This window comes from Bacillus sp. V2I10 (genome assembly GCF_030817055.1).
Lineage (GTDB): Bacteria > Bacillota > Bacilli > Bacillales > Bacillaceae > Bacillus_P.
Genome location: NZ_JAUSYV010000001.1, coordinates 5,285,841 through 5,401,183, shown reverse-complemented (window position 1 = coordinate 5,401,183; position 115,343 = coordinate 5,285,841). Strand labels below are relative to the sequence as shown.

General features: G+C 41.4%; 107 protein-coding genes and 4 pseudogenes (2 of these 111 cut by a window edge). 85 read left to right on the top strand and 26 right to left on the bottom strand.

Features of this window, described 5'->3' with window-relative positions; translation table 11 throughout:
* The 10 genes from purB to purD all read left to right on the top strand — a co-directional run.
* On the top strand, positions 1 to 188 hold the end of the coding sequence (gene purB, locus QFZ72_RS27250) for an adenylosuccinate lyase (protein ID WP_307439518.1). 1,105 nt of this gene lie to the left of the window's left edge; 188 of the gene's 1,293 nt are visible here — the last part of the coding sequence; its start codon lies beyond the left edge, outside the window; its stop codon occupies positions 186 to 188.
* A 243-nt stretch (positions 189 to 431) separates the two neighbouring features.
* Positions 432 to 1,157 (top strand): phosphoribosylaminoimidazolesuccinocarboxamide synthase, encoded by a 726-nt coding sequence (purC, locus tag QFZ72_RS27245; protein ID WP_252208734.1) that lies wholly within the window; start codon positions 432 to 434, stop codon positions 1,155 to 1,157.
* Positions 1,145 to 1,399 carry a phosphoribosylformylglycinamidine synthase subunit PurS gene (purS, locus tag QFZ72_RS27240; RefSeq protein ID WP_070875309.1) on the top strand — a complete coding sequence of 85 codons (255 nt, stop codon included), beginning with the start codon at positions 1,145 to 1,147 and terminating at the stop codon, positions 1,397 to 1,399. The genes purC and purS overlap by 13 nt, the downstream gene beginning before the upstream one ends.
* Positions 1,396 to 2,079, top strand: coding sequence for a phosphoribosylformylglycinamidine synthase subunit PurQ (gene purQ, locus QFZ72_RS27235; protein ID WP_307439515.1), 684 nt, complete (start codon positions 1,396 to 1,398; stop codon positions 2,077 to 2,079). The genes purS and purQ overlap by 4 nt, the downstream gene beginning before the upstream one ends.
* Positions 2,063 to 4,291 (top strand): phosphoribosylformylglycinamidine synthase subunit PurL, encoded by a 2,229-nt coding sequence (purL, locus tag QFZ72_RS27230; RefSeq protein WP_307439514.1) that lies wholly within the window; start codon positions 2,063 to 2,065, stop codon positions 4,289 to 4,291. The genes purQ and purL overlap by 17 nt, the downstream gene beginning before the upstream one ends.
* On the top strand, positions 4,267 to 5,694 hold the full coding sequence (gene purF, locus QFZ72_RS27225) for an amidophosphoribosyltransferase (RefSeq protein WP_307439511.1): 1,428 nt from the start codon (positions 4,267 to 4,269) through the stop codon (positions 5,692 to 5,694). Before purL ends, purF begins: the two co-directional genes overlap by 25 nt.
* Before the next feature lie 18 nt (positions 5,695 to 5,712).
* Entirely contained in the window at positions 5,713 to 6,753 is a 1,041-nt protein-coding gene (gene purM / locus QFZ72_RS27220) for a phosphoribosylformylglycinamidine cyclo-ligase (protein ID WP_307439509.1), read from the top strand.
* A complete protein-coding gene (gene purN / locus QFZ72_RS27215) occupies positions 6,750 to 7,331 on the top strand; it encodes a phosphoribosylglycinamide formyltransferase (RefSeq protein ID WP_307439507.1) in 582 nt (193 codons plus the stop codon). The genes purM and purN overlap by 4 nt, the downstream gene beginning before the upstream one ends.
* A gap of 3 nt (positions 7,332 to 7,334) precedes the next feature.
* Entirely contained in the window at positions 7,335 to 8,873 is a 1,539-nt protein-coding gene (gene purH / locus QFZ72_RS27210) for a bifunctional phosphoribosylaminoimidazolecarboxamide formyltransferase/IMP cyclohydrolase (RefSeq protein WP_307439505.1), read from the top strand.
* Positions 8,874 to 8,894: 21 nt separating this feature from the next.
* Complete coding sequence (purD, locus tag QFZ72_RS27205) at positions 8,895 to 10,163, top strand: phosphoribosylamine--glycine ligase (protein WP_307439503.1); 1,269 nt, start codon at positions 8,895 to 8,897, stop codon at positions 10,161 to 10,163.
* Here purD and QFZ72_RS29685 read toward each other — a convergent pair.
* Positions 10,144 to 10,245 carry an EYxxD motif small membrane protein gene (locus tag QFZ72_RS29685; protein ID WP_346265498.1) on the bottom strand — a complete coding sequence of 34 codons (102 nt, stop codon included), beginning with the start codon at positions 10,243 to 10,245 and terminating at the stop codon, positions 10,144 to 10,146. The genes purD and QFZ72_RS29685 overlap by 20 nt on opposite strands.
* 284 nt (positions 10,246 to 10,529) lie before the next feature.
* Positions 10,530 to 10,772: a YgaP family membrane protein gene (locus QFZ72_RS27200; protein ID WP_307439500.1), complete on the bottom strand. Its 243-nt coding sequence runs from the start codon at positions 10,770 to 10,772 to the stop codon at positions 10,530 to 10,532.
* 99 nt (positions 10,773 to 10,871) lie between these two features.
* Between QFZ72_RS27200 and QFZ72_RS27195 the strand changes: the two genes are divergently transcribed.
* The 3 genes and pseudogenes from QFZ72_RS27195 to QFZ72_RS27185 all read left to right on the top strand — a co-directional run.
* On the top strand, positions 10,872 to 12,611 hold the full coding sequence (locus QFZ72_RS27195; protein ID WP_307439498.1) for an adenine deaminase C-terminal domain-containing protein: 1,740 nt from the start codon (positions 10,872 to 10,874) through the stop codon (positions 12,609 to 12,611).
* Positions 12,612 to 12,676: 65 nt separating this feature from the next.
* A complete protein-coding gene (locus tag QFZ72_RS27190; RefSeq protein WP_483862269.1) occupies positions 12,677 to 13,672 on the top strand; it encodes a DUF3048 domain-containing protein in 996 nt (331 codons plus the stop codon).
* 33 nt (positions 13,673 to 13,705) lie between these two features.
* A pseudogene (locus tag QFZ72_RS27185) lies at positions 13,706 to 14,005 on the top strand (YerC/YecD family TrpR-related protein); the annotation flags it as partial.
* A 571-nt stretch (positions 14,006 to 14,576) separates the two neighbouring features.
* On the opposite strand, the gene QFZ72_RS27180 reads toward QFZ72_RS27185, so the two are convergent.
* A complete protein-coding gene (locus QFZ72_RS27180; RefSeq protein ID WP_307439495.1) occupies positions 14,577 to 14,882 on the bottom strand; it encodes a DUF3231 family protein in 306 nt (101 codons plus the stop codon).
* A 6-nt stretch (positions 14,883 to 14,888) separates the two neighbouring features.
* Positions 14,889 to 15,431 carry a DUF3231 family protein gene (locus QFZ72_RS27175; RefSeq protein ID WP_307439493.1) on the bottom strand — a complete coding sequence of 181 codons (543 nt, stop codon included), beginning with the start codon at positions 15,429 to 15,431 and terminating at the stop codon, positions 14,889 to 14,891.
* A 183-nt stretch (positions 15,432 to 15,614) separates the two neighbouring features.
* On the opposite strand from QFZ72_RS27175, the gene pcrB reads away from it, so the two are divergent.
* From pcrB to pruA, 5 genes and pseudogenes are all read left to right on the top strand, one after another.
* On the top strand, positions 15,615 to 16,313 hold the full coding sequence (pcrB, locus tag QFZ72_RS27170) for a heptaprenylglyceryl phosphate synthase (protein WP_307439491.1): 699 nt from the start codon (positions 15,615 to 15,617) through the stop codon (positions 16,311 to 16,313).
* A gap of 246 nt (positions 16,314 to 16,559) precedes the next feature.
* Positions 16,560 to 18,729, top strand: a pseudogene (gene pcrA / locus QFZ72_RS27165) (DNA helicase PcrA).
* A gap of 28 nt (positions 18,730 to 18,757) precedes the next feature.
* Positions 18,758 to 20,767: an NAD-dependent DNA ligase LigA gene (gene ligA / locus QFZ72_RS27160; protein ID WP_307439489.1), complete on the top strand. Its 2,010-nt coding sequence runs from the start codon at positions 18,758 to 18,760 to the stop codon at positions 20,765 to 20,767.
* Between the two features lie 15 nt (positions 20,768 to 20,782).
* A complete protein-coding gene (locus tag QFZ72_RS27155) occupies positions 20,783 to 21,973 on the top strand; it encodes a CamS family sex pheromone protein (RefSeq protein WP_373464649.1) in 1,191 nt (396 codons plus the stop codon).
* A gap of 1,063 nt (positions 21,974 to 23,036) precedes the next feature.
* Complete coding sequence (gene pruA, locus QFZ72_RS27150; RefSeq protein ID WP_307440041.1) at positions 23,037 to 24,584, top strand: L-glutamate gamma-semialdehyde dehydrogenase; 1,548 nt, start codon at positions 23,037 to 23,039, stop codon at positions 24,582 to 24,584.
* Between the two features lie 198 nt (positions 24,585 to 24,782).
* Here pruA and putP read toward each other — a convergent pair whose 3' ends face one another.
* A complete protein-coding gene (putP, locus tag QFZ72_RS27145; protein WP_373464648.1) occupies positions 24,783 to 26,267 on the bottom strand; it encodes a sodium/proline symporter PutP in 1,485 nt (494 codons plus the stop codon).
* 348 nt (positions 26,268 to 26,615) lie between these two features.
* On the opposite strand from putP, the gene QFZ72_RS27140 reads away from it, so the two are divergent.
* The 12 genes from QFZ72_RS27140 (at position 26,616) to QFZ72_RS27085 (ending at position 42,117) form a co-directional block, all read left to right on the top strand.
* Positions 26,616 to 27,002, top strand: coding sequence for an Hsp20/alpha crystallin family protein (locus QFZ72_RS27140; protein WP_307439484.1), 387 nt, complete (start codon positions 26,616 to 26,618; stop codon positions 27,000 to 27,002).
* 292 nt (positions 27,003 to 27,294) lie between these two features.
* Complete coding sequence (locus QFZ72_RS27135) at positions 27,295 to 28,566, top strand: ABC transporter substrate-binding protein (protein ID WP_307439482.1); 1,272 nt, start codon at positions 27,295 to 27,297, stop codon at positions 28,564 to 28,566.
* A gap of 67 nt (positions 28,567 to 28,633) precedes the next feature.
* A complete protein-coding gene (locus QFZ72_RS27130; RefSeq protein ID WP_307439480.1) occupies positions 28,634 to 29,485 on the top strand; it encodes a carbohydrate ABC transporter permease in 852 nt (283 codons plus the stop codon).
* A gap of 89 nt (positions 29,486 to 29,574) precedes the next feature.
* Positions 29,575 to 30,366: a carbohydrate ABC transporter permease gene (locus QFZ72_RS27125; protein ID WP_307440038.1), complete on the top strand. Its 792-nt coding sequence runs from the start codon at positions 29,575 to 29,577 to the stop codon at positions 30,364 to 30,366.
* An 11-nt stretch (positions 30,367 to 30,377) separates the two neighbouring features.
* A complete protein-coding gene (locus QFZ72_RS27120) occupies positions 30,378 to 32,099 on the top strand; it encodes a glycoside hydrolase family 35 protein (protein WP_307439479.1) in 1,722 nt (573 codons plus the stop codon).
* Positions 32,100 to 32,113: 14 nt separating this feature from the next.
* A complete protein-coding gene (locus QFZ72_RS27115; RefSeq protein WP_307439477.1) occupies positions 32,114 to 34,345 on the top strand; it encodes an alpha-galactosidase in 2,232 nt (743 codons plus the stop codon).
* A gap of 3 nt (positions 34,346 to 34,348) precedes the next feature.
* Positions 34,349 to 36,295: a beta-galactosidase gene (locus QFZ72_RS27110; protein WP_307439475.1), complete on the top strand. Its 1,947-nt coding sequence runs from the start codon at positions 34,349 to 34,351 to the stop codon at positions 36,293 to 36,295.
* Positions 36,292 to 37,473: a galactokinase gene (locus tag QFZ72_RS27105; RefSeq protein WP_307439473.1), complete on the top strand. Its 1,182-nt coding sequence runs from the start codon at positions 36,292 to 36,294 to the stop codon at positions 37,471 to 37,473. Before QFZ72_RS27110 ends, QFZ72_RS27105 begins: the two co-directional genes overlap by 4 nt.
* On the top strand, positions 37,470 to 38,468 hold the full coding sequence (gene galE, locus QFZ72_RS27100; protein ID WP_307439470.1) for a UDP-glucose 4-epimerase GalE: 999 nt from the start codon (positions 37,470 to 37,472) through the stop codon (positions 38,466 to 38,468). Before QFZ72_RS27105 ends, galE begins: the two co-directional genes overlap by 4 nt.
* A complete protein-coding gene (gene galT / locus QFZ72_RS27095) occupies positions 38,465 to 40,018 on the top strand; it encodes a UDP-glucose--hexose-1-phosphate uridylyltransferase (protein ID WP_307439468.1) in 1,554 nt (517 codons plus the stop codon). Before galE ends, galT begins: the two co-directional genes overlap by 4 nt.
* A complete protein-coding gene (locus tag QFZ72_RS27090; RefSeq protein WP_307439466.1) occupies positions 39,969 to 41,006 on the top strand; it encodes an aldose epimerase family protein in 1,038 nt (345 codons plus the stop codon). The genes galT and QFZ72_RS27090 overlap by 50 nt, the downstream gene beginning before the upstream one ends.
* Before the next feature lie 118 nt (positions 41,007 to 41,124).
* The gene (locus QFZ72_RS27085) at positions 41,125 to 42,117 is read left to right on the top strand and encodes a LacI family DNA-binding transcriptional regulator (RefSeq protein ID WP_307439465.1); all 993 of its coding nucleotides are present in this window, start codon (positions 41,125 to 41,127) and stop codon (positions 42,115 to 42,117) included.
* A gap of 418 nt (positions 42,118 to 42,535) precedes the next feature.
* Here the strand turns inward: QFZ72_RS27085 and QFZ72_RS27080 are convergent, their stop codons facing one another.
* Positions 42,536 to 42,766: a hypothetical protein gene (locus QFZ72_RS27080; RefSeq protein ID WP_307439462.1), complete on the bottom strand. Its 231-nt coding sequence runs from the start codon at positions 42,764 to 42,766 to the stop codon at positions 42,536 to 42,538.
* A 141-nt stretch (positions 42,767 to 42,907) separates the two neighbouring features.
* On the opposite strand from QFZ72_RS27080, the gene QFZ72_RS27075 reads away from it, so the two are divergent.
* From QFZ72_RS27075 to QFZ72_RS27030, 10 genes are all read left to right on the top strand, one after another.
* The gene (locus QFZ72_RS27075) at positions 42,908 to 44,035 is read left to right on the top strand and encodes a YqiA/YcfP family alpha/beta fold hydrolase (protein WP_307439460.1); all 1,128 of its coding nucleotides are present in this window, start codon (positions 42,908 to 42,910) and stop codon (positions 44,033 to 44,035) included.
* On the top strand, positions 44,028 to 44,336 hold the full coding sequence (locus QFZ72_RS27070; RefSeq protein WP_307439459.1) for a hypothetical protein: 309 nt from the start codon (positions 44,028 to 44,030) through the stop codon (positions 44,334 to 44,336). The genes QFZ72_RS27075 and QFZ72_RS27070 overlap by 8 nt, the downstream gene beginning before the upstream one ends.
* Positions 44,337 to 44,572: 236 nt before the next feature.
* A complete protein-coding gene (locus QFZ72_RS27065; protein ID WP_307440036.1) occupies positions 44,573 to 45,151 on the top strand; it encodes a glycerophosphodiester phosphodiesterase family protein in 579 nt (192 codons plus the stop codon).
* A gap of 25 nt (positions 45,152 to 45,176) precedes the next feature.
* On the top strand, positions 45,177 to 45,407 hold the full coding sequence (locus tag QFZ72_RS27060; RefSeq protein WP_307439457.1) for a glycerophosphodiester phosphodiesterase family protein: 231 nt from the start codon (positions 45,177 to 45,179) through the stop codon (positions 45,405 to 45,407).
* Between the two features lie 83 nt (positions 45,408 to 45,490).
* Complete coding sequence (gene gatC, locus QFZ72_RS27055) at positions 45,491 to 45,781, top strand: Asp-tRNA(Asn)/Glu-tRNA(Gln) amidotransferase subunit GatC (RefSeq protein WP_029285534.1); 291 nt, start codon at positions 45,491 to 45,493, stop codon at positions 45,779 to 45,781.
* Between the two features lie 16 nt (positions 45,782 to 45,797).
* On the top strand, positions 45,798 to 47,255 hold the full coding sequence (gatA, locus tag QFZ72_RS27050; RefSeq protein ID WP_307439454.1) for an Asp-tRNA(Asn)/Glu-tRNA(Gln) amidotransferase subunit GatA: 1,458 nt from the start codon (positions 45,798 to 45,800) through the stop codon (positions 47,253 to 47,255).
* 11 nt (positions 47,256 to 47,266) lie between these two features.
* Positions 47,267 to 48,697 carry an Asp-tRNA(Asn)/Glu-tRNA(Gln) amidotransferase subunit GatB gene (gene gatB / locus QFZ72_RS27045; protein WP_307439451.1) on the top strand — a complete coding sequence of 477 codons (1,431 nt, stop codon included), beginning with the start codon at positions 47,267 to 47,269 and terminating at the stop codon, positions 48,695 to 48,697.
* Between the two features lie 172 nt (positions 48,698 to 48,869).
* Positions 48,870 to 49,781 (top strand): diacylglycerol kinase, encoded by a 912-nt coding sequence (locus QFZ72_RS27040; protein WP_307439449.1) that lies wholly within the window; start codon positions 48,870 to 48,872, stop codon positions 49,779 to 49,781.
* 228 nt (positions 49,782 to 50,009) lie between these two features.
* A complete protein-coding gene (rlmD, locus tag QFZ72_RS27035; protein WP_307439447.1) occupies positions 50,010 to 51,389 on the top strand; it encodes a 23S rRNA (uracil(1939)-C(5))-methyltransferase RlmD in 1,380 nt (459 codons plus the stop codon).
* A gap of 261 nt (positions 51,390 to 51,650) precedes the next feature.
* Complete coding sequence (locus tag QFZ72_RS27030) at positions 51,651 to 52,613, top strand: tRNA dihydrouridine synthase (RefSeq protein WP_307439445.1); 963 nt, start codon at positions 51,651 to 51,653, stop codon at positions 52,611 to 52,613.
* A 429-nt stretch (positions 52,614 to 53,042) separates the two neighbouring features.
* Here QFZ72_RS27030 and QFZ72_RS27025 read toward each other — a convergent pair whose 3' ends face one another.
* Together QFZ72_RS27025 and QFZ72_RS27020 are read right to left on the bottom strand one after the other, a co-directional pair.
* Positions 53,043 to 54,800 carry a SulP family inorganic anion transporter gene (locus tag QFZ72_RS27025; RefSeq protein ID WP_307439443.1) on the bottom strand — a complete coding sequence of 586 codons (1,758 nt, stop codon included), beginning with the start codon at positions 54,798 to 54,800 and terminating at the stop codon, positions 53,043 to 53,045.
* 17 nt (positions 54,801 to 54,817) lie between these two features.
* Entirely contained in the window at positions 54,818 to 55,414 is a 597-nt protein-coding gene (locus tag QFZ72_RS27020; protein ID WP_307439442.1) for a beta-class carbonic anhydrase, read from the bottom strand.
* A 722-nt stretch (positions 55,415 to 56,136) separates the two neighbouring features.
* On the opposite strand from QFZ72_RS27020, the gene QFZ72_RS27015 reads away from it, so the two are divergent.
* From QFZ72_RS27015 to QFZ72_RS27000, 4 genes are all read left to right on the top strand, one after another.
* Positions 56,137 to 56,838, top strand: coding sequence for a response regulator transcription factor (locus QFZ72_RS27015; protein ID WP_307439440.1), 702 nt, complete (start codon positions 56,137 to 56,139; stop codon positions 56,836 to 56,838).
* Positions 56,835 to 58,244 (top strand): HAMP domain-containing sensor histidine kinase, encoded by a 1,410-nt coding sequence (locus QFZ72_RS27010; protein WP_307439439.1) that lies wholly within the window; start codon positions 56,835 to 56,837, stop codon positions 58,242 to 58,244. The genes QFZ72_RS27015 and QFZ72_RS27010 overlap by 4 nt, the downstream gene beginning before the upstream one ends.
* Before the next feature lie 174 nt (positions 58,245 to 58,418).
* The gene (locus QFZ72_RS27005) at positions 58,419 to 58,814 is read left to right on the top strand and encodes a VOC family protein (RefSeq protein ID WP_307439438.1); all 396 of its coding nucleotides are present in this window, start codon (positions 58,419 to 58,421) and stop codon (positions 58,812 to 58,814) included.
* 24 nt (positions 58,815 to 58,838) lie between these two features.
* Positions 58,839 to 59,210, top strand: a complete 372-nt coding sequence (locus QFZ72_RS27000) for an MmcQ/YjbR family DNA-binding protein (protein WP_307439437.1) — start codon at positions 58,839 to 58,841, stop codon at positions 59,208 to 59,210.
* A gap of 254 nt (positions 59,211 to 59,464) precedes the next feature.
* On the opposite strand, the gene helD is transcribed toward QFZ72_RS27000, so the two are convergent.
* Positions 59,465 to 61,807: an RNA polymerase recycling motor HelD gene (helD, locus tag QFZ72_RS26995; protein ID WP_307439435.1), complete on the bottom strand. Its 2,343-nt coding sequence runs from the start codon at positions 61,805 to 61,807 to the stop codon at positions 59,465 to 59,467.
* A gap of 336 nt (positions 61,808 to 62,143) precedes the next feature.
* Between helD and QFZ72_RS26990 the strand changes: the two genes are divergently transcribed.
* Positions 62,144 to 62,323 carry a hypothetical protein gene (locus QFZ72_RS26990; protein WP_307439432.1) on the top strand — a complete coding sequence of 60 codons (180 nt, stop codon included), beginning with the start codon at positions 62,144 to 62,146 and terminating at the stop codon, positions 62,321 to 62,323.
* Between the two features lie 113 nt (positions 62,324 to 62,436).
* Here the strand turns inward: QFZ72_RS26990 and QFZ72_RS26985 are convergent, their stop codons facing one another.
* Entirely contained in the window at positions 62,437 to 63,855 is a 1,419-nt protein-coding gene (locus QFZ72_RS26985; protein ID WP_373464726.1) for a DHA2 family efflux MFS transporter permease subunit, read from the bottom strand.
* A gap of 710 nt (positions 63,856 to 64,565) precedes the next feature.
* Here QFZ72_RS26985 and QFZ72_RS26980 point away from each other — a divergent pair.
* Positions 64,566 to 64,727, top strand: coding sequence for a hypothetical protein (locus tag QFZ72_RS26980; RefSeq protein WP_307439429.1), 162 nt, complete (start codon positions 64,566 to 64,568; stop codon positions 64,725 to 64,727).
* Between the two features lie 358 nt (positions 64,728 to 65,085).
* Here the strand turns inward: QFZ72_RS26980 and QFZ72_RS26975 are convergent, their stop codons facing one another.
* Positions 65,086 to 65,634: a DUF3231 family protein gene (locus QFZ72_RS26975; RefSeq protein WP_307439427.1), complete on the bottom strand. Its 549-nt coding sequence runs from the start codon at positions 65,632 to 65,634 to the stop codon at positions 65,086 to 65,088.
* A 291-nt stretch (positions 65,635 to 65,925) separates the two neighbouring features.
* On the opposite strand from QFZ72_RS26975, the gene QFZ72_RS26970 reads away from it, so the two are divergent.
* Positions 65,926 to 66,345: a VOC family protein gene (locus tag QFZ72_RS26970; protein WP_307439425.1), complete on the top strand. Its 420-nt coding sequence runs from the start codon at positions 65,926 to 65,928 to the stop codon at positions 66,343 to 66,345.
* A 224-nt stretch (positions 66,346 to 66,569) separates the two neighbouring features.
* Positions 66,570 to 67,073, top strand: a complete 504-nt coding sequence (locus QFZ72_RS26965; RefSeq protein ID WP_307439424.1) for a DinB family protein — start codon at positions 66,570 to 66,572, stop codon at positions 67,071 to 67,073.
* A 179-nt stretch (positions 67,074 to 67,252) separates the two neighbouring features.
* Here the strand turns inward: QFZ72_RS26965 and QFZ72_RS26960 are convergent, their stop codons facing one another.
* Positions 67,253 to 67,552: a GNAT family N-acetyltransferase gene (locus tag QFZ72_RS26960; protein WP_307440034.1), complete on the bottom strand. Its 300-nt coding sequence runs from the start codon at positions 67,550 to 67,552 to the stop codon at positions 67,253 to 67,255.
* Between the two features lie 436 nt (positions 67,553 to 67,988).
* On the opposite strand from QFZ72_RS26960, the gene QFZ72_RS26955 reads away from it, so the two are divergent.
* From QFZ72_RS26955 to QFZ72_RS26900, 12 genes and pseudogenes are all read left to right on the top strand, one after another.
* A complete protein-coding gene (locus QFZ72_RS26955; RefSeq protein ID WP_307439422.1) occupies positions 67,989 to 68,501 on the top strand; it encodes a DoxX family protein in 513 nt (170 codons plus the stop codon).
* 790 nt (positions 68,502 to 69,291) lie between these two features.
* Positions 69,292 to 69,714 (top strand): DoxX family protein, encoded by a 423-nt coding sequence (locus QFZ72_RS26950; RefSeq protein ID WP_307439420.1) that lies wholly within the window; start codon positions 69,292 to 69,294, stop codon positions 69,712 to 69,714.
* A 74-nt stretch (positions 69,715 to 69,788) separates the two neighbouring features.
* Positions 69,789 to 69,905: pseudogene (locus QFZ72_RS26945) on the top strand (transcriptional regulator); the annotation flags it as partial.
* A gap of 268 nt (positions 69,906 to 70,173) precedes the next feature.
* Positions 70,174 to 71,430, top strand: coding sequence for an RNA polymerase sigma factor (locus QFZ72_RS26940; RefSeq protein ID WP_373464647.1), 1,257 nt, complete (start codon positions 70,174 to 70,176; stop codon positions 71,428 to 71,430).
* A gap of 86 nt (positions 71,431 to 71,516) precedes the next feature.
* The gene (locus QFZ72_RS26935) at positions 71,517 to 71,891 is read left to right on the top strand and encodes a YciI family protein (RefSeq protein ID WP_307439418.1); all 375 of its coding nucleotides are present in this window, start codon (positions 71,517 to 71,519) and stop codon (positions 71,889 to 71,891) included.
* Positions 71,892 to 72,234: 343 nt separating this feature from the next.
* Positions 72,235 to 73,032 (top strand): LPD25 domain-containing protein, encoded by a 798-nt coding sequence (locus QFZ72_RS26930; protein WP_307439416.1) that lies wholly within the window; start codon positions 72,235 to 72,237, stop codon positions 73,030 to 73,032.
* A gap of 327 nt (positions 73,033 to 73,359) precedes the next feature.
* Positions 73,360 to 75,219 carry a beta-glucoside-specific PTS transporter subunit IIABC gene (locus QFZ72_RS26925; protein ID WP_307439414.1) on the top strand — a complete coding sequence of 620 codons (1,860 nt, stop codon included), beginning with the start codon at positions 73,360 to 73,362 and terminating at the stop codon, positions 75,217 to 75,219.
* A 3-nt stretch (positions 75,220 to 75,222) separates the two neighbouring features.
* Positions 75,223 to 76,653 (top strand): glycoside hydrolase family 1 protein, encoded by a 1,431-nt coding sequence (locus tag QFZ72_RS26920; RefSeq protein WP_307439412.1) that lies wholly within the window; start codon positions 75,223 to 75,225, stop codon positions 76,651 to 76,653.
* A gap of 27 nt (positions 76,654 to 76,680) precedes the next feature.
* A complete protein-coding gene (locus QFZ72_RS26915) occupies positions 76,681 to 77,520 on the top strand; it encodes a PRD domain-containing protein (protein ID WP_307439410.1) in 840 nt (279 codons plus the stop codon).
* Positions 77,521 to 77,761: 241 nt separating this feature from the next.
* Positions 77,762 to 77,926 (top strand): annotated as a pseudogene (locus tag QFZ72_RS26910) (winged helix-turn-helix transcriptional regulator); the annotation flags it as partial.
* A gap of 180 nt (positions 77,927 to 78,106) precedes the next feature.
* Positions 78,107 to 78,445, top strand: a complete 339-nt coding sequence (locus QFZ72_RS26905) for a VanZ family protein (RefSeq protein WP_307440031.1) — start codon at positions 78,107 to 78,109, stop codon at positions 78,443 to 78,445.
* An 81-nt stretch (positions 78,446 to 78,526) separates the two neighbouring features.
* Positions 78,527 to 78,922, top strand: coding sequence for an NUDIX hydrolase (locus QFZ72_RS26900; RefSeq protein WP_307439408.1), 396 nt, complete (start codon positions 78,527 to 78,529; stop codon positions 78,920 to 78,922).
* 168 nt (positions 78,923 to 79,090) lie between these two features.
* Here QFZ72_RS26900 and QFZ72_RS26895 read toward each other — a convergent pair whose 3' ends face one another.
* On the bottom strand, positions 79,091 to 79,312 hold the full coding sequence (locus QFZ72_RS26895) for a twin-arginine translocase TatA/TatE family subunit (RefSeq protein ID WP_307439406.1): 222 nt from the start codon (positions 79,310 to 79,312) through the stop codon (positions 79,091 to 79,093).
* Between the two features lie 44 nt (positions 79,313 to 79,356).
* Positions 79,357 to 81,111, bottom strand: coding sequence for an alkaline phosphatase D family protein (locus QFZ72_RS26890; protein WP_307439404.1), 1,755 nt, complete (start codon positions 81,109 to 81,111; stop codon positions 79,357 to 79,359).
* Positions 81,112 to 82,030: 919 nt separating this feature from the next.
* Between QFZ72_RS26890 and QFZ72_RS26885 the strand changes: the two genes are divergently transcribed.
* Positions 82,031 to 82,894: a glycerophosphodiester phosphodiesterase gene (locus tag QFZ72_RS26885; protein ID WP_307439402.1), complete on the top strand. Its 864-nt coding sequence runs from the start codon at positions 82,031 to 82,033 to the stop codon at positions 82,892 to 82,894.
* Positions 82,895 to 83,064: 170 nt separating this feature from the next.
* Here QFZ72_RS26885 and QFZ72_RS26880 read toward each other — a convergent pair whose 3' ends face one another.
* From QFZ72_RS26880 to cidR, 3 genes are all read right to left on the bottom strand, one after another.
* Positions 83,065 to 83,436 (bottom strand): hypothetical protein, encoded by a 372-nt coding sequence (locus QFZ72_RS26880; protein ID WP_307439401.1) that lies wholly within the window; start codon positions 83,434 to 83,436, stop codon positions 83,065 to 83,067.
* Between the two features lie 14 nt (positions 83,437 to 83,450).
* A complete protein-coding gene (locus tag QFZ72_RS26875) occupies positions 83,451 to 83,969 on the bottom strand; it encodes an acyl-CoA thioesterase (RefSeq protein WP_307439399.1) in 519 nt (172 codons plus the stop codon).
* 247 nt (positions 83,970 to 84,216) lie between these two features.
* Positions 84,217 to 85,113, bottom strand: coding sequence for a cidABC operon transcriptional activator CidR (gene cidR, locus QFZ72_RS26870; RefSeq protein WP_307439398.1), 897 nt, complete (start codon positions 85,111 to 85,113; stop codon positions 84,217 to 84,219).
* A gap of 235 nt (positions 85,114 to 85,348) precedes the next feature.
* Here cidR and QFZ72_RS26865 point away from each other — a divergent pair, with 235 nt between their 5' ends.
* From QFZ72_RS26865 to rbsK, 8 genes are all read left to right on the top strand, one after another.
* Positions 85,349 to 85,861 carry a YehS family protein gene (locus tag QFZ72_RS26865; RefSeq protein ID WP_373464646.1) on the top strand — a complete coding sequence of 171 codons (513 nt, stop codon included), beginning with the start codon at positions 85,349 to 85,351 and terminating at the stop codon, positions 85,859 to 85,861.
* A 21-nt stretch (positions 85,862 to 85,882) separates the two neighbouring features.
* Positions 85,883 to 86,590, top strand: a complete 708-nt coding sequence (locus QFZ72_RS26860; protein WP_307439396.1) for a M48 family metallopeptidase — start codon at positions 85,883 to 85,885, stop codon at positions 86,588 to 86,590.
* Positions 86,591 to 86,917: 327 nt separating this feature from the next.
* Entirely contained in the window at positions 86,918 to 87,724 is an 807-nt protein-coding gene (locus QFZ72_RS26855; protein WP_307439393.1) for a LacI family DNA-binding transcriptional regulator, read from the top strand.
* 25 nt (positions 87,725 to 87,749) lie between these two features.
* Entirely contained in the window at positions 87,750 to 87,953 is a 204-nt protein-coding gene (locus tag QFZ72_RS26850; protein ID WP_307439391.1) for a substrate-binding domain-containing protein, read from the top strand.
* Positions 87,954 to 88,038: 85 nt separating this feature from the next.
* The gene (gene deoC / locus QFZ72_RS26845) at positions 88,039 to 88,704 is read left to right on the top strand and encodes a deoxyribose-phosphate aldolase (protein ID WP_307439389.1); all 666 of its coding nucleotides are present in this window, start codon (positions 88,039 to 88,041) and stop codon (positions 88,702 to 88,704) included.
* A gap of 44 nt (positions 88,705 to 88,748) precedes the next feature.
* On the top strand, positions 88,749 to 90,089 hold the full coding sequence (gene fucP / locus QFZ72_RS26840) for an L-fucose:H+ symporter permease (RefSeq protein WP_307439387.1): 1,341 nt from the start codon (positions 88,749 to 88,751) through the stop codon (positions 90,087 to 90,089).
* A 69-nt stretch (positions 90,090 to 90,158) separates the two neighbouring features.
* Positions 90,159 to 91,181: an aldose 1-epimerase family protein gene (locus QFZ72_RS26835; protein WP_307439386.1), complete on the top strand. Its 1,023-nt coding sequence runs from the start codon at positions 90,159 to 90,161 to the stop codon at positions 91,179 to 91,181.
* 13 nt (positions 91,182 to 91,194) lie between these two features.
* Positions 91,195 to 92,115, top strand: coding sequence for a ribokinase (rbsK, locus tag QFZ72_RS26830; protein ID WP_307439384.1), 921 nt, complete (start codon positions 91,195 to 91,197; stop codon positions 92,113 to 92,115).
* An 88-nt stretch (positions 92,116 to 92,203) separates the two neighbouring features.
* Here the strand turns inward: rbsK and QFZ72_RS26825 are convergent, their stop codons facing one another.
* Positions 92,204 to 93,181, bottom strand: coding sequence for a M20/M25/M40 family metallo-hydrolase (locus tag QFZ72_RS26825; RefSeq protein ID WP_307439383.1), 978 nt, complete (start codon positions 93,179 to 93,181; stop codon positions 92,204 to 92,206).
* A gap of 160 nt (positions 93,182 to 93,341) precedes the next feature.
* Positions 93,342 to 94,739: a M28 family peptidase gene (locus QFZ72_RS26820; protein ID WP_307439381.1), complete on the bottom strand. Its 1,398-nt coding sequence runs from the start codon at positions 94,737 to 94,739 to the stop codon at positions 93,342 to 93,344.
* Between the two features lie 288 nt (positions 94,740 to 95,027).
* On the opposite strand from QFZ72_RS26820, the gene QFZ72_RS26815 reads away from it, so the two are divergent.
* Complete coding sequence (locus QFZ72_RS26815; protein WP_307439380.1) at positions 95,028 to 95,354, top strand: hypothetical protein; 327 nt, start codon at positions 95,028 to 95,030, stop codon at positions 95,352 to 95,354.
* A gap of 49 nt (positions 95,355 to 95,403) precedes the next feature.
* On the opposite strand, the gene QFZ72_RS26810 is transcribed toward QFZ72_RS26815, so the two are convergent.
* The 4 genes from QFZ72_RS26810 to QFZ72_RS26795 form a co-directional block, all read right to left on the bottom strand.
* Positions 95,404 to 96,315 (bottom strand): endonuclease/exonuclease/phosphatase family protein, encoded by a 912-nt coding sequence (locus QFZ72_RS26810; RefSeq protein ID WP_307439379.1) that lies wholly within the window; start codon positions 96,313 to 96,315, stop codon positions 95,404 to 95,406.
* A 234-nt stretch (positions 96,316 to 96,549) separates the two neighbouring features.
* Positions 96,550 to 96,846, bottom strand: a complete 297-nt coding sequence (locus QFZ72_RS26805; RefSeq protein ID WP_307439378.1) for a hypothetical protein — start codon at positions 96,844 to 96,846, stop codon at positions 96,550 to 96,552.
* A 42-nt stretch (positions 96,847 to 96,888) separates the two neighbouring features.
* Complete coding sequence (locus QFZ72_RS26800) at positions 96,889 to 97,023, bottom strand: hypothetical protein (RefSeq protein WP_307439375.1); 135 nt, start codon at positions 97,021 to 97,023, stop codon at positions 96,889 to 96,891.
* Positions 97,024 to 97,466: 443 nt separating this feature from the next.
* Positions 97,467 to 97,778, bottom strand: a complete 312-nt coding sequence (locus tag QFZ72_RS26795) for a DUF1433 domain-containing protein (protein ID WP_307439371.1) — start codon at positions 97,776 to 97,778, stop codon at positions 97,467 to 97,469.
* A gap of 52 nt (positions 97,779 to 97,830) precedes the next feature.
* Between QFZ72_RS26795 and QFZ72_RS26790 the strand changes: the two genes are divergently transcribed.
* From QFZ72_RS26790 to QFZ72_RS26720, 15 genes are all read left to right on the top strand, one after another.
* Positions 97,831 to 99,267: a hypothetical protein gene (locus QFZ72_RS26790; RefSeq protein ID WP_307439370.1), complete on the top strand. Its 1,437-nt coding sequence runs from the start codon at positions 97,831 to 97,833 to the stop codon at positions 99,265 to 99,267.
* Between the two features lie 13 nt (positions 99,268 to 99,280).
* Complete coding sequence (locus QFZ72_RS26785; protein ID WP_307439368.1) at positions 99,281 to 99,718, top strand: hypothetical protein; 438 nt, start codon at positions 99,281 to 99,283, stop codon at positions 99,716 to 99,718.
* Between the two features lie 11 nt (positions 99,719 to 99,729).
* Positions 99,730 to 100,407 (top strand): CPBP family intramembrane glutamic endopeptidase, encoded by a 678-nt coding sequence (locus QFZ72_RS26780; RefSeq protein ID WP_307439365.1) that lies wholly within the window; start codon positions 99,730 to 99,732, stop codon positions 100,405 to 100,407.
* A gap of 372 nt (positions 100,408 to 100,779) precedes the next feature.
* Positions 100,780 to 101,781 (top strand): LacI family DNA-binding transcriptional regulator, encoded by a 1,002-nt coding sequence (locus QFZ72_RS26775; protein WP_307439364.1) that lies wholly within the window; start codon positions 100,780 to 100,782, stop codon positions 101,779 to 101,781.
* 96 nt (positions 101,782 to 101,877) lie between these two features.
* Complete coding sequence (locus tag QFZ72_RS26770; protein ID WP_307439362.1) at positions 101,878 to 102,648, top strand: sugar phosphate isomerase/epimerase family protein; 771 nt, start codon at positions 101,878 to 101,880, stop codon at positions 102,646 to 102,648.
* A gap of 33 nt (positions 102,649 to 102,681) precedes the next feature.
* A complete protein-coding gene (locus QFZ72_RS26765; RefSeq protein ID WP_307439360.1) occupies positions 102,682 to 103,956 on the top strand; it encodes an ABC transporter substrate-binding protein in 1,275 nt (424 codons plus the stop codon).
* Between the two features lie 61 nt (positions 103,957 to 104,017).
* A complete protein-coding gene (locus QFZ72_RS26760) occupies positions 104,018 to 104,962 on the top strand; it encodes a carbohydrate ABC transporter permease (RefSeq protein WP_307439358.1) in 945 nt (314 codons plus the stop codon).
* Positions 104,962 to 105,780, top strand: coding sequence for a carbohydrate ABC transporter permease (locus QFZ72_RS26755; protein WP_307439355.1), 819 nt, complete (start codon positions 104,962 to 104,964; stop codon positions 105,778 to 105,780). Before QFZ72_RS26760 ends, QFZ72_RS26755 begins: the two co-directional genes overlap by 1 nt.
* A 58-nt stretch (positions 105,781 to 105,838) precedes the next feature.
* Positions 105,839 to 106,882: a Gfo/Idh/MocA family protein gene (locus QFZ72_RS26750; protein WP_307439353.1), complete on the top strand. Its 1,044-nt coding sequence runs from the start codon at positions 105,839 to 105,841 to the stop codon at positions 106,880 to 106,882.
* A 508-nt stretch (positions 106,883 to 107,390) separates the two neighbouring features.
* Complete coding sequence (locus tag QFZ72_RS26745; protein ID WP_307439352.1) at positions 107,391 to 108,137, top strand: IclR family transcriptional regulator; 747 nt, start codon at positions 107,391 to 107,393, stop codon at positions 108,135 to 108,137.
* Positions 108,138 to 108,168: 31 nt separating this feature from the next.
* Positions 108,169 to 109,122 (top strand): sugar kinase, encoded by a 954-nt coding sequence (locus QFZ72_RS26740; protein WP_307439350.1) that lies wholly within the window; start codon positions 108,169 to 108,171, stop codon positions 109,120 to 109,122.
* Between the two features lie 26 nt (positions 109,123 to 109,148).
* Positions 109,149 to 109,781 carry a bifunctional 4-hydroxy-2-oxoglutarate aldolase/2-dehydro-3-deoxy-phosphogluconate aldolase gene (locus QFZ72_RS26735; RefSeq protein WP_307439348.1) on the top strand — a complete coding sequence of 211 codons (633 nt, stop codon included), beginning with the start codon at positions 109,149 to 109,151 and terminating at the stop codon, positions 109,779 to 109,781.
* A 14-nt stretch (positions 109,782 to 109,795) separates the two neighbouring features.
* Positions 109,796 to 110,944 (top strand): galactonate dehydratase, encoded by a 1,149-nt coding sequence (gene dgoD / locus QFZ72_RS26730; RefSeq protein WP_307439346.1) that lies wholly within the window; start codon positions 109,796 to 109,798, stop codon positions 110,942 to 110,944.
* A 12-nt stretch (positions 110,945 to 110,956) separates the two neighbouring features.
* Positions 110,957 to 112,291, top strand: coding sequence for an MFS transporter (locus tag QFZ72_RS26725; protein ID WP_373464645.1), 1,335 nt, complete (start codon positions 110,957 to 110,959; stop codon positions 112,289 to 112,291).
* Positions 112,292 to 112,490: 199 nt separating this feature from the next.
* On the top strand, positions 112,491 to 112,742 hold the full coding sequence (locus QFZ72_RS26720) for an ASCH domain-containing protein (protein WP_307439342.1): 252 nt from the start codon (positions 112,491 to 112,493) through the stop codon (positions 112,740 to 112,742).
* A gap of 880 nt (positions 112,743 to 113,622) precedes the next feature.
* On the opposite strand, the gene QFZ72_RS26715 is transcribed toward QFZ72_RS26720, so the two are convergent.
* The 3 genes in view from QFZ72_RS26715 to QFZ72_RS26705 are tightly spaced (at most 33 nt apart) and all read right to left on the bottom strand, a layout consistent with a single transcriptional unit that may run on beyond the window.
* Positions 113,623 to 114,885 carry a PTS ascorbate transporter subunit IIC gene (locus tag QFZ72_RS26715; RefSeq protein ID WP_307439341.1) on the bottom strand — a complete coding sequence of 421 codons (1,263 nt, stop codon included), beginning with the start codon at positions 114,883 to 114,885 and terminating at the stop codon, positions 113,623 to 113,625.
* A gap of 33 nt (positions 114,886 to 114,918) precedes the next feature.
* Complete coding sequence (locus tag QFZ72_RS26710; RefSeq protein ID WP_307439337.1) at positions 114,919 to 115,188, bottom strand: PTS sugar transporter subunit IIB; 270 nt, start codon at positions 115,186 to 115,188, stop codon at positions 114,919 to 114,921.
* 11 nt (positions 115,189 to 115,199) lie between these two features.
* Positions 115,200 to 115,343 carry the final stretch of a BglG family transcription antiterminator gene (locus tag QFZ72_RS26705; RefSeq protein WP_307439335.1) on the bottom strand. Its footprint extends 1,974 nt past the window's final position, so the window shows 144 of its 2,118 coding nt (coding positions 1,975-2,118); the start codon falls outside the window, past its right edge — the gene reads right to left on this strand; its stop codon occupies positions 115,200 to 115,202.

Sequence of the window (115,343 nt, the reverse complement as noted above, 5' to 3'; positions counted from 1 at the left end):
AGCAGGCTTACGATATTGTGCAGCCAAAAGCAATGGAAGCATGGGAAAAACAAGTGCCATTCCGCAGCCTTGTAGAAGCGGATGGAACGATCACAGACCGTCTATCAAGTGAACTCATTGAAGACTGCTTTGATTACAACTACCACTTAAAAGGTGTAGATACAATATTTGAACGCTTAGGTCTTTAAGCGGAATCTTAAAAACAAAGAGGTAAATATTTTTATTTGCCTCTTTTTTAAAGAAGCAAAGCAGGAGCTTGTACCTTGATGTCCGGCTTCAGCGCCCAACTCCTCGGCCAGAACGGCTTCGCCAGTAAAGGCAAAAAGCTCCTTTACTGGCGGATCCTTATCTGTCATGCCTGAGCTAAACGGGTGATTCCGCATATCTTATGTTCCCAATATTCAGTCGTTACTAGGAGGATTTTCATGACTATTCAAAAGTTGAACCTGCTTTATGAAGGCAAGGCGAAGCAAATTTACCGCACAAATGAAGATGCTGTTTTGCTAGTTTCATATAAAAACTCTGCAACAGCGTTTAATGGTGAGAAGAAAGCTGAAATCGAAGGAAAAGGCCGTTTAAATAATGAAATTTCGACACTGTTGTTTGAAAAGCTTGCCGAGAACGGCATTGAGAGTCATTTCATTAAAAGACTTTCCCAAACGGAGCAGCTTGTAAAAGAGGTTTCGATTGTGCCGCTTGAGGTCGTTGTCCGGAACATCATGGCAGGAAGCCTTTCAAAGCGACTTGGAATAGAGGAAGGAACACCGCTTAAAACTCCAATTGTAGAATTCTATTATAAAAATGATGATTTAGGTGACCCTCTGATTACAGAAGATCACATTGAACTCCTTGAAGCTGCAACGAAAGAGCAAGTGCAGCAGCTGAAGGAAGCGGCTTTAAAAGTGAATCAAGTCTTGATCAGCCACTTCAAAAATTGCGGCATCCGCTTGGTCGACTTTAAATTGGAATTTGGTTTAACAAAGGATGGCACACTGCTTTTAGCAGATGAGATTTCGCCTGATACGTGCCGGTTATGGGACGAAAAAACGAATGAGAAGTTTGATAAAGATGTTTTCCGCCGTGATATCGGCAGCTTAACAGATGCATACTCAGAAATTTTAAATCGTTTAGGAGGAGAAACAGCATGTACAAAGTAAAGGTATTCGTTACACTCAGAGAAAGCGTTCTTGATCCACAGGGAAGCGCGGTACAGCACGCATTGCACAGCATGAACTACAAAGAGGTTAACGATGTTCGGATTGGAAAGTACATGGAGCTTACGATTGAAAAGACTGAGCGTGACCTGGATGCGACTGTTCGTGAAATGTGCGAAAAGCTGCTTGCAAATACAGTCATTGAAGACTACCGCTATGAGGTGGAGGAGGTTGTCGCACAGTGAAATTCGCCGTCATCGTTTTTCCGGGATCAAACTGTGATATTGATATGTTCCACGCTATCAAGGATGAGCTCGGTGAAGAAGCAGAGTACATTTGGCATGATGAAACAGATCTAAGCCGTTTTGACGGTATTCTTCTTCCGGGGGGATTTTCATACGGAGACTATCTTCGCTCTGGCGCCATCGCGCGTTTTGCAAATGTCATGAAGGAAGTTGTTAAAGCTGCAGAAGAAGGAAAGCCGGTTCTTGGTGTATGCAATGGGTTTCAGATTTTACTTGAAGCAGGCTTATTGCCGGGTGCGATGAAGCGCAATGAAAACTTGAAATTCATGTGCCGCCCGACAAACCTTATCGTTCAAAATGAGAAAACGATGTTCACTTCTGCCTATGAAAAAGAGCAGGTCATCTCTGTTCCGATCGCGCATGGTGAAGGAAACTACTATTGTGATGAGCTGACTTTAGAAAGATTAAGAGAAAACAATCAAATTGTCTTCACATATGAAAACAATCCAAATGGAAGTTTGGAAGATATCGCAGGAATCGTAAATGAGCGCGGAAATGTTCTTGGAATGATGCCTCATCCTGAACGTGCAGTTGATTCACTGCTTGGAAGCGCGGATGGACTGAACCTATTTAAATCGATCGTGAAAAACTGGAGGGAATCTCATGTCACTACTGCTTGAACCAACACAGCAAATGATTAAAGAAGAGAAAATCTACCGTCAAATGGGCGTTAGTGATGATGAGTTTTCAATGATTGAAAAGATTATGGGACGCCTGCCGAATTATACAGAGCTCGGTATTTTCTCTGTCATGTGGTCAGAACACTGCAGCTATAAAAATTCAAAGCCTGTTTTAAAGAAGTTCCCGACTACCGGCGAGCATGTTCTTCAAGGACCTGGTGAAGGTGCTGGGATCGTTGATATTGGAGACGAGCAGGCAGTTGTGTTTAAAATCGAAAGCCACAATCACCCTTCTGCGATTGAACCTTATCAAGGTGCAGCAACAGGCGTAGGCGGAATCATCCGTGATGTCTTTTCAATGGGTGCACGTCCTATCGCTCTATTAAACTCTTTGCGCTTCGGGGAATTAACCTCTCCACGCGTCCGTTATTTGTTTGAAGAAGTTGTTGCAGGTATTGCCGGCTACGGAAATTGCATCGGTATTCCAACTGTCGGAGGAGAGATTCAGTTTGATCCTTCTTACGATGGAAATCCGCTTGTAAATGCGATGTGTGTCGGGTTAATCAACCATGAAGATATTAAAAAAGGTGTGGCAAAAGGAATTGGCAATACCGTGATGTATGTTGGCGCTAAAACTGGCCGCGACGGCATTCACGGCGCTACATTTGCATCAGAGGAACTGACGGATGCATCAGATGAAAAACGCCCTGCTGTACAAGTAGGAGATCCGTTTATGGAAAAGCTTTTGCTTGAAGCTTGTCTAGAGGTTATAAAATGCGATGCTCTTGTTGGCATTCAGGACATGGGAGCAGCGGGACTTACAAGCTCGACTGCTGAAATGGCGAGCAAAGCAGGTTCAGGCATCGAGATGAATTTAGATTTAGTACCTCAGCGTGAAGCAGGAATGACACCTTATGAAATGATGCTCTCTGAATCACAGGAGCGCATGGTATTAGTCGTTGAACGAGGCCGTGAAAAAGAAATCACCGACATTTTTGACAAATATGAGCTTGAAGCAAAAGCAATCGGGGTTGTAACAGATGATAAAATGCTCCGTCTTCTCCATAAAGGCGAGGTAGTTGTAGAAATTCCGGTTGATGCACTTGCAGAAGAAGCACCTGTCTATCACAAGCCATCTGCAGAGCCGGCTTATTATAAAGAGTTTCAGGAGATGGAAGCAAGCGCGCCTGAAGTGGGTGACTTGAAGGAAACTCTAGTGAACCTTTTAAAACAGCCCACAATTGCAAGCAAAGAATGGGTTTATGATCAATATGACTACATGGTCCGCACAAATACGGTTGTAGCACCTGGCTCTGATGCAGCTGTTCTCCGTATTCGCGATACAAATAAAGCACTTGCGATGACAACAGACTGCAACTCAAGATATCTTTACCTCGATCCTGAAGTTGGCGGAATGATTGCCGTTGCAGAGGCTGCACGCAATATCGTCTGCTCAGGCGGAAGACCGCTTGCTGTGACAGACTGCCTGAACTTTGGAAATCCTGAGAAGCCTGAGATTTTCTGGCAAATCGAAAAAGCAGCCGATGGCATGAGTGAAGCGTGCCGTGTGCTGAATTCACCGGTTATTGGCGGAAACGTATCGCTTTATAATGAAACAAACGGAACAGCTGTTTATCCGACACCTGTAATTGGAATGGTTGGTTTAATTGAAGATACAAAATACATCACAACACAATCCTTCAAAGCAGCAGGCGACCTGATCTACTTGATCGGCGAAACGAAAAATGAATTTGGCGGCAGTGAGCTGCAAAAAATGGTTCACGGCAAGATTTTCGGCAAAGCACCTGAGATGGATCTTGGAGTGGAAGCAGAGCGCCAGGCACAGGTATCAGCAGCGATCCGCGCTGGATTAGTAGCATCTGCACATGACGTAGCTGAAGGCGGTTTGGCAGTAGCAGCTGCAGAAAGCACATTCGGTACGAACGGACTTGGTGCAAACATCACAGTAAATGGCGAAGCAGTTGCCGCACTTTTCAGTGAAACACAGTCCCGTTTTATCGTGACAGTAAAGCCTGAACACCAGACAGCGTTTGAAGAAATGACAGATTCTGTGTTAATCGGAAGTGTAACAGAAGATGCAGCATTCACTGTGAAAAATGAAACAGGCGAAATCTTAATTCAATCGAAGGTAAGCGCGCTTGAAACAGCTTGGAGAGGAGCGATTCCATGCTTGCTGAAATCAGAGGATTAAACGAAGAGTGCGGAGTGTTCGGGATTTGGGGACACTCTGAGGCACCGCAAATCACATATTACGGCTTGCATAGTCTACAGCACCGCGGTCAAGAGGGTGCAGGGATTGTTTCAACGGACGGGAAGAAGCTGACTTGTGTAAAAGGGCAGGGCCTGATTACAGAAGTATTCAGCGGCGGCCGTCTGAATGATATTCAAGGAAAAGGAGCCATCGGCCACGTTCGTTATGCGACGGCTGGGGGAGGCGGATTTGAAAATGTTCAGCCGCTTCTTTTCCGTTCTGAAAGCGGCGGTCTGGCTCTTGCTCATAATGGTAACTTAGTGAATGCAAACGGCCTGAAGCATCAGCTTGAAAATCAGGGAAGTATTTTTCAGTCAACTTCAGATACAGAGGTACTTGCTCACTTAATTAAGAGAAGCGGATACTTCTCAATGAAGGATAAAATTAAAAATGCGCTGACGATGATCAAAGGAGCATATGCCTTTTTAATCATGACGGAAACGGAAATGATGGTGGCGCTTGATCCGAACGGTCTTCGCCCATTATCAATCGGCATGCTTGGCGACTCTTATGTTGTTGCATCAGAAACATGTGCTTTTGACATTATCGGTGCAGAATATCTTCGTGAGGTTGAGCCTGGAGAACTTTTAATCATCAATGATGAAGGTCTCCGCTCTGAGCGATTCTCTATGAACGTTAATCGCGCGATCTGCAGCATGGAATATATCTATTTTTCAAGACCTGACAGCAATATCGACGGCATCAATGTTCATACAGCACGCAAAAATCTTGGAAAACGCATGGCAATCGAAGCGCCATTTGAAGCAGATGTTGTCACAGGTGTGCCGGATTCAAGTATTTCAGCAGCGATTGGGTATGCAGAAGCATCAGGTATTCCTTATGAACTTGGATTAATCAAAAACCGTTATGTCGGCAGAACGTTTATCCAGCCTTCGCAGTCTCTCAGAGAGCAAGGGGTAAAAATGAAGCTGTCTGCAGTACGAGGCGTTGTTGAAGGCAAACGTGTTGTCATGGTTGATGACTCCATCGTGCGCGGTACAACGAGCCGCAGAATCGTCAACATGCTGAGAGATGCGGGAGCAACGGAAGTGCATGTCTGCATTACGTCACCGCCGATCAGCAATCCATGCTTCTACGGAATTGATACATCATCAACAGAAGAGTTGATTGCAGCAAGCCATTCAGTGGAAGAAATCCGCGAAATTATTGGTGCTGACACGCTGACTTTCTTAAGTGTAGAAGGGCTGCTTGAAGGAATTGGACGCCCTTATGAAGGAGAGCGCCGCGGACAGTGTTTAGCTTGTTTTACAGGGAAATATCCGACAGAAATTTATCCGGATACAGAATTGCCTCATGAAAAGGAAGAAGTGCTGACGAAATAAGAGCGGGGGGAATGTGTGATGTCAAACGCATACAAGCAGGCAGGCGTTGATATAGAAGCAGGCTATGAAGCCGTTTCGCGAATGAAAAAGCATGTAGCTAAAACAATGAGAAAAGGCGTCATGGGCAGCCTCGGCGGATTTGGCGGCATGTTCGATCTTTCAGAGCTGAATTACAAACAGCCGGTCCTCGTATCAGGTACAGATGGTGTAGGCACAAAGCTTAAGCTTGCATTCCTGATGGATCAGCATGATACGATTGGGATAGATGCAGTTGCGATGTGTGTGAATGATATTCTTGCACAGGGCGCAGAGCCATTATTCTTCCTTGACTATTTGGCGCTTGGAAAAGCAGAGCCTGTTAAGATCGAGCAGATCGTCAAAGGTGTAGCAGACGGCTGCGAGCAGTCAGGCTGTGCTTTGGTTGGCGGAGAAACAGCCGAAATGCCTGGTTTATATGACGGGGACGAATATGATATCGCAGGCTTTGCTGTTGGCGCTGTTGAAAAAGAAGAGATTGTCACAGGTGAGAATATCCGTGCAGGTCACGTATTAATCGGCCTTTCCTCAAGCGGATTGCACAGCAACGGCTTCTCATTGGTACGCAAAATTTTGCTTGAAGATCACGGTCTTTCATTAAAAGAGAAAGTTGAACCGCTTCAGCACACGCTTGGAGAGGAATTGCTCCGTCCGACTAAGATTTATGTGAAACCGGTATTAGAAGTTTTGAAAAAGTATAAGGTAGATGGCATGGCCCACATTACGGGCGGCGGATTTATAGAAAACATCCCGAGAATGCTCCCTGAAGGATTAGGGGCAGAAATCGATTACGGTTCATGGCCGATTCCTCCTGTCTTTGATTTGCTTCAGGAAAAAGGGGCGCTCAGCCAGGAAGAAATGTTTAACATCTTTAACATGGGCGTCGGATTTGTATTAGCGGTTGATTACAAGCAGATGCACAATGTCATCAATGAAATTGAAAAGCATGGAGAGAAGGCTTATATTATCGGACGTGTGAAGGATGGCCAGGGCGTCACATTTGGCGGAGGCTCTCTCACATGATCAAAATAGCGGTATTTGCTTCTGGAACGGGCTCTAATTTTCAGGCTATTATAGATGAAGTGAAGAGCGGAAGACTGGCAGCGGAAATTGCGCTTCTGGTTTGCGACAGACCGGGAGCAAAAGTCGCTGAACGCGCTGAAAAAGAAAACATCCCGGTCTTCGAGTTTTCACCGAAGGAATTTAAAAACAAGGAAGCATTTGAAACCATCATCCTAAATCAATTGAAGCAGTATAACGTTTCTTATGTAGTGCTCGCAGGATATATGAGGCTGATTGGTGATACCCTGCTCACTGCTTTTCCTGAAAATATCATCAATCTGCATCCTTCTTTGCTGCCGTCGTTTCCAGGCAAGGATGCGATTGGCCAGGCTTTTAACGCAGGAGTGAAAGTAACAGGGATTACGATTCACTTTGTAGACGCAGGCATGGATACGGGACCGATTATTGCTCAAAAAGCGCTTGAAGTAGAAGAGTCTGACACTTTAGATACGTTATCTGCAAAGATTCATAAACTCGAGCACACATACTATCCGCACGTACTAAATACCCTTTTCCAAAAAAGAGAGCTAGAGGTGTAAAGAATGACAATCAAACGCGCACTTGTCAGTGTTTCAAATAAAGATGGCATCATTCCATTTGTAACAGAGCTAGTGGAACAAGGAATCGAAGTCATTTCAACAGGCGGAACGAAAAGCCTGCTTCAGCAAAACGGCGTCAAAGTAACAGGGATCTCAGAAGTAACTGGATTTCCTGAAATCATGGACGGCAGAGTGAAAACCCTGCATCCGAATATTCACGGCGGTCTGCTTGCTGTCCGCAGCAATCCAGATCACATGAAACAGCTTGAAGAAAACAGCATTTTGCCGATCGATCTAGTTGTCGTAAATCTTTACCCATTTAAAGAAACGATCTCAAAGCAGGACGTCACGTTTGATGATGCGATCGAAAACATCGATATCGGCGGACCGACCATGCTTCGTTCAGCAGCAAAAAATCATCAGGATGTTGCAGTTGTCGTTGATCCTGCTGACTACGCTGAAGTTCTGGAGCAGATCAAGAGCGAGAAGGAAGTTACGATTGCAACGAAGCAAAAGCTTGCTGCAAAAGTGTTCCGCCATACGGCTTCTTATGACGCGCTTATCGCAGAATATTTAACGAATGCTGTAGGCGAGGAAGACCCTGAGACAGTGACTTATACGTTTGAGAAAAAACAATCGCTTCGATACGGCGAAAACCCTCACCAAAAAGCTACTTTTTACAAAAAGCCATTAGCGAGCAATGTTTCGATTGCAGAAGCGGAGCAGGTTCACGGCAAAGAGCTTTCTTACAACAACATTAAAGATGCAGATGCAGCTCTTCAAATCGTAAGAGAATTTAAGCAGCCTGCAGCTGTGGCCGTAAAACACATGAATCCATGCGGAGTCGGAACAGGCGAAACGATTTTTGAAGCATTCACGCGTGCATATGAAGCAGATCCAACTTCGATTTTCGGCGGAATCATCGCTTTAAACCATGAAGTGAATAAAGAAACAGCTCATAAATTACATGAAATTTTCCTTGAGATTGTCATTGCTCCTTCTTTTGATAAAGAAGCATTAGAGATTTTGACGTCTAAGAAAAACTTAAGACTCCTTACATTAGATGTGTTAGGTGCGGAAAAACAGGATCAGCAAATCACTTCGATTCACGGAGGTCTGCTTGTTCAGGATGAAGATGCGCTTTCTTTTGATGATGCGAAAATCACGATCCCTACAAAGCGTGAACCAAATGAGCAGGAGTGGGAAGACTTAAAGCTTGCATGGAAAGTCGTAAAACATGTGAAATCAAACGCAATCGTTCTTACGAAAAATCAGATGACAGTCGGTGTTGGTGCGGGTCAGATGAACCGTGTCGGTGCGGCGAAGATTGCGATTGAACAGGCAGGAGCTCTTGCTGAAGGAAGTGCAATGGGATCAGATGCATTTTTCCCAATGAACGACACAGTTGAAGCAGCTGCAAAAGCAGGCGTCACAGCAATTATTCAGCCTGGCGGATCCATTAAGGATGAGGATTCCATCCAAAAAGCAGATGAATACGGCATTACGATGGTATTTACAGGAGTTAGACACTTTAAACATTAAACTAGTGAGGAGCTGGTAACGATGAACATTCTAATCATTGGCCGCGGAGGCCGTGAACATGCAATCGCCTGGAAGGCATCACAGAGTAAGCTCGCTCGGAAAGTGTTTGTTGCTCCAGGGAACGATGGAATGAGCAGCGTTGCCGAGCTTATTGCAATCGATGAGCAGAATACAGAGGAGCTCGTTGCTTTTGCAAAAGAAAATAAGGTGGGGCTAACAATCGTAGGTCCTGAGGTTCCGCTCCTGAACGGCGTTGTCAATGCGTTTCAAGAAGCGGGACTGAAGGTTTTCGGGCCAACAAAGGAAGCTGCCCTCATTGAAGGCAGCAAGAAGTTCGCCAAGGAATTAATGATGAAAAACAACATTCCGACAGGAGCGTATCAATCGTTTACTTCTTTTGAAGAAGCGAAGAATTACGTCCTTGAACAAGGAGCTCCAATCGTCATAAAAGCGGATGGACTTGCTGCAGGAAAAGGGGTAACCGTCGCTATGACAGTAGAGGAAGCAATCGACTGTCTGCATGATTTTCTTGAAGATGCCAAGTTCGGCGAGGCAAGCAGCTCGGTTGTCATCGAAGAATTTTTAGATGGCGAGGAATTTTCATTGATGGCCTTCGTTCACGGTGATGCTGTCTATCCAATGGTGATTGCGCAGGATCATAAACGGGCATACGATCATGATGAAGGTCCTAATACTGGCGGAATGGGTGCTTACTCTCCGGTTCCTCAAATTTCAGATGCAGTTGTGCAGGAAGCTGTTGAAACAGTGTTAAAGCCGGCAGCTGAAGGCATGATTGACAATGGAACTCCATTTACGGGGATTTTATATGCAGGATTGATCTTAACGAAGCAAGGTCCAAAAGTCATTGAATTTAATGCGCGCTTTGGCGATCCTGAAACACAGGTTGTTCTGCCGCGCTTAGAATCAGACTTGATTGAAACATTGCTTGCTATTTTAGATGGTAAAAAAGCAGAGTTCAAATGGCGCAAGGAAGCAGTAATGGGAGTTGTCCTTGCTTCAAATGGCTATCCGAATGAGTATAAAAAAGGCGAAGCAATCGGTACGCTTCGTTCAAGCTTTGAACAAGGTGCGCTTTTCCACGCAGGGACGAAGAAAAGCGGGGATGAATTTGTAACGGATGGCGGACGGGTTTTAGCTGTTATTGCATACGGCAGCGATTTGCTTGAAGCACAGACTCAAGTGTATGAGTATGTATCTGAAGTAGCATCGCCTGCTCTATTTTACCGCAAGGACATCGGAGCCAAAGCGACTAAACACGTTTTTTCTTAACATAGACAAACATTAAGGCAACAATACTGCCGATAAGCAAAGCAAGCACGAATGTCATATCGGTTAAATATTCCATGATCATGATGTTCACCTCTTAGCAGACTCTCCTGATGCAGGAGAGTCTTTTTTTTATGGCGGCCGGGCACAGGGCTTCGGCTAATAAGCTAATAAAACCGATGTTTCGCTATTAAGACAAAACAATTGCTTAAAAGCAGTCAAACGGATAGTACCAAAAAATGATTTGGCTAAATAAAACTCAAGAACAGCTAGAAAAACCTGTGAAACGGCTAAATATTTATGAATTTCGGCTAATAAAATGAAGATTTTGGCTAAATAATGATCTCCGGCTACGTGGCCTTTCCAATATCATGATGGATTATAAGTCTCATCCTCAAACTCCAAATCCTCTTTCCGGTATTCCTTATACATATATACCATAGGGCAGAATCTGAGAATGCCTTCTCCAACTTTCATTGCACCAAGCAGCATCATGAGCAGAAGAGAATCATTCCACGGTTTTTTTGTATATTTTGCAGAAGCCCATGATAGTAAAAACAGTCCAATTGTAATTCGGATCAGTCCGTTTACAATGCCGATGTTCGGTTTCATAATAAGTTCCTCCTCTTTTTGAAAATACAGTAAATCTTTACTGCGTTAAACGATTACATATGTTAACATATAAGATAAGAAATTTAGGGAGGGTCTGAAATGCCCAAGTTACATGCACAATGGAAAGTCCGGCAGATCAGGCATCACATACAAGCGGCATCGGGCCATAAGCCCCCTGCTCTTGTTTTGAAAAATGGGATGTATTTGAACTCTTATCTGAAACGATGGGTCAAAGCCAACATCTGGATTTCAGATGACCGGATTGTTTATATTGGCGATAAACTTCCTGACGGCGGACAATCAGAAATCGCCGATTGCGAAAATCGTTTTATTGTACCGGGATATATTGAACCTCATGCTCACCCATTTCAACTTTATAATCCCCATTCTTTTGGGAAGTATGTGTCACAATTCGGTACAACGACACTTATATGCGACAACTTATTTTTGCTTTTTCAGTCCGATAAAAAGAAAGCGCTTACTTTAATTTGTGAATTAAATCAGCTTCCTTTGCAGTATTTATGGTGGAGCCGTTTTGATCTTCAGACTGAAGTTCCCAATGAGCATGAATATTTATCTCTCGATTTTATGAAAAAATGGATGGAACATGAATATGTTATTCAAGGCGGAGAATTAACGGGGTGGCCTAAGCTGCTCTCGGATGATGATTTGATGCTGTCATGGCTTGTTGAGATGAAAGCGATGAGAAAACGGATCGAAGGACATTTTCCCGGAGCATCGGCAAACACTCTGAATAAAATGAAATTATTCGGGGCCGACTGCGACCACGAAGCGATGACAGGAGATGATGTTTTTGAGCGGTTAATGCTCGGCTATACTGTTTCACTCAGACATTCCTCGATCCGGCCCGACTTGCCGCAGCTGCTTGATGGCATCCGTGATAAAGAGATTCGCCACTATGATCATTTCTTTTTCACTACCGACGGGGCAACGCCGCATTTTTATAAAAACGGAATGATGGATTCCATGATAAAAATGGCCATTGAGCGGGATATTCCGGCAATTGATGCTTACCATATGGCAAGCTTTAATCCGGCCAAGTATTACCGCATGGAAGATGTAACAGGCGTTGTAGCTCCAGGGCGTTTGGCTAACCTGAATATTTTGGAATCAGTCGAAAATCCATCCCCTGTTTCTGTGCTTTCAAAAGGAAGGTGGCTGAGAAAAGACGGCTTGCTAACTGAACGCTTCGGAGATTTTAATTGGCAAAAAGCCGGATTCGGAAAAATGAAGATCGAATGGTCCTTGTCCTATAATGACCTTCAGTTTTCAATGCCGCTTGGTCTTCAAATGAAGAATGATGTGATTATGGAACCGTACAGCATCACCATCGACAATTCATTTGACGAGCTTGGCAGCCAACATGATGAGTGCTTTCTTGCTTTGATTGATAAGAAAGGTAAATGGCGGATCAACACAATGCTCAAGGGCTTCGCCGCCTCGCTCGGCGGTATGGCAAGTTCTTATTCAACAACAGGCGATATTATTTTGATTGGGAAAAGCAAGCATGATATGATCACTGCATTTAATAGGATGAAGGAGCTTGGAGGCGGAATTGTCCTTGCAGAAAAGGGAGAAGTTCTGCATGAATTACCTCTTGAACTTTGCGGAGGAGCATCAGATGAAGAGTTTAGTTTAGTTGTTCAACAAGAGGAAAGATTTAAGCACCTGCTGAAAGAGAGAGGATATACACACGGCGATCCGGTTTATTCACTTTTTTTCCTATCATCCACCCATTTGCCGTATATCAGGATTACTCCAGTCGGCATCTATGATGTGCTTAAAAAAATAATACTCTTTCCATCGATAATGCGTTAAAATATAAAAGTAAGCAGAAGGTGTCAATCGTGAAAAACAACATGAAGAATCTTCAACGGCTGTTCATGGCCTTGATCCTGCTCGCCATGTGTACGGCTTGTAACCAAGAAGAAAAAAGCAGCCCTAAAACGGATGATGTAAAAGAGGAAGAAACATCTGCGCCTATTGTGGAGCAAAACATTTATCCATTAACAGGTCTGCGCTCAGATGAGAAAGAAGGACAGCGTGCCTTTGCAGTGATGATTAACAATCATCCGGCAGCCCGTCCGCAGTCTGGACTACAACAGGCTGATATCGTATACGAGGTTTTATCGGAAGGAAACATCACCAGGTTCCTGGCTATTTATCAGAGCAATCAGCCAGCAGAAATCGGTCCTGTAAGAAGCGCAAGAGAATATTATGTTGACTTAAGCACCGGCTATGATGCGGTTTTTATTAGCCATGGCTGGAGTCCACAGGCTAAAGAAACGCTTGAAAATGGAAAACATGATTATTTGAATGGCTTGTTTTATGACGGCACACTCTTTTGGAGAGCTGATTTCAGAAAAGCGCCGCACAATTCTTATATCTCTGCTGAAAATATAAAAGAAGGTGCAGAGCTGAACGGAATTGACCTGACGAAGCAGCCAAAACCCCTGCCATTTGCTGGCGCAAAAGAAGCTCCTAAAGGTGATTCAGGTTTAGAAGCAATTGTCCGCTACGATCAGTCAGATGTGTGGAATTCAGAATATAAATACGACAAACAAACAGAGAAGTACTTACGATATAGCAACAACGAACAAACAAAAGACCTGGAAACAGGAGAAGCCATCGCAGTTGATAATTTATTTATCGCTGAAATGAAGCATCAAACGATTGACGACTATGGAAGAAGAGCGATTGACTTAACATCCGGAGGCAAAGGAATCCTGCTGCAAAAAGGCGTCAGCCGCCAGGTGGAATGGCGAAATATTAACGGAAGAATCCTCCCTTACTTAAACGGAGAGCCAGTCGGATTTGTACCGGGAAAAACCTGGATTAACATAGTGCCTGCTCTAGAAAATCACGTTTCACTCCACTAATTTTCATAAAAGGAGAATGAAGATGCAAATTGGGAAAAATTACGGGGAAAAGAACTCGACCAATTATTTGAATCTGTTTTATCACTAAAAAACCTTGAAGAATGCTATCGGTTCTTCGATGATCTATGCACAGTGAACGAAATCCAGTCACTTGCCCAGCGTTTAGAAGTAGCACGCATGCTGCGCGAAGGGTTTACCTATCATAAAATTGAAACCGAAACAGGTGCCAGCACTGCAACCATTTCACGCGTAAAACGCTGCCTGAACTATGGCAACGACGCCTACACAATGGCGCTTGAACGCATTCAAACACAGGAAACAAAGGAATCTTGATTTAACGGGATTCGATTAGAAAGGATAAAATCACTATGATTTTATCCTTTTATTATTTAGTGATCGGAAAAAATAAAAAGGCGAGTATAAAATAACGCTCACCTTTTCTAAAGGATCAGAATTCATTTAATCTCAAGGATCCATGACTAGCTTCAGCGCCTAGATCCTCGGACAGAACGGATTCGCCAAAAAAATCAAAACGGACTTTTCTGGCGGAGCGGGCATTGACGCTTCCGCTTTCTTGTAACCATGTGAAAGTGAGAATACTCCGCGCTTATGTTAAAGATGGCATTCTGAAAAATGAGTTAAATCTAGAAGAAGTTTCATTAACCAAGAATGCTGCCCGAATAACGATTTCAAGTAAAATTGAGAGTAAGCTGACAAGAATATTCAAAATGAATCCCTCTACATTGTAGGTTCGTGTTGAACTAACACAATGCTTATTATTTATCTGATAAATGATGAGAAGCGGTGCCTGCTTTTTCGTCTTGTCCTGTTTTCCATTTGCGGCGGTTCTTCCATCCAGCCATTTTTAATCATAATTTTTATTCCTTTTTTATCAATGCTGTTTTCATGGATATATCATTTCAAAACTGCTTCCTGCAAGCCCAAACCCATTAAGGAGATAAATACAGAACATCATTAGCTTTTCAGAAAATGCAGGGATTATCGAATCAGTTACTGTGCTTCCCGAAGAAGCTGAGAACTGTACATCGCTGTCGAGGAGAATTTCTTCGAAAATTTTTATTTGTTTCTTGGCAAGTTCTTTTCCTTTTGCGAAATATTGTCTAACTTCTTTGTTTTCAGCACATTGTGCAAATAAGCTGCATGCCAATATTAATTGTTTCGATTTCCGTGATGAAGATTGCCGATTCAATGTTGTTTAAAGCCCGAGATTTTCACTAAAGAAACGAAATCCATTCAAATAGTTTTTACTTTTTATAAATTCGGTTGATTTCGGCATGGTCACTTTTTGCGGCAGAGTAAGAATGCCTTTATTAAGTAAATAATGGGTAGCCAGTTTATAAACCTTTTGGGTGGTAGTCGTTAATCCTTCATAAATGGACATCACATCTTCACTGTACGCCATATTCATGTTAAGGGTGTACATACCCATGCTGATTTCTTTTAAAATACGAAGAAACATAATATCAAATCCATTGTCGTAAAGCTTAGGAGCTTCTAAGTTGACATCTTCTTTCGTAAATCCATCAGGAATGACTACACCTTCCTGCTCAAAAACGCCTTCTATTTTGATCACATAATGATTGAGTTCCTGCAATAAACCTCCCATAATATTCAGGGCTTGCTGATCATCAGCTTTTTCCAGGAAATATTCTAATATTCTCAGGATCAGTGTTTTTTCCTGGTAGGTTAGCCACAGTGTTCCGAGCTCAGATGAGCAAATAGGTTTATTTCCATTCAAGGTTTTTTTCCTTTGTTTTTTTAAATTATTATCTTCAATATGGTTTTGAATTATGAATTAAGTCACTTTTAAATCAAACTGGTGAACAGATTGTCAAAACCTTCATAGCACCTGTGCGTTTTTTGCAGGGCGTTAATTTGATATAATGTTTCAGGTGGAACCCGATTGTTAGGAGGAAAGACCATGTATGAAGTTACCGAGTGGAAACATGTGTTCAAACTCGATCCAGATAAAGAAATAAGCGATGAAAATCTAGAAATAATATGCGAATCAGGAACAGATGCGATCATTGTCGGCGGAAGCGACAATGTGACGATGGATAATGTGTTAAACTTAATGTCCCGAATCAGAAGATATCTTGTTCCATGTGTGCTTGAGGTGTCAGAAATTGAGTCGATCATACCGGGATTTGACTTGTATTTTATCCCGTCCGTTATGAACAGCACGAATACGAAGTGGGTAATGGGACTGCATCACGAGGCTGTAAAAGAATACGGTGAGATCATGAGCTGGGATGAGCTGATTGTTGAAGGCTATTGTATTTTAAATGGTGGCTGCAAAGCGGCAAAACTGACAGAGGCGAATACGGAGTTATCAGCAGATGATGTCATGGCGTATGCACGCATGGCTGAAAACATGTTCCATATGCCGATCTTTTATCTAGAATACAGCGGAACTTACGGAGACGTAAGTGTAGTACAGGCTGCAAGCTCTGTCTTATCCTCTACCAAACTATTTTACGGCGGAGGCATTAAAACGCCTGAACAGGCAGCTGAAATGGCTGAATATGCCGATGTTGTGGTTGTCGGCAATGTTATCTATGATGATTTTGAATCAGCTTTGAAAACAGTAAAAGCAGTAAAACCTTGGGGAAAAGAATGAATAAATTTTAGCGCATTTATGTCTAGCTCCATCGCCCAACTCCTCGGCCAGAACAAATCCGGCAAAAAAGTCAAACCCGGACTTTTCGCCGGACTCTTATCTGGCTTTCGGAGGTAAACGGGCGCTTCCGCTTTTCGTAATTGCATTTAACTCAGGATATGAGATAAAATAAGAACATATGTTTGATAAGGTGGTGCCCGGAACGTGCAATTTTTAACAGATCAATTATTGAATGGTTTAAACGATATGCAAAAAGAAGCGGTCAAGGCAACAGATGGACCGCTCTTAATAATGGCCGGAGCAGGAAGCGGCAAGACGAGTGTGCTCACAAGAAGAATTGCCTACTTAATGGTTGAAAAAGGCGTAGCGCCATGGAACATCCTTGCGATTACGTTTACAAATAAAGCGGCGCGTGAAATGAAAGAAAGAATCGGAAAACTGCTTGGACCCGGCGCTGATGATATTTGGATCTCGACCTTTCACTCCATGTGTGTCCGTATCTTAAGAAGAGATATCGACCGGATCGGAATCAGCAGAAACTTCTCGATTCTCGATACGACAGACCAGCTTTCTGTCATAAAATCCATTCTGAAAGAACGCAATATCGATCCGAAGAAGTTTGACCCGCGGAGTATTTTAGGAAGCATAAGCGGAGCGAAAAATGAACTGATCACGCCTGATGAGTTCGAAAAGACAGCAGGCGGCATGTACGAGCAGGTTGCAAGCGATGTTTACAAGGATTATCAAAAGAAGCTGCTGAAAAACCAATCGCTTGATTTTGATGATTTGATCATGACAACGATTCAGCTTTTTCAGCGTGTTCCTGAAGTGCTTGAGTTTTACCAGCGCAAATTTCAGTTTATCCATGTGGATGAGTATCAGGATACGAATAAAAGCGCAGTACTTATTGGTTAAAATGCTTGCATCACGTTTCCAAAATCTATGTGTAGTCGGTGATTCCGATCAGTCTATTTATCGCTGGCGCGGTGCGGATATCGCGAACATTCTCTCCTTTGAGAAGGATTACCCGACTGCGAGCGTGATTTTGCTTGAGCAGAATTACCGTTCCACACAGCGTATCCTGGAAGCGGCAAACGGAGTTATTAAAAACAACATGAACCGCAAGGCGAAAAATCTCTGGACGCAAAATGATGAAGGACAGAAAATCAACTATTACCGCGCTGACAGTGAATCAGCCGAAGGGCAGTTCGTAGCGGGAAAAATCAATCAGCTTGTTTCTTCAGAAGGAAGAAAGCTATCTGATTTTGCGATTCTCTACCGCACCAATGCACAGTCCCGTGTTATTGAGGAAATCCTGCTCAAATCAAATATCAATTACACCATTGTCGGCGGCATTAAGTTCTACGACAGAAAAGAAATTAAAGATATCCTTGCCTACTTAAGATTGATTGCCAATCCGGATGATGATATCAGCTTAGCGCGTGTTATCAACACGCCTAAGCGTGGTGTAGGCGCCACATCAGTCGATAAGATTGCTCAGTATGCGCTTGATAATGATTTATCTCTGTTCGGTGCGATTGAGCAAATCGAATTTGCAGGCGTAAGCGCGCGTGTAGTCAGTGCGATGGTGGATTTCCGAGAGCTTGTCCGCAACCTTGCGAACATGCAGGATTACTTGTCTGTCACTGAGCTTGCTGAGGAAGTGATTGAAAAGACAGGCTACCGCGAAATGCTGAAAACAGAAAAGACAATCGAAGCACAAAGCCGTCTTGAGAATATTGATGAGTTTTTATCTGTTACGCAAAACTTCGAGAAAAACAGCGAAGATAAAAGCTTGGTTGCCTTTTTAACCGATTTGGCTTTAGTTGCTGATATTGATAAATTAGATGAAGACGAGGAAGCCTCTAAAGAAGCCGTCGTGCTGATGACTCTTCACTCTGCAAAAGGACTGGAGTTTCCGGTAGTCTTTTTAATGGGTGTCGAGGAAGGGGTATTCCCTCACAGCCGTTCTCTTATGGAAGAAGCGGAAATGGAAGAAGAGAGACGTCTTGCTTATGTCGGCATTACCCGCGCTGAAAAAGAACTGTACATTACAAATGCTAAAATGAGAACTCTTTTCGGACGCACAAGCATGAATCCTGAGTCCCGTTTCATATCAGAGATTCCGTCTGAACTGCTGGAGAATTTAAATGAAGTGAAAAAGAGCGCTTCTCCATTTGCTGCGAAAACCCGTCCTGACAGACGGCCTCAGGTCAACAGACCGATTGCGGTTTCAACAGGCGGAGACGAAATTGCCTGGTCTGTCGGCAATAAAGCGGAGCATAAAAAATGGGGAATCGGCACAGTTGTCAGTGTAAAAGGCGAAGGAGAAGGCAAAGAGCTTGATATTGCATTCCCAAGCCCGGTAGGCATTAAACGACTGCTTGCCAAGTTTGCTCCGATTCAAAAAGTGTAGACCGTTACAAGAAAGGAATGGACCCCGGATGGAAATGACTGCAGCCAAACAACGCGCAGAAACTCTGCATGAATTATTAAATAAATACAACTATGAATATCACGTCCTTGATAAACCGACTGTGGCTGACTCTGAATATGATCAGCTTCTTCATGAATTAATCGAAATTGAAGAATCGTTTCCTGAACTGAAGACACCTGATTCCCCAACGCAGCGTGTCGGCGGCAATATCCTCGAAGGATTTAAAAAGGTGCAGCATAAGAAACCGATGCTAAGCCTTGGAAATGCCTTCAATGAGCAGGACATCAGAGATTTTGACCGCCGTGTGAGACAGGCAGTCGGCGATGATGTTCAATATATGGTTGAACTGAAAATTGATGGACTTGCTGTGTCCCTCCGCTACGAAAACGGTGCATTCGTACAAGGTGCAACCCGAGGCGACGGCACAACAGGCGAAGACATTACCGAAAACTTAAAAACAATCCGGTCCATTCCGCTTAAATTAAAGAAAAATCTTTCAATCGAAGTGCGCGGCGAAGCCTACATGCCAAAAGCATCTTTTGAAAAATTAAATGAAACAAGAATTCAGCTGGAAGAAGAGCCTTTTGCCAACCCCCGCAACGCGGCAGCAGGCTCCCTTCGACAGCTTGATCCTAAAATTGCGGCGAAACGAAATCTGAATATTTTCGTCTATAGTATTGCAGACCTTGGTGAAGAAACAGGAGCGGCCACTCAAAGTGCCGGACTTGATGCTCTTGAGGAGCTTGGTTTTAAAACGAACACAGAGCGCCGCAGATGCGAATCAATTGACGAAGTGATTACTTTGATTGAATCATTTCAGGAAAAAAGAGCAAATCTGCCTTATGAAATTGACGGCATCGTGATTAAAGTTGATTCGATTGAACAGCAGGACGCGCTTGGCTTTACAGCTAAAAGTCCTCGCTGGGCAATTGCCTACAAGTTTCCTGCAGAAGAAGTGATGACGAAGCTGCTTGACATCGAATTAACAGTCGGGCGCACAGGTGTCATCACTCCAACTGCCCTTTTGGAGCCTGTACGTGTGGCTGGTACAACGGTGAAACGCGCTTCGCTTCATAATGAAGATTTAATTCGTGAAAAAGACATTCGTCTAGGAGACTATGTCGTCATCAAAAAAGCTGGAGACATTATTCCCGAGGTTGTCAATGTGCTGCTCGAGCACCGCACAGGCGATGAGGAAGAGTTCAAAATGCCGACCCATTGTCCTGAATGTGAAAGCGAGCTTGTCCGGATCGAAGGCGAGGTTGCGCTCAGATGCATCAATCCGAAGTGCCCGGCTCAGATTCGCGAGGGATTAATTCATTTTGTTTCAAGAAATGCCATGAACATTGATGGACTTGGCGAGCGTGTCATTGCGCAGCTTTTCAAAGAAAACCTGATTAAGGATGTTGCCGATCTTTACAAATTGACCCGCGAGCAGCTGCTTGAGCTTGAGCGGATGGGCGAGAAATCAGTGGACAACCTGCTTCAGGCAATCGAAAACTCAAAAGAAAGCTCACTTGAGAGATTGCTGTTCGGACTTGGCATCCGTTTCATAGGAGCGAAGGCAGCCAAGACGCTTGCTCAGCATTTTGAGACAATGGAACGATTGCAAACAGCATCAAGAGATGAGATTATTGCGGTTAATGAAATTGGCGATAAGATGGCGGATGCCGTTGTGACGTATTTTGAACAGCATGAGATGAATGAGCTGATTTCTGAGCTGAAATCATACGGAGTCAATATGGCATACTTAGGACCGAAGCTTGTTAGAGCAGAGGAATCAGATTCCTTCTTTGCAGGCAAAACGGTTGTTTTGACTGGAAAACTAGAAGAGCTCTCCCGAAATGAAGCAAAAGACCAAATCGAAGCGCTTGGCGGCAAAGTAGCCGGAAGCGTCAGTAAAAAAACAGATTTAGTCGTTGCCGGAGAAGATGCAGGAAGCAAGCTTTCAAAGGCTCAAGAGTTAAACATAGAAATTTGGAATGAGAAGAAACTGCTTGAGGAATTAAAAAAATAAGAGGTGTATTCCGACTTGAAAAAAGTAATGGTAATGCTGCTCGCAGGCTGTTTATTCCTTTCAGCCTGCGCACCCAGCTTTGGTGATCAAGAGGAAATCGTGCGGGAAACAGAAGATGAATCAACCGAAAAAGCGATTATTCCGAAATACAACATTTCAGACTCCTACTATAAAATGATCCTGCCTTTTAAAGAAGGAAAAGCAAGAGGACTTGTCGCTGAAAACATCAATACCCGCTTAGACATCGATGAGTTTGAAACGGGACTGATGAGAGTTGCGCAGGACGAATTTTCTCCTGACAATCATCTTTATCAGGAGGGACAGTATCTTGATGAGAAGACCGTTCGGGAGTGGCTTAGCCGCAAACTTGAAGGGGACAAATTGAAAGAAGCGCAAGATAAAGCAAAAGCGAATAAGGAAACCTTTAAAAATGAGGGTCTGAACCCAATTGCAAGCACTGAAGGCGACTATATTCAGCAAAATGAAAAAAGCCCAATCTACTTAGCACACATGCTTGAACACAATTACTTAGTCCGTAAAGGCGAAAATACAGTCGAGCTTGGCGGAGTTGTCATTGGACTTGCTTTAAACTCGGTTCATTACTACCGTGAAGCGGTTGGTGAACCGCAGCGTGAATATGTAATAGATCCGCAGAAGCTTGAAGCAGAGGGAAAAAAGATGGCTGAGGAAGTCATTAAGCGCGTCCGAAGCCAAAAAGGCCTAGAAAATGTACCAGTTGTCATTGCATTATACAAGCAAGCACCGAAGTCATCCATTGTACCTGGAAGCTTTATCGCAAGCACAGTAGTAGACGGCGGCAGCAATCAAATCGGCAAATGGAACAGCATTGATGAGGAATACGTCTTTTTCCCATCACCTCAAGGTACGGAAGACTATCGTGAGGATGCCAATCTCTTTGAACGATTCAAACAGGACATCGACGAATTTTTCCCTAACTACACAGGCGTTATCGGCAAAGCGTTTTACAAAGGGGAAGAAATGCAAGAATTGAAGATTGATATACCCATGCAATTCTACGGAAAATCAGAAGTCATTGCCTTTACCCAGTTTGTCACAGGTAAAGTGGTCGACTATTTCCCTGATTACGTTTCAGTTGAAGTAAACATCAATTCAACAAGCGGCCAAGAGGCGCTGATCGTTCGTAAGCCGGGACAGGAAAAGCCGACCGTTCATATTTATCAATAATTGATTAGCCATCTCACATGTGTGGGGTGGCCTTTTTTTAGTGTGTGCTTTCAAAAACATCATAAAGCAAACAAGAATGGCCCTTTTCTAGCAGCACTTGGGACCAGTTAAATCCTGTGTTTGAGTACTCATAGAGTGCGTATGATACCCCTATACAGGTTAAATCCTGTGTTTGAGTACTCATAGAGTGCGTATGATACCCCTATACAGGTTAAATCCTGTGTTTGTGTACTCATAGAGTGCGTATGATATCCCTATACAGGCTAAATCCTGGATTTAGGTACTCAAAGAGTGCGTATGATACCCCTATACAGGTTAAATCCTGTGTTTGGGTACTCAAAGAGTGCGTATGCCCCTATACAGGATCAATCCTGTGTTTGGGTACTCAAAGTAGTGCGTATGATACCCCTATACAGGCTAAATCCTGGATTTAGGTACTCATAGAGTGCGTATGATACCCTTATACAGGCTAAATCCTGGATTTAGGTACCCATAGTGTGCGTATGATACCCTTATCCAGGTTAAATCCTATGTTTGGGTACTCAAAGAGTGCGTATGATACCCCTATACAGGTTAAATCCTGTGTTTGGGTACTCAAAGTAGTGCGTATGATACCCTTACAGGTTCAATCCTGGATTTAGGTACTAAAAGAGTGCGTATGATACCCTTATACAGGATCAATCCTGGATTTAGGTACTCATAGAGTGCGTATGATACCCTTATCCAGGTTAAATCCTATGTTTGGGTACTCAAAGAGTGCGTATGATACCCCTACACAGGCTAAATCCTATGTTTGGGTACTCAAAGAGTGCGTATGATACCCCTACACAGGCTAAATCCTGGATTTAGGTACTCAAAGAGTGCGTATGATAACCCAAATTCACTTCCATTATATTGAGAAAAGCATTCATTCGCTCACAAAAAAATAGAAAATAGAAAACTCTATAAAATTGCGAAACTTAATAAACTTAATATTGTGACTATTTATCATAGTTTGAAAGTTTCCGCCTCTTTCGTTAGAATGGTGGGGAAACGTTTCATACTTGCAGGGAGGCGAATTAGAATCATGATACCGTACAAACACGAACCATTTACTGATTTTTCATCAGAAGAGAATAAGAAAGCCTACCTAGAAGGCTTGAAGCTTGTCGAGTCATACTTAGGACAGGATTATAACTTGGTTATTGGCGGAGAGTGCATTTCCACAGAGGATAAAATTGTTTCTGTGAATCCTTCAAATAAAGAAGAGGTGATTGGCCGCGTTTCGAAGGCGAACCGGGAGTTAGCCGAAAAAGCGATGCAAGTGGCAGATGAGACATTTAACACGTGGCGCAAAGTAAAGCCGGAAGTTCGTGCGGACATTCTTTTCCGTGCAGCTGCGATCATTCGCCGCCGCAAGCATGAGTTTTCAGCGCTTTTAACGAAAGAAGCAGGCAAGCCTTGGAATGAAGCGGATGCTGATACTGCAGAAGCGATCGATTTCATTGAGTACTATGCCCGTCAAATGCTGAAATTAAAGGATGGCATGCCGGTTGAGAGCCGTCCTGGTGAATATAACCGTTACAGCTACATTCCTCTGGGTGTAGGGATTATTATTTCCCCGTGGAACTTCCCGTTTGCGATTATGGCAGGTACGACAATTGCCGCAATCGTAACAGGAAACACTGTGTTACTAAAACCGGCTTCAACTACTCCAGTTGTCGCGGCTAAGTTTGCAGAAGTTCTGGAGCAGGCGGGACTTCCGAAAGGTGTTTTAAATTTCGTGCCTGGAAGCGGCGCTGAGGTTGGCGATTACTTAGTTGATCACCCGCGCACCCGTTTTATCAGCTTCACAGGATCCAGAGACGTAGGCACACGCATTTATGAGCGTGCTTCTAAAGTGAATAAAGGGCAAATCTGGCTGAAGCGCGTCATTGCTGAAATGGGCGGCAAGGATACAATAGTCGTTGATAAAGACGCAGATTTAGAGTTAGCTGCACAATCAATCGTGAAATCTGCATTTGGATTCTCTGGACAAAAATGCTCGGCATGTTCACGAGCAGTTATCGTTGAGGATGTGTATGATCAGGTTCTAAATCGCGCAATCGAGTTAACAAAAGAATTGACAGTCGGCGATACAGCAGACGGATCTTATTTCATGGGTCCTGTCATCGACCAGGCTGCATTTGATAAAATTATGAGTTATGTCGAAATCGGCAAGGAAGAAGGCAGGCTTGTTGCAGGCGGAGAAGGAGACAGCTCGAAAGGCTTCTTCATTCAGCCTACAATCATTGCGGATCTTGATCCGAAAGCACGCTTGATGCAGGAGGAAATCTTCGGGCCGGTTGTCGGCTTTGCGAAAGCAAAAGATTTCGACCATGCGATTGAAATTGCCAACAACACAGACTACGGTTTAACAGGGGCAGTCCTTACAAACAACCGTGATCACATTGAGAAGGCGCGCGAAGACTTCCATGTCGGAAATCTGTATTTCAACCGCGGCTGTACAGGGGCGATCGTTGGATACCAGCCATTCGGCGGCTTCAACATGTCCGGTACAGATTCAAAAGGCGGCGGACCGGATTATTTATTGCTTCACCTTCAAGCAAAAACAACGTCAGAAACGCTTTAATAGAAGGGAAAAGAGCTTAAACAAACGTTTGTTTAAGCTCTTTTTTATGAGGTAAGTCCAGGTGGCCATGCGTATTTACTTTTAACCGGCATCTTGTTTGTAATCAGTCTGGCATCCATGATCTTTTCCTTCGCTAGTCTAAAAAAAGAACAAAAGAAAAACGCTTAGGATACAATCTCCTAAGCGTTTTATCGTTTCTTACTTTGTTTCTTCCTCTAAAACTTCTTCCATTTCAGTAAACGTATTCTGAACATTCTTTGAAGGTCTGCTTGTGATTAAGCTGACAGCGTAAACAGCAAGTAAACTTAAGAAGAAGCCAGGAATCATTTCGTACATAAATTCTTTCAGTGCAGGTACGTTTACCCAAATCAGTACGGTAACAGCACCGACGATTATACCGGCAAGCGCGCCCCACTTTGTCATGCGTTTCCAGTATAGGCTGAGGAGGACGGCTGGTCCGAATGCAGAACCAAATCCAGCCCAAGCATATCCGACCAGGGAAAGGATAGTGTCGCTTGGTTCCAGGGATAGCAGGACACCTACGATTGCAACAAGCAAGACTGCGAGTCTTCCAACGAGAACAAGCTCTTTATCAGAGGCATTTCGCTTGAAGAACGTTTTATAAAAGTCCTCTGTCAGGGCGCTCGCTGTAACAAGCAGCTGTGACGAAATGGTACTCATGATCGCTGCAAGGATTGCTGCAAGCAGGAACCCTGTAATAAACGGATGGAAAAGCACTTGGGAAAATTTGATGAAGATCGTTTCAGGGTCTGCAAGAGAAGCCCCTGTCTGATTAATATAGGCAATACCGACAAGTCCTGTCAGCATCGCACCAATAATCGAGATAATCATCCAGCCCATGCCAATTCTTCGAGCAGGCTTTAGTTCCTTAATAGACGATATCGCCATAAAACGAACGATAATGTGAGGCTGTCCAAAGTATCCAAGCCCCCAAGCTAAAAACCCGAGGATACCAATAACAGATGTTCCTTTAAAAATATCCATGTATGTCGGGTCGATTTCATGGACAACGTCCAATGCAGGCCCCACTCCTCCAAGTTCCATAAAGGCTACGACCGGCACCAGGATCAGCGCAAGGAACATGATGATGCCCTGTACAAAATCAGTTAAGCTGACGGCAAGGAATCCGCCAAAAAGAGTGTATACCACTACAACACCGGCTGTAAGAAGCATACCAAACAGGTAATCCGTTTTAAAGGCTGACTCAAACAAAAGTCCTCCTGATACTAATCCTGCAGATGTGTAAAGTGTGAAGAATATAACAATAACGATTGCAGAAACAAACCGGAGCATGCGTGACGTGTCTTTAAAGCGGTTTTCGAAGTAATCAGGGATCGTAATGGAGTCGTTTGCTACCTCTGTATAGGTACGCAGGCGAGGAGCTACAAGAATATAATTTAAATAAGCCCCTATGGATAAACCAACTGCAATCCACATACTTGATAATCCGGTTGTATACATTGCACCAGGAAGACCCATCAGCATCCAGCCGCTCATATCAGATGCACCTGCTGACAAAGCAGTAACGGCAGGTCCAAGCCCGCGTCCTCCCAGCATGTAGCCAGATACATCATTTGTTGATTTTTTGAAGGCATAGAAACCAATCAGAAGCATGCCGACAAAATAAATTCCAAGTGATAAAATTGTTCCGATTTCCACCAAATCTCTCCTTTGACTAAAGTGATCATGTAATAAGAACCAAAAAATTGCAATCCGTTCAGCCCTATGGTTATTTAACCTAACAAACTATTCCCTTTGTTTCAAGGATTTCAAACAGGCATGGCGCGGGTTTGAGCGCTTGTGAGCTATGGTGTCTGTATAAGTAAGCGCTTTCTTAAAAGAATTAAAGTAAAACTATTTTGAATTTTCTGAAGTTAGTTTTTCTTTTATTACTTCGTATTATGCTCTTTCAGATTTAAAACAAAACAACTTTTTAAGCGGATAGGCAAACTGGCAAGGTGATACATATGATATTGAGATAGAAATGAACGTATGTCAGGAGGATTGAACATGGATTCAAATCGAAAAGATCCGATGAAAATGATCAATGATTTTTTTGTCTCGCGCCCAAAGCATACCCTGCTCGGAAGCATCGATGACTATTTTAAGCAGTCATTTGCCCCAAGGGGATTTCCGGTTGTGACCGACGAATCAGACGCAGCATTTATTGTGAAAGCGGAACTGCCCGGAATCGAAAAAGAGAATATAAAGCTTGAGATTCTGGGAGAAGAACTGATTATTACAGTAAAATCAGATAAGAATGAGAAGAAAAACGGCAAACAATCAATACTGATTCCCCCGTCAGCTGTAAAAAGAAATTTAAAAGCAAATTACAGAAACGGTGTGTTAAAGGTCACAATTCCAAAGAAGCCTTCAACAAAAATCGAGATTGAATGAAGTAAAACACATATCTTTCATAACCGGAATTTAAGTAAAAAGAATATGGTAAAATAATTCAGCTTTTAAAATAATAAATTAGAAGAATACGATGATAGAAAGGCGCGGATGCATATTTCGGCGCTTTTTTCTTTATGTGAGAACTATTTAAGTAAAATAAAAGGTAAAAAATAAAAAAACTTTTAGTTAAATTTTACTTGAAGTTTTCTGACTATTATTCTATTATTGTTTATGTAAACGATTTCACTTTTTGCGGTCAGTATCTTTTGATTAAGATTATAGGGGGTAAAACATGAAAAAGGTAATGGGTTTGATTAGTCTGGTTCTAATCATCGGCATGCTCTCTGCTTGTTCGGGAGGATCTTCTGAAAAAACAAGTAAAGACGACAAAAAATTGACGGCCTGGGCTTGGAACATCAACGTTCCTGTACTTGAGGCAGCGGCCGAGCGCTATAAGAAAGATAATCCTGATTTTGAGCTTGAAATTGTAGAAATCGGGAGAGAAGATGTTTATTCGAAATTAACAACAGGCTTGCAGGCGGGCGGACAAGGTCTTCCTGACATCGTCCTTGTCGAAGATGACCGCATTCAGGGATATGCAGAATCTTATCCTAAAGCATTCTTAGATCTATCTGAGTACGGCTTTGAGGAGCATAAAGATAAATTTCCATCAAGTAAAACAGCCCTTTTAACTGTGAATGACAAAGTGGTAGGCTTCCCGTTTGACGGCGGACCGACAGGCGTCTTTTACCGCACAGATATTTTTGAAGAAGCTGGCGTAAAAGCAGAAGACATTCAAACATGGGATCAATTTGTTGAAGCGGGAAAAGTCATTAAAGAAAAAACAGGCAAACCAATGCTTGGCCTTGATTTAAACGGTGACGACGGACTCTACCGCATGATGATGAATCAGCAGGGTTCCCTTTACTTTGATGATAAAGGAGAGCTTGCTTTAACGTCAGAAGAATCAATGAATGCTGCAAAAGTGATCAAGCAGCTTAAAGATGAAGGCTTAGTGAAAAATACAGTCGGCTGGGATGCATGGATCAGTGCCATGGTAAGCGGCGAGGTTGCAGCAGCACCATCCGGGGCATGGCTCTCAGGTTCAATCACAGGACAAGGTAAAGATACATCAGGCAAGTGGGGCGTTATTGCACTTCCGGCATTTGAAGAAGGCGGCAACCGTGCTTCTAACCTTGGAGGAAGCAACTACGTCATCATGGAATCTACGGACAAAAAACAAGAGGCATATGAGTTCATGGAATACTTCTCAACAGATGAAGAAACACAGCTTGAAGCAATGAAAGGCGGCTTATTCCCGACACTTAACACGATTTATGATGAGCCGATCTTCACTGAAGAGCAGGAGTTCTTCTCTGGACAGCCGATCTGGAGCACGTTCACAGAGCAAATGGAGAGCATTCCATCTGTTAACTATACAGGCAACTATTCACTGGCAATGGATGAATCAATCAAAGCCCAGTCTGAATCAGTCAGCGGCAAAGTATCGATGGAAGAAGCATACGAAGCAGCGCAAAAACGTTTAGAGAACAGAATTAAATAACATTGAAAAATGAACAGAAAGGGCCGAATTTAATTCAGCCCTTTCCTAATTTAAGGTGGGATTTTGCATGAGTCAAACACGTTTATTTCCTTATATGTTTATCGCCCCTGCAGTTATACTCTTTATAGTTTTTACTGTCTATCCGATTTTTTCTTCTCTTTTATTAAGCTTTCAAACCTTTGAGGCAGGGGAATACATCTTTACTGGATTGGATAATTACGTCACGTTATTCCAGGATGAAATTTTCCATAAAGCCCTTATGAACACGTTTATTATCTTTATCGTTCAGGTTCCGATCATGCTGATTCTGGCTCTTGTGCTTTCAAGCGTGCTGAACAGCGGACTGCTGCGCTTAAAAGGATTTTTCAGAGTGTCATTTTTCCTTCCTGCAGTCACATCGCTTGTGGCATACTCCATCCTTTTCTCGATCATGCTTCAGGAGGACGGAATTATTAATACAGTTATTGGATTTTTAGGTATGGAAGCGATCCCATGGCTGTCAGACAGCTTCTGGGCAAAAGCATCCATCATCCTTGCGATGACATGGAGATGGACGGGATATAACATGGTTATCTTTCTTGCAGCTCTTCAAAACATTCCAAACGATATGTACGAGGCTGCTTCTTTAGACGGTGCAGGAAAGATCAGACAGTTTTTCTACATTACCATTCCGCAGCTGAAGCCGGTTATTCTGTTTGCTGGAACATTATCAACAATCGGTACGCTGCAGCTATTCGATGAGCCATTCAACTTAACAAAAGGCGGACCGGCTGATTCTACGATGACACTTGGCTTGTACATCTACCAAAACGGATTCGAATTCTTCCAGTTCGGCTACGCATCAGCCATTGCATACATCGTTGTGGTATTAGTAGGCATCCTAACGTTCATTCAATTCAAAGTGGCAGGTGATAGATAATGAATGCAGAAACGAGCAACCGAATTCAAACGAATTTCCTAACCGAAACAAAGAAGAAGCGAAGCAAAAAAATACCGCAGAAGCTTGGCATGTACAGTTTATTAATGCTTTTTCTGATCATCTCGATTTTCCCGTTTTACTGGATGTTCATCGGCGCTACAAATGATTCAGGAAAGATGTTTACAAATCCGCCGACACTGACGCCTGGCGATCAGCTGATGACGAATTTCCAAAACCTGAATGCATCGATTAATATTCCGCAGGTTATGTTTAACTCGCTGTTTGTATCCCTTCTATATGTAGTCGCAGCGCTCGCAGTATGTTCGCTTGCTGCATACGCTCTTGCAAAATTTGAATTCAAAGGAAGAAACTTTATCTTTACGGCGTTTTTGCTGTCCATGATGATTCCATATCAGGCAACACTGATTCCGCTTTTCCGCATGATGTCTGAGCTGAATTTGCTGAATACGTACTTTGCGGTTATTGCTCCGCAGCTATGCTATCCATTTGCCATTTTCTTGTTGAGACAGAACTTCCTGGCATTCCCGACAGAGCTGATTGAAGCAGCACGTCTTGACGGAGCAGGGGAACTGAAAATCTTCTTTAAAGTAGTAGCGCCATCTATGCGACCTGCACTTGCCGCAGCATCGATTTTCCTGTTTATGACACAGTGGAACAGCTTTATGTGGCCGCTTGTTGTGTTGAACGATGCAAGTATGTACACGTTCCCAGTTGCTCTTTCAAGCTTAATGGGTCTTTCATACATTGATTACGGTCAAGTCATGATGGGTGTTTCCATCGCAACCATTCCAATCATTATCTTCTTCTTAGTACTGCAGAAGCAATTTATCTCAGGCATGCTCGGAAGTGCCATGAAATAGGGGGAAAAAAGATGCTGACAACAAAGGGGAACCAGTTTTATTTAAATAATGAGCCGTTTCAAATTTTATCAGGCAGCATTCATTACTTCAGGGTTGTACCGGAGTTCTGGGAAGACCGGCTGCTCAAATTGAAGCAGCTCGGCATGAATACGGTAGAAACGTATATTCCGTGGAATGTCCATGAACCGAAAAAGGGTGAATTTCACTTTGAAGGTTTGGCAGATCTGGAAAGCTTTATTAAAAAAGCAGAAGAATTGAAGCTGTATGTCATTCTGAGACCGGCTCCCTACATCTGTGCAGAGTGGGAGTTCGGCGGATTTCCAGGGTGGCTGCTGAAGGAGCCGGGAATGGCGCTCCGCAGCTCGGATCCTGTCTTCTTTGAGCATCTGCGCTCTTATTTTAACGTCCTGCTTCCAAAAATCGTGCCGCATTTAACATCAAACGGCGGGCCTGTTATCGCCGTACAGGTGGAGAATGAATATGGCGCTTACGGCAATGACCTTAAGTATTTGAATGCTTCGGCAGAGCTTTTTAAACAGGCAGGAATAAACGTCCTGCTATTCACCTCAGACGGACCAGAGTTCATTCAGCATGGCTCCATGCAAGATGCAGTGACAACCTTGAACTTCGGCTCTCGCTCTGAGGAAGCCTTTGCTTCACTCGAAACGTTTCGATCGAATTCTCCAAAGATGTGTGTAGAATTCTGGATCGGCTGGTTCGATCATTGGGGAGGAAAGCATCATACCCGCGAGGCTGCCGATGTTGCGGCAGAATATGAAAAAATGGTGGCACAGGGGGCTTCCGTTAACTTTTATATGTTCCACGGGGGAACGAATTTCGGGTATATGAACGGGGCCAATCATTACGAATTCTACACTCCGACGATTACAAGCTATGATTACGACGCGCTTTTGACAGAATGGGGTGACCCGACGGAAAAATACCATGCTGTTAAGCAGGTGCTTTCTAAATATACGGATGTTCCAAAAGAAAACCCGGTCCCATCTGAAAAGAAACACTATGGAACTGTAGAGCTTACAGAACAAATGAGTGTGTTCGATTTTCTGAAACAAAAAACACCGAAAACGCTTATTGCTCCAAAATCAATGGAAGAGCTGGATCAGAACTACGGCTATGTCCTTTACAAAACAACGATCACAAAGCAAGGCGAGCTTGAAATGGATATCACGCCAATCCGCGACAGAGCGTTTATTTACATTAACGGCAGGTTGGAACGCACAGTTTACCGCAATGATGCGGAAAAAATGATTACGCTGCCATTTTGCGAGAAGGAAAACATCCTTGAAATCTTTGTTGAAAATATGGGCCGCGTCAATTACGGCAAGCATTTAAAGGATAAAAAGGGCATCATTGATAACCTTTGGATCGGCAATCAGTACTGGTTCCATTGGGAGGTTTATCTGCTTGATCCGGATGCAGAAGCCATTTCATTCATTGAAGGAAAAGATGAACGCTTCCCGCGCTTTTACAAAGGTGAACTTTCGATTGAAGCTCCTGCCGATACATTTATTGATCTTGAAGGATGGATGAAAGGAAATGTGTGGGTGAACGGCTTTAACCTTGGCCGCTACTGGGTAACGGAAGGACCTCAAAAACGTCTTTACTTGCCGGGTCCTCTTTTGAAAAAAGGAAAGAATGAGATTTTACTTATCGAGCTTGAAGGAACAGATGCCCATTCCATCACTCTTGTGGATGAACCAAATCTTGGCTAAAGGAGCTTGCTGCGATGCCTATATTCATAAATGAAGAACGCAACCAATTCCATCTTACGAACAAAACGGTCAGCTATCTTTTTCATGTAATGAAAAACGGGGAGCTTGGCCAGCTGTATTACGGAAAAAAACTGAACCATCAGCCTGATTTCTCTCATTTTGCCGCTTATCATATTCCGACTGCGGCAAGCTGTCATCCTGAAAAGAATGATCCTGCCTTTTCACTTGAAACGGTTTGTCAGGAATATCCGCTTTACGGAACGAGTGATTTCAGAGAGCCGGCAATTTCCCTGCGGCATCCGAATGGAAGCTCTGTCAGCAAATTTGAGTATTCATCCTATGAAGTGATAGATGGAAAAGAGCGCATCCCCGGCATGCCGGCTACGTTTGCCAATGCTGGAGCAGCGTGCACTCTCGTCATTACCTTACTTGATAAATTGAGAGATTTAAAGCTCAAACTCTCCTATACAATTTTTGAAAACACTTCTTCAATTACACGTCATGCAAGCCTAGAAAACGAGGGAGAGCAGCCGATCGACATCGAAAGAATGATGAGCATGTCACTCGATCTCGGCGATCATGATTTTACAATGGTTCATCTTGCCGGAACATGGTCAAGAGAGAGACATGTAAAAGAACGAAAGCTTCAAACTGGCATTCAATCGATCTCAAGTATTCGCGGAGCAAGCTCGCATCATCATAATCCGTTTATGGCGCTGAAACGTTCAAATGCTACAGAAACAAGCGGAGAGGCTTACAGCTTTCACTTCGTGTACAGCGGCAATTTTTTAGCGCAGGCTGAGGTTGATCATTATGATACAACGCGAATTCAAATGGGTATACATCCATTTCAGTTTAACTGGCGCCTGAATCCTGGGGAAGCGTTCCATACGCCAGAGGTAGTCATGACCTACTCTGATAAGGGCCTGAATGGTCTTACACAGTCTACTCATAACCTTTTTAGAGAGCATCTCATTGCAACTGTCTGGCAAAAAAGAGAGCGTCCTGTGCTCATCAACAACTGGGAAGCCACTTACTTTGACTTCAATGCAGAAAAAATCGTCGCGATTGCAAAGCAGGCCAAGGAGCTCGGTGTTGAGTTATTCGTTTTGGATGATGGCTGGTTTGGAAAGCGGAACGATGATACGACGTCACTCGGCGACTGGTTTGTGGACAAAAACAAATTGCCGGACGGAATTGACGCTTTGTCACAGGCGGTCCGAAACGAAGGGCTGAAGTTCGGCCTATGGTTTGAGCCTGAAATGATTTCAGAGGAAAGTGATCTTTTTTCAAAGCATCCGGACTGGGTCATTCATGATCCTGAGCGGCCGATTTCATACGGACGCAATCAGTGGGTGCTCGACTATACAAGAGAAGAAGTGGTGGATTATCTGTTTGAGAGAATCTCTTCCATTATCCAATCAGCAAAGCTCAGCTATATCAAATGGGATATGAACCGCAACATTACGGAAGCGTATTCCGCAGCACTCGGACAGGATCGCCAGGGAGAATTTTTCCACCGATACATTCTTGGGGTTTACGACCTGTATGAAAGACTGACTTCTAAATATCCTGACGTGCTGTTTGAATCATGTGCAGGAGGCGGAGGCCGCTTTGATGCCGGAATGCTCTTTTATGCTCCTCAGGCTTGGGCCAGTGACGATACGGATGCGGTGGAGCGATTGAAAATTCAATATGGATCTTCCTTTATCTATCCGATCTACAGCATCGGCTCGCACGTTTCCGATATTCCAAATCATCAGACGCTGCGCAGAACTTCCTTAAAGGCGCGCGGTGATGCCGCATACTTCGGAACGTTTGGCTATGAGCTGGATCCGAGCAAAATGACCGATGAAGAAAAAGCAGAGGTAAAAAGTCAGATCGAAACATATAAATCACATCGCACACTAATTAGAAACGGCGATTTTTACAGATTGATCAGCCCATTTGAATCGAACGAAACAGCGTGGATGGTCGTCTCTAAAGATCAGACAGAAGCATTCATCGGATGGTATCAAGTACTGGCTACGCCAAATCCGAAGAAAATCCAGACGCTGAAGCTAGCGGGGCTTGATGCAAACAGCACCTACCATGTGAACGGGTCTGATCAGGCGTTTGCCGGGGATGAATTGATGCAAAGAGGGCTTTCGCTTCCGGTTGAATACAACGGAGTGAACAAAAATCATGCAGAGCGCGGCGGAGATTTCCAATCAAGCGTATTCCACTTAACGAAAAATGGGGGATGAGACATGTATTTAGGCGTTGATTACTATCCAGAGCATTGGGATCCATCCCTGTTCGGCGAAGATATTGAAAAGATGAAGGAAATGGGCGTCAACATGGTGCGCATCGGCGAATTTGCCTGGCACTTAATGGAGCCTTCAGAAGGGCAGTACGATTTCTCTTTTTTTGACGAAGTCATAAACCGGTTTAAGAAAGAAGGTATCGCCGTCATGTTCGGAACACCGACCGCAACGTTCCCTGCCTGGCTCGTAAAAAAACACCCTGATATTCTGCTCGAAGACGAAAACGGCCATCCTAAATCGTTCGGCGGCAGAAGACAGTACTGCTATAACTCTAAAAACTATCAAACTTATTCTTTAGCAATCGTCGAAAAGCTGGTCACTCACTATCAAAACGAGAGCGGCATCGTGTCATGGCAGATCGACAACGAGCTTGGCCATGAAGGCAGCGATATGTGCTACTGCGGTCAGTGCAGAGAAGCTTTTCACACATTCCTTGCAAAAAAATATGAATCGGTTGATGAACTGAACAAGCGCTGGGGAACGATTTTCTGGGGACAGACGTATAACGCTTTCGATGAAATTCCTGTTCCAAAGCCGACAATCACGGTTCATAACCCGGCGATGATGCTCGACTGGGCAAGATTCAGAAGCGAGTCTCTAAGCGAGTTCGCGAAGACTCATCTGAATCTAGTAAAAAAGCTAAAGGGAGTTCATCAGGAGGTTACAACAAATCTCCCGGGCGGCTTCTTCGGAAAATGGTTCGACCATAACGAGTTTTCAAGAGACCTGGATTTCGTGTCCTACGACAATTACCCGGTTTGGGGCGGCCTGACAGAGCCAGTCACACCAGCCTTCCTATCGTTCACGCTCGGATTTATCCGCGGCATCAAACGCGAGAACTTCTGGATCGTTGAACAGCTGATGGGGGCACAGGGTCATGACATTATCGGCTATCTTCCAAGACCTGGCCAGGCGCAATTATGGTCGTACCACGCATTTGCGCACGGATGCAGCAACATGCTGTACTTCCGCTTCAGAGGCATGAACAGAGGGGCAGAGCAGTATTGCCTTGGCATTATCGATGCTGATAATACACGTTCACGAAAATTTTACGAAGTTCAGGAAGTGTTTAAAGAAGTCCGCAAGCATGAAGAAGTGTTCAAGGCACCAATCAAATCAGATGTAGCCGTGCTGTATGATTTTGTTAACATCTGGTCGATGCGCATTCAGCAGCAAAGCTCACAGCTTGAATTTACGAACGAATTAATGCGCCTGTACCAGCCGTTCCATGATGTGAATGTACCCGTGGACGTGCTCAAATACGACCATGATTTCTCAGTTTATAAAGTTGTTCTTGTGCCTGTGCTAACACTCGTAGACGAAGAGCTTGCTGCAAGATTAAAAGTCTTCACAGAAAAGGGAGGCACCGTGATCTTCTCATTCCGTGCCGGCATGAAAAACAAAGACAACAACATTCCATTCGGCGACAAATCGCCTTATCAATTAAAAGAACTGCTCGGCATTGAAATCGATGAAGCCGAATCGCTTCATGCGGGCCAGCACGTTTCAATCCTTTCAAAAGACGGCAAGAAAGAGGCTCAGGGTCAGGTGTGGAGAGATCTCATCCGCACAACAACCGCAGATGCTCTCTTTTCCTACAGCGACCGTTTTTATAAAAACTATGCAGCCTTAACAGTCAATGAGTATGGAAACGGAAAAGCGTATTACGTTGGAACAGGTGCTGAAGCAGGCGTCCTTTCTGATTTAGCATTAACCATCTTAAACGAATCAGGCATCTCCTTCATCAAGAGCGAGCCTGGAGTTGAAGTAGTTGAACGCGCGGGGCATGTGATTGTCATGAACCACAACCACGAGGAAGCAGCTTTCGAAGGGGAAGTGCTGCAGCCATTTGAAACGAAAATCATGGAGCGAGGGGGACACTCATCATGAATGCGGGGGAATTAGAAGGCTTATTCAGGGAAAAGTTCGGCAGAAGGGAATATCGCAGTTTCTTTGCACCGGGGCGCATTAACTTGATTGGAGAGCATACAGATTACAACGGCGGCCACGTATTTCCATGTGCGATAACATACGGAACCTACGCGCTTGCCGCAAAGCGTTCAGACAGGTTGTTGCGCATGTACTCGGTGAATTTTCCTGATAAGGGGATTGTTGAGTGCTCCCTTGATGACTTGGACTATCAAACAGAACACGACTGGGCGAATTACCCTAAAGGGATGATCACAGCTATAAAGCAGAGAGGTTATTTGATTGAAGAGGGACTTGATCTCTTAATCTATGGAAACATCCCAAATGGCGCGGGCTTATCATCGTCCGCCTCCATTGAATTGGTTACAGGTGTTGTGGCTGAATCCCTCTTTGATCTGAAAATAGACCGGATTGAGCTCGTCAAGCTTGGTCAAATCGTTGAAAATCAATACATCGGCGTCAACAGCGGGATCATGGATCAGTTCGCCATCGGCATGGGGAAAAAAGCGTGCGGCATACTGCTTGATTGTCAGACCTTGCAATACCGCTACGCTCCCATCCATTTAGAGCAGCACGTTATCGTGATCATGAACACAAACAAACGCAGAGAGCTTGCCGCTTCTAAATACAACGAACGCCGTCAGGAATGTGAAGATGCTCTGAAAATCCTGCAGGATAAGGTACCAGTTCAGTCACTTGGCGAGCTGTCGATGGAAACGTTTGATAAATACGCAGCTTCCATTGCTGATGAAACCGTTAGAAAGCGCGCGCGTCACGCTGTCAGTGAAAATGAGCGTACCATTCATGCACTTGAAGCTCTTGAAAAGAACGACTTATATACATTCGGTGAATTAATGAATGCTTCCCACCGCTCGCTGCGGGACGATTATGAGGTAACAGGTACAGAGCTCGATGCACTTGTCGAGGCTGCATGGAAGCAAAACGGCGTTATCGGTGCGCGCATGACAGGTGCTGGCTTTGGGGGATGCGCCATCGCGATTGTTGAACGCGGAAGTGTCGGTGATTTTCTTGAAGAAGTCGGTCAATCTTATTTAAAAGCGGTCGGCTGCGAAGCGTCCTTCTACATTGCAGACATCGGGGACGGAGCATGCGAAATTGAATTGGGGGTTCATATATGAGCGTTTTAGTTCTTGGCGGAGCCGGCTACATCGGCTCACATGCAGTCTATCAATTAGCAGATCAGGGATTGGACGTTGTCGTGGTCGATAACCTCCAGACCGGCCACAAAGAAGCGATCCATCCGAGAGCAAGTTTTTACGAAGGCGACCTGAGAGATCAGGCATTTTTAAACAGCGTGTTTGAAAAAGAAGAAATCACCCAGGTGCTGCACTTCGCAGCCAACTCCTTAGTAGGAGAATCCGTTCTGCAGCCGCTCAAGTATTTTCACAACAATGTCTACGGATTACAGGTTCTGCTGGAAGTGATGCAGAAGCACGGTGTGAAAGAAATCGTCTTTTCATCGACAGCAGCCGTATATGGTGAGCCGAAGAACATTCCGATTACAGAAAGCGAACTCACCAATCCTACAAATCCATACGGTGAATCAAAGCTGATGATGGAAAAAATGATGCGCTGGTGCGAGCAAGCATACGGCATCCGCTATGTATCCCTGCGCTATTTCAATGTTGCGGGAGCAAGAGCCGCAGCTGAAATCGGCGAGGATCATACACCTGAAACCCATTTAGTGCCGATTATTCTCCAGGTTGCATTAGGACAAAGAGAGCACATCTCTGTTTTTGGAGATGATTATGCAACGCCTGATGGCACATGCATCCGGGATTACGTCCACGTAGAAGATTTGATCGACGCCCATCTGCTTGCCCTGAACTATTTAAGCAGACAAGGCGAAAGCATCATTTTGAACCTCGGCAGCAGCCAGGGCTTCTCGGTGAATGAAATGATTAAGGAAGCAAGAGAAGTGACGGGCCATCCGATTCCTGCAGAGGTTGCACCTAGACGTGCAGGCGACCCGAGCACACTTGTCGCTTCATCCGAAAAAGCAAAAGCGATTCTCGGCTGGGAGCCATCCCGCACAAATATCAAAACGATCCTGCAGGATGCATGGAATTGGCACCAAACAAAACCAAACGGATATGGAGAGGATTCCAGATGAACAATTCTTCATTCGTCAATCAATTAGTTGAGCAAGCCATCCAGAAAAAATTCATCACTGACAGAGACCGGATGTATGCCCGAAACCAGATTCTCGGTCTGCTTGGGATTGATGCCTATGAAGAATGTGACCTGCCGGACCTGCTGCTTTCCATACCGGACCTGCTGGATATTATAGTCGAGCAGACAGCTGAACGAGGAATCATTGAAGGAACCTTTGATGAAAAAGAAAAGCTGTCTGCCAATCTGATGAATGTGTTTCTTGATAAACCGTCTGCGATTCAGCAAACATTTGGAGAGTACTACGGGCTATCACCTGAAATTGCGACAGATTACTTTTACAAGCTGAGCCAGAACAGCAATTACATCCAGACAAAACGAATCGCGAAAAACATCCATTACAAAACGCCGACTGAATACGGGGAGATTGATATTACAATCAATCTCTCAAAGCCTGAAAAAGACCCCCGGGATATCGCAAGGGAGCGGGCCGTTACATCGGCAGGCAAGTATCCGAAGTGCCTTCTTTGCGCGGAAAACGAAGGCTATACCGGCCGCATCGGTCATCCTGCACGATCGAATCACCGTGTAATCGAGCTGAACCTTGAAAATGAGCAATGGTATTTTCAATATTCGCCTTACATTTATTACAATGAGCATTCCATCGTGTTATCCGGCGAGCACAGAGACATGAAAATAAATGAAGCTGCCTTTCGGAGACTGCTTGCTTTCGTTGAGCAGTTTCCTCACTATTTTATCGGCTCAAATGCAGACCTTCCAATTGTCGGCGGATCGATTCTCTCACATGATCACTATCAAGCGGGCAAGTATACGTTTGCGATGGCGGAAGCTCCTGATGAAGAGAAGTTTGAGATTGAGAGCTTTCCTGAGGTAGCCTTCTCAAAGGTGAAATGGCCAATGTCGGTGCTGAGACTGCGATCATCAGATAAAGCGGCGCTCGTTACAGCAGCAGAGCACGTGCTGAATACATGGAAAACCTATTCCAATGAAGAAGCAGAGATTATTGCTTTTACAAGAGACGAATCCCATCAAACGGTGACGCCGATTGCAAGAATGAGAGACGGTTGCTTTGAGCTTGACCTTGTCCTCCGCAACAACCGAACGAGCGAAGAGCACCCGATGGGGATTTTTCATCCCCATGCAGATTTGCATCATATTAAAAAAGAAAACATCGGACTGATTGAAGTCATGGGCTTGGCGGTCCTACCAGAGCGTCTTAAACATGAGCTTCAGCAAATTGAAGCATTCCTTCTCGGGGAAGAGGCTGAAGTCCCGGCGCACCATGAGGAATGGGTTCAGCACTTAATCTCGAAATATCAATCGTTTGAAAAAGAAACGGCTGATGGAATCCTGAAAAAAGAAGTAGGATTAAAATTCAGCAGAGTATTAGAGGATGCGGGAGTTTTTAAAAGAACGAATGAAGGGAATAATCATTTTAGTCATTTTATCCAGAGTTTAAAAAGAGAGAGGAACGATAAAAATGAAAATCCTTCACGAAACGATACTCACACACCCGCAGCAAAACATTGAAAAATATACGCTTGAAAACGGCCAGGGCTTTTCGGTCAGCTTCTTAAACCTTGGCGGAACAATCACGTCGATCATGGCGCCTGATAAAAACGGAAACTTTGAAAATGTTGTTTTAGCTTATGACCATGCTGAGCAGTATATCGAGAATCCATATTATTTAGGAGCACTGATCGGCCGCGTTGCAGGACGGGTTCCAAATGCAAAGCTTGGTCCGTACAGACTTGAGGCAAACGAAGGAGTACATCATTTGCACGGTGGTCCTCATGGCTTTCACCAGGTTTTCTGGAACGTAAAAACCGTTCGGCATGAGGATTCAGCAGAAGTGATCCTCACGCATTTCAGCAGGGATGGGGAAGGCGGTTATCCTGGAAATCTTGATGTACAGGTAACATACCGTCTGGACTGTGACAATACCTTCACCATTGATTACGAAGCGCGCTCGGACAAAAATACATGGCTCAACCTGACAAACCACACTTATTTTAATTTATCAGCAGACAGCGGAAGGGACGTACTGAATCACTCTCTTACAATGAAAAGTGATGCCATCGCTGAATTCGATGACGATTCGATTCCAACAGGCAGATGGATTCCTGCAAAAGAAACCCCGTTTGACCTGAAAACTGGTAAACTATTAAGAGAAGCAGCAGAGTCTGACCACGAGCAGATCGACAAGGTCGGAAACGGTTTTGACCATCTTTTTCTATTTGAACAAAGTGAGCTCAACCAAGTGTCAGTAGAGGAGCAGGAAAGCGGACGGAAGATGGTTGTGCAGACAACAGATCCAGCAGCTGTCATCTACATGGCGAATAAAATGGATACCGATCATCCATTAAAACCGGGTCAGGCAACCGGGCCATATGCGGCAGTCTGCATTGAGACACAGCGCATTCCGGAATCACTGCTGATCCCAGGCCTGCCGACACATAAGCTTGCGGCACATGAGGCATACAGATCCAGAACATCATTTACATTCGGACTTATATAGAAAAGCGGAACCGCCTGGTCAGCTCCGACAGGCAGTTAAGGAACTGACCGAGGAGTTAGGCGGTGGAGCTGGACAAGGATATGAAAACTTTCTGATTTTAACAAAGGGGTTACGGTATATGGCGGCTACGATAAAAGATATAGCTGAAAAAGCGGGTGTATCCATTGCGACGGTTTCGAGGGTCCTGAACTTTGACGAAACGCTATCCGTTGGAGACGAAACGAAAAAGCGAATTTTCGAAGTGGCCGAGGAGCTGTCTTATCAAAAAAGAAAAACAAAGAAAAGCCTCGTTCCAAAGATCGCCATCGTGCACTGGTACACAGAGCAGGAGGAGCTGAACGATCTTTACTACATGTCGATCAGGCTCGGTATCGAGGAGCGGGCGAAGAGTCACAACCTTCAGCTTGCGACCTATTTTTACGACGATTTTGAAGCGATCAACCAGGATCAGCTTCAGGGCATCGTCGCAGTAGGCAAATTCAGCAACCAGCAGGCAGAGGAATTCAAAAAAGCAGCGCGAAACGTCGTCTTCGTCGACTCAAGTCCGGATCCGGAAAAATTCGATTCAGTCATCGTCGACTTCGAACGGGCAACAGAACGCGTCCTCGACCATTTCATCGCAAAAGGACACACGCAAATCGGCTACATCGGCGGACGCGAAACCTACCGCGAGCACAGCACAACACTTGACGATCAGCGCGAGCAGACATTCATCAAGTACTTGTCTGGAAGAGGCATGCTGCGCGAGGACGCCATATTCATCGGATCATTCACTGTAAAGGATGGCCACCGCATGATGTCCCAAGCCATTGCAGAGCTCGGTGATTCCCTGCCAAGCGCCTTCTTTGCAGGCAACGACTCCATCGCCATCGGCAGCCTCCAGGCCCTGCACGAGCACGGCATCCGCGTCCCGGAGCAGGTCAGCATCATCGGGGTAAATGACATCAGCGTCTCAAAGTACATTTTCCCGGCGCTTAGCACGGTGAAGGTATACACAGAGGTCATGGGTGAGACGGCTGTTGATCTCCTGGTCGAACGAATCACCGAACGCAAAATCGCGAAGCAAGTAGTGATCGCAACCAAGCTGAAACTGCGCCAGAGCAGCAAATAGAGCTTAATCAAACGTTTGTTTAAATGAAGAACACCGCATGGATGCTGGTGTTTTTTGTTTTTTAGGAGATGGTTGGAAAAAAGAAAGTATTAGTTGGGTTTTAGAAAGTAAATGTTGGATTTTGGAAAGTATTTTCGATGAACTGGCAAGTAAATGATGGTGGGGTTGGCTAGAATTGAGGGTGTTTAATTGGCTTCAGCTGGAAATATGGTAGTATTTCTGGAATGGTGACGAGTAAATTACGGAAAACGACGAGTAAATCTGCATATATGGTTAATATTTTTGTAAAAGTGATGGGTAAAGGTAGAATAGCACTTTTCTAGCTAAAAACCTACCTTACCGCCTATACGTGAAATATTCAATACCATAAAAAGGACTTTCATTTCTGAAAGTCTCATTTTATGATTGAAAATCCAATCTATTCTTCTACCCCTTCACCGATACCAGAGACTCTATAATCGTCTCCGTAATGAACGGTAACAAACATCTTATTCTCTTCTTCGCCTTTAATGTACCCTTTTACAAAGACTGTTTCAACTCCTTCAGCATCTGCAAATTGAACGGCTGTAACAATAAAATCCTTATTTTCTTCCATTTTTATATATTCTATTGCTACATTTGAAGCTTTCTTTTCAATTTCTTTATTCATGTCATCCTCCTGATTACAGCCCGAAATAAATAAAAATGATAATAAAAAAATATTATGTATGATTTTTCTCATGTTAATCGCTCCAATTTATTGGAAAATTTTATATAATAGAATTATAACTCACTTCAAAGAGGTGGTACAATGGCCATTAATAGAATAAGAGATGAATTATATCATGAACTAAGCACAGTAGCTTATTTCGATAATCCATTTAAAAGTTATACATTTAATTTTGAAGATGGTAGACAAACTTGGAAGGTTACTGGCGAAAATAAGTTTTTGCTTCATGATGATGATACTGGATTCGATGCAATTATATATAAGAAAAGTAATGATATTGTTATTTCCTTTAGGGGTACAGAGGGAGATCAAATACTTGGAGACGGCTGGAAGGATATTGTCGCAGACGTTCAATATGTTGTTGCAAAAGATAAGGTAAATAAGTTTGGGCTTGATGTTAATATTGTTGATAAAAAAATCAACTTTGATTTACATGAAAAGAATCAATTTAGACAGGCTGAAAAACTTGTAAAAGCCGTTCAAGAAAAGTATCCGGAATCTAATATCTCATTAACAGGGCATTCACTTGGAGGAGCATTGGCTTCTTACGCAGCTGCAGTTTGTAATGTTGCTGCGGTAACATTTAATTCTCCTAGTGTCGTGGGATTGCTTTCTGAAAAGAAGCAATCTGAAGTTATGGATGGAAAGTTTGACAAACAAATTGTAAATTACGTTCATCCAAAAGATTCAATTAGTGCTGGTGCTCTTGAAGCTTACGAAAGACATATAGGTTCAACTTATTACATCGGTACCCAATTTCAATATGAAAACAATGATATTAATCCATTTTATAGGTTTTATAAATCTATTTCAGGAGAAAACTACCATGCTCTTGAACATTATAAATTTGATAGATTTGGAAATGTTAATAATCCTGTAATAACAAATGTTTTGACGGGAGCAAATGGTTGGAAATCACCAAGGTTTTTTTTCCCTGAGGTAGCTAGTATTGATGTTACGCCACATCACCTTGATGAAACCTCAAAACGATTGGATTATTTCATTGGTCGTGTGGATGATTTATGTAATGATATAAAGAGAACAGCAAATTTATTAGACAATATAAAGCGTTCAGATTACATCATTGATGAGGTTATACAATCTGCACAAAATTTTAATATATGGTATTCTCAAAAAACATTAGAAATTAAACATAACTTGAGCTCTTCTTCATTAGCTTTTGTTGAGGCGGATAAATTGCATGAATAATCCTGAAGTAGAAAAACTATTAAAAGAACATAGCGACATTAATGAATTAGAAGCTGAGTATAATTTGTTTATAGATAATCTCAAGGCTGAACAATCTTTGATTAAACAAGTAATGGAAGAAGTAAACTCATGGAAAGCTGGCAATGCCCAAGAAGCCTTTATGTCTGAACTAGAAGATTATCATTATCAATATACGATGAAAATAGTTTCATTAGAAGAAGTCTACCGTGAAATAGGGAGAGCTGAGAAAAAAGTTCGTAACCTAATTAATAGCGAACTAAATAAAGGTCCAAAATTCTAATTGCAGCTCTTATCTATCTAGGTAAGAGCTCTTCCTATTTTTAAACTCGTTGAAGAAATTTGAAAAAAATCCTACATCACTCATTTCACCATCCATGATATAAAGAAACTACCAACCAAAAAAGGGGACCAAACCATGGAAATCTTGCCGCAGCCCGTCCGAAAGAAGAGAACCAAGCTCAAAATCACCTCTGCGATTCTCATCACGCTGATCCTGTTCATCGCCTCCTTCCATTAATCCCTGTTCATTCCGTAGAAAACCAGGCTTTCCTCAAAAAAGGCAAGCGTCCATTCATTATCGCCCATCAAGGCGGAGAGGGAATGGCGCCCGGCAACACGCTGGCAGCCTTCTCCCTTTCAGAAAAACTCGAAGTCGACGTGTTCGAAATGGACGTTCACCTCTCAAAAGATGAAGAAGTCGTTATCATTCATGATGACACTGTCGACCGCACAACAAATGGAACCGGCGCTGTAAAAGACATGACACTCCAACAACTGAAACAGCTGGACGCAGGCTATCACTTCATCGGTCCGGACGGAACCCATCCTTACCGGAACAAAGGCGTCACCATCCCGACAATGGAGGAGATCTTCACCGCTTTCCCAGGCTATCCAATGACTATTGAGCTGAAAACCGAAGACCCCTTACTGGCAGACAAAATGGCCGACTTGATCCAAAAACACAACATGACCAACAAAGTCATCATCGCCTCATTCTACGACGAATCGCTGAACTACTTCACCCGAAGCAACCGGCGGCAAAGTTCCTGTCAGCTCACCATCCGAAGCAACACGCAACTTCGTCCTTGCGCATAAGCTGTTCCTGGACCGGCTGATTCCAATGAACAAATACACGGCGGTTGAAATCCCAATGAGCGCCAGTGATCTTAATCTCACAACCGAGCGGCTCATCAAATCGCTGCATAAACGAAACATCGCTGTGCAATACTGGACGATCAACGATGAAGACAGTGTCCGGAAGCTCGTTGAAATCGGCGCGGATGGCATCATGACGGATCACCCGAACATTGTGAAAAAAGTGCTCGATCAGGAATACGGAAAGGCGCAATAATTACGGCCTTCTGTTGCTTTAATGCACTGACTTTTGATATCATCAGAGTATTGTTTACAAGAGATTTAACGGAGGTGGAGCACATGTCACGCATTTCAAAAGAAGAAGTGAAGCACGTTGCGAATTTAGCGCGTTTAGCGATCACGGAAGAAGAAACGGAAATGTTCACAACTCAATTGGACGCGATCATCACATTCGCCGAGCAATTGAATGAGCTTGATACAACAGGCGTTGAGCCGACAACACATGTATTAGAGATGAAAAACATTCTGCGCGAAGACAAAGCAGAAAAAGGATTGCCAGTAGAGGATGTCGTGAAAAACGCTCCTGACCATAAAGACGGATACATTCGCGTGCCGTCCATTTTAGAATAAGGAGGGAGCAGCCATCATGTCATTATTTGACCATAAACTTTCAGAACTAAAAACACTTTTACATAAAAAAGAAATCACCGTAACAGACCTTGTTGACGAATCGTACAAACGAATTCATGCCGTCGACGATCAAGTAAATGCCTTCCTTACATTAGATGAAGAAAAAGCACGTTCCTATGCAAAAGAACTGGACGAAGCAATCGGAACGCGTGATGAATTCGGCCTAATGTTTGGAATGCCGATCGGAGTAAAGGACAACATCGTCACGAAAAACCTTCGTACTACAGCGGCAAGTAAAATCCTTGAAAACTTCGATCCGATTTATGACGCAACCGTTGTTCAGCATTTGAAAAAAGCGGAAGCTGTCACAATCGGAAAACTAAACATGGATGAATTCGCAATGGGATCTTCAACAGAGAACTCAGGCTACAAAATAACGAAAAACCCATGGGATCTTGAAACCGTACCAGGCGGATCAAGCGGCGGTTCAGCTGCAGCAGTTGCAGCGCGCGAGGTACCATTTGCCCTTGGATCGGATACAGGCGGATCGATTCGCCAGCCGGCAGCCTTCACAGGTGTCGTTGGGTTAAAACCTACATATGGACGTGTATCACGTTTCGGACTAATTGCATTTGCATCATCTCTTGATCAAATCGGACCGTTAACGACAAATGTTGAAGACAATGCCTTTTTGCTCCAAGCGATTTCAGGAGCAGATAAAATGGACTCAACATCAGCAAACGTTGACGTTCCAGATTTTCTTTCTGCACTGACAGGAGATGTAAAAGGTCTTAAAATCGCCGTACCAAAAGAATACTTAGGCGAAGGCGTCAGCGAAGAAGTAAAGCAGTCTGTTCTAGATGCTTTAAAAGTATTAGAAGCACAGGGTGCAACATGGGAAGAGGTTTCTCTGCCTCATTCAAAATACGCGCTTGCTACGTACTACCTGCTGTCTTCATCAGAAGCATCAGCGAATCTTGCACGTTTTGACGGCGTCCGCTACGGCTACCGTTCAGACAATGCGAAGAATTTAATCGAATTGTACAAGCAGTCCCGTTCAGAGGGATTCGGCGATGAGGTCAAACGCCGCATCATGCTTGGAACATTCGCACTCAGCTCAGGCTACTATGACGCTTACTACAAAAAAGCACAGCAAGTCCGCACACTCATCAAAAAAGACTTTGAAGATGTGTTTGAAAAATACGACGTCATCGTTGGACCGACAACGCCGACTCCAGCCTTTAAAGTAGGCGAAAAAACAGATGACCCGATGACTATGTATGCGAACGATATTTTAACAATCCCTGTGAACCTTGCGGGCGTACCTGGAATCTCCGTACCATGCGGTTTCTCAAATGGCTTGCCGCTTGGACTTCAAATTATCGGAAAGCATTTCGACGAAAGTACAGTTTACCGCGTTGCGCATGCATTTGAGCAGGCAACCGACCATCATAAAGCAAAACCTGAATTGTAAGGGGTGAAATCATGAACTTTGAAACGGTCATTGGACTTGAAGTCCACGTTGAATTAAAAACAAATTCGAAAATTTTCTCAAGCGCACCGAACCATTTCGGCGCTGATTCAAATACAAACACAAGCGTGATCGAACTTGGCTACCCAGGGGTTCTCCCGGTATTAAACAAAGAAGCCGTTGATTTCGCCATGAAAGCTGCTATGGCGTTGAACTGTGAAGTTGCGACAGATACAAAGTTCGACCGCAAAAACTATTTTTACCCGGATAACCCGAAAGCTTACCAGATTTCCCAGTTTGACAAGCCAATCGGCGAGCACGGCTGGATTGATATTGAAGTGAGCGGCTACAAGAAAAGAATCGGCATTACCCGCCTTCATTTAGAAGAAGATGCAGGCAAGCTGACACATACAGGCGACGGTTATTCTCTTTGTGATTACAACCGCCAGGGCACACCGCTGATCGAAATCGTCTCAGAGCCGGACATCCGCACACCTGAAGAAGCTTACGCTTATCTTGAAAAGCTGAAAGCGATCATTCAATACACAGGTGTATCGGACTGCAAGATGGAAGAAGGCTCACTCCGCTGTGACGCCAACATTTCCCTTCGTCCAGTAGGCCAAGAGAAATTCGGTACAAAAGCAGAGCTGAAAAACCTGAACTCCTTCAACTTTGTCCGCAGAGGACTTGAGCATGAAGTGAAGCGCCAGGAGGAAGTTCTTTTATCAGGCGGCATCATCGAGCAGGAAACACGCCGCTTTGACGAAGCAACGGGGAAAACAATCCTGATGCGTGTGAAAGAAGGATCTGACGACTACCGCTACTTCCCGGAGCCGGACCTTGTGTCCCTCTACATTGATGACGAGTGGAAGGAACGAATTCGTTCAACGATTCCTGAGCTTCCTGATCAGCGTCAAAAGCGCTATGTGGAAGAACTTGGCCTTCCATCTTATGATGCACAGGTCCTTACTCTGACAAAAGAAATGTCCGATTTCTTTGAAGCAACGGTTGCAAAAGAAGCAGATGCGAAGCAGGCTTCAAACTGGTTAATGGGTGAAGTGAGCGGCTACTTGAACGCTGAAGGTAAAGAGCTTCAGGATGTAGCCCTTACACCAGAAGGACTTGCGGGCATGATCAAGCTGATTGAAAACGGCACGATTTCAACAAAAATCGCGAAAAAAGTATTCAAAGAGCTGATCGAAAAAGGCGGCGATGCCGAGCAAATCGTTAAGGATCAGGGACTTGTCCAAATCTCTGACGAAGGCACGCTCCGCAAAATCGTGAACGAATCACTTGATGCGAATCCGCAATCCATCGAGGACTTCAAAAGCGGTAAACAAAAAGCGATCGGCTTCCTAGTCGGTCAAATTATGAAAGCAACAAAAGGCCAGGCAAACCCGCCAATGGTCAACAAGCTTTTGCTTGAAGAAATTCAGAAACGATAAAACAAAGAGACGGCGCCGCGTGAACATCATGTATGGCGCCGTTGTTTTTATCCGGCTTTGGCTATACTAGTTCTATGGATTGCGTATCTAACAAAAAAGGTGTAGTATAATTGATGGCTTGTTAGATACAACAAATCATGGAAATACATTCTAACTTAGGATGATGGGGAAAATGAAAAGAGCAAGAATAATCTATAATCCAACATCAGGGCGCGAAGCCTTTAAAAAACAATTACCTGAAGTTCTTCAGAAATTTGAAATAGCCGGTTATGAAACATCATGCCACGCGACAACCTGCGAAGGCGATGCCATCCAGGCAGCAAGAGTCGCAGGCGAACGCGGCTTTGACCTTGTCATTGCAGCAGGCGGAGACGGCACCGTAAACGAAGTAGTAAACGGACTTGCAGAGCTGGAGATTAGACCGCAGCTTGGCGTGATACCTGTCGGGACGACAAACGACTTTGCCCGCGCCATCAGCATCCCGCGGGATAATATCTTAACAGCGGTAGACGCCCTGCTTGCAGGCGAAGCAAGAGCGATCGACATCGGACGCGTCAACGGCCACTACTTTGTCAACATCGCAGGCGGCGGACGTCTGACTGAACTCACATATGAAGTGCCAAGCAAGCTGAAAACGGTATTAGGTCAGCTCGCTTATTATTTAAAAGGCATGGAAATGCTGCCTTCCATCCGCCCGGCTGAAGTAGAAATCGAATATGATGGAAAGCTGTTCAAAGGTGAAATCATGCTCTTCCTCGTATCGCTCACAAACTCTGTCGGCGGCTTTGAAAAACTTGCGCCAGACTCCAAACTGAATGACGGCATGTTCGACCTTCTTATCTTGAAAAAAACAAACCTTGCCGAGTTCATCAGAGTCGCAAGTCTCGCCCTGCGCGGTGAGCATATCAGTGATGGCAACATCATCTATACAACCGCAAACCGAGTGAAAGTAACATCCGCTCAAAAAATGCAATTAAACCTAGACGGCGAATACGGCGGCGACCTCCCGGGAGAATTCGTCAACCTGTACCGTCACATTGACGTCCTCATGCCGCTTGCAAAAGCCCAGTCCATGGACGAATAAAAACTTGGCCCTGCGCCAAGTTTTTCTTATGTCTTCGGTGTGTTAAAATGTGGGTAATGGCTTGAATTAAGTTATCCATGTCTAGCTCCAGCGTCTAACTCCTCGGTCAGAACGGCTCCGCCAAAAAGTCAAAACCGGACTTTTCCGTCGGATCCTTTTTCTTCCTGCCGGAGCTAAACAGACGCTTCCGCTTTTCTATATAATCAGTATGAGTAAAGGAAGATAATCATGACAAAGGCAATAGCGCCTGTACAAAAAAATGAATACTACGAAGTTACCTTCGAAGACCTGACACATGACGGATCAGGCGTTGCCAAAATCGAAGGCTATCCAATCTTCGTACCGAACGCCCTTCCAAACGAAAAAGGTCAAATCAAAGTCACAAAAATAAATAAAGGCTATGCCTTCGGACGCCTTGTCGAGCTGCACGAAGAAAGCTCACAGCGTACCGATGCCCCGTGCCCGATCTATAAACAATGCGGCGGCTGTCAGCTTCAGCACTTAAGCTATCAGGGCCAGCTCGACTTTAAACAGAAGCAAGTAAAAGAAGTACTCACAAGAATCGGCAAGCTGAACTTAGACAACGTTACCGTTCACCCGACACTTGGCATGGAAGATCCATGGAACTACCGCAACAAAGCACAGGTACCAGTTGGAGAACGTGAAGGCGGACTAGTCGCCGGCTTCTACCAGCAGCGCTCCCACGAAATCATCGATATGGAGCAATGCCTCATCCAGCAAAGCGAAAACGATGAAGTCGTCGCAGCCATCAAAGCCATCGCCACACGTCACGGCATCCGTGCTTACGACGAACGGAAAAACAAAGGCTGGCTCCGCCACATCATGGTTCGCTACGGCATCGTCACAAAAGAAATGATGGTTGTCTTCATCACAAGAACACCCGATTTCCCAAACAAAAAAGACATCATCGACGACATTACATCCCAATTCCCAGCCATCAAGTCCATCGTCCAAAACATCAACCCAAAACGCACAAACGTCATCTTCGGCGACCAAACAACCGTGCTCTGGGGCGAAGAATACATCTACGATTACATCGGAGACATCAAGTTTGCGATCTCGGCAAGATCTTTCTATCAGGTCAATCCTGAGCAAACAAAGGTGCTTTATGATAAAGCTTTGGAGTATGCAGATTTGAGCGGTGATGAATCTGTTATTGATGCTTATTGTGGTATTGGAACGATATCACTGTTCTTAGCGCAGAAAGCTAAAAAGGTTTTCGGTGTGGAAATCGTGCTTGAAGCCATTGAAGATGCAAAACGCAATGCAGCATTGAACGGAATTGAAAATGCTGAGTTTGCAGTAGGTGAAGCTGAAGTAGTCATTCCTAAGTGGTATGAAGAAGGGAATGCAGCTGATGTTATTGTTGTCGATCCGCCTCGTAAAGGGTGCGATGCAGCCTTGCTGCAGACGATTTTGGATATGAAACCGAAGAAGGTTGTGTATGTAAGCTGTAATCCAGCGACACTTGCACGGGATTTGCGGATGTTAGAGGATGGCGGATACGCTACGGTGGAAGTGCAGCCTGTTGATATGTTTCCGCATACTACGCATTGTGAAGCGGTCGCGTGGTTGGAGTTGGTATAATAGAAAAGCAGTTGATATAGAAAAAATCTATACCATCTGCTTTTTTGTTTATAAAAATACCATTCAGGACCGATTTTCTTTAAAATAAACATTGCCGATTTTCACAATAGTTTTTCACAAGTTATAAATGTACAAATGTACTTGTGTTTGATAATAAGTTATTAAGTATGATAAAAGTGTAAAAGAAGTGGAACATTTGGCTTTATATTTTTTGACCGAGAGTTTGAAGTTGTATCCATAGTGAGAGGATTTGAGTTTGAAATGATAGATAATTTTTGGTGTGATTTACCACGACCATTTTTTGTACTTGCACCAATGGAAGATGTGACAGATGTTGTTTTTCGTCACGTAGTAAGTGAAGCCGGTCGACCGGATGTATTTTTCACAGAGTTTACAAACTCGGATAGCTATTGTCATCCAGAGGGCATGAAAAGTGTGCGTGGCCGTTTGATTTTTACAGAAGATGAACAGCCAATGGTGGCACATATTTGGGGAGATAATCCCGAATATTTCCGTCAAATGAGTATTGGCATGGCGGAGCTAGGATTTAAAGGCATCGATATTAATATGGGCTGCCCTGTACCGAATGTGGCATCGAGAGGGAAAGGTAGTGGTCTTATTCTACGTCCAGACGTTGCGGCAGAACTTATTCAAGCAGCAAAAGCGGGCGAACTGCCTGTCAGCGTGAAAACACGACTTGGCTATAACGATGTAAATGAGTGGGAGGAGTGGCTAACGCATATTTTAAAACAGGATATTGCGAACCTTTCTATTCATTTACGTACAAGAAAGGAAATGAGCCAAGTAGATGCGCATTGGGAGCTAATTCCGGAAATCAAAAAATTACGTGACCGTATCGCGCCAAATACGCTACTAACAATCAATGGAGACATTCCTGACCGTCAAACTGGGCTGCAGCTTGCTGAACAATATGGTATTGATGGCGTTATGATTGGGCGAGGTATTTTTAAAAATCCTTTTGCTTTTGAAAAAGAGCCAAAAGAGCATAGCAGTAAAGAGTACCTTGATCTTTTAAGACTGCAGCTTGATCTTCAAGATCAATATGCGGAAGCACTACCACGTTCAATCACAGGGCTTCATCGTTTTTTCAAAATTTATGTCAAAGGATTCCGTGGAGCTGGTGAATTAAGAAATCAATTGATGAACACGAAATCAACAGATGAAGTGCGTGCATTGCTTGATAACTTTGGAAAAGAATGTTGATGGAACGGGGACAGTGAAATGATGTAACTCTTAAAAAGTAAGAGAAAAAATGAATCACATCAACTCATGTGTACTTATTTTATTTAGTTTCAAGTTCCTTTGCAACCGGCAACTTTTGTTTTGATAAAGTCTGTTTTCTGAAAGAAAAAGGTTTTAAGAATGTAATAAACCCACCAGCACCCTTGTGTTGCGACATACACTCGACGCATGTGGAGTGCTGTTCACTACTTATAAGAAAAGATTGATAATACACTGAGACGTGTAAGATAAAAAACCTTCCTTTTTTTGGAAGGTTTTTTATTTTTATAGAATGAAGCAAAGAATCGTACAAATAATGAGTATTTTCAAGTAATTAGCCACCTCTCCCTATTCGAGGAAAGGCTAAGACGAAACTTTCTTTTGTCTTTATCTTGATAGGATTATATTCATTTAGGTCAATCCTAACTCCTGTTTTCTATGTTGTTTTAAACCGGAAGGCATTGGAGCTTTCTGTGAAAGTGCTGTACATTCATGAAAAGAAAATTGTTTACAGCCCATACAACGTCCTACATCTAATTTCGATAGAGCTTTATTAATTGCATCACCTGTTCGGGAAAAGAAATGTTCCTCACCAATTATTTGATAAAAACCCGTTTTCTCAAATAATTCTTTTGGCTGCTGTTGGAGCCCGGAAATCAATACTTGTTGGTTTTGGGACTTGAATTGTTTCACAATGTTTGTGAGAAGTGCTTCCCCTGATGTATCAATAAAGGAAACTTTACTCATTCTTAATAGCAGAATTCTCGGTTTAGAACGAACAATTTCCTCTAATTCTTCCTCAAACCTTTCTGTCGATCCAAAAAATAATGGTCCCTCTAGGGTATAAATATTAATTTGCGGACAGTTAGAACCTTGATAGACCATTTCCGGTTTTACTTGCTTATCAACTGGGTCTGGTAAAACTTTTGAAACTTTTAAAGTACGGCTCATTAGTCTGACAAAAGCTACAAGGGCTAAAAGTAAACCGATCCCAACACCTGTTGTAAGGTCTATAAAAACGGTTAACAAGAAGGTTACGATTAATACTAGTGAATCCATCGTTTTCGTTTTAAAGATATGAGCAAATTCTTTGCGTTCACTCATGTTCCAAGCAACAAACATAAGAATAGGAGCCATACTAGCTAAAGGAATGGCCGAGGCATAAGGTGCTAAAATGACTAACACCAGTAATACCACAACCCCATGTATGACACCTGATAAAGGGGAGGCAGCCCCGTTTTTTATATTTGTTGCAGTTCGGGCAATGGCACCTGTAGCTGGAATCCCTCCAAATAAAGGAGTGATCATATTAGCTAGTCCTTGGCCAATAAGCTCCTTATTACTGTTATGCTTACCGTTAGTCATGCTATCTGCCACTAATGCAGATAATAGTGATTCAATTCCCCCAAGCATGGCGATCACTAATGCAGCAGGAAGGAGTTCAATCACTAGACTAACTGTGATCTGGGGAAACTGAAAGGCAGGTAATCCATTAGGAATTACTCCATAAGTCGACCCAATTGTTGCTACTTGATTTGGAAAGAAAAAGGCAGCAACAAGCGTAGAGACAAGTAATGCCAACAAGGCTCCAGGGATTTTTGGCATATATTTCGGTGCCAATATCACGATCGTTAAACTGATAACAGCCACCAGAACACTGTAAATATTAACTGTATTTAAGTTTGTTAAGATTTCTTTCATATTTAAAAGAAATGCTTCTTCTTTTTCTAAGTTACTGAGTCCTAAAAAATTGGCAATCTGGCCGGAAAAGATAATCACTGCAATTCCAGCAGTAAAGCCGATGGTAACAGGTCGAGGAATAAACTTGATAAATCTTCCTAATTTGAACAAACCCATTAGAAAAATCATGATACCTGCTAAGAAACCGGCAATCAACAATTTTTCATATCCGAACTGCATGACGATTCCTAATAAAACCGGGACAAATGCTCCAGTCGGACCTGCAATTTGATATTTCGATCCTCCGAAGAGGGAGACGATAACTCCTGCAATAATCGTTGTGTAAAGTCCATATTCAGGTCTAACCCCTGAAGCAATAGCAAAAGCCATTGCCAAAGGTATGGCTACAATCCCTACTACTAATCCCGCAACGAGATCTCTCTGAAAATGACCAATGTTGTACCCATCAAACCTTCTAGAAGAAATCATTTTAGAATACCCTCCCTTTACATAGTGTATAGTTCATTTTTGATAGATTGAACAGAGCCGTATCCATCTTCAATAAGATCTAATTTACCTGTACGTGGATGGATGACCATTCCATGAATGGCAATATTACTTGGCATTAAAGGATGACTTTTGATCATATGAACACTATTTATGACACTCTCTTCTACACATTGAAAACCCGTCAGCCATTTTGATAAATCAATGCCTGCGTTTGTAAGTGTATTGATTTGCTCTGCACTAACTCCCTTCTGCTTTGCCGCTTCAAGAAGTGGAGAAGATTGAAGACCCACCATCCCGCATTCATGATGTCCTATGACACAAACTTCCTCAGTTTTTAGCTCATAAATAGCGACTAAGATGCTCCGCATAATACTGCCAAAAGGATGAGAAACAACAGCCCCGGCATTTTTAATAATTTTCGCATCTCCATTTTTCAACCCCAGTGCCTTTGGAAGAAGTTCCAATAGCCGAGTATCCATGCAAGTTAAAATAACAATCCTTTTATCTGGATACTTTGTCGTTTGAAACTCCTCATACTTGTTTTGATCAACAAAAGTCTTGTTATAATCTAGAATGCTTGAAATAATCGTCATTTATTTTTCTTCCTTTCATTTTCATTTTTTGGATAGTAGTAATCTTGAAGGAAATCATTATAATAATTCAGAATCTCTCATTCTTTTACCTTAATCACAGTTTTTAAAAGATTTTGTTATCACTGCAAATTAGAGCAATTGGAATAATCCCTAAAACCTCCTTTAATTTTTTAATACATTTCCATCTTATGGTTGCAAAATGATAATGAAATAACAGAAAGATTAGAAATTGATGAGAAACGATATCAACGACCTTGTTTACCAACCTCCATTTTTCTTTTGAAGGTCTCCATGAAAGAGTAAGCAGTAATTCAAGATTTTAATTGAGCCTTCTCATTTCAGTACTTAACATTCATTAAGAAACTATAGTATTAACTACTAATCTAATAAGAAAATTTGAAGAAACTGTGCAGTTTTTCCATTTCCCTCCTTTTTACCTAATTTTCAAAAAAGTATATCAATAGTCTCAAAATAGAGATTATGCCACATTTTTTTGAAAATATAGATTAATATTTAGTGAGAGTAGATGACAGAAGATAGTAGCTAATGATCTTCTTATAAAGGAAAATGAAAGCACACATGGTCTATTAGTTATTAAAGTTTAAAGGGAAAGAGCTGCACTTAGTTTTAATGTTGTATGTTCATTTAATTTATAGCTCTCGTGTTCATGAAACAGAAAGTTAAGGTAAGGAAAAGAATGAAACGAACCTCGGGAGGTATTGATGGAGAAGAGAATATTAGTCGTTGATGATGAGTGGAATATGAGAAATTTATTAAGGATCTATCTTGAAAAAGAATATGATGTAATAGAGGCGGAAGATGGTCGACAAGCTTTAGCTTTTGTTTCATCGATTCATGTTGATTTAATTATATTAGACATTATGCTTCCCAACCTGGATGGGTGGCAGATTTGTAAGGAGATTAGAAAAGAAAAGCATACTCCCATTCTAATGCTGACAGCACGTAATGAGTTAAGAGATAAGATTTATGGTTTAGATATCGGAGCTGATGATTATTTAGAAAAACCTTTTGAGCCTGAAGAGCTCGCTGCCCGTATCAAAGCCTTATTGAGGAGATCGCTTATTAATGAGCACTTTGCAGAAAATACATTGATGTATGGAGATCAATTAATCATCATAAAAACAGAAAGCAGGACGGTATTAATAAAAGGGGAGAAGTTAGATTTAACACCTAAGGAATACGATTTACTATATTTATTGGCGAATCAGCCTCAACGTGTGTTTACAAGAGATTTATTGTTAGATGTTATTTGGGGGATGAAAGATATGAGGGATCACAGAACGGTTGATTCTCATATTAAAAATATCCGTATTAAGGTAAAAGAACAAGCATCTACATATAATCCCATTCAAACGGTGTGGGGTGTAGGCTATAAATTCAACCCGGCGGATGGTCCGTTATGAAATGGAACAGTATTGTTTTTAAATGGGGGGCAACCATATTTATACTATTAATTAGCGTGCTTTTACCGCTGATTTTTACCATTGATAGACTGTTTTACAAAAGCTATTTAAGTGAAGCTCATTATCAAATTAATCAATTAGCTGCTCAATATTCTGATTCCTTATCAAGTCTTGAAGATATTGAAACATTACAAACAGCCGCAAGTTTAACAAAGACGGAAATTTGTATTATTGATCGAGAAGGAAGAATTATATTTACTTCTAACGATAAATTGTTTCATCAAGGTACTCAAATTGATAGAGAGCTATTAGAAGCTGCTTATTCAAAGAAAGATGTTCAAATCGAATATCATAACCCAACGAATAATCATAACTATTTTGTTTCAGGAAAACCTTTATATTTATCCACCAAAGAAGATGCTGGTTTATTAGTATTCTCTGATGCCGAACATATAAAGAAATCCGTTCATGATATTGAGCTTTTACTGTTGGTCTCTATGCTTGGCGCTCTGTGTATGGCTTTAGGTTTTACATATATAGCTTCAAAGAAGCTGGCTTCACCATTATTACAAATGGAAAAAGTAACAAGAGATGTGGCAAAAGGAAAGTTCTATAAGAAAGTCAATATCTCTTCAAATGATGAAGTAGGTTCATTGGCTTCAGCTATTAATGATTTGGGTCAAGAGTTAGAAAGATACAGAAATAGACAGACTGAATTTTTTGCTAACATATCTCATGATTTAAGAACTCCTATCTCCTATATAAAAGGTTATATACAGGTGATTCAGGATAAATTATATAAGGATGAAAAAGAAAAAGATCTCTACTTATCCATTGTCCTCGATGAAGCGAATCAATTGAATGCGTTGATCACGGACTTGTTTGAGTTATCAAAAATTGAAGGAGGGCAATTAGATCTTCATTTTAACTGGATTAATATCCATGACTTGATTGAAAACTGCCTTATTAAAGTTTCATTAAAAGCAAAAGAAAGTGAGATCCTCCTTCAAAAGGAATTAGATGCCAACATTCCTTTTATATATACCGATGGAGTGCGTTTAGAACAAATTATGATGAACTTATTGGAAAATGCAATTCGCTACAATAGGTTAAATGGGCATGTAAAAGTAAAAGGCTGGGTAGACAAAAAAAAAGTGCAGCTTTATATAGAGGATACAGGTGTTGGCATACCAGAAGAAGATCTTCCCTATATATTTGAAAGGTTTTATAAGGTTGATAAATCCCGTTCGAATAGAATAGGAAGCACAGGTCTAGGTTTATCGATTGTCAAGCACCTTGTTTTACGATTAGAAGGAGAAATAAAAGTAAAAAGCACACTAAATAAGGGAACGGCTTTCAATATCACACTCCCATTTAATATAAGAGAAGGAATAAAAGACAATTAATTTAAAAAAATCTGTACTTAATGATTTTGCCTTCTCTTTTTTATAAACTTATTCTCAGCTAAAAAACTAAGTTTATTTCCATACGCATTATAATAATAAGTAGGAATTTGTAAGCGAACTCACTGAATGATTTAAGGAAATAATTAATTCTTTTAAAAACTAGGAGGAAATCTCATGGGAAGATTAGTTCATTTTGAAATTCATGTGAGTGACATGGAACGGGCAAAGAAGTTTTATGGAGAAGTATTCGGATGGTCATTTCAAGATTGGAGTGATTATGCAGGAATGCCTTACTTTGGAGCAGTGACTGGAAATGAGAATGAACCTGGAATCGATGGTGCTTTGATGCATAGGCAAAGTACACCGCCGGAAACAAACCAGCCATTAAATGGATTTGCTTGTACTATGGGAGTGGAAAATTACGATGTAACAGAAGCTAAAATTATTGAGAATGGCGGCAAGGTCGCAATGCCCAAATATGCGTTGCCTGAAATGGCGTGGCAAGGATACTATATTGATACCGAAGGCAATACATTCGGAATTCATCAACCCGATGTGAATGCAAAATAGAACCCATGACAGGGGAATAAAAACATGAAATCACAAGACGCGGCAGGCATGCTTGAAAATGTGCGCAATATCTGTCTTGCACTGCCCGAAGCTGTTGAACTAATCGATGGTTTCGGTCACAATACGTTTAAAATCAATGGAAAATCATTCGTGATATCAGGTGAAAGCGAGAAAGGATTCAGCTTGTCGTTTAAGTCAGATCGGGAAACTCAAGAAATATTACTGCAGAAAGAGCATTTTTTCAAAACCCCATATATAGGGCGTCATGGCTGGGTATCTATTCGAAATCCGGGTGAGGAAGACTGGGATGAATTGACCGATCTTATTCAAGAAGCCTATTTACGCGCGGCACCGAAACGGTTGGTTAAGAAATGGAAAGAGCTGCATAAAAAGTGAAGAAAGGCAGAATGTCTGCCTTTCTTTCTTTTTTCGTTCTTTTATCAGCTTTATATGGTAGTATACTTCACCAGCATCCCTGGGCATGTTGAGTGCTGTTCACTATTTGTAAGTATGGTTTTTCCTGAACAACAATACGAAAAACAAAAGCAGATGTGAGCCCAGCGGTTTAGGTTATTAAATTTAATAATGACAAAACTACATTTCTATTTTATTTGTAGCGTCACATTAAAGTGAGGATCCCCATCAGTCCTTTAAGTCAAGCTCAGAATGAAGCTCTCCGGCGTAACATTTTGCAAAAAGGGGCTTGGTTCGCCTACACTGTATAGCTGCAAGTGATGCAAAGCCCGGGTGCAGGCGGTGTAGAACAATCTGCGCAGGCTCTCATCGCCGTATACTTGCGCAGATGCGTCATAAATGATGACGGCGTCGAATTCGATACCTTTGGCCAAATACGCCGGTATGACAACAACGCCTTGCTCGTACTCAATCGAGCTGCTCTTCACCAGATTGATTTCTTCGACGCTGCCCAAGGCCTCGTACGCATAGGTGCTTTCCGCAGCGGATTTGCATATAATCGCGATTGTATTATACCCACGCTGCCGAAAGTCTGCGACTGTAGACGCGATGCGGCGGTGCAGTTCGGCACGATCGTACAGTTGCGTCAGCACAGGCTTTTCGCCGTCACGTTCAAAAGCGGTAATCCGTTCTCCGTCAGGGACGAGTCCGCGTGTAAATTCGGTAATTGGTTTTGTGGATCTGTAGCTGCGGCTCAAGTTTATCGCATCTGTTTCATCCGGTCCGTATAAGCCGGTAAGGGTGTGAAAATCGGCCATTTCGCTGGCATGGACGAATATAGCCTGGTTAAAATCTCCGAGCACGGTCATCTTTGCCGAAGGAAATAAACGTTTCAAAAACTCAAATTGAAACGGAGAATAATCTTGTGCTTCGTCTACAAGCACGTGCTTGATAGAGGCGTTTGTCTGAAACCCTTGAATCTGCTCTTTCAAAAGTAAAAACGGAGTAGCATCTTCGTAAAACAGCTTGCCTTCGTCCAGCATTTTCATTGTCAACAGGCAAATATCCTCCCACTCCTCAGGTGTTTTCCCGGCCATCCACAATTTGATCCGCGCTGGATTGGCAAAAAGCTGCTTGTAGATTTCCGTAAAGTCGACGAAACGAAGCGTTCGAACCCATTTCCGGAGTGGCTTCAACTTCTTGCGTACGATCATTCTCCCGAGCACTTGGATTTCTTTCTCGTAATCGTCCAGCATGTCTTCCTTATAGCCTTGTTTTTTCTGTAAATAGGTATAAGCCTTTTGATACTCATCTTTGCTGAGCAGCTCGATTTCTTCCTGTACCCACGACTTGGTCAGCTCGGATTTTTCCATTTCATCTATTCCCTCGTTTAGCCATTCTGTCAACTTCTCAATCCTGTTGTGAAAACGGAGAGAGGTATCGTTGCTATAAAACCTTTCCGAGATTTGTTTGGCGGAGACTAGTGGTTTTCCTCTGAATTTAATTCCTTTGAAGATCATACCGGATAATTCCAGAGACTGACTGTATGTTTTGATTGTCTCGAAAAAAAGGGCCGATCCCTTGAATCGGATGCTCGCAGTCCTGGTCCGGTGGGAAGGGTCATCCGTGGCAGTCAGCACATATTCCAATTGCTCATAAGGATCCTCGACTTGAAATGCGCTGCTCAGCCGATGGTACAAGTATTCTTGGAAGGTAACCTGCTGCATATTCTCTTCGCCGAGTTCAGGCAAGACATTGGATACGTAGCTGTTAAACATCGAGTTAGGCGAAAATAGAATGATTTGATCGGCCTTCAGCCTATCCCGATACTTGTAGAGCAAGTAAGCGATCCGCTGCATGGCAGCCGATGTCTTTCCGCTGCCGGCGGCGCCTTGCACAATGAGCAGCCTGCCGCGGACATGCCGAATGATCCGGTTTTGCTCCTGTTGAATGGTGGCCACTATGCTGTGCATATGTTTATCTGTTCCTTTGCCCAGAACCTGCTTTAAAATCTCGTCTCCAATGGTGAGACTGGTATCGAACATTGATTCAACTACGCCCGCGCGGATGATATATTGCCACTTTTTCTCCAGCTTGCCTTGAATGACGCCTCCGGGTGTAGTGTATTCGGCCGGACCTGGCGGGTAATCGTAGTAGACACTCGAGACCGGCGCCCGCCAGTCATAAATCAGGAAGTTCTCTCCGCTTGTATCCGTGAGCGTTGAAATGCCGATATAGATTTTTTCTGCTGTCTGAGTTCCTTCTTCAGTGAAATCGATACGTCCAAAATAAGGCGCTTTATGCATACGCTGCAGGACAGATTGCCGATTGGAGGCATGCCTGTGGGTGCTTTGGCTTACGGTCAGGGCTTGAGCCTGCTGTCTTAAGCCGATGATCGTCTCGAGATAATCGTCAAAAGTATCTGTGTTAACCTTGACTTCATCCCAAAAGTGTTTTTGAATATGGACCACTTCTTTTCGGCGCCGGCCAGTTTCGTCTTCCAGCTTGCCGATTTGCTCCGTGATCGTCCCGACCACGTTATCCAATCGTTCTTGCTCCTGCCGAAGTTCATTATTCATACCAAGCACTCCTTCAAAAAATGAAAATAGGGGTTGACTGAAAATGATTTTTAATGTAAGATTATAATAAGGATATCTATACGCTATAATATATAAAAATGTGTTTCTATTGTAATTTATCACAGTTTCTCGTTTTTATCAATGTATTTTATAGACTTCTGAATGAAAATACCCCTTTAAAGGTCACTAAAATTCATGATCTCCCTCAAAATATTGTCCGCTGATACTAATTGTGACATTTGATTCCGTTGCTAAACATACCCCAAGCTCATTTAAATGTGTTTCTAAGCTAGTATTAGAATAAGTCTTCGATTACCGTTTAAGCGGTGTGGAGTTTTGCGCTTTGCTAAAATGAAAATAAAAAGGAATTTAAAACCTCGTTCTCTTAAAAGGGAGCGAGCTTTTTTTGTTTATTATATTGACTGGGATGAACTGTCCGATCTTATTCAAGAAGCCTATTTACGCGCGGCACCGAAGCGTTTGGTTAAGAAATGGAATGAGCTACAAAAAAAATAAAGAAAGGCAGAATGTCTGCCTTTCTTTATTTTTTTTGTTCTTTTATTAGCTTTTTAAAGATACTAGTCGACAAAAATAACGACCTTATTTATATATACATAGTAGTCTCTTTGTCAGTTCACAGTACCTTGCTTCATTTTCAAACTCTTTTCTTCAGGCACAGCCCGTTTGATAAATAATGAAACGATCCATGCGATGGCAACTAGTCCGAATGCAAACAGGAACGCACTTTTCATTCCAGAAATCATCGCTAGAATTTGTAAGGTAGCCTCGTCTTCCTTAATCAGCGTATTTTCCATAAAACGAGCAGAACCATTGGTCATGATAGAGACAAGCAATGCTGTCCCGACAGCGCCGGCAACCTGTTGAAGCGTACTGATAATAGCCGTGCCGTGCGGATATAAGGGAGGGGGCAGTTCGTTCAAAGCGTTGGTCATAATCGGCATCATAACCATTGAAATCCCCAGCATTAACAGCGTATTGAAAATCATAATCGTGCTGTAGGAGGTTGACACTGTGATAAAGGCAAATTGCCACAGTGTATTCGCGATCAGCCCCAAACCGATAAGCGCAAGCCACTTGGCACCAAATTTATCAAATAACCGGCCTGTAATGGGTGACATGATTCCCATGACAATCCCACCCGGCAGCATGACCAAACCTGCCTTCAACGGACTGTAACCTAACGCATTCTGGAGAAAAATCGGCAGCAGCATCATCGCTGAAAACATCGCCATCATGATAATCATCATAATCAACGTTGACATCCTGAAAATGTTGTATTTAAATGTTCGTAAATTTAGGAGCGGCTGTGAAATCGTCAATTGCCTCCAAGTAAACAGTGCTAAAGAAACAATGCCGATTGCAAGTGGGATTAGAACTTCATAGCTCGACCAACCCCCCTGTCCTTCACCGGAGCTGCTGAATCCGTATACAATCCCCCCGAATCCTAAGGTTGAAAGCAGAAGCGAAAGCGGATCAATCTTCGGATTACTTGTCTCCGTCACGTTTTTAAGCTTCATAAATGCAAATATAATAACAAGCAGTGCGATCGGCAGAACGCCGTAAAAGAGAACCCGCCAGCTGAAATGCTCAACAATGATCCCTGATAGAGTAGGTCCAATCGCGGGAGCAAACGTAATGACAATTCCAATTGTCCCCATTGCCGAACCCCTTTTTTCAATAGGAACGATTGAGAATACCACATTGGTCAGTAAAGGAAAGAGCAGCCCGGTACCCGCTGCCTGAAGCAGCCTTCCGATTAAAAGCATTTCTATCCCTGGTGCGATAGCCGCTACAAATGTCCCCGCCGTAAACAATCCCATAGCTCCAAGGAACAAGCTTCTTGTCGTGAAACGCTGAATTAAATAAGCTGTGACCGGTATAAGTACACCTATAACAAGGAGATAACCAGTAGTCAGCCATTGCGCGGTACTCGGCTCAATTCCGAAGTCATCCATAATTTTTGTTAAGGCTACGTTAAGCAGCGTTTCATTTAAAATGGCTACAAACACACCCAGAATCATAATCATGACCAGCAAAAAATTTTCTCTGCTCCCGAATGTCCCTCCGTTTTGAGCCGATTCGTTTTGATTTTTCAAATTCTTTCTCCTTTCGATTTGCAAAATGCCTAATTAAAATATTGCTGCATCAACGTTAGGAAAGTATCAATGATAGGATCGTAAGTTCATAACATTTGAAGTTGCTGTGTGTATTACTTTCTCTCGTAATTTCTTGGCAATGTTGTTATGTTTAGGCGTAATTACATCATCTACTTCAGAAAAATGCTCAGTCGCTATACTACACCTGCTTTCCGTCTATGTTCTTTTATTCTTGACAAATACAGAACAAATATTCGCATTAATATTACCACATAAATGAAACTTTTGCCAAACAATGGAACCTAATACACGTGAGCTTTCACCAAGGATATGCTTCCTATTGTTGGGGATTTAGAATAGAAGAATCATTTTAGTGGGCGAGAAATGTTTTTATGGAGAACAACCATATTTTTTAATAAAAGTTAGAGTTCACTAGCGTAAAAGGAATTCGTTATAGATTTATTCAAGTGGACAAGCTAGATAGGGTTTCTCCTCCTAGAAATATTTAGACAAGGAGGTTTTTATTTATTAAGTTTACACTTAATTACGTGTGTGCTATTTGAAAAAATGCATTGACCAGTTCTTGGACGACAGCTTGCTTCCTTTGAAGGAGGCAGCGGAAGAGGAGGAGAGAAAGAAGCATGAAACCGAATAAGGAGACGGTTAGAAAAGAAATTTATATTGAATACAGCACGGAAACTCTCTTTTCCTTTTTTATCAAACCCGGAAAAAATGGTGCAATGGATGGGACGGCAAATTCTGCTCGAACCGAAGATTTATGGGAAAAACAGAATAGATATTGATGGCGGGAATATTGCATTAGTGGAATGCAAGGAAATTGTTCGGTATTAGAAAGTGATGATGACCTGGGGATATGGGGTATTCAACAATCAGGCCATTTAATTGAGTAAGAGGCTGAATAAACCCTTTTTTTTTTATGTAGCTAACAGTATTCTGAAGAAGCCGAAAACGTTGATTCATTAACGATGTTTAAAATTTTACATAAACAAACGCCAATCCCTTGAGTCATATGGGTTTGGCGTTTTTGCTATCCTTATATAGTTGTGGTTATTAAACCTAAATTTGCATAAGATAAAGATTGTTTTTGATCTGCTTAATTTGTACCTTTATCACGTAGGCAGCACTATAAAAGTTTTAGCTTTATTGTTGTTGAGAACCAGTTGGGACGTAAAACGGCGGTACTTTTATCCATCCGCGTTTACGCATTAAATGTTTTAATCTAGTCGCGAAAGCTAATTTTTCTGCTTGAAACTGAACAAACAATAAACCAACATCTGTACGAATCGACTCAGAAGCGGCACCAGCTGCTTTCATAATCAAACTAATGATTTTTAAAGATAATTCGTTTGCAATCATATCATCCGTTAACTTAACACCAAGAGGAATACTGTTAGGATCTGATATTGGCATATCTTCAGGGGCAGGAGGCAGTGTAATTCCTTCCTTAATCATGAAATCATGGAGTTGTTTCCTTTGACTGGTTCCGAGTTTCATATCTTCTTCAAGAATTGCTTTTAATTCATCATCCTCCGTTGTATTTATAGCTGATTGAACGGATACTTTGGCTAATTCAAGACCTGCTAAGTAAATCCAACATGCCATCACTTCTCCGACATGAAGAGGTTGATCTTTATCTTGAACTGTCATTGATTTCATTGCATCCATAACTGTTTCCCATACATTTACCATGTGATTCCCTCCTGCTTTTGTCGCTTAATTATTTATTATTGTTTGTCCCATAAGATTTTTTATTCAAAGAAGCTTTATGTAAAATAGGCTGACAAAGAAATATGTTATTTTATTCCGTAATCGGGCGCTTTTCTTTAATTAGAACGGCGTCTTTCTTTATGAAACGGGCCATTTAATTGAGTAAGGGAAGGGATTATACATTAGTAAATCGAAGTTAATTAGAGGATGTAATTTCTTTTAGCGATCAGGACATTTTGTTTCAGCAAAAATAAAATAAGGAGATGTTTTGTCATGAAATTACGAGCGATCCCCCATTTAATGTTTGATGGAAATGCAAAGGAAGCGATTCAATTTTACGAAAAAATATTGGATGCTAAAATCCTCTCTATCCAAACTTACGGAGAGATTCCGGAATTTCCCGGAATGTCTTTCCCGGAAAAAATTATGGACCTTGTGGCACATGCAAGGTTAAAAGTTGGCGAAACGGATATTGCATTTTTTGATTCGCCGGGGTTTCCCCGTCAAATAGGAAATCAAGCAGCTATCTATGTGACAACGAACGAAGTGGAAAAAACCAAACAAATTTTTGAAGCCTTGCAACAGGGTGGAAAGGTGATCGGTCCTTTGGAGGAAACTTCCTTCACCCCAGCTCAGGGTTATGTAACGGACAAGTTCGGTGTAACCTTCACAATTGTGACTGAAATCCAATAAATGACAACCATCTTCTTGGAGTAGCCCATAAACAGCACAATCCTTATAATGATTCTTGGCATTGCGAATCCAGAGGCTGTATCTTAAAACGGCAATAAATTAATTAACCTCATAAACTATTATTAAAATAAGGAAAGAAGTAGAAATAAGATATAAGAACAAATGTTCGTTGATTTATTTCGAGCAATAAATTACTTATTAAAAGATACTTGGAGGAATTATATATGTATATAACAATTTCAGATTTTATTAAAGAATGGAATAAAGAATCCATATTAACTCAAAAAGTTTTGGATAGTTTGACAGATGATTCATTAAAACAACAAGTTTATCCGGAAGGTCGTACTTTGGGAAGAATTGCGTGGCATTTTACAACAAGTATTCCAGATTATTTAGCTAATTTTGGATTTAAGATAGATGGGGGAGAAAATGCAGAAAGCGTCCCATCTTCATCAAGGGAAATCGCTGAAACCTTTAAAAATGTAAGTTCGCACGCAGCAAAAATTATTGAACAACAATGGACAGACGAATCCCTAAAACAAATACAAGAAGCGTTTGGAAGACAGGAATCAAATGCTTCAATCCTAATGGGGTTAATCAAACACATTGTTCATCATCGCGGGCAAGTTACAGTTCTTATGCGTCAAGCAGGAATAAAACCTTCTGGGGTTTATGGACCGCCAAAAGAAGATTGGGTTCATTTAGGTGTGGAAAATCCACCACTTTAAAATATTGTGCTAACGGGTGCTTTTTTCATTAACTAACTGTGAATGATCTTCCGTTAAAGGACGCGTTTGTGGAGTATTGAAAAAAGCCCAATTTCTCACTTTTAATGTTGAGAAATTGGGCTTTTTAAATATGAGAATTTTCCTTAACGTTGTAAATCCGCATTTTCCTGACGATACCACTATTGATTCATTTTGCCACCCCATTCTGAAGCTAATACTCCCATAAAATACGTATCATAGAAGCTTCCCTCAAAAAAAGCATGCTTCCTTAACTGTCCCTCTACAATAAATCCAATCTTTTTATACAAACTAATTGCTTGTTCGTTAACTCCTCTTGTTGTCAAATATATTTTATTTAGACGTAGTTGCTTGAAACCAATGTCAATCATATGCTCCATAGCAGGTTTTCCATAACCTTGACCACGAGCTTCAGGGGCTAGCAAGATACCAATACTTGCTCTACCATGTTCAAGTTCTATATTTTGAAGAAATTTTTTTGTATAATTTTGGACTTAGACAATGTCTTCCACTGGTAGAAAAGTTGGTTAATAAATCTTGGATTAAAAACTCATCCTACTGTGAGTTTTTAATTTTGTCATTGACAACAAATTTGTCCCTAGGATAATATTATAGTCGAAGTTAAAAAAGTTTCCTTAGATAAACTTTTTTAGATTAAGGGACACTAATCTTTATAAAAAATATTCAAGAATAGTCAAAATAGGAAAGAGGTGAATTAAATGCCTTCCTAATACCATATACTTATTTTTTGCATGTGTTGGGTCTCCTTTCTAATCCGAAAAGAAGAAGTTGAAATTGAACGATATCATAAGTAGCAAAGACAGGAGAGTAAGCAAACCCACCTATCATTTCCTAGCTTCATTTAAAAAATAAATCAATATTTGTGAGGTGTAATCTATGTTTATAAAATTCTTAAGAGAAAATTTTTATGTATCCTACATTTTAACGGTCTTACGTTTATATCTTGGGTGGCAGTGGTTGCTTGCTGGATGGGGAAAGATTACTGGAGGTTTTGATGCAAGTGGTTTCTTATTAGGAGCTGTAAAAAAAGCAACAGGAGAACACCCGGCTGTTCAACCTTGGTGGGTGGAATTTCTAAATGGATTTGCTATTCCAAACGTGGGGCTGTTTAATGTACTTGTTCCTTGGGGGGAATTTCTAGTTGGGCTTGGACTTATCTTAGGTACGTTTACTACGTTTGCTGTACTAATGGGAGCTGTTATGAATTTTTCCTATATGTTCTCTGGTACAACGAGTACGAATCCACAGATGGTTCTCATAGAGATTTTTATCCTTGTTGCTGGTTTTAATTCAGCTAAAATAGGTATCGATCGTTGGATGATTCCATTCTTAAGAAAACAAATATTTATAAAAAATGGAATTAAGAAACAATCCTCTTTTGAATCATAAAATCAAACAATAATTGAACAGAATGAAAAGGTTATATCTTTATTGGAAGAGATTAAAAATAAATAACCACAGTTATTCAAGAAAAGGGCGCAATTGTTGAATAATTAAATCCCAATCTCTCAGTGATATAAATGAGAAATTGGGATTTTTATGTCGCTTTTAAATAAAGTCACGGTAAAATTGATCCAGATAATCCTGTTCCACCACAAAATCATAGTATATCAAGAAATGAAGTAAAATTACTTGATAAAAAGACATATCAGTTTCAATCTGTTTTTCATTTAAACGGGGAGAATAAAATTGAAAACTTCTCACTACAAGAAACCGTCTTACAATTTGATTTTTCTAGTTTTATTGGAACTAAAGAATTAGCACCGTTTACTGTCGACTTACCAAAATAACATAGGGATATTCAAAATGAAAAGCTAGACCAAGTATCTTACAAACTGCATTAATGTAAGTGGGTTCTTCTTCAACAAAAGGGCACTTATCTGTAATAAGGTAAGTGTCCTTTTTAATGGAATAAAAGATTGAGTTCAACACCTAATTTTGAAATAATTGGTATTAAGCAATCGGGGAGTATAGTTGAAGAGTGGTTTCAAGAGTTTGATCAACAATCGGGCCATTTAATTGAATTAGACTTTCAAGGGAAATTAGATATTAACAAGGATTATTTGTAGTGATTAGAGAAATTAAGAGCAACTGGGAGGTGGTCCAATTAGGAGTTAGTTATTTGGAAAGTTTGGAACCTGAATAAGTTTCACTTGAAACAATTATGAGGAGGAAACAAATGAGTAAGATTATCGGTGCGGAAACAACCGCGAGAGTAGAAACCCAGCCCCGAGGAAAAATGATTGCTTATTGGACAGTCACATTACTACTCGCAGCAGCTGTTATGTTAAGTGGTATCGGGCAACTGATGCAATATGGGGGAAACCTCGAGTTAGTGACGAATCTTGGTTACCCATCATACGTCTTGACCATTCTTGGGATTTGGAAAGTGCTTGGAGCCATCGCTCTCGTCGTGCCAGGTTTTCCTCGGCTTAAAGAATGGGTTCACGCTGGTATCTTCTTTTTAATGACCGGTGCGGCTTTATCTCATGCGTTTGCTAACGATTATGGTGATTACGGGTTTTATATTATCCTTCCGCTTTCATATGCTGCACTAAATATCGCCTCGTGGGCGCTACGTCCGAAGAGCCGCAAACTTTAAGGAGGTGGTGAAATTAACGGCTGTCCCTTACTACAACCAATAGATTTCTACTACATAATTTTGGCGGGGGTGTTGTGAGCGAGAACAACCAGTTGCGGGATGTGTTTGACACGATTGCAGATCCAACTAGGCGCCGACTGATTCGTCTGTTAGCAGAGGCAGAGGAGAAACCGTTTCATGAATTAACCGCACAGTTGCACTTCGCTTTCCAAAATTGGATTCGCCAATTTCGTATAGTCGCAAACGTTAAATGGCAGAAGTCCCGAGCTAAAGAAAAGGTCAATGTATATAGAAATTTATCTCGAATTCAAGTTTTCTGTTATAGGGCGCTTTTCTGAAATAAGGAAAGCGTCTTTCATGCATTTTTTATTGAAAAAGAGATTGAAGAATAGGATTTGAATAGATGTCGATTTTAAAATTTATCATTCGTTGTTTCTATAGAGGAGGTCCGAACAAATTTTGAATGAATCTGTCGTTCATCACAAAATAGAATCGATTTGGAGAATGGAATCGGCTAAAATAATTGCTTACTTAACAAGGATGGTTAGAGATGTGGGGATTGCAGAAGATCTTGCGCAAGACACGCTAATCATTGCGCTAGAACGGTGGCCAATCTCTGGAATACCGGATTACCCAAGTGCATGGCTGATGACAGTCGCAAAAAGACGGGCAATCGATTATTTTCGAAGGAACAAGCTAAGTAAGAAGAAATATGAAGACATTGCTTATCATTTGGAATCTCACCATGAACATAACTGGGACTCAGTACTAGATGATGACATTGGAGATGAACTATTGCGGCTTATCTTTATGACCTGTCATCCTATTTTGTCCAAAAAGGGAAGAGTAGCTCTTACGCTTCGATTACTTGGGGGACTAACGACGGAAGAAATCGCAAGGGCGTTTCTGGTTCCTGAACCGACTGTTGCACAACGGATTGTGCGGGCAAAGCGGACACTGACTGCTGCCCAAGTACCATTCGAAGTTCCTATTAAGAGTGAATTTGAGGAACGCCTTTCTTCTGTCCTTGAAGTCATATATCTTATATTCAACGAAGGATATTCTGCTTCTTCATCTGATTACTGGATTCGACCCATGCTCTGTAATGAAGCGTTGCGACTAGGTCGGGTTTTAGCTGGCATTATTCCGAATGAGCCAGAAGTTCATGGTCTGTTAGCATTAATCGAGATTCAATCGTCCCGGTTTAAAGCACGAATCGATGCAGCAGGGGAACCTATTTTGCTTTTAGATCAAAATCGCACACTTTGGGATCATCAGTTGATTAGTCGTGGTCTTAAAGCACTTGAAAAGGCGGAACGATTAGGTGGAACACTCGGCATGTATGGGTTGCAGGCATCAATTGCAGCATGCCACGCCAGAGCCAGAACTGCTGAAGAAACGGATTGGGAGCGCATTTCGGCTCTTTATTATGAACTTGCTCAAGTTACACCTTCTCCAGTCGTTGAACTGAATCGTGCTGTCGCTCTATCGATGGCATATGGACCAGCAGCTGGATTAAAAATTGTGGATTCGTTACGTTTGGATCCCGTTATGAAAAATTACTATTTGTTACCGAGTACTCGAGGCAACTTTCTAAAGAAATTAGGACGGCTGAGCGAAGCGTATGAAGAATTCATGAGTGCGGCTTCTTTAACCCAAAATACCCTACAGCGTGAATTTTTTTTGAAACAAGCTGACGATTGTAGGCAAAAATAAAAGTTTTTTTATTGTGTCGATATGGCTGTTTATTGATCGTCTTTTTAGTAGATGAACAAATCTTATGAAATTAAGGAGAGGTTATGATGATATTTCTATGTATGGGTTATTACAATGCAGAGAAAATGGACGCCCGTCCAAAAGAAGAAATAGATGCTGTTATGAGGGAATGTCAGCCCCACCTAGATGAATTCTACAATAGCGGTCAAGTAGTGGTAGATGCTGGTCTTGAATTGGAGACGAAATGCTTGCGTCGAGTAAACGGGAAGGTAACGGTTACTGACGGACCTTTTACAGAAACCAAAGAATTGATTGGGAGTGTATTTCTAATAGAAGCAAAAGACATGGAAGAAGCCATTCAAATTGCATCGCTGCATCCGACAACACAAGTGGGTACCGGAGAGGAATTTGGCTTCCGGATTGAAATTCGTCCTGTTCACTATTTTAAGAAGAACGAATAACAGCGAAAACAACCGTTATCTTATGACCATACCCAACAAAAGGGCGAGTTATATAGGAACGTGTCTTTTTGTTTATTGCCCCAGATAATGATATTGATTCGATAGATATTAGGATCGATATTAGATTTTATCTAACTGAGATGTGAAGGCAATTATTCAACAATCGGGCGCGATTGTTGAACAACATAGGTAGAAAATGATCAAACTTTTTTATAAAAACCCAACTTAAATCTGCTGAAGAAGAATCCATTTTGATCAATCTTTTTTCAAAATGGATTCTTTTTATTTATCGTAAAATACGGGTTTGCGAGGTGTTTTTGATCAAACTTTATTTCAAAGCTGCATGGGTAACGCTTTTAAAGTCTTTGATAAGTCTGAAATTGAGAAGCCAACCGTTTTAATTCAATGGTCTGAAAGCGAAAATCTGAAAAATAATGAATTAATGCGATTTGGTGAAGCGAACGAAAAATTTACGGAGATCGACAAAGAACAAAGTCAAGAAGCTGGCTATTACAAAACCCGTTACCATGTGATTTTTCCAAACGCTGATAAGCTCGAAATGATTAATCCAGATCGGCACGACATAGGGGATGACTATTACAATAGCGCATATCAGCAAATGGTTTCTGAATTGAACTTGAAGCCAGAACATCATAATTCCCTATTAACCGATATGGCTTTACACAAGCACGAAACAGCTAATGACGGTAAACTTGATATTAAAGTTCCTGCCATGTTAATTCATGGTCAGATGCCCGATTTTAGAGATTTTGGCATAGTGAACAGTGCTGATTATGGGAAGCTGAATGTGAAGGAAGTAAAGTACACGGTGGCAATACCCGAAGGTGACAAGATAACGGCATTTAGTGGCAGTTATAATAAAGGTGATTATGCACACCCACTTCACCATATAGAAAAGAACAACACTATCGACAAAGCGATTCAAGAAAAACTTGTGAAATCGTGGGATGACGTATTATTAAAAGAGGAAGAAGCATACATTCAGTCGATTGCACCACGTATTAGACAGGAATTGAACAAGCAAGAAGTTGAAGCATTTAAACCAGCTTCAATAAAAGAGTTCTCAAATGAGAAACAACACCGGCAAAGTAAGCAACTGGCAGGAGAATTAGAACGCTAAAATTTTTTAGCGTTCTTTAACAAAACTTTGTTTGTGTTTTGTATTAAAATATATTGCTTTTTTAGCTAACAAACCTAATCCGAATTAAAAAGATAACAGACCATTGAAGAAAATGAAAAGGATATCAAAAAACTCTTGTAATACACAAATAGTTATGATAATTTATTTGTAAGCGTTTCAATATAATCAACAAATTAAATTGGCGTGTTACTGGTAAAGCAGGCAAGACCAAAATAATTTGCTCTATTTCTTAACGGGATAGGTGCATCTTATTTTGGTCTTTTTTATGTTTACTAATATCAGTAATGCGTAAAAGGGGATGGAGATATGGATTATAAACAGCTAGGCAAAGACATATTGAAACTTGTAGGTGGAAAAGAAAATGTAGCGATGATAACACATTGTGCGACTCGACTTCGATTTGAATTCTATGACTCTTCTAAAGTCGAAGCCGCTAAAATCGAAAAGTTACCGGGCGTCATCTCAGTTGTTAATAAAGGCGGTCAATTCCAAGTAATCGTAGGAAATGAAGTCCAACAAGCCTTTCGTGCCATCAAAAACGAAATGGGCGAGCAACCGAGTGGAAATGCTAATACCACCAAAAAAGAAAAAAAGAGCGTCATTTCTCGTTTAATTAGCGTCATCTCTACCACATTCGCACCATTTATCCCTGCCATTATTGGTGCCGGGATGATCAAAGCCGTGTTGGCGGTGCTTGTGTTAACAGGCGTATTAACTGATCAAAGCCAAACCTTCTTTATCTTAAACACTGTCGCGGATGCAGCATTCTTCTTTATGCCTGTACTACTTGCATACGGAGCATCGATTAAGTTCGGAACCAACCCGGTGTTATCCATGACCATCGCAGGCGTGTTATTACACCCGAACTGGTCATCGGTTTTAGCCTCTGAAGAAGCCCTTTTCTTTATGGGCGTACCAGTGCGCTTAACGGATTATGCTGGCTCTGTTTTACCGATAATTATTACCGTATGGATTATGTCGTATATTGAACGCTTTGCTGAACGTGTTTCACCATCGATCATTAAGTTCTTTTTGAAACCAATGTTAATCCTAATCATTACCGCTCCTCTCGCGTTAGTCGTCATTGGACCAATCGGCACGTATTTAAATGATCTCGTTGCCCTTGGCGCTGAAACAATCAACAACCGTGCAAGCTGGTTAATCCCAATGCTGATGGGTGGACTACAGCCGTTCCTAATTATCACTGGAACTGCTTGGGCAATGACCCCTATTGCTACAACGCAGCTATCCAATAATGGAGAAGAAATGATTAATGGACCAGGAATGCTTGCATCCAACATCGCACAAGGTGCCGCTACGCTTGCGGTTGCGATGAAAACAAAAAACAAAGAGCTAAAACAATTAGCTGGTTCTGCTGGTTTCACTGCCTTAATTGGGATTACAGAGCCTTCGCTTTACGGAGTTACGCTTAAATTAAAGAAACCATTAATCGCGGCGATGATTGGTGGGGCATGTGCGGGAATTTATGCCGGTCTTTCTGGTCTTGTCCGCTATGCATTCGTTTCACCAGGACTTGCGGCTATCCCTGCCTTTATCGGGGAGAATCCAATGAATATCGTACACGCACTCATTACCATTGCCATTGCGTTTGTTGTCGCATTTGCCGCAACATGGATTTTAGGCTTTGAGGATCCAGTAGAAGAAACAACACAAACACATGCAAAAACGGAAACAACGAACCAAATAGAAGTCATCGCTAGCCCACTATCCGGAAAAGTCATTCCGCTAAACACTGTAAACGATCATGTCTTTTCAAATGAACTGATTGGAAAAGGGATTGCGATTTTACCGGATCAAAATGAAGTGAAAGCACCGTTTGCCGGTGAGATCGTGACAATGATGGAATCCAAGCACGCCGTTGGTCTTCGAAGCGACAATGGCATTGAATTATTGATCCACGTGGGGATTGACACCGTCAGCCTAAAAGGGGAATACTTTGAAACGCACGTAAAACAAGGAGACCGCGTAGAACAAGGTGATACACTTGTCACGTTCGACCGTCAATCCATTCAGGCAAAAGGATATGAAACTGTCACACCGATCATCATCACTAACCATGACGAATTTAACGCATTGGATCCAATTAAAGAAAAACGCATTTCTTCAGGCGAACCACTGATGCACATTACGAAACTGGAGGCATAAATCATGCATTACACAAACCTGAAGCCATTCCCAAAGGATTTTCTTTGGGGGGCTTCCACATCTGCTTATCAAGTCGAAGGCGCTTGGAATGAAGACGGCAAAGGAAAATCCGTCATTGATATGATGGATCATCCAGAAGGCACCGCCGGCTTCACCGTAGCGAGCGGCCACTACCATCACTACAAAGAAGACATCAAACTGTTCCATGAGCTCGGCCTAAAAGCGTACCGTTTTTCCATCGCTTGGACGCGCATTTTACCAGAAGGCATCGGCACCATTAATGAAAAAGGACTCGTCCACTACGAGCGTGTTATCGACGAATTGCTTCATTACGGAATCGAACCCATCGTCACGCTGTACCATTTTGACCTCCCGTACGCACTTGAAGAAAAAGGCGGATGGAACAACCGCGAGACGATCGATGCCTTCGCGAACTATGCCCGTATTTTATTTGAACGCTTTGGCGGCAAAGTCACGCACTGGCTCACGATCAACGAACAAAACACGCTCATATTACATCCTGGCGCTGTCGGCATTCCAAAAGGCGGATCGTTGCCATCCAAAAAAGAGCTCTATCAGCAAAACCACCATATGCTCGTTGCGCAAGGAAAAGCGATGTCACTCTGCCATGAACTCTGTCCACATGCAAAAATCGGACCAGCACTAAACATGACATCCATGTACCAAGCAACCAGCAAACCAGCAGACGCGATTGCTGCTCACAACTGGGAAATGCTCCGCGGCTGGAGTTTTCTCGATCTTGCTGTACACGGACGATACAATCGATTATTATGGAGTTACCTAGAAGAGCGCGGCTGGACACCTGCGATTGAAGAAGGCGACTTGCTTGCGATCCAACAAGGGCAACCTGATTTTATTGCCATCAATTATTATTCAACCGCAACGATTGCAGAGAGTACGGGAGACGAAAAAAGTGACGTAAGCCCTCGAGCTGGTGACCAGCAAATCATGCTAGGCGAACCCGGCGTCTATCGACCAAAGGAAAATCCATACGTCGATAAAACAAAATACGGCTGGGTCATCGATCCGGTTGGCTTGCGCCTCACCCTGAGAAAAGTATACGAACGGTACCAGCTGCCGATCATCATTACCGAAAACGGAATCGGCGCACCCGACGAACTTACAGAAGATGGCGCTGTTCACGACGATTACCGAATCGACTTTATTCAAGCACATCTTGAACAAATTCAATGGGCTCTTTCTGACGGCGTTGAAGTGTTCGGTTACTGCCCATGGGCTGCGATGGACGTTGTCAGCACGCACCAAGGCTACGCCAAACGATACGGATTCATTTACGTAAACCGAGGAGAATTTGACTTAAAAGACATGAGCCGAATCAAAAAAGACAGTTTTCACTGGTATCAACGTGTCATTACATCCAACGGAAATGAAGGGCTATGCCAACGCACATAAATGTCACGATAAAGATGGTGATGATTCATGAAGGTAGAAAAAGTATTAAATAACAGCCTTGTGCTCTCAAGCGATGAAAACGGACAAGAAATCATTGTCATGGGAAAAGGCCTTGGCTTCAACAGCAAAGAAGGCGATCTCATTCAGGAAAGCTCTGTCGAAAAAATCTTCACGCCAAACGATCAGCGCACAAAACAAGAATACGTCCACCTACTTGAAAGCATCCCACGAGACTACTTGGACACAATCAATAGCGCACTCGAAGAAATGAAATCCCATTGGCGTAACGAACTCGACGACCGCTACTTCCTAATGCTACTCGACCACATCGCCTTCGCCATCGAACGCGTCGAAAAAGGCGTAATCTTACAAAACAAACTCTTAAACGACGTACGCATTCACTACCCGGAAGAGTACGCAGCAGGCATGATCGTCATCACACACCTAAACGAGCACCTGCACATCAACCTACCAGAAGAAGAAGCCGGCAATATCGCCTTTCACCTCGTCAACGCCAAAAACGAGGAAGAAAACTTTGAAAACACCGTACTCGCCGTCACCATGCTCAAAGACATACTCAACATTGTACGGTACCAACTAAACGTCAAACTCGACCACCAATCCATGCGATACAACCGATTCGTCACCCATCTGCAATACTTTATCCGACGAATCTTCGACAACAAACAACTGAATTCCAAAGACTCATTCCTATACGAACACCACAAAACCAAATATCCAAACGAATTCAAATGCGCCCAATCCATCGCTACCTACTGCGAAAGCATGACTGGCAAATACAGTACCAACGAAGAAGTCTTTTATCTAATTATTCACCTCGTCCGATTTACAACCAAAGAAACCTAATTACCCAAAAAAGAGCCTTCATTTGGAGACTCTTTTATTATTTCTATAAAACCTACACAATAAGGTGGTTTAATCAATCCCATGAAAACGGCTGCCAAAATGGTCGATGATGAAGCTGATAGTGGGATTCTAAAAGAAGTAGAGGGGATCGATACTGAAGCAACTGTTGGTTTAAAACAAAGATGAACCGTTTGTAAAAAAGTCGTGCCGTTTCGAGGAAAGTTTAACCGTTTATAATAAAGATGATGGAATTGTTCATAGAGAAGTGTATCCAGACATTCCTCCGAAAGTCGAATATTCAATGACTGACCTTGGGATGACGTTATTACCAATCGTTGGGATGATGTATGAATGGGGAAAAATACGAATAAATCAAATTAAACAAGAAAATAACTATTTTGAATAAGAATAATAACGAGATCGTTTTCAGTTATATAAAATGCCTGTCCTTTAAACACAGGATATATATTAGATATTTTGTTGTGTGTGAGATTTCGGGCTTAATCCTTACTTATATTAAAAAGGCAGAAAGAGAAAAAAGTTTTATTTTGTTCAACAATCAGGCGCTTTTCTTCGATAAGACAACATAAATGATATTCAACAATCGGGGGCTTATCAGGAACAATCGATAGGCTTCTTTTTTGTGGAAAAAGTTCTTTTGTTATTACCATTAGGTATCTACTTTTTCATTTTTGGGGAGAAGTTCAAGACACTTAAAGCAATACTTTTAGTATTTCTTACTACCTTAGTAATTGAAAGTTCTCAACTTATATTTGGTTATGTCGGAATAGTTAGAGGCAGAGCATTTGATGTAGATGACTTGAACCTGAATTTTATAGGTGGTTGCATTGGCTATTTTTTGATGGTGCTGATCTCCAGATTGTCTGGAATGGAGCTTAGAAAGGAATTTAAGTTCTTTAATTAAAGGGGGCGATTGAAGCATAGTGTGATCGTCCCGATTTCTGAACATATTTGGTCAGAAATTATCTAAGAAAGAGAGGTTGTTATGAGAGATAGAGCTTCTGCTGTTCTTATAGAAGAAAACAAAGTCGCTTTAATAAAAAGAATAAGAAATGGAGTAACTTATTATGTCTTTCCGGGTGGAGGAATAGAAATAGGCGAAACGCCTGAGAAAGCAACAAAAAGAGAAGCGTTTGAAGAGTTAGGAATCGAGATATGCGTGAGTGAATGCATTGCAGAGATTGAGTTTAATGGAAAGCAGTTTTTCTTCCTAGGAGAAATTGTTGGGGGAACTTTTGGCACCGGGCAAGGTGTAGAGTTTACAGACAATGAAAAAGCTAGGGGTTCATATATACCTATGTGGATAGACATCGATGACTTAAATTACATAGATGTTAAACCCAAAGAAGTTGCAGATAAAATACAGTCCTTATTCAATTAAAGGGGGCTTTTCTGAAGTAAGAATTGAGCCCATTCATTTATACATAGGGCTATTTAATTGAATAAGACTTCCAAACAAATCGTAACAGCACCACAATAACCTATTGTCCTTTGTGTTTGTAAAACATATATCAGTGACAAAAATAGACGGGTTGCCCCGCCTATCTTATCAAACGACTGATTTATCTTGTTTTTTTTCAACAGATATTAATTCAGGTTTTTTCTCTTCTTCTTTCTTTTCCTCTGACACTAATCCTTTTGTCGCACTCTTGAATTCTGTTAAGGTGCGTCCAAAAGCTCGTCCAATTTCCGGAAGCTTTGAAGGGCCAAAAATAATCAAAGCGATAACTAGAACCAGAATTAACCCTGGAATTCCAATGTTTGATATCATATATACACTCCTAAAAAATGAATGATTTTATAAGGTGAAGTGAATTAATTCTTCACTTTTTCGCGTTTTTTGTCCTTTTGTTTATCATGTGCACGGCCATGTGCTCGGTTGCGGTCTTCCTCCACTTCACTCGAAACTTTTACGCCTTGTGGCACTTGATTTGCCTCTACTTTATTCAAGCCCAAGCCATCTTTATTATAAACAAATGAAGCTCTTGTTGAAATGGCCGCACCCGGTTCTGTCACAAATGGAATAACTCTGTAATCAGCTTGCCATTTATCCGGTGTGACTGTACAACGGACATATCCGCGATAATTATTAAAAAATTTAATATGGGGGTTTTCCCCTAAAATATGATCTGTATCTGCTCTTTCATCGGACCCGTTCCCGCCTGAGGTGATGGAAGTGCCTACAAATTCTGCACCAATTTTCTTGGCGTTTGGATTGTTGAAATCTTCCAATAGATTGGACGCCCAGCTAGCATGAACATCACCAGTAAGTACTATTAGATTGTTCATGTTCTTGCTGCTGACGTAATCTATGATGCGCTGGCGTGCAGCCGGATAGCCGTCCCAGGAATCCATACTGTATATTGGTGCAGAACTAGTCCCAAAATTCCATTTGGCAAAGAAAATCTGTTGTGCAAGCACATTCCAGTGAGACTTCGAATTGCCAAGATTTCTTAGCAGCCAATCTTCCTGGTCTTTTCCAAGGAGCGTGCGGGCAGGATTCATAGATTCTGGCGATGGTGCTTTGTTTCCGTCACCATTTGCCTGATCATCACGATATTGACGTGTATCCAGTACATTGAAAGATGCTAAATTACCGAACGTAAAATCACGAAACAATTGCATATCGGCACCGTTTGGCAACGATGATATTCGAAGAGGCATGTGTTCGTAATAGGCTTGATATGCAGCTGCACGGCGCTTAATAAATGCTTCAACAGATTGGCCCTTCTCAGGAATAATATTTGCGTAGTTATTTTCGACTTCATGGTCATCCCATGTAACAATCCAAGGAAAAGCAGCATGAGCAGCTTTAAGATTCGCATCTGAACGGTACTGGGCATGACGATTTCGGTAATCTTCAAGCGTGATAATCTCCGGACCGCAGTGAGTACGAACATTTCCTGTTCCTGATACATATTCATTTGGACCGTACTCATAAATATAATCTCCTAAATGGAATACAAGGTCTAAATCTTCTTTAGCCATATGCTCATACGCTGTATAGTAGCCATGCTCATATTGCTGACAGGAAGCAAAAGCAAATGTCATGCGGGCAACATCGGCACCAGCTGCTGGAAGTGTTTTCGTTTTTCCAACAGGGCTTAGTTCATGACCAGATATAAAACGGTAATAGTAAATTTTGTCCGGTTTAAGTCCATCCACTTCTACATGAACAGAATGAGCTAATTCTGGTCTAGCAATGACTCTTCCTTGTTTTACAATTTTATGAAAATCTTCATCTTTTGCAATTTCCCATTTGACTGGAACGGACTGATTTGGCATCCCTCCCCCAATAAGCGGATCTGGAGCTAACCTTGTCCATAAAACAACACTATCTGAAAGAGGGTCACCAGAAGCAACACCGAGTGTAAAGGGATAGCTTTGAAACTTTGGTGCGGCATTAACTTTTGATTCTCCTAAACCCATTGAACCTGCGATTGTTAATCCTAAAGAAAGACCAGCAATTTTACCTGCTCCCTGTAGAAAATTGCGACGATTAAACTCTTTCTTTTCTAAACTATCCAAATTCAACTTCTTAATCAATTCATCAATGTGTCTTTCCGTCATCCTTATTTTCCCCTCTCTAAAAAAACTATAAATTCGACTTTTATTATAGATAGCTTTTATTAATGATTTATAAAGTATTGTTAAGAGACCAATATGTATCTTTCAAAAAATAAGCTAAATGTAATGAGACTTTTGTATTGGAAAAATTCAATATCTCCAAAATTACAATGCAAAAATGTTTTTGTTTTATAAATAGTGACAAATTCTTCATTTTTCACGGTCTTTCTCTCCTATATTTCTTTACTTTATCTTTAAAGAAATATAACGAAAAATTGTAAAATATTTCGGATGAAGTTCTTTGAGATGATTTTGATTTTCGATATCTAGATTCACCCTATAGATCAGCCCTAAATATACAACGTTAATGTCAAGTTCCGGATCATCAACTAATTTTAATTTATTAATTTATATAGTTTTTTAGGAGGAGAATGATGGCTGCTGATAAAAGATTTCATCGTGCCTTCGGAGTGTAGGGTCTTTATATCGAAGACAACAAATTATTAGTAATTAATAAGAACAGCGGACCATAAACGAATCCAGTAATCGATCAATTGTTTGCGAAACAACAAGTCTCAGAGTTGAAAACAAGGAAAGGCGCTTAAAATAGCGCTGGCCCTAAGGATCAAATCTTTAAAGTAATCGGACTGAAAAGGAAGAAAAGGAGTGACAGCTACTTACACATGTGGGGTGCTGTTCACTACTTGTAAAAAAAGAATAGTAGATGTAACGAGGAAAAGATCTTATCGAATAAATCGATAAGATCTTTTTTAATATTATTTGTGATGAATTGTATAACTTGACGTTAATGGTTAGATTTCACTTTATTTTAATCTAGCATATTATTATTCTTTACCTTCGTGTTATAGGAAATTAATAATCTACTGCTAATCTTGAAAAGTAGTTTATAAAGAGATGGGAGATGGGCAGATTGAAAAGAAAATGGGTGTCGGTGATAGGTGCTCTGGTCATTGGAATCGGTTTTACAGCAGGCGGAGGAACAGCTATGGCAAAGGAAAAACATAAGGACATCGTAAATGTGTCACACCGGGGTGCATCTGGATATGCTCCAGAACATACCATTACATCCTATCAAATGGGCGATAAAATGCACGGTGACTATATTGAAGTAGATTTGCAGATGACAAAGGACGGCAAGTTAATTGCCATGCATGATGAGACCGTAGATCGAACGACAGACGGGACAGGTCTTGTTAAAGATTACACACTAGAACAAATCAAGCAGCTGGACGCAGGCAGCTGGTTTAATGAAAAATACCCGCAATATGCAAACCCGGATTATGCTGGATTAAAAGTGCCAACTCTTGAAGAGGTTTTTCAAAAGTTCGGAAAAAATGCAAAATATTATATCGAAACGAAATCACCTGAAGTTTATCCTGGTATGGAAAAAGAACTTTTGCGTCTGGTAAATGATTATAATATCAACAACAATACGCTTCTAGTACAGTCTTTTAGTTCTCTCAGCCTGAAAACAATGAATGAACTCGATCCATCGGTCAAGCTCGTTCAATTGCTTTCCTATAAAACCAATGCTGTTATAACTGACGCTGAAATTGCAGCCATCAAACAATACGCAATGGGCGTTGGTCCAAACTATACTTATTTAAATCAAGATTATGTTCAAAAAGTGGCAGGCAGCGGACTAGAAATACACCCATATACCGTAAATGACAAGGAAACGATGAAGAAACTGATTGACTGGGGTGTAACAGGAATGTTTACTAACTTTCCAGACAGACTGCATGAAGTGATGAAAGGAAAGTAGGCCAAGCAGATTTAGTAAGGCCGGAAAGTAAAATATAATAAGGTCAAAGATATAATTGAGGTAAATGAATATCAAAAAGATAAAACCTTATATATAAATTTATCAGAGGTGTTAAAAGAAAAAGCAGGAACCATGTAAATGATTCCTGCTTTTTAACATTGTTAGTCATACTACTTAATAATAGAAGCGCCTACCAATGATTCAGGTGTCATGCCTAGTACTAATTGACTGATTTTAGGGTAACCGGTACTTCTGTATTCAGTAAAAGTTTGTTTCAGAACTGGGAAATCAAGGTCATCCTTTAATTTTTGCAATTCTTTTTTATACAATTTCAGAACCGATCCGTATGCAAATTTCGGGGTATATGCGCCAGGATCTTCATTCATAATTAAACATCCCAGGTAATGGTATTTAAATTGAAAGGCACGAGTAAGAAAAACCATATCCAACAATTTTTCAAAAAGGTCAGGATAGTCTTTTTTTAACTTCTCAAGAGCGTCTTTAGTATCTTTCAATTCATCAATACTAGATAAAGTTATCATCATACTTCCTCCTCTTAATTGTCCCAAGGTTTATCCAATGAAATATACGCAGCTAATTCTTTACTTTTTTGTCTTCTTAATTTACGCATTTCTGCTCTTTCTTTCCCTGTTTCGTAAAGAAATGCTTCTTCTTCTGTTTCAGGAATAATACTTGGAACTTCTACAGGCCGTTTATTTTCACCTAAGGCTACAAAAGTCAGAAATGCTGTAGCAGCAATTCTGCGCTCGCCATTCATCATATCTTCGGCAATCACTTTACAAAAAATCTCCATAGAGCTTTTTCCTGTATAAGTTACAAACGATTCGACACAGACTGAGTCAGTCTGATGAATAGGGCATAAGAAATCGATATGATCAGTAGATGCAGTTACACATTCTTTAACTCTAGAATGTCTACGGGCTGATAAGGTTGCCGCATCATCGAGCTTTTTCATCAAAACTCCGCCAAACAATGTATTATAGTTATTTAAATCGCATGATAATACTTGAGCTGTATTAATAATGCGGCTTTCTTTCGCTTTTTTTGTTTCCATTAAGCTGCTTCCTTTCATGAATGGATTCTAGAAAGAAAATACTATATCCACGTGATTAAGGGTTTTTTTACCTAAAACAAGTGTACGCCGCGCTGGAATGTAAGTAAAATGGTTATATTTTATCTGAAGTATAGCTTTTATCTATGTAAGTGCTTTCAATTATTCCTTCTATAAATAGGTGATTTTTAGAAAAAAAAGACGGTTCATTTAAAATGAACCGTCTTCCGAGAATATGGAACATATAAAATTAATCATCTTTAAATCCCTTTTTGAGCTGATCTTTCGTGAACTGCAGCCATTCTTTTGCAGCATAAGAGAAGTATTGATTTTTGCCCCAAATAATTGCTAAGTTCCAGCTGATTGATGGATTTACTACTTTAACCGACTTTACATGTGTATTTAGATTATCGCAAATACTCTCAGGTAAGAGGGAAATTCCAAGTTTGTAAGCAACCATTTCTTCAATAAAAGACTGCTGTGAACTCTCAGATATGATATGCGGATTAAAGCCTACACTGTTACAAGAAAGGATAATTCGATCGTTTAAGACAAAGTCCTTATTAAACAAAATAAAAGATTCATTAGCCAATTCAGCTAATTGGACTTCCTCTCTTTCTGCTAATGGGTGTGATGGGTGAAGGATGAGCTTAAGGTCTTCTTCCATAAAAGAGAAATGGTTGAAGATGTCGTTCTTAGTCGGAAGAACAATGATCCCAACATCAAGAAGATTGTTGCCAACATCTTCTTCTATTTTTTTTGAACCGTCTTCTACTAATTGAAACGTAATCCCAGGATACTTTTCGTGAAAGCTGCTGACAATTTTCAGGAAAAAATGCGCATCAAATATTGGCGGCAATCCAATACGAATATGCCCTTTTTTTAGCCCTGTCAGGTTGTCCAATTCTGTTTCTAAATTATTAAAGGCTTTGTCTATTAATTTTGCTTGCTCCAAAATGATCTGTCCTGCATCGGTCAAGGCTAATTTCTTGCGGGAGCGGTCAAAAAGTTCAACTCCGAGCTCCGTCTCAAGATTTTTAATCATTTTACTAATAGTTGGCTGGGTGATAAATAAATGTTCTGCCGCACGGGAAAAACTATTAAAATTCGACACCTCAATAAAATATTGTAAATGTTTGATATCCAAATATCGTACACCTGCTTGTGGCAATTTTTTTAGGTTATGTTTCCATCTTGATTGGAAATATCAGAGGCTCCATAAAGCTTAGCGATCCTATCCTTTGTTATAGTATATCCTTTTTCTTAGTAAAAAAAGAAGCAGTGAAGTGAAAGTGGAAAGTGAAGTAGCTATTCATTATACTTGTGGTTTAAAATGTAGTGACAGGTTTTGATGAAGCTGCACGCTAATAGGAGGTATTATGATGGATAATAACGATATTTTAATTCGATTAAGATACGCACTGGATCTGAAAAATACAGAAATGGTTGAGATTTTTAAGCTTGGCGGTATTGAAGTGAGCAGGCAAGATTTGCCTAAAATCCTCACAAAATCAAAAGACAGCTACGACGATGAGATCGCTGAGGATGAAGAGAACATTAAATGTGACAACGTGATGTTTGAGTCCTTTTTAAATGGCTTCGTTACGTTTAAAAGAGGCAAGCAGGAGCAAAAGCCGGGTCAGCCTGAAACACCGGAACTGACTTTGGGGAGAAGCGCAAATGTGAACAATCTTCTTTTGAAGAAAGTGAAAATCGCCCTCGCAATGACAAGTGAGGACATGCTTGATGTCTTCGAAAAAGCCGGCATCCATGTGACAAAAGGAGAATTAGGTGCTTTATTAAGAAAAGAAGGCCATAAGAATTATAAAGAGTGCGGTGATAAATTCGCAAGGAATTTCTTAAAAGGATTAGCTTTAACATATAGAGGAGTATAAGAGAGTACTGCAGGTGATGAAATGATACATACCTACTCAGGTGAAACCATTCGTTTTGATATTACGTACAAAAAGCGGAAATCAATTGGCATTTCGATTGATCCCTATGGAAATATCGAAGTCCAGGCTCCGAAAGGCACATCTGATGAACGAGTTATTCAGGTAATAGAGGAAAAATGGGATCTGATTCAGGAAAGATTGAAAGAAATAAATGATAGAATGCATGGGCCAAAGGAGAAGGTCTATGAGTATGGCGAGACCTTTCTTTATTTGGGAAACGCATATCCCATACAGATCTTTCATGATGAAAAGATCCAACAGGACCATATCGTGTTTGATGGAGAAAAGCTGCATATCTATGTGAAACAGCTTGATGATGAGAAAATCAAACAGGCATTAAAACGATTTTATTATCAGAAGTGTAAAGCGATCGTAGAGAAGAGCATCCAGTCCTATCAAAGCAACTTTAAAGTGAAACCACGTTCGGTTCGTATTGTTGACAGTAAAAAGAACTGGGGAACCTGCGATGCAAAGCAGCAGCTGACCTTTAACTGGAAGCTGGCAATGGCACCGCTGAAGGTGATCGAATATGTCGTCGTTCATGAAATGAGCCACATGGTTCATCTGAATCACGACCGATCCTTCTGGCGTCTGGTTGGAAAGGTCATGCCTGGTTATAAGGAACAGGAGAACTGGTTAGCCGTATCAAGTTGGAGAATGACTGTTTAGTATGAAAAGCAAGGGATGGTTCTTCTGTTTTTTGACGCAGCAGAACCGTCTTGGTGTATTAAGTTAATATGGATTTTAAAGTTAAGTTTATTTTTTTTGCTCTATATACGTATTGTCTTTTTTACATTTTTACATATGAAGGTTTATCATTTTTGAAACCGCACACAAAAACCTCTTGCCATCAGAAAACAAACATGCTAATCTAATTCCAAGAACAAAATCTAAACGTTTACATTTAATGAATAGGCGTTTACATAGTATAAACCTCATAAAAATCTTATTTTTTCTAAAAAAATCTAAACGTTTACATTTTTGGAGTGTTGTTAAATGGAATCAAAACCAAATATTCAGGATGTGGCGAAGCTTGCAGATGTTTCGATTGCAACTGTCTCCAGGGTTATTAATAACCAGGGTGGTGTTCGCAGAGTAACAGAGGAACGAATACTTAAGGCGATTGAGGAACTTGGTTACATCAGAAGTGCAGCAGCCAGAACCATGAAGCGAAAAGAAACGAATACAATCGGCGTAATTGTTCCTGATATCAAGAACCCGTTCTTTCCTCTAGTCATGGCAGGGATTGAACAGAAAGCCCGTGAGAAGGAATTCTTTACGATTTTGAGCAGTACCAATGAATCTCCTAAGGTTGAAGAGGAGATTGTGAAGAATTTTATTGAGCGCGGTGTGGATGGTGTGATCATTACCACGGCCAATGAAAATGGGGACCACTTAAAGCTGCTTCAAGAGCAGGGAATCCCAGTTGTGGCGGTTGACCGCAGCATCAAGAAGTTCAAAGTGGATACGGTTCTTGTTGATAACAAGAAAGGGTCCTATCAAGCGGTACAGCACTTGATTCTTCAGGGGCATGAAAAGATTGCGATTATATGCGGTCCGCAGAGTACGACTCCTGGACTTGAGCGGTTTTTAGGGTATAAGAAGGCGCTAGAGGATTACAACATTGAATTGGATGAGCGATATGTGATGCATGGAGATTTCGGGGAGCAGAGCGGTATCGAGAGTACAAAGAAGCTTTTTGAACTGGATGATCAGCCGACTGCGATTTTTTCTTCCAACAACTTGATGACAATCGGCTGTATGAAAGCATTAGATGAATTGAAACTGGAAGCTTGGCAGTGAGGTCTCGTTCATAGGGTTTGATGAAGTGGACATTGCTACATTCTTGAATCCAAAGCTTAGTGTCGTTGCAAGACCCATGAATGCAATTGGAGAGATAGCATTTCAGCTGCTTCATGAGCGAATTACTTTTAAAGGAGCACTTCCGAAACGGGAGTATTTATTGTCTCCAGAGCTGAAAATCAGAGAATCCTGCCGATTAGTGAATCAGCCTATCAGAGAATATGAATAAGGGCATCAATGGATCTAGTAAGATCCATCGCCTTACCATATATTGAAAGCGTTTTATTTTAACTTAAGAAAGAGGAGATAGAGATATGAACACAGCAAAAATGATTGATCATACTTTGTTAAAAGCAGAGGCAACAAAAGAGCAAATTGTAAAGCTTAGTGAAGAAGCGAGAGAATATGGATTTGCGTCAGTGTGTGTAAATCCGGTATGGGTGAAAACAGCAGCAGAGGAGCTTAAAGGGAGCGATGTGAAGGTTTGTACCGTTATTGGTTTTCCTCTTGGAGCATCAACGGCTGCAGTTAAAGCTGCAGAAACAGCGGATGCGATTCAAAATGGCGCTGAAGAAGTGGACATGGTGTTGGCAATCAGTCTTTTAAAATCAGGAGCAGAGGAAGCAGTTGAAGCTGACATACGTGCGGTTGTTGAGGCTGCTGAATCAAAAGCGATTGTGAAGGTGATTATCGAAACATCCCTGCTTACTGAGGAAGAGAAGGTACTTGCTTGTGAGCTTTCCCTTCGCGCCGGTGCCGATTTTGTCAAAACGTCTACTGGATTTTCAACAGGGGGAGCGACAGTTGAAGATGTAGCATTAATGCGCAAGGTTGTTGGGGACAAGGCTGGCGTAAAAGCATCTGGGGGAATTCGCGATTTGAATGATTTGAGAGCGATGGCTGAGGCTGGTGCGAACCGTATTGGGGCAAGCTCAGGCGTGAAGATTATAAACGGTGAAGCTGTTGAGGGTGGATACTAATTTTATAGAGTAAGAGTTTATTTTAACAAAAGGGGATGTTAGAAATGAAAGCAAACAACATTATTCAGCTTCAGGATGGGTATTTGAACCGCACACCAATTTTTCAGTTTATCCTCTTGTCTCTGCTGTTCCCGTTATGGGCAGTGGCGGCAAGCTTGAATGATATTCTGATCACACAGTTCAAGCATGTGTTTGAACTAAGCGATTTCGCAAGCGCTTTAGTACAGAGTGCTTTTTACGGAGGATATTTCTTGGTAGCGATCCCTGCTTCCATGGTGATTAAGAAAACAAATTACAAGTTTGCGATTATTACAGGATTGCTTTTCTATATTGTGGGCTGTTCGTTGTTTTACCCGGCATCTCATATGGCCACTTACACGATGTTCTTATTTGCGATTTTTTCAATCGCGATTGGCTTAGGTTTTCTTGAAACCGCTGCGAATACATATAGTTCAATGATTGGACCGCGCAAGTATGCGATTCTTCGATTGAACATCAGCCAGACGTTTTACCCAATTGGCGCGATTTCAGGAATCCTGCTTGGAAAATATCTTGTGTTCCAGGAAGGTGCAAGTCTTGAAGCTCAAATGGCGACGATGGCTCCGGCAGAAGCTCAGGCTTTTGGATTGAAAATGCTCGAGCATACTCTTGAACCTTATAAATATATTATTTTCGTTCTTGTCGGTGTACTAGTTCTGTTTGTGTTTACTAAATTCCCTTCTTGTAAACCGGAAGTGATAAGCAGCAAAGCTTCAGAGAAAGCACCTGGCATCTTGCAGACACTTAAATACTTAGCTGGCATCAAACGCTTCCGCAAAGGAATTGCCGCTCAATTTTTATATGTAGGGATGCAGGTAACGGTTTGGTCCTTTACGATCCGTCTTGCGCTCGATCTTAATCCAGACATTAATGAACGTACAGCTTCAAACTTCATGGTATACAGCTTTATTGCCTTCTTTATTGGTAAATTTATCGCGAATTTCTTGATGACTCGTTTTTCACCGTCAAAAGTATTAGTTTCGTATTCAATCATCGGTTCAGCTCTACTTGCTTATGTGGCATTCGTGCCGAATATGACAGCGGTGTATGCGGCTGTTGCAGTCAGCATGCTGTTTGGACCGTGCTGGCCGACGATTTATGCAGAAACGCTTGAAGTCGTAAAAGAGAAAAAATACACAGAAACAGCTGGCGCCATTCTTGTTATGGCGATTGTCGGGGGTGCTGTTGTCCCAGCAGTTCAGGGATTTGCTTCTGATATCTTCGGTTCTATGCAGACGGCTTTCCTAGTATCAATGGCTTGCTTTGTTTATGTAGGTTTTTATTTCTACGGTGAAATGAAAACACAAAAAAACGCTGAGCAAGTAAAATCAAAGGAAACTGCATAAGACTTAGACACCAACAGACAAGGGCAGCCGCTGACCCCGCTGCCCGATCTAAATGGGGCTCCGAAAGGAATGGAAAGAATGACAGGTATGATAGAACTACAGCGTGCGTTTTTTAACGAAAGCAGCAAAGTGATTTTCAGAAACAGTGAATTTACAGTAAGCTTATTTCAATATCCATCAGGGGTTGAAGCCATTGAACTGACAAATTCCAGCGGCAGAATGGTTGTTCTTCCATATATGGGCCAGATGATTTGGGATTTGGAATTTGACGGTGCCGATCTAAAAATGAAAAACATGTTCTCTCAGCCGAAAAAGGCAGAACAGGTAATTGATACATACGGCTGTTTTGCTTTTCATTCTGGATTAATCAGCAACGGCTGTCCTGGTCGGGAGGATGATCATGAACTTCACGGAGAAATGGCATGTGCAGAAATGGACAGAGCCTGGCTTGAAATTACGGACAAAGGCATCAAAGTCTGCGGTGAAACAGAGTATGTGAAAGGCTTCGGCCATCATTATCTGGCCTCACCAAGCGTTGAAATGGTAAGCGGTGAAACGTTCATTAAGATGAATATGACGGTGAAAAATCTTTCAGGTTCAGAAATGCCGCTTCAGTATATGTGCCACACAAACTACGCCTATCTTGAACAGGCAGTGATGAAGCAGAACATTCCGCAGGATGCTTTCAAACTTAGGGAATCGATTCCAGTTCATGTGAAGCCAACTGAAAAATGGATGAATTATAATAAGAAGCTGCTGAGTGGCGAAGAATCGCTTACTCAATTAACCAATCCAGACATGTATGATCCAGAGATTGTGTTCTTTGCAGATGAACTGAATCAGTATCAAGATATAGCAGAGTTTGAAATGGTTTCACCAAAGGGCGTAATGTTCTTTACGAAATTTAAAACAGCGGAATTAAATTATGCTACAAGATGGCTATTACATAATACGGACCAGCAGGTAGGAGCGTTTGTCCTGCCTGCAACATGCCGGCCTGAAGGCTTCAGCGCTGCTGAGAAAGCAGGAACATTAATTACGCTTGGAGCTGGGGAAAAACGATCATTTACGGTTGTGACCGGCAAGAAATAAGGAGGAAAAGAAAATGGATATAGCAGTTATCGGATCCAATATGGTGGATCTTATCTCATACATTAATAAAATGCCAAAAGAAGGCGAAACGCTTGAGGCGCCTGATTTTGAAATCGGCTGCGGCGGCAAAGGGGCAAACCAGGCTGTAGCAGCTGCCAAAATGGGTTCTAAGGTAATGATGGTTACGAAAGTAGGCGATGACCTTTTTGCAGACAACACGATTCAAAACCTTGAAAGGTACGGAATCGATACAGAGTTTACAAATAAAGTATCAGGCACATCAAGCGGTGTGGCACCAATTTTTGTTGACCCGGAGTCAAAGAACCGCATCCTGATTATTAAAGGAGCAAATCAGCATCTTCTGCCGGAAGATGTGGACCGTGCAGCTGAAAAGCTTAAAACGTGCTCACTCATTGTTCTTCAGCTTGAAGTTCCGCTCCCTACGGTTTACCGCTCGATAGAGTTTGGCAAAGACCATGGTATTCCTGTCATCTTGAATCCGGCACCTGCATCAAAGGACTTGGATTTTGAATATGTATGCAAAAGCGACTTTTTCATCCCGAATGAAAGCGAACTTGAGATCTTAACTGGCATGCCCGTTGAATCAGATAAGCAAGTCAAAGCAGCAGCATCCGTCCTGATTGAAAAAGGTGTAAAAGATGTCATTGTCACAATGGGCAGCCGCGGTGTGATGTGGGTTACAAAGAATGAAACACAAGTTATCGACTCACATAAAGTGGCAGCGATTGATACCACTGGAGCAGGCGATGCGTTCATTGGATGCTTTGCACACTTTTTTGTGAAAAATGGGGACGTGCTTCAAGCGATAAAAATGGCCACAGCATTTGCGGCATTGAGTGTTACTAAACGAGGAACACAGTCATCTTATCCAACTCCGGAGGAAGTAGAAGAGTATTTGAATACAAGAGTATAAGAGAGAGAACAATATTTTGAAAGTGAAAAAGACAGGGAACAATGTTTCCTGTCTTGTTTTTGTATTCATTAGGCCACATTGGGCACCTTTATTTAGGCGTGCTCGCCTTATTCATAAACTTCAACAAATCTGTAAGAACCTGACTATAAGTCGTCAACCGTTCATGTGTTCTACCAGGAAATGCTTCCTCAATAAAGGCAAGTGTATCATTTTCAGTATGCCAAATCCCGCCATACTCTTCCGTTTGCTCGTATCCATCCAATTCACCGATTTCCCAGTTCGTTGATTCGAAATATGCAAATGGAATTCCCAGTTCATTGAATGGGGCATGGTCGCTCCAGTCTCCTGTTGTGCCTGCTGGGTAATCAGGGTTTAATCCTGTGTTAATGCCAATATCTAGCTTTTTCTTTTTGGCGATTTTGATAGCTTGGTCACGGATAAAGCCAGCCTCTCCTGCACTGCCATGGACATACATTTTGTCTCCTGCAGCAAGGCTGTCCAGGTTAATCATTCCAACTGTGTTTTTGATGTCTTTTGATGTCATTTGGTTTGCATAGTAGTTTGAACCGTTCAAACCGCCTTCTTCAGCGCCAAATGCAACAAAAACGATAGAATATGGAGTTTCTACTTTTTTCAAGACTTCGGCGACTTCCAGCATCACTCCAACACCTGAAGCATTATCGTCGGCTCCCTTGCCAATTGAAACCGAATCATAGTGGGCACCTACAATGATTTGTTTACTGAACTTACCTTGTTTATAGGCAAGCATGTTTGCAGATGAGTACTCTTTACCTCTTCTAGTAAAATTAAAAGATTGTACACTAGGTTTATAACTGATTCTCTCAAACTGCTGCTGAACATAGTCTTTTGCCTTAACTTCATCAGCTGTACCGTAAACACGGCTGCCGATCTTTTCAGATAGATACTTTGTATGCTCGTACGCCATCGCTCCCTTTTTATGTACCAGAGACGGTGAGTAGCTTACAGCAGAAGCGGTCGTGCCACCTACAGACGAGATTAATAGAAAAAGAATTGCAATCATGGATAAAAATACTGGTTTTTTCATCGAATTCCCCTTTTGTATTAAAATCTAATATATGCATAATTATAGATTCATAGACTGACAATCCTTTTTTAAAACTAGAAAAGCATACTAATCTGGAGTAGAAACTAAGAACAAAAAGAGCCGCAAGATCTCGAAGAGCCTTGCAGCCATTTCCTATCTTTTACTGAACCGGACGATCCTCGAAATCATAGTCAACTGAACCAGGTGCAACTCTTGCATGTTCCAAAGCTGGAGTATCCGGTCTAGCAATCTGGTAAACAGATGCCCCAACAATTTCTGCCGCTTCCTGCAATTTGTTTTTGTCAATTTTATCAATCGTGTCAGCTGGAGTGTGGTACCATGGTTCAACCGGTGAGTGGATGAACAAGGCTGCCGGAATGCCAAGTTCATGGAAAGGCTGGTGGTCACTTCGTCCCAGCTGGCCGTAAGGAATGATTTCGGCAGCTGCCGTTCTCGCGCCTGCTGCCGAAGCTAAATCTGTTACAAGGTTTTTCTTCCCGTCAATCGTATACATGATTAAGCCGCCTGCCGGATTGTCTCCGCCCGCATCCTTGCTTCCGATCATATCCATTTGGAAATGGGCGACAATTCGATCAGCCTCTTGATCACTTAAAGTACTGGCATAATGATAGGAGCCCAAAAGCCCTTTTTCTTCCGCACCGAATGTAACAAAGCGGAGCTCCGTATCCGTTGGCATGTTGGCCATTACTCGGGCAAGCTCAAGGACTGCCGATACGCCGGATGCATCATCATTTGCTCCCGGTCCGCCGTGGACAGAATCGTGATGTGCGCCAACCATGACTACCTGGCCGTTATCTTTGGTTTTGTGTGGTTTCAATTTGGCGATGACGTTGTAAGACGTTTTTTCAACAAAGCCTGAACCAGTAACTTTAATCGTGGAAGTAAGCGGCCCTGTCTTTAAATTATCTACTAAAGCAAGTCCTTCAGCTCTCGTAATGGCCACTGCAGGGATATTTTGTCCATAGGCAGCCTGTCCAAAAGCATTTGAACTTCCGCTGCTATTGTACATGATGACCCCGATGGCACCTTTGTCGAGAACATTTTGAATTTTTTCCACGAAGGTGATGTCTCCGCGCTCAATAAGAGCGATTTTCCCTTTCACCTCATCAGAAATGGTACCGGCAAGAGCTTTGCCGACGTGAATCACCTGTCCTGTTACCTCAGCACTGTAAGAGCCGCTGAATACATAAGGTGTGAATACTTGGCCGTTCACTTGAAGGGAGCCGGATACATTATTCCTAACTGTCTCATAAAAAGGAAACGGCTGCAATTTAGTCTCGTAGCCATACTTCTCAAATTGACTTTTTATGTACTGAGCTCCCACCAGTTCTCCGTTGGTACCAGCCTCACGAGGTTGCTGCGACAGCTTTGCAACCGTGTTATACATATTATCAGAGCTGATTTTCTTGATAATCTTGTTGTCAAAAGCAGAACTGGATTGAGCGTTAGGTGCCTGAACTGGGACCTCAGCCATAACTCCATTAAAACTAAACGCTACTCCGGCAGCTAATAATCCTGCCATGGTTTTTCTATACATGTAACTCCCCCTCAATAAATAGGATACGAATAAATTATCAACTATTAGAAAAAATTGTTAAATAGAAAGAAGATGACAAAACATGACAAAAAGTTAAGATTTAAATGACTAATTTCTGTACCATCGTAAAGATTTGTAATTTCATGTTGGAATTAGAAGGATTTTAGAAGAATAACAGGAGGATGGACATATAAATCTTGTTCTATCTTGCAGGAACATGGGGGTTTTTTAGGGAATAGGTAATAGTTTGACACCAGCTGTTGAGGAATGAAAGTAGAGGAGAGAAACATGAACGAGATTTTCGCAAAATATAACTTCAAACCAACAAAAGAAACAACCAAAGCGACAGAATACGAACATATTATAAGCAAAGACGTCATCTACACATTGACCACTAAGGGAATTGGGATTGTTCTTCATCCGGATACGGCAGAGTCCCTTAAACTAACCGGCAGGAGCGATGGGTATGTGCATAACACTGCTTTGCGCAGATTTCCCAGAAGGAAGAATGATGGGAAGGCGTATATTCATTATGGAAGTTCATTTAAGCTTCAGTCTGAGGAACAGTTGGACGAATTCTTAAAGGGTTTAGATGAGTTATTTAAAAATCGGTAATAAACAAGAAAAACGATCAGTCCTGATCGTTTTTCTTTTGCCTTTTTGTTTATTTATAGCTCATTGTTAGATCCGTCATAACCGGATAATGATCACTTGGGAATTGTCCATTCTTTTGGTAGTTAATAATTTCAATTGTTTTTGCTAAGATGTTTCCTTTTGCAAGGATCCAATCAATACGTCTCTCAGGTCCCTGCCCAGTAGGATCATTAAAACCATTAAACGTTCCAAGATCTTCGTTCACGCGAGTTTGAGCTGTATCCCAAAGATCACTGAACTCCCCGTCTTTTGTCAGGGTCTGATGTGGAAGACTAGTAGGACCAGCATTGAAATCACCTGTTAAGATGACAGGAAAATCGGGATTGAACGCTTTTGTTTTTTCTAAAATTAATGCTGCGCTTTTTTCTCTGGCTTCTGGTGATTGGTGATCAAAATGAGTGTTTACTACGTAGAATTGCTGGTTGATCCGTTTATCAAGGAACTTTGCCCACGTTACCATACGTGGAATTTGGTTCCCCCAAGACTTAGACCCAATAACATTTGGAGTATCTGACAGCCAGTAGTGATCATATTCAAGTGGAGTATACTTGTTTTCGTTGTAGAAAATAGCTGAGTATTCGCCTTTGCTTCCGCCTTCACGACCTAAGCCAATCCAATTGTATTCAGGTAGTGTGTCTTTTAAATCTTGAATTTGCTGGTAGACAGCTTCCTGAGTTCCAATGATATCTGGCTGTTCTTTTTGAATAAGCTTCTTAATAGTAGGAACCCGTTCCGCCCAAGAATGCGGGGAAGGATCAGTGCTGTTTAAGTATCTTAAATTGTAAGTCATAACCCTTAAATCTACCTCTGATGCTTGTTTGGATTTTTCTTCAGCTGAAACACTTTGCATTCCTGAAAACAAACTGCTTATCATGACTAATACCATTGCCGCGAATAAAATAGGTTTTAATCCTTTTTTCAACTGTTTTCCCTCCTAGTATGTAGGCTTACCTTCCAAGCATAACGTCTATTTGTAAAAGGTATGTAATAGAGGGAATAAAGTTTGTAAAGGTGACCACAGATGGGGATACACCTTAATGGACAAGGGTTTAGCAGTTGAAAATGAGAGATTGGTATTAAGCTTTTGAGAGAAGGATCTCCTAGTAATATTTACAGAGCTTTTAAATTGTTACCTTTAATTAATATTTATTAAAAATTACTCTAATTCTCCATATCCGCCGACTTTAAAATCGTCCAGATAATCAACCGTTACAAACATTCTTTTTTCCTCATCACCTTTAACGTATCCATCTACAAATGCTGCTCCAACATCGTCATTGGTAATCTGAACGTTTGTCACAACAAAATCTATGTCTTCCTCAACAAGCATGTACTCTGCTGCCACATGGGATGCTGTTTCTTCAATATACTTTTTGTCCATTCCGGCTTCTTTGTTGCAGCCTGAGATGAGAAATAAAGAGATAATTAGGTAGAAAATAATCCGTTTCTTCATGATTGAATCCCCATTTCATTTGAGTTAGCTCGTAGAGTATTGTCATTTCTCTTCAGCATCCACTATTTCACCAGTAATGTCTTTTTGGCTGAAATCATAATGAACAGAAAAAAACGTTTCTTTCTCGTTATTTAGATAGCCTATGGGCAGCAGCTTCAGCTTCAGCTTTGGATACATCTTCTTTTGTTTTCCAAGCGCATCCTGAATGAGAAACGAATATAAGGTCAGAATAATGAAGTGTTTAAATAAGGGAGAAATCAAATGTTTAACTATGATTCTAAAAAATATGGTTTGTATGCTCTTATATCTTAATCTATTGATCCTTCTTACCGAAACAAAAAATAATTTAGGATATATTACCTAATTGTATAAATATGATATTTGCAGGGTTCATTTATTAGTTTCCTTAAATTAACATAGAATGAGACTGTGACCTTTCACGTATGTAACTGCTATAGAAAAGAACTACTCCTGTTGTGTTATTTGAATATTATGTAAATTATTAGTTTAATTTTACATTCTCTAAGATAAAGACTTTATAGGGATTTTTTCCTTGTTCTATAGGAAATAAAAAAACTTCACATTTAGATGAAGTTTTGTAAGTAGAGTACTATCTATTTTTATTTTAGTTCAGCGTCTACCCCACCACTGATGACGTCTTTTTGATTAAAATCATAATTTACAGAAAAGCCCTTGTTCTCATCTTTATTTATATAGCCGGTAATAACCAATAATCCCATAGGGTTTGTTTCGGTTTCAGTAATGGTAACTTCTTTAACGTTAAGATAATTTTCTTTGATATATTCTTCAGTATCTTTTTTAGCTTCTTCAATTTTAGGATCATTTTCATTTTTGTCATTTTGTAAATTACAACTCATTAAAACAGCTCCCAACATTAGTAAGATAAAGCCAAAGGAAAGCTTCTTCATCATTATCGGTTCACCTCTCTGAACTCTATTTTACAAAAAGAAGTAGGTGTTGTATATGTCAACTTATATTAATATTCCAGATATTTCCGATGAAACTTATTATTCGATTTCTGCCTTAACGTATCAATATACTCTTTTAGAAGAGCATTTTGAAAAAGGAATACCTTTATTTGTACAAACAAGAAAAGGCACAAAAGAACAATGGTACGTAGACCGAGTAGAAAGAGACCCCCACACAGGCCTCGACGCATTCGTCTTTTCCCAAGGTGATAAGGTAGATGGCAAATGGGTCAAGAGTGAAACTCCTAAAAATGTAGTTGTCGGCTTTGCTGGTACGGATACTGGTCAAGTATCTACGGACGTATTAACTTCGGATGGGAAGCACGTTGTGATGGGAGCAGATCCGAAGGTACCTACTTTATTTTTAAAAGACAAAGATTCAGGTACTCTAATTAAATATTCTGGCGGCCGCGGGCAGGAAGCAATGCTAATGAATGACAATTATGAGCTGGTTAAAAAGGATACAGCGTTTGAGCAGTCCAATAAGCTGGTTGCAGAGGTAAAGGCAGAGTATAAGAATTCCGTAGTATCAACTACTGGACACTCCCTCGGAGAAGCAGAGGCTGAGTATGCAGGAATCCATAATGGTGTGTTCTCGTTCGGGTTTAATGGACCTTCCATCACAAATCTTTACACAGATGAAATGAAGGGCAAGATATACAGCGGTGAATTTGAAAAGACAGCCATTAACCTTGTACATCCTTATGATGCAGTAGGTGCCGGATGGTCTTCTGAATATGAGCGGCACGGAGGAACAACGTATTACACACACAACCCTATGCTTGACCGTCAGCTTAGAACCGATAATGTCAATAATGCCTGGCTTTTAGGTTTGCCTGGGTACTTAGGGGGTACCGTTGCCTATTTAACAGATACGGCTGTTTTGGAAGGCGGTTCCCATGGGTTGAACGATCAAAACTTTATGTTTGACGAGAACGGCAATGCGATTAATACAGATCCTACTCAGAACACATCTTTTTTATACAACAGGAACAAAGATGAATTTGTTTACGGGACTCCTCTATCATCAGACGGCAGCGGAGCTATTAAACTGGATTTTGCTTCTGTTACCGAGATGGTTCAGATGATTCAGGAGAAATATACGCTCATGAAAGAGTTTGAAATGAAGATTATTCAGTTTGAACATGAACACAATGAAGTCGTGCAAGATATTTTAAGAGATTTCGACTCGAAGCTTTCGGGTGAATTTAACTTACTGTCCCAGACTGATGTAAGAGTGGCCATTTCTGATTTATCGCTTTCACAATCAGGGGGCATGCCGGTATTCTTCAATGATGAAGATTTAAATCAGGCACTTGCAAGCCTTCAAAAGACGCTGAAGGATTTAGCTGACATTCAAACCTTATTTGAAAGCATGGCTAATCAGTTTGAAGAGCGGGATCAACTGCTTGCCAACTGGATTTTGCAGTAAGGGAGGGAAAACAATGTTTGGAAATCTATTAGATGAAGCAAATGCTCAGCTCAGGCAGCTTCAGAGAGAAGCGGCCGAGCAGGCAGGGGAAGCACAGGATGCGATCATGGACCAGATAGACAGCCTCCAGAAAACAATTAATCGAGAGATTGAGAGGATCCGGCAAAGAGAGAGTTTGAAAAGGCAGATGGAGGCGCGCGTTGAAAGTGAGCTTATGCAGCTGAAATCAGGGCTCTCAGCAGTTGATAAATACGCTGAATACAAAGGTTTCCTTATCTATATCCAAGGAAGGCTTGTTGCGGAGCTCGAAGGTGAAGCCATCAAGGCATTGCATGATAAAGCAATCGAGAACCACGAAACGGCAGAGCAGGCGGAAAAAGACTTCCATGAACTTAAAGAAGGCATTTCTATGGCCAACTGGGTCGTTCGAAACGTTAAAGGATTGTATTAGGGGGCCTCTCTTTGAGTACTGAACCTGTTGTGACTGAAAAGAATGAAGAACGTCCGAAGGGTCTTAAAGTCTTTCTGTTTTTCGTTCTGCATATTATTCTCTATTCCATCATTATGACAGTGTTTCTAGTGATGGGACCGGTCTACGATCGTTCTCATATTGTTACGAGCAACGGGGCACTTGCCACGTTTTTAGCCTTAATTGTTTTAGTGGCTGTAGTAAGGGTATTTCCTTCCATTTGGAACTATTGTAAAGCAGAACTCTTTTTAATACCAAAGAAAAGGTGGAAGCTCTTTGCGGGGTTTGTGATTGGCATCGGCATTCCCGTTATCTATCAAGTTGTGATTAATCAAAATTTCAGCCCGATTGAAAGTCTGCAGCTGATGCTTACAGGGCGGACCTATCAGGGGTATGGATGGACAGAAATTATCCTTGATATTGTCACACTGGGGATTCTTATACCGATAATGGAAGAATTCGTCTTTAGAGGGGTTCTTCAGCGTTTTTTAACCGAACTCTATCATTTCGTTGTTGGCATTATTTGCGCATCGTTGTTATTCGGATCGATGCACCTTAATCCAATATTGGGAATTGTCCTGGGATTTTCGTTTGGGTTTGCTTATCGGATTTCTGGATCATTGCTGATTGTTATATTTGTTCATGCGGCTTGGAATATGTTTTTTAGTTGAAGGTGAAAATAGAATGGCACTGCAGGACTCGCTTGCAGGGCTTAATTTTGTTCACTTACAAATAACGTCTATCACTCGTAGTTTAACGCACTCATCCAAGTACTTAGTAATATAAAATACTAATATTGGAAAATCAAAAAACAGGTTAAATGAATGTTTTTGAATAAAAAGGAAATAAAACAAAAAAATTGGCTATTAGCAACTTCAGAAATGGGAATCATGAATGAAAATTGAGAAATGGCTCAAGTATTCAACGTAAAAATTTATTCAATTATTTAAATATTCAAATAAAGATTGCGCAACTTTAGAAAACAAGCTAAAATCAAGGTAATAAATGTAATCGATTACATTTTATGTAGGGAGCAGAAGCAGATGACGAAAATGAGTGATGTGGCAAAACTGGCCAATGTATCAACAGCTACAGTATCGAGAGTGTTAAGAAATCCTGAAACTGTGAAAAAAAAGACTCAGCAAAAGGTTTTTGAAGCAATAAAACAACTAGATTATCAGCCTAATATTTTGGCCCGTCACTTTCGAACGAATCAAACAAAGACAATTCTAGTAGTGGTACCTAGTTTAACGAACTTAGTATTCTCAGAAATTATTTCTGGAATTGACACGGTTGCAACTGAAAAAGGTTACCAAGTATTGTTGGGCAATACAAATAGAACGACAGAAAAAGCACAAGAATTTATTAATCATTTAAAACAGAAGCAAGTGGATGGTGCTATTTTATTAACCGTTCGATTAGAACAGACGCTATGGGAGGAAATTGCTCATCACTATCCGATTGTGCTAGCTTCTGATTTCATCGGAGAATTAAATATCCCGACGGTCTGCATTGATAATATCAAGTATGGTTATCAGATGACCGAGCATTTAATAAAATTAGGACACCGAAAAATCGCTCACGTGTCAGGATCCTCTGATGTGTCAGTCAGTCGGGAGCGTGTAAAAGGTTATCGTAATGCATTACGGCACTACAATATACCTTTTGATAAAACGCTTATGATCGAAGGAGATTATTCAATTGAATGGGGATATTCTTCACTGAAAAAATTAATGAAGCAGGAAGTTAAACCAACTGCAATATTTTTCGGGAACGATGAAATGGCAATGGGCGGTATAAAAGCAGCTCAGGATATAGGGATTAGAGTACCTGAAGATTTAGCAGTGACTGGATTTGATGATATTAAATTTTCCGCTGTATTTAATCCGGCACTGACAACGATTGCACAGCCGTTTCACGAGATGGGAAGAAAGTCTATGGAACTGCTTTTGAAAATTATAAATGAAGAGCCGCTTAAGAATGAGAAATTCACTATCGAAAGTCAGTTAATGATTCGTGATTCTTGTGGTGGGAGAAAGAAATGAGAAAAGCATTTGAATGAAGAAAAATGTAATCGATTACAATTTCCTGACAGAATAAATGTAATCGATTACATTTTCAAATAGAAAAGGAGAATGAATATGAACCATATCCCAGTTGCACTCCAAATGTTCACATTAAGAGAAGAAAGTAGCAAAGATTTTACAGGTACATTGAAAAAAGTAGCTGAATTGGGCTACGAAGGGGTTGAGTTTGCAGGATATTACGATCTTAGCACGCCAGAATTGAAAGCCGTTATTGATGATTTAGGTCTTCGTGCAGCAGCCAGTCATGTACCGCTTATTGATTTGGAAGCAGATTTAACTGCCGTAATTGATAATCAGCATAGACTTGGGAGCAATAAGATTGTTTGCCCCTATCTCCCTCCGGAAAGAAGAACTGAAGAAGATTACCAAGAACTCATTACGCTATTAAATCAGGTTGGAAAAACATGCAGTGAAGAGGGCATTACCCTATGCTATCACAACCATGATTTTGAGTTAAACAAACTTTCTGACGGACGTACAGCACTTGAAACAATTTTTGAGGAAACGAATCCGGAGTGGGTGAAAGCGGAATTTGATATTTACTGGCTGACTAAAGCCGGTCAAAATCCATTAGATTGGATGAATCGGTACACTAACAGAACACCACTGATTCACTTAAAAGATATGACAAATGACGAAGAACAATTTTTTGCAGAATTGGGAACTGGCGGCATCGACATTGAATCTGTCCTTAAAAAAGGTGATGAAGCCAAGGTTGAATGGTGGGTTGTGGAACAGGACAGAAGCAATCTTACTCCGCTTAAAAGTATTGAAATCAGCATGAATTACTTAAAGAAACAATTACCTCATTTAGCGCAATTGTAATCATCATTTTTATATTCAATAGGGGGGAAGAAAATGAAGAAATTTCTTGCAATGTTAACTGTGGTCTCGATGGTGTTGCTGACTGCTTGTCAAGGAGGAGGAGAAGAAGTATCAAAAGGATCGGATGAAAATCAAGTTATTGAAATGTGGCACATTGAAACTGGAGAGAGAGAAAAATATTTTGAAGATATAGTAGCTCAATTTGAGAAAGATCATCCAGGAAAAAAAGTGAAACTTCTTCGTATTCCGAATGATGCTTACAAGCAAAAGCTTTCAGTAGCTATGTCGGGTGGGAATCCTCCTGATATTTTTCAAAGCTGGGGCGGTGGATGGCTGAAGAATTTTGTTGATCAGGGAAATGTTTTAGATATTACAGATAAGGTCGATCAAGATTTATTTCTTGAGAACGCAATAGCTAACACGAAATTTGATGAAAAAGTCTACGGTGTTCCCCTGGGTATTTCGACAGATGTAATCTTTTACAATAAAGAGATCTTTGCTAAGTACAATTTGAAGGAACCGAAAACCTATGAAGAATTCGTTAAAGTGATTGAGACACTAAAGGAAAATAATATCATTCCACTATCTTTAACAAATAAAACAAAATGGCCAGGTTCTTACTTCTTCATGAACTTTGCGGGCCGCATTGCAGGACCTGAATTATTCGACAGTGCGTTTAATCGAACAGGAAGAGGATTTGATGATCCAGCGTTTGTAGAGGCTGGTGAGTACATTCAAGAACTGGTAAAAATGGATGCATTTAATCCAGGGGCCAACGGAATTCCTTATGATGAAGGGCGAGGCCGTCAACTCCTTTACACCGGAGAAGCAGCAATGATGGATATGACCACTTCTTTCGTAAATAATATTCGCGAGGAAAATCCGGAGTTCGAAAAGAAATTAGGTTTTTTCCCATTCCCGACAGTAGCTGATGGTAAAGGGGTTCAAACGGAAATAGGGGCAGCAACAGGACCAGTTTTCTCTGTGACAGAAAGTGCTGAAGATCCAGATCTGGCAGCACAGCTGATAAATGAAATGACAACGAAAGAAAATGGTCAAATTTATACGGATAAGACTGGCTCTTTAACAGCTATAAAAGGTGCTGTTCCGAATGATGAGACGATGAAGCCTCTTTACGAATTGATTCAAAATGCAACGTACATGCAGATGCCTTACGATCAAACACTTCCACCAGAACTCGCTGAACTTCATAAAGATACAACTCAGGCCATTTATGGCCTATCAATGACGCCAAAAGAAGCAGCAGAAAAGATGGAAGCAAAAGCGAAAGAATTACTTGATAAGTAAAAAAACAGGGGAAATAAGATTATTTCCCCTTTGATTTTTTTATAAAAAAGGAGGGATTCTTATGGATGTTCAAACAGAAAGAATAGATGTGCTGCAGAAAATCGAGAGAAGGCAGACGAAGAAAGTCTTACGAAATAAAAATATTATTACAATCTGTTTATTCATTGCTCCAGCTTTGCTCGTATATCTTGTATATGTTGTGTATCCTATTTTGGCAACGTTAAATTACAGCTTTTACAATTGGGACGGAACAACTGAAAAAACATTTGTTGGTCTAGGAAATTATGCAGAGCTCTTCCGAGATGCCATTTTCTGGACTGCAATAAAAAATAATGCCTGGGTAGTTATTACTTCTGTTTTTGTACAAATTCCATTAGGTTTGATTATGGCGCTTATGCTATTTGCTCCGATTAAAGGTCTCCGTTTATTTAACAGTATTTATTTTCTGCCATTTTTAATGTCTACTGTTGCTGTAGGTATGCTCTGGGTACTTATGTTTGATCCCATTAATGGTGTAATTAATATGCTGGTTAATTTCTTGGGATTTGAAAACCTTGCTTGGCTGAGTAATGAAAATACAGCGTTGATCTCTGTTTTGCTAGTAGTTGTATGGCAATTCTCACCATTCTATATGATTTTGTTCAAAGCAGCTCTTGTTGGGATTTCTGAAGAATTATATGAAGCTGCCGAGATAGATGGGGCAAATGTATGGCAAAAATTTAAAAATATTACCATCCCGCTTTTAATGCCTACAATTGTTAGTTCATCTATCTTAGCAATTGTTGGATCGCTTAAAGCATTTGATATTTTTTATATTATGACTGGAGGAGGACCAAACGGCGCGACAGAATTAATGGGTACGTACATGTTTAAGCAAGCTTTTATTAATTTTAATATGGGCTATGCCAGTGCCATTGCCTTCTTGATGTTTTTTATTGCTCTAATCGTCACAATTATTATTCAAGTATTAGAATCCTTACGGAAGCGAAAAGGAGGATACGCGTAATGACAGTTCTGAGAAGGTTTCCACTTTATGTCGCAGCTTTATTACTTCTTGTTTTTACCGGTTTTCCGTTTCTTTACATGATTTCCACTTCGTTAAAAACACAGGAAGATTTCTTTGAAAAACCCTTCTCTATTTTCAGTTCTTTTAATCTAAGTAACTATACTTCTGTTTTTGAAATGGGCATTAGCCAATACTTTTTAAACAGCCTGATGGTATCAGTGGCAGCTGTTGTGATCGTTATGTTTATTGCGGCACTTGCAAGCTATCCCTTAAGCAGGATGAATTTTAAGTTTAACCGCCCGCTCTTTCTCTTGTTTATTTCTGGAATGATGCTTCCCATTCATGCAACGCTGATTCCAATTTTTAAACTTTCTCAAAGTATGGGAATTTACGATACTATATGGGCGCTCTTAGGACCGTATATTGCATTTAGTCTCCCTATCTCTATTTTTATCTTGACGCAGTTCATGCAGGAAATTCCAAAATCGCTTGAGGAAGCAGCAAAAATGGATGGATGTACACCATTCGGTATTTTCTGGAGGGTTATCCTGCCAATGCTGACTCCGGCATTAATGACTGTATTTATCTATAATTTTATTCATCTATGGAACGAATTTATCTTTGCCTTAGTCTTAATTTCCAGTCCTGAGAATCGGACGATTCCATTAGGCCTTCAAGATTTTTATGGAGAGTTTTCGGTAAACATTCCTGGACTAATGTCTGCATTAACACTATTTAGTTTGCCAATTCTTGTCGTTTACTTTTTCTCTCAGGAAAAAGTAGTAAAAGGTTTGGCGGGTGGTTCAGTTAAAGGTTAAAAAGAAGAATGAAGCACATTGATAATCCGGCTCTTTTAGCCATATAGGAGGAAATGGAATGGGAAAAATCAAAGTAGGTGTGATTGGCTGTGGAAGTATTGCGAGACGACGTCATTTAGTTGAATATGTAACAAACAAGAATGTGGAAATTATTGCAGTTTGCGATATCATCGCAGATCGGGCTGAGGAGACTGCTGAAAATTATAGGGCTAAGGCGTTTACAGATTACAAAGAAATGTTGAAATTAGCAGAAATTGATGCAGTCAGTGTCTGTCTGCCAAACTATTTGCATGCACCTGTTTCAATTGATGCACTCAACGCAGGAAAACATGTTCTCTGTGAAAAGCCAATGGCCACATCAAAGGAAGAAGCCAAAGCTATGATTGAAGCAGCAAAAATTAGCGGTAAAAAGCTCATGATTGCTCATAATCAACGGTTTGTATCTTCCCATCAAAAAGCGAAGCAAGTTATTGAAAGTGGTAAGCTGGGGAAAATCTATAGTTTTAAAACTACATTTGGGCATCCAGGTCCAGAATCATGGAGTATAGACGGTTCTTTAAGCTGGTTTTTTAATAAAGAAAAAGCATTTATCGGAGCTATGGGTGATCTTGGAGTCCACAAAGCAGATTTAATGCGCTATTTACTCGGAGAATTTACGGAAGTAGGAGCATTTATAGAAACTAGTGCAAAACAAAATACCGAAGTGGACGATAATGCAGTGTATATTTTACGCACCTCATCAGGCATTATTGGTACTCTCGCAGCCAGCTGGTCTTACGTAACAGGTGGAGATAATTCTACTATTATTTATGGGGAAAATGGTGTATTGCGCCTTGAATCGGATCCGGTATATTCATTGATCGAAGAATATAGGAATGGGGAGAGAATCAATCATCAATTGGATAAGATTCAAACAAATGAAGCAGATGGAAACACGACGACACATGTAATTGATCACTTCATTGATTGCATTCTAAATAATAAAGAACCACTTATTACTGGAGAGGAAGGATTGAAATCTCTGCAAATTGTTTTGGCCGCACTCGAATCTAATGAAACAAAACGATTTATATCTTTAAGGGATGCAGTTGAAATCATGTAAAGGAATCAAAATATGTTACAAAGCAAACTCTCATAATTATTGTTAGTTAAGCCGGCTGTCAATCTAAGCAGCCGGCTTAACTTTTTTATAAACACTCCTGAGCAGTAGGACGAATCACAGTTTTATAAAATGCTACTTCTGCAGGCTCTTCAGTTGCAATCGCAATAGCGCGGGCGATGCTTTCTGAAGGAATGGTTCCTTTATAAAAATCTTCGATTCCATATTTAAGCTCAATCTGTTACTTTTTCCCAGCAGCAGCTTCAGGATAAATTGGGCTCATCCGTTTAGCCCACAACCACATAAAGAAGGCAGCCACAAATGAACAATAAAAGTCCCTCCATGAGAGCAAAGGTATTGGGAGGCATTAACTAGTTTTCTTATTTCCTCACGCCCATTACATTCCAAAGCATAAATAAAATAATTGTATAGGGTATTATGTTATGGTATTATAAAAACATTAAATCACATATATGATTTAGAATCACATATGTGATTTTGGAGGTATGACATGTCAGTAAAATCTGCAGAACGCGTATTAAGAGTATTTGAATTAGTAGCTTATCATCCAGAGGGTCTAACTATTAAAGAAATCAGTGAAAATCTTTCGTTCCCACAGAGCAGTACATCTAATTTAGTTGGTACTCTTTTTGAGGAAGGATATCTAAACCAAGATTCCCTTAAACGTTATAAATTAGGGCCTAAACTGGTTCAGCTTGGAACACTTGCAATGGAATCTCTGGACATTTCTTCTCAAGGAACACCACATCTTAAAAAACTAATGGAAGATGTGCAAGAAACAGTATTCATGGCTGTATTATCAGAAAGAGAGCTAGTTTATGTGGCTAAGATAGACAATAATCGGTCTATTCGAACAACCGCTCAACCGGGTTATCGGAAACCTTTATATTGCACGGGGCTAGGCAAAGCATTTCTGGCTTTCCTGCCCCAGAATGAGAAAAATGCTATTTTGGACTATGCTGAACTTTCCCCTATCACAAAAAATACAATCACGGATCGCCAAGAATTAGAGAAGGAATTGAAAAAGTTTGCAGGTATGGGATATTCCATTGATGATGAGGAAAATGAAGAGGGTTTATATTGTTTAGCAGCACCCATTTTCGGTGCAGATCATACCATTCAAGCAGCCATTAGCGTAGCCGGGCCAAAAGAAAGAATGATCAGCCGCAAGGAGTTCATAGCGGACAAACTTCTTCAAACATCAAAGGAAATCTCCAAAAGCATTGGGCATTCATAAGAGCTGCAAGAGAGAGAAAAGGAGGCACAGAATGGATGTAGTGAGTATGGGAGAAACGATGGTTTTGTTTACTCCGGATACACAAGGGCAGATGAGGTACGCCAGGAATTTCTCGTCAAAAATGGCTGGTGCCGAAACCAACACATTAATCGGGCTGGCAAAGCTCGGTCACAAGACAGGATGGATCAGTCGTGTAGGGAAGGATGAATTTGGATCGTTCGTCCTTTCGGCTGTCAGGGCTGAAGGAGTCGATACAAGTCAAGTCACAACTGACAAAAACGCACCTACAGGTATCTTTTTTAAAGAGATGCTGAATGAAAAAAATGTTCGAATATACTACCATCGAAAATATTCTGCTGCCAGTTTTCTGGATCCTAGTTATATCAAAGAAGAGTATATTGCGAACACGAAATACCTTTACATAACAGGTATTACCCCAGCCCTAAGTCAATCTTGCCGAGACAGTATCTTTTATGCTATTGAGATAGCAAAGAAACATGGCAAAAAAGTTGTCTTTGATCCTAATATTCGACGTAAATTATGGAGCGATGAAGAAGCTCGAAGAACGCTTCTCTCAATCGCTGAAATGGCTGACATTGTGCTGCCGGGCATTAATGAAGGGGAATTTTTGTTTGGAACAGAAGATTGTGAAGAAATAGCAGAGCTATTTCATAATCATGGAGTTGCAACCGTTATCATCAAACGCGGAGAAAAAGGAGCTTATTATTCGACTTCTTCTGAAAAAGGATATGTCCAAGGCTTTAAAGTGGAAAAAGTAGTGGATCCGGTCGGTGCAGGTGACGGTTTTGCAGCTGGTGTGCTTTCAGGTTTATTGGATGGGCTTACACTTGAGAAGTGTGTGCAGAGAGGCTGTGCCATTGGTGCTTTAGTAACGACTGTTAGCGGAGATATCGAAGGGCTGCCTGACCGAGAAATATTGGAAGCGTATACTGAGTTGCCGGGTTCAGATGATGTTACACGGTAAATAGAAAGGGGAGAACCATAATCTTTATGAATACATTGTCAAGCATTCTAGAAAACAAAATTGTAGCTATTATCCGCGGGGCAAATCCAAATGATGTTTTAAAGATTGCAAAAGCACTTCATGAAGGCGGAGTCAACGCTTTGGAAATTACGATGAATTCTCCAAAACCTTTATCTGTGATCGAAAAGGTATCAGATGAAATGGGAGATCAAGTAATAATAGGGGCGGGAACGGTTTTGGATCCTGAAACGGCCCGTGCCGCTATCTTAGCGGGTGCTAGTTTTATTTTGTCTCCTACTGTCAATCTTGAAACGATTAAAATGACGAAGAGATATGGGGCAGTAAGCATTCCGGGTGCGTTTACTCCGACTGAGATTCTATCAGCCTATGAAAATGGAGGAGATATTATTAAAGTTTTCCCTGCTGCTTTAGGACCTCGCTTCATTAAAGATATACGGGGACCTCTTCCGCAAATTCCATTACTTCCAACAGGCGGTGTAGATCTAAGCAATATCCAGGAATTTATGAAAGCGGGTGCAATTGGCTGTGGACTTGGAAGCGCTCTTGTGGATACGAAGCTTGAGGTAACAGATGAATATTTAGTGCAATTAACAGAAAAAGCGAAACAATTTGTTTCAGCTGTAAAATCAAACGACTAAAAAGGGGAGTATTTATGAAAATTACTAGTTATGAATTATTTCAAGTACCGCCGCGATGGTTGTTTTTAAAAATTGAAACAGATGAAGGAATTATCGGATGGGGCGAACCTGTTATTGAAGGAAGAGCTGAGACGGTAGGAACAGCCGTAAAAGAATTAATGGAGTATTTGATTGGAAAAGATCCGTTAAGAATTGAAGATCATTGGAATTATATGTATCGATCAGGTTTTTATAGAGGCGGCCCTATTTTTATGAGTGCAATTGCTGGAATCGATCAAGCGCTTTGGGATATAAAAGGGAAATATTATAATGCCCCAATCTATCAGCTATTAGGCGGAGCATGCAGGGATTCCATTCGCGTATATTCATGGATAGGCGGGGATCGTCCTGCTGAAGTGGGATCAGCAGCGAAGGCAGCTGTTGAAGCTGGATTTACTGCGATAAAAATGAATGGAACTGAGGAACTGCAGATCATTGATTCCTATGAAAAAATTGATCAGGCAGTCGAACGTATTGCTGCTGTTCGTGAAGCTGCCGGACCTTATGTCGGAATAGGCATTGATTTTCACGGGCGCGTACATAAGCCGATGGCTAAAATATTAGCGAAAGAACTTGAAGCTTACCGCCCAATGTTCATCGAAGAGCCGGTGCTTCCGGAAAATAATGAGGCGTTAAGGGAGATTGCGCGGGCAACCAATATACCGATTGCGACGGGGGAAAGAATGTTTTCAAGATGGGAATATAAGAACCTATTAATGGATGGTTATGTAGATATTATTCAGCCTGATTTATCCCATGCAGGCGGTATTACAGAATGCAAAAAAATAATCTCGATGGCTGAAGCATTTGATGTCGCTGCAGCTCCGCACTGTCCTTTAGGGCCAATTGCATTAGCTTCATGTCTTCAAGTTGATGCTACGTGTCACAATGCGTTTATTCAAGAACAGAGTCTTGGAATTCATTATAATCAGGGCAGCGATTTACTGGATTACATTGTCGATAATCGTGTATTCAAATATGAAAACGGTTACGTGAAAATCCCGGATGGTCCTGGTTTGGGAATTGAAATCAACGAAGATCATGTGAGGAAAATGGCAGAAATCGGTCACAATTGGAGAAATCCAGTCTGGAGACATACTGATGGAAGTATCGCTGAGTGGTAATAATAAATACGGATGAAGCGGGTGAGTAAAGTGAGCAAGAGAATGACAAAAGTGCGGTATGGTGTTGTTTTTATGTTGTTTATCACAGTCATTATAAATTACATGGATCGAAGCAATATTGCAGTAGCTGCCCCTTTTATTTCAAAGGAACTAGAGTTAGATCCTGTGCAGATGGGCCTAATATTTTCGGCATTTGGATGGACCTATTGTGCTCTTCAAATACCTGGCGGATGGATACTGGACAAGCTGGGAAACAGAAAAACCCATGCCATAGGCATAGCTGGATTCTCTATAGCAACTTTACTGCAGGGGTTTGTACACGGTTTCTCGGGATTTATCTTACTTCGCGTTGGACTGGGAGCGTTTGAGGCACCGGCTTTCCCGACAAATAGTAAAGTAGCGGCCAGCTGGTTTCCAGAAAAAGAAAGAGCTAGAGCCGTTGCGATTTATACCTCAGGACAGTTTATAGGATTGGCCTTTTTAACTCCAGCCTTAATTTTTTTACAGCAATGGTTTGGCTGGAGGGGCCTGTTTATCATCACAGGTATTATTGGAATATCTTGGGCGATTCTCTGGTATTTACTTTATCGAGATCCTCAGCATAGTAAAAAGGTTAATAAACAAGAACTCGATTATATTCGTGAAGGCGGGGCAATTTTCGATTCTATTGCAGATGATAAGTCTGTAAAATCTACAGTAGGCATAAAAGACTTTGCAATTGTATTAAAAAGCAGGAAGTTATGGGGTATATACATTGGACAATTTGCAGTGGCATCAACGCTATGGTTTTTCTTAACCTGGTTTCCAACGTACCTTGTTGAATATAGAGGATTAACGTTTGTAAAAACCGGCTTACTAGCTTCATTACCATTTTTAGCAGCATTTGTAGGTGTATTATCTTCTGGATTCTTGTCTGATTTTCTTGTAAAAAAAGGGATTTCTGACAACGTTGCCAGAAAAGTGCCTGTTATTACTGGGTTATTGCTGGCAACCTCTATAATTGGGGCAAACTATGTGGAAAATACAAATCTAGTAATCATGTTTATGTGTATAGCTTTTTTCGGGAACGGTTTCGCTTCGATTACCTGGGTGTTTGTTTCACTGTTGGCACCAAAACGGCTCGTTGGGATAGCTGGAGGGGTGTTTAACTTTATTGGCGGTACAGCATCTATCATTATTCCTATTGTAATTGGTTTTTTAGCAAAAGGAGGAAATTTTGCTCCTGCACTTACTTTTATCGCCTGTGTTACTCTGATAGGAGCTTTATCATACATTTTCTTAGTTGGAAAAGTGGAGCGGATTCAGGTAAAAGAAGAAGAATCTTTAAAAGGTTATGAATCTGCATAACTTAATAAATAGTTATATGGGAATTGTTGTGTATACAGACTAATCCTTAAGGGGTTGGTCTTTTTTATTTGTTCCCCAGTGTGTGTGTGTTATTCAGACTTTTATTTTTATAAACCAAGACCATACCTACTACATATTTGCACTCTCTCTCATGGACAAGATTTAGACAACGAAAACGCATTAAAATGGAGGCAGCAGAGTGAAAGTGTTATCAATGATTCAGCCCTGGGCAAGTCTTTTTGCGCTAGGAGAGGTCAAATATGAAACAAGGTCATGGCGCACTGCCTATCGCGGACAGCTTGCCATTCACACGAGCAAAAAAATTGATAAGACTGCCTGCAGACATGCAGGCATCCAAGCCTTGCTGGGCAAGCATGGATATTCGGAAAAAAAGATCTTCCGGCTGGCAAAATTATTGCGGTTTGCAGGCTTGAAAAGTGTCTTAGGGTGATTGAAAGCAATCAGGAATCTGCGATCTTGGAAGATGGAAGAATGGTAACTGGCAATGTCTATGAGTATCCAAATCTAGGATTGAGCCAGTATAGGGGAATCATACGCTCTCTATGAAGTATCCAAATCCAGGATTAAGCCTGTAAAGAGGAATCATATTCTCTCTATGAGTATCCAAATCCAGAATTGAGCCTGTAAAGAGGAATCATTCGCTCTCTATGAGTATCCAAATCCAGGATTAAGCCTGTAAAGAGGAATCATATTCTCTCTATGAGTATCCAAATCTAGGATTGAGCCAGTATAGGGGAATCATACGCTCTCTATGAGTATCCAAATCCAGGATTAAGCCTGTAAAGAGGAATCATAAGCTCTCTATGAGTATCCAAATCTAGGATTGAGCCAGTATAGGGGAATCATACGCTCTCTATGAGTATCCAAATCCAAGATTAAGTCTGTAAAGAGGAATCATACGCTCTCTATGAGTATCCAAATCCAGAATTGAGCCTGTAAAGAGGAATCATATTCTCTCTATGAGTATCCAAATCTAGGATTGAGCCAGTATAGGGGAATCATACGCTCTCTATGAGTATCCAAATCCAAGATTAAGTCTGTAAAGAGGAATCATACGCTCTCTATGAGTATCCAAAACCTGGATTGTGCCTGCTTAGGGGAATCATACACTCTCATTGAGTATCCAAATCAAGGATTGAGACTGTTCCTCTGCAAACGGAGATTGCAACAACCGCTAAGTGTACGGCAAGGGAAGAGATGTTGATAATGTGGCCTTGTTTTCTTACTCTCATCCTTCTTAATAAGAAAAAAAGCCAAAGTTTCCTCTGGCTTTACTCTTTAATGGATTGGATAAAAGGTATTTTTTTCTTTTACGTAAACAGTTTAATTATGAATGAAATCAATATTCCAACAACCCCAAAGTCCGAATCTCCAAACGTTGTCCCTTCAAATCCTAATGATCCAAGGACAGGCAATAACAGAGCCGGTAAAAACGAGATTAATAGCCCGTTGGCAAATGCTCCAATAATTGCGCCGCGTCTGCCGCCAGTGGCGTTTCCGAATACACCAGCAGCGGCACCTGTGAAGAAATGGGGGATGAGGCCTGGTACAATTATTTTTAAGCCCAGTAAAGGCAAGATAAACATTGATAGGGCCCCAGCTAAAAAGCTTGATAGAAAGCCAATGATTACAGCATTTGGTGCGAAAGGGAAAACGGCAGGTGCATCAAGTGCGGGCTTCGCATCTTTTACAACTTTATCCGCGATTCCTTTAAATGCAGGAACGATTTCAGCAATTAACATCCGGACCCCTGCTAATACAATGTACACCCCAGCAGCGAAAGTGATTGCCTGCATAAATGAGAATACAAGGAAGTTGGTGCCGCTGCTAAGTTCTGCTTCGACAAAGCTTTTTCCTGCAATCGGCGCGACAATCAAGAAGAGGATTGTCATAGTTAAGCTCATTGCCACTGATGTATCGCGTAAAAATCCAAGGGATTTAGGCACTTTGATATCCTCAGTTGATTTCGATTTGTCTCCTACTCGTTTTGCCAGAAAGGCAGAAGTGAAATATCCAATGGATCCAAAATGGCCAAGAGCGATGCTGTCATTGCCTGTAATTTGCCGTACATATGGCTGGAGCAGTGCTGGCATGAGCACCATTAAACTCCCTAATATTAGTGATCCAATAATAATTAACGGAATGCCCGTTATTCCGCCTGTTGCGAATACAGCAGACAGTAAGCAAGCCATAAATAAAGTATGATGTCCAGTTAAGAAAATGTATTTGAACCGAGTGAACCGCGCAATCAGGATGTTAACGAGCATCCCGAAAAGCATGATCATGGCTGTTTCCGTTCCAAGCGTTTCTTGTGCAATCGCTACAATCGCTTCGTTGTTTGGGATAATTCCCTGAATATTGAACGCTTTTTCGAACATGCTGCCAAAAACGTCAAGAGCACCAATTAATATCGTGGCTCCGGCACCGAGAATAACAAATCCCATAATGGTTTTCAGTGTTCCTGAAACCGTATCTGCAAGCCCCTTTTTCTGGAGAACCAGTCCAATAAAAGCAAACAATCCAACAAGAATGGCTGGTGTACCCAGCACATCCTTCATAATAAAATCAATCATTTGAGACCCTCCCCTTTACTTGAGCAGTTCTTTCTATTTAATGTGTTTTTCTAAGACCCCTTTAAGCTCATTTGTGTCTAAAATATTCGTTAACCCTTCGACGGTTCTTGTTCCATCATCAAGTGATTCTACTAAATCCTTTGATCCTAAATACAGGTCAGCCTGCTCAGATTTACTTGTTGTTAAATCTGTATGGGATACTTCTGCTTGAACGCCAAGCTCATTTAAAATCGTTTTTACATTCATTTCAACAATAAAGCTGCTTCCTAATCCATTCCCGCAAACTACTAAAATCTTTTTCATCATTTTTCCTCCTAATTGGTTGAATATTTTTCGATAACGGCTAAAACCTCATCTGTTGTTTCGGCTTGTTCCAGTTTATTGATATTTTCTGGATTTGAGAGCATCATTGAAAATTGAGATAATGCTTTTAAGTGCGTTTCATTGTCGATTGCTGC

What these genes read in the sequence shown, in the direction of transcription:
- purH (WP_307439505.1), top strand. Translation starts at nt 7,335, where the DNA reads ATGACAATCAAACGCGCACTTGTCAGTGTTTCAAATAAAGATGGCATC.
- QFZ72_RS27030 (WP_307439445.1), top strand. Translation starts at nt 51,651, where the DNA reads ATGATAGATAATTTTTGGTGTGATTTACCACGACCATTTTTTGTACTT.
- QFZ72_RS26795 (WP_307439371.1), bottom strand. Translation starts at nt 97,778, where the DNA reads ATGATGAAGAAGCTTTCCTTTGGCTTTATCTTACTAATGTTGGGAGCT.
- QFZ72_RS26740 (WP_307439350.1), top strand. Translation starts at nt 108,169, where the DNA reads ATGGATGTAGTGAGTATGGGAGAAACGATGGTTTTGTTTACTCCGGAT.
- QFZ72_RS27005 (WP_307439438.1), top strand. Translation starts at nt 58,419, where the DNA reads ATGGGAAGATTAGTTCATTTTGAAATTCATGTGAGTGACATGGAACGG.
- rlmD (WP_307439447.1), top strand. Translation starts at nt 50,010, where the DNA reads ATGACAAAGGCAATAGCGCCTGTACAAAAAAATGAATACTACGAAGTT.
- QFZ72_RS26985 (WP_373464726.1), bottom strand. Translation starts at nt 63,855, where the DNA reads ATGATTATGATTCTGGGTGTGTTTGTAGCCATTTTAAATGAAACGCTG.
- QFZ72_RS27130 (WP_307439480.1), top strand. Translation starts at nt 28,634, where the DNA reads ATGAGTCAAACACGTTTATTTCCTTATATGTTTATCGCCCCTGCAGTT.
- QFZ72_RS27125 (WP_307440038.1), top strand. Translation starts at nt 29,575, where the DNA reads ATGTACAGTTTATTAATGCTTTTTCTGATCATCTCGATTTTCCCGTTT.
- QFZ72_RS27000 (WP_307439437.1), top strand. Translation starts at nt 58,839, where the DNA reads ATGAAATCACAAGACGCGGCAGGCATGCTTGAAAATGTGCGCAATATC.
- QFZ72_RS26805 (WP_307439378.1), bottom strand. Translation starts at nt 96,846, where the DNA reads ATGAAGAAACGGATTATTTTCTACCTAATTATCTCTTTATTTCTCATC.
- QFZ72_RS26865 (WP_373464646.1), top strand. Translation starts at nt 85,349, where the DNA reads ATGGATAATAACGATATTTTAATTCGATTAAGATACGCACTGGATCTG.
- deoC (WP_307439389.1), top strand. Translation starts at nt 88,039, where the DNA reads ATGAACACAGCAAAAATGATTGATCATACTTTGTTAAAAGCAGAGGCA.
- dgoD (WP_307439346.1), top strand. Translation starts at nt 109,796, where the DNA reads ATGAAAATTACTAGTTATGAATTATTTCAAGTACCGCCGCGATGGTTG.
- QFZ72_RS26725 (WP_373464645.1), top strand. Translation starts at nt 110,957, where the DNA reads ATGAAGCGGGTGAGTAAAGTGAGCAAGAGAATGACAAAAGTGCGGTAT.
- QFZ72_RS27010 (WP_307439439.1), top strand. Translation starts at nt 56,835, where the DNA reads ATGAAATGGAACAGTATTGTTTTTAAATGGGGGGCAACCATATTTATA.
- QFZ72_RS26775 (WP_307439364.1), top strand. Translation starts at nt 100,780, where the DNA reads ATGACGAAAATGAGTGATGTGGCAAAACTGGCCAATGTATCAACAGCT.
- QFZ72_RS26970 (WP_307439425.1), top strand. Translation starts at nt 65,926, where the DNA reads ATGAAATTACGAGCGATCCCCCATTTAATGTTTGATGGAAATGCAAAG.
- QFZ72_RS27085 (WP_307439465.1), top strand. Translation starts at nt 41,125, where the DNA reads ATGGCGGCTACGATAAAAGATATAGCTGAAAAAGCGGGTGTATCCATT.
- QFZ72_RS27110 (WP_307439475.1), top strand. Translation starts at nt 34,349, where the DNA reads ATGTATTTAGGCGTTGATTACTATCCAGAGCATTGGGATCCATCCCTG.
- QFZ72_RS26755 (WP_307439355.1), top strand. Translation starts at nt 104,962, where the DNA reads ATGACAGTTCTGAGAAGGTTTCCACTTTATGTCGCAGCTTTATTACTT.
- QFZ72_RS27075 (WP_307439460.1), top strand. Translation starts at nt 42,908, where the DNA reads ATGGCCATTAATAGAATAAGAGATGAATTATATCATGAACTAAGCACA.
- purM (WP_307439509.1), top strand. Translation starts at nt 5,713, where the DNA reads ATGTCAAACGCATACAAGCAGGCAGGCGTTGATATAGAAGCAGGCTAT.
- QFZ72_RS26855 (WP_307439393.1), top strand. Translation starts at nt 86,918, where the DNA reads ATGGAATCAAAACCAAATATTCAGGATGTGGCGAAGCTTGCAGATGTT.
- QFZ72_RS26930 (WP_307439416.1), top strand. Translation starts at nt 72,235, where the DNA reads ATGGGTAACGCTTTTAAAGTCTTTGATAAGTCTGAAATTGAGAAGCCA.
- QFZ72_RS26770 (WP_307439362.1), top strand. Translation starts at nt 101,878, where the DNA reads ATGAACCATATCCCAGTTGCACTCCAAATGTTCACATTAAGAGAAGAA.
- QFZ72_RS27025 (WP_307439443.1), bottom strand. Translation starts at nt 54,800, where the DNA reads ATGATTTCTTCTAGAAGGTTTGATGGGTACAACATTGGTCATTTTCAG.
- QFZ72_RS26980 (WP_307439429.1), top strand. Translation starts at nt 64,566, where the DNA reads ATGAAACCGAATAAGGAGACGGTTAGAAAAGAAATTTATATTGAATAC.
- QFZ72_RS26785 (WP_307439368.1), top strand. Translation starts at nt 99,281, where the DNA reads ATGTTTGGAAATCTATTAGATGAAGCAAATGCTCAGCTCAGGCAGCTT.
- QFZ72_RS26955 (WP_307439422.1), top strand. Translation starts at nt 67,989, where the DNA reads ATGTTTATAAAATTCTTAAGAGAAAATTTTTATGTATCCTACATTTTA.
- QFZ72_RS29685 (WP_346265498.1), bottom strand. Translation starts at nt 10,245, where the DNA reads ATGATCATGGAATATTTAACCGATATGACATTCGTGCTTGCTTTGCTT.
- QFZ72_RS27105 (WP_307439473.1), top strand. Translation starts at nt 36,292, where the DNA reads ATGAATGCGGGGGAATTAGAAGGCTTATTCAGGGAAAAGTTCGGCAGA.
- ligA (WP_307439489.1), top strand. Translation starts at nt 18,758, where the DNA reads ATGGAAATGACTGCAGCCAAACAACGCGCAGAAACTCTGCATGAATTA.
- QFZ72_RS27090 (WP_307439466.1), top strand. Translation starts at nt 39,969, where the DNA reads ATGAAAATCCTTCACGAAACGATACTCACACACCCGCAGCAAAACATT.
- QFZ72_RS27070 (WP_307439459.1), top strand. Translation starts at nt 44,028, where the DNA reads ATGAATAATCCTGAAGTAGAAAAACTATTAAAAGAACATAGCGACATT.
- gatC (WP_029285534.1), top strand. Translation starts at nt 45,491, where the DNA reads ATGTCACGCATTTCAAAAGAAGAAGTGAAGCACGTTGCGAATTTAGCG.
- QFZ72_RS26975 (WP_307439427.1), bottom strand. Translation starts at nt 65,634, where the DNA reads ATGGTAAATGTATGGGAAACAGTTATGGATGCAATGAAATCAATGACA.
- helD (WP_307439435.1), bottom strand. Translation starts at nt 61,807, where the DNA reads ATGAATAATGAACTTCGGCAGGAGCAAGAACGATTGGATAACGTGGTC.
- QFZ72_RS26715 (WP_307439341.1), bottom strand. Translation starts at nt 114,885, where the DNA reads ATGATTGATTTTATTATGAAGGATGTGCTGGGTACACCAGCCATTCTT.
- QFZ72_RS26710 (WP_307439337.1), bottom strand. Translation starts at nt 115,188, where the DNA reads ATGAAAAAGATTTTAGTAGTTTGCGGGAATGGATTAGGAAGCAGCTTT.
- QFZ72_RS26800 (WP_307439375.1), bottom strand. Translation starts at nt 97,023, where the DNA reads ATGTATCCAAAGCTGAAGCTGAAGCTGCTGCCCATAGGCTATCTAAAT.
- galT (WP_307439468.1), top strand. Translation starts at nt 38,465, where the DNA reads ATGAACAATTCTTCATTCGTCAATCAATTAGTTGAGCAAGCCATCCAG.
- QFZ72_RS26860 (WP_307439396.1), top strand. Translation starts at nt 85,883, where the DNA reads ATGATACATACCTACTCAGGTGAAACCATTCGTTTTGATATTACGTAC.
- QFZ72_RS26890 (WP_307439404.1), bottom strand. Translation starts at nt 81,111, where the DNA reads ATGACGGAAAGACACATTGATGAATTGATTAAGAAGTTGAATTTGGAT.
- QFZ72_RS27040 (WP_307439449.1), top strand. Translation starts at nt 48,870, where the DNA reads ATGAAAAGAGCAAGAATAATCTATAATCCAACATCAGGGCGCGAAGCC.
- QFZ72_RS26835 (WP_307439386.1), top strand. Translation starts at nt 90,159, where the DNA reads ATGGAAAGAATGACAGGTATGATAGAACTACAGCGTGCGTTTTTTAAC.
- QFZ72_RS27020 (WP_307439442.1), bottom strand. Translation starts at nt 55,414, where the DNA reads ATGACGATTATTTCAAGCATTCTAGATTATAACAAGACTTTTGTTGAT.
- QFZ72_RS26885 (WP_307439402.1), top strand. Translation starts at nt 82,031, where the DNA reads ATGGGCAGATTGAAAAGAAAATGGGTGTCGGTGATAGGTGCTCTGGTC.
- QFZ72_RS26950 (WP_307439420.1), top strand. Translation starts at nt 69,292, where the DNA reads ATGAGTAAGATTATCGGTGCGGAAACAACCGCGAGAGTAGAAACCCAG.
- QFZ72_RS26925 (WP_307439414.1), top strand. Translation starts at nt 73,360, where the DNA reads ATGGATTATAAACAGCTAGGCAAAGACATATTGAAACTTGTAGGTGGA.
- QFZ72_RS26760 (WP_307439358.1), top strand. Translation starts at nt 104,018, where the DNA reads ATGGATGTTCAAACAGAAAGAATAGATGTGCTGCAGAAAATCGAGAGA.
- purF (WP_307439511.1), top strand. Translation starts at nt 4,267, where the DNA reads ATGCTTGCTGAAATCAGAGGATTAAACGAAGAGTGCGGAGTGTTCGGG.
- QFZ72_RS26820 (WP_307439381.1), bottom strand. Translation starts at nt 94,739, where the DNA reads ATGTATAGAAAAACCATGGCAGGATTATTAGCTGCCGGAGTAGCGTTT.
- QFZ72_RS26790 (WP_307439370.1), top strand. Translation starts at nt 97,831, where the DNA reads ATGTCAACTTATATTAATATTCCAGATATTTCCGATGAAACTTATTAT.
- QFZ72_RS27115 (WP_307439477.1), top strand. Translation starts at nt 32,114, where the DNA reads ATGCCTATATTCATAAATGAAGAACGCAACCAATTCCATCTTACGAAC.
- purS (WP_070875309.1), top strand. Translation starts at nt 1,145, where the DNA reads ATGTACAAAGTAAAGGTATTCGTTACACTCAGAGAAAGCGTTCTTGAT.
- galE (WP_307439470.1), top strand. Translation starts at nt 37,470, where the DNA reads ATGAGCGTTTTAGTTCTTGGCGGAGCCGGCTACATCGGCTCACATGCA.
- QFZ72_RS26895 (WP_307439406.1), bottom strand. Translation starts at nt 79,312, where the DNA reads ATGATATCAAACATTGGAATTCCAGGGTTAATTCTGGTTCTAGTTATC.
- QFZ72_RS27200 (WP_307439500.1), bottom strand. Translation starts at nt 10,772, where the DNA reads ATGAAACCGAACATCGGCATTGTAAACGGACTGATCCGAATTACAATT.
- QFZ72_RS26965 (WP_307439424.1), top strand. Translation starts at nt 66,570, where the DNA reads ATGTATATAACAATTTCAGATTTTATTAAAGAATGGAATAAAGAATCC.
- QFZ72_RS26735 (WP_307439348.1), top strand. Translation starts at nt 109,149, where the DNA reads ATGAATACATTGTCAAGCATTCTAGAAAACAAAATTGTAGCTATTATC.
- purN (WP_307439507.1), top strand. Translation starts at nt 6,750, where the DNA reads ATGATCAAAATAGCGGTATTTGCTTCTGGAACGGGCTCTAATTTTCAG.
- QFZ72_RS26875 (WP_307439399.1), bottom strand. Translation starts at nt 83,969, where the DNA reads ATGGAAACAAAAAAAGCGAAAGAAAGCCGCATTATTAATACAGCTCAA.
- QFZ72_RS27140 (WP_307439484.1), top strand. Translation starts at nt 26,616, where the DNA reads ATGGATTCAAATCGAAAAGATCCGATGAAAATGATCAATGATTTTTTT.
- rbsK (WP_307439384.1), top strand. Translation starts at nt 91,195, where the DNA reads ATGGATATAGCAGTTATCGGATCCAATATGGTGGATCTTATCTCATAC.
- QFZ72_RS26915 (WP_307439410.1), top strand. Translation starts at nt 76,681, where the DNA reads ATGAAGGTAGAAAAAGTATTAAATAACAGCCTTGTGCTCTCAAGCGAT.
- pcrB (WP_307439491.1), top strand. Translation starts at nt 15,615, where the DNA reads ATGTATGAAGTTACCGAGTGGAAACATGTGTTCAAACTCGATCCAGAT.
- QFZ72_RS26815 (WP_307439380.1), top strand. Translation starts at nt 95,028, where the DNA reads ATGAACGAGATTTTCGCAAAATATAACTTCAAACCAACAAAAGAAACA.
- purD (WP_307439503.1), top strand. Translation starts at nt 8,895, where the DNA reads ATGAACATTCTAATCATTGGCCGCGGAGGCCGTGAACATGCAATCGCC.
- QFZ72_RS26745 (WP_307439352.1), top strand. Translation starts at nt 107,391, where the DNA reads ATGTCAGTAAAATCTGCAGAACGCGTATTAAGAGTATTTGAATTAGTA.
- fucP (WP_307439387.1), top strand. Translation starts at nt 88,749, where the DNA reads ATGAAAGCAAACAACATTATTCAGCTTCAGGATGGGTATTTGAACCGC.
- QFZ72_RS27195 (WP_307439498.1), top strand. Translation starts at nt 10,872, where the DNA reads ATGCCCAAGTTACATGCACAATGGAAAGTCCGGCAGATCAGGCATCAC.
- QFZ72_RS27120 (WP_307439479.1), top strand. Translation starts at nt 30,378, where the DNA reads ATGCTGACAACAAAGGGGAACCAGTTTTATTTAAATAATGAGCCGTTT.
- gatA (WP_307439454.1), top strand. Translation starts at nt 45,798, where the DNA reads ATGTCATTATTTGACCATAAACTTTCAGAACTAAAAACACTTTTACAT.
- QFZ72_RS26825 (WP_307439383.1), bottom strand. Translation starts at nt 93,181, where the DNA reads ATGAAAAAACCAGTATTTTTATCCATGATTGCAATTCTTTTTCTATTA.
- QFZ72_RS27015 (WP_307439440.1), top strand. Translation starts at nt 56,137, where the DNA reads ATGGAGAAGAGAATATTAGTCGTTGATGATGAGTGGAATATGAGAAAT.
- gatB (WP_307439451.1), top strand. Translation starts at nt 47,267, where the DNA reads ATGAACTTTGAAACGGTCATTGGACTTGAAGTCCACGTTGAATTAAAA.
- QFZ72_RS27190 (WP_483862269.1), top strand. Translation starts at nt 12,677, where the DNA reads ATGGCCTTGATCCTGCTCGCCATGTGTACGGCTTGTAACCAAGAAGAA.
- QFZ72_RS26880 (WP_307439401.1), bottom strand. Translation starts at nt 83,436, where the DNA reads ATGATAACTTTATCTAGTATTGATGAATTGAAAGATACTAAAGACGCT.
- QFZ72_RS26935 (WP_307439418.1), top strand. Translation starts at nt 71,517, where the DNA reads ATGATATTTCTATGTATGGGTTATTACAATGCAGAGAAAATGGACGCC.
- purL (WP_307439514.1), top strand. Translation starts at nt 2,063, where the DNA reads ATGTCACTACTGCTTGAACCAACACAGCAAATGATTAAAGAAGAGAAA.
- QFZ72_RS26920 (WP_307439412.1), top strand. Translation starts at nt 75,223, where the DNA reads ATGCATTACACAAACCTGAAGCCATTCCCAAAGGATTTTCTTTGGGGG.
- QFZ72_RS27135 (WP_307439482.1), top strand. Translation starts at nt 27,295, where the DNA reads ATGAAAAAGGTAATGGGTTTGATTAGTCTGGTTCTAATCATCGGCATG.
- QFZ72_RS26765 (WP_307439360.1), top strand. Translation starts at nt 102,682, where the DNA reads ATGAAGAAATTTCTTGCAATGTTAACTGTGGTCTCGATGGTGTTGCTG.
- QFZ72_RS26750 (WP_307439353.1), top strand. Translation starts at nt 105,839, where the DNA reads ATGGGAAAAATCAAAGTAGGTGTGATTGGCTGTGGAAGTATTGCGAGA.
- QFZ72_RS26900 (WP_307439408.1), top strand. Translation starts at nt 78,527, where the DNA reads ATGAGAGATAGAGCTTCTGCTGTTCTTATAGAAGAAAACAAAGTCGCT.
- QFZ72_RS27080 (WP_307439462.1), bottom strand. Translation starts at nt 42,766, where the DNA reads ATGAATAAAGAAATTGAAAAGAAAGCTTCAAATGTAGCAATAGAATAT.
- QFZ72_RS27060 (WP_307439457.1), top strand. Translation starts at nt 45,177, where the DNA reads ATGAACAAATACACGGCGGTTGAAATCCCAATGAGCGCCAGTGATCTT.